This is a genomic window from Streptomyces sp. NPDC021225 (assembly GCF_044332865.1).
In the GTDB taxonomy this organism is placed as follows: Bacteria; Actinomycetota; Actinomycetes; order Streptomycetales; family Streptomycetaceae; genus Streptomyces.
Genome location: NZ_JBIRPV010000013.1, coordinates 1 through 113,990 on the forward strand (window position 1 = coordinate 1; position 113,990 = coordinate 113,990).

The 113,990-nt window shown below is 71.9% G+C and carries 92 protein-coding genes, 3 pseudogenes and 1 riboswitch (1 of these 96 running past the window's edge); of the genes and pseudogenes, 44 read left to right on the plus strand and 51 right to left on the minus strand.

What is annotated here, in order from left to right; translation table 11 throughout:
• Positions 1-649: HAMP domain-containing protein (locus tag ACH4S9_RS37990; RefSeq protein WP_398376240.1), on the minus strand; the 649-nt coding region annotated here is incomplete at its 3' end.
• A gap of 143 nt (positions 650-792) precedes the next feature.
• On the opposite strand from ACH4S9_RS37990, the gene ACH4S9_RS37995 reads away from it, so the two are divergent.
• The 3 genes from ACH4S9_RS37995 (at position 793) to ACH4S9_RS38005 (ending at position 4,367) form a co-directional block, all read left to right on the plus strand.
• On the plus strand, positions 793-1,533 hold the full coding sequence (locus ACH4S9_RS37995) for a response regulator transcription factor (protein ID WP_398376241.1): 741 nt from the start codon (positions 793-795) through the stop codon (positions 1,531-1,533).
• Positions 1,534-1,647: 114 nt separating this feature from the next.
• Positions 1,648-3,060 (plus strand): aspartate aminotransferase family protein, encoded by a 1,413-nt coding sequence (locus ACH4S9_RS38000; protein WP_398376243.1) that lies wholly within the window; start codon positions 1,648-1,650, stop codon positions 3,058-3,060.
• A 14-nt stretch (positions 3,061-3,074) separates the two neighbouring features.
• On the plus strand, positions 3,075-4,367 hold the full coding sequence (locus tag ACH4S9_RS38005; RefSeq protein WP_398376244.1) for an aspartate kinase: 1,293 nt from the start codon (positions 3,075-3,077) through the stop codon (positions 4,365-4,367).
• On the opposite strand, the gene ACH4S9_RS38010 is transcribed toward ACH4S9_RS38005, so the two are convergent.
• Complete coding sequence (locus ACH4S9_RS38010) at positions 4,315-5,265, minus strand: M56 family metallopeptidase (RefSeq protein ID WP_398376246.1); 951 nt, start codon at positions 5,263-5,265, stop codon at positions 4,315-4,317. The genes ACH4S9_RS38005 and ACH4S9_RS38010 overlap by 53 nt on opposite strands.
• Positions 5,262-5,633 carry a BlaI/MecI/CopY family transcriptional regulator gene (locus ACH4S9_RS38015; protein ID WP_311726961.1) on the minus strand — a complete coding sequence of 124 codons (372 nt, stop codon included), beginning with the start codon at positions 5,631-5,633 and terminating at the stop codon, positions 5,262-5,264. The genes ACH4S9_RS38010 and ACH4S9_RS38015 overlap by 4 nt, the downstream gene beginning before the upstream one ends.
• 139 nt (positions 5,634-5,772) lie before the next feature.
• On the opposite strand from ACH4S9_RS38015, the gene ACH4S9_RS38020 reads away from it, so the two are divergent.
• Both ACH4S9_RS38020 and ACH4S9_RS38025 read left to right on the plus strand, forming a co-directional pair.
• Positions 5,773-6,438 (plus strand): DedA family protein, encoded by a 666-nt coding sequence (locus ACH4S9_RS38020; RefSeq protein ID WP_361193700.1) that lies wholly within the window; start codon positions 5,773-5,775, stop codon positions 6,436-6,438.
• Complete coding sequence (locus ACH4S9_RS38025; RefSeq protein WP_398376248.1) at positions 6,435-7,040, plus strand: phosphatase PAP2 family protein; 606 nt, start codon at positions 6,435-6,437, stop codon at positions 7,038-7,040. Before ACH4S9_RS38020 ends, ACH4S9_RS38025 begins: the two co-directional genes overlap by 4 nt.
• Before the next feature lie 92 nt (positions 7,041-7,132).
• Here the strand turns inward: ACH4S9_RS38025 and prcB are convergent, their stop codons facing one another.
• Together prcB and ACH4S9_RS38035 are read right to left on the minus strand one after the other, a co-directional pair.
• On the minus strand, positions 7,133-7,978 hold the full coding sequence (gene prcB / locus ACH4S9_RS38030; protein ID WP_398376250.1) for a proteasome subunit beta: 846 nt from the start codon (positions 7,976-7,978) through the stop codon (positions 7,133-7,135).
• Between the two features lie 148 nt (positions 7,979-8,126).
• Entirely contained in the window at positions 8,127-9,128 is a 1,002-nt protein-coding gene (locus ACH4S9_RS38035) for a LacI family DNA-binding transcriptional regulator (protein WP_398376252.1), read from the minus strand.
• 294 nt (positions 9,129-9,422) lie between these two features.
• On the opposite strand from ACH4S9_RS38035, the gene ACH4S9_RS38040 reads away from it, so the two are divergent.
• The 10 genes from ACH4S9_RS38040 (at position 9,423) to ACH4S9_RS38085 (ending at position 21,375) form a co-directional block, all read left to right on the plus strand.
• A complete protein-coding gene (locus ACH4S9_RS38040; RefSeq protein WP_358848660.1) occupies positions 9,423-10,346 on the plus strand; it encodes a sugar ABC transporter permease in 924 nt (307 codons plus the stop codon).
• Positions 10,347-10,349: 3 nt separating this feature from the next.
• Complete coding sequence (locus tag ACH4S9_RS38045) at positions 10,350-11,300, plus strand: carbohydrate ABC transporter permease (protein ID WP_352130783.1); 951 nt, start codon at positions 10,350-10,352, stop codon at positions 11,298-11,300.
• 32 nt (positions 11,301-11,332) lie between these two features.
• The gene (locus tag ACH4S9_RS38050) at positions 11,333-12,673 is read left to right on the plus strand and encodes an ABC transporter substrate-binding protein (RefSeq protein WP_398376254.1); all 1,341 of its coding nucleotides are present in this window, start codon (positions 11,333-11,335) and stop codon (positions 12,671-12,673) included.
• Between the two features lie 138 nt (positions 12,674-12,811).
• The gene (locus ACH4S9_RS38055) at positions 12,812-14,884 is read left to right on the plus strand and encodes a beta-galactosidase (protein WP_398376469.1); all 2,073 of its coding nucleotides are present in this window, start codon (positions 12,812-12,814) and stop codon (positions 14,882-14,884) included.
• Positions 14,885-14,958: 74 nt separating this feature from the next.
• Positions 14,959-17,013 (plus strand): RICIN domain-containing protein, encoded by a 2,055-nt coding sequence (locus tag ACH4S9_RS38060; protein ID WP_398376256.1) that lies wholly within the window; start codon positions 14,959-14,961, stop codon positions 17,011-17,013.
• 317 nt (positions 17,014-17,330) lie between these two features.
• Positions 17,331-18,557: a helix-turn-helix domain-containing protein gene (locus tag ACH4S9_RS38065; protein WP_398376257.1), complete on the plus strand. Its 1,227-nt coding sequence runs from the start codon at positions 17,331-17,333 to the stop codon at positions 18,555-18,557.
• 110 nt (positions 18,558-18,667) lie between these two features.
• On the plus strand, positions 18,668-19,105 hold the full coding sequence (locus ACH4S9_RS38070; protein WP_398376259.1) for a hypothetical protein: 438 nt from the start codon (positions 18,668-18,670) through the stop codon (positions 19,103-19,105).
• Positions 19,102-19,296 carry a hypothetical protein gene (locus ACH4S9_RS38075; protein ID WP_398376261.1) on the plus strand — a complete coding sequence of 65 codons (195 nt, stop codon included), beginning with the start codon at positions 19,102-19,104 and terminating at the stop codon, positions 19,294-19,296. Before ACH4S9_RS38070 ends, ACH4S9_RS38075 begins: the two co-directional genes overlap by 4 nt.
• 507 nt (positions 19,297-19,803) lie before the next feature.
• Complete coding sequence (locus ACH4S9_RS38080) at positions 19,804-19,998, plus strand: hypothetical protein (protein WP_398376263.1); 195 nt, start codon at positions 19,804-19,806, stop codon at positions 19,996-19,998.
• A 393-nt stretch (positions 19,999-20,391) separates the two neighbouring features.
• Positions 20,392-21,375 (plus strand): PHB depolymerase family esterase, encoded by a 984-nt coding sequence (locus ACH4S9_RS38085; protein ID WP_311726949.1) that lies wholly within the window; start codon positions 20,392-20,394, stop codon positions 21,373-21,375.
• Here the strand turns inward: ACH4S9_RS38085 and ACH4S9_RS38090 are convergent.
• From ACH4S9_RS38090 to ACH4S9_RS38105, 4 genes are all read right to left on the minus strand, one after another.
• Positions 21,372-22,052: a response regulator gene (locus ACH4S9_RS38090; RefSeq protein ID WP_398376265.1), complete on the minus strand. Its 681-nt coding sequence runs from the start codon at positions 22,050-22,052 to the stop codon at positions 21,372-21,374. The two genes, ACH4S9_RS38085 and ACH4S9_RS38090, sit on opposite strands and share 4 nt — an antisense overlap.
• Positions 22,053-22,227: 175 nt before the next feature.
• Positions 22,228-23,235 (minus strand): sugar phosphate isomerase/epimerase family protein, encoded by a 1,008-nt coding sequence (locus ACH4S9_RS38095; protein ID WP_352130793.1) that lies wholly within the window; start codon positions 23,233-23,235, stop codon positions 22,228-22,230.
• Between the two features lie 61 nt (positions 23,236-23,296).
• Positions 23,297-24,367, minus strand: a complete 1,071-nt coding sequence (locus ACH4S9_RS38100; RefSeq protein WP_398376267.1) for a substrate-binding domain-containing protein — start codon at positions 24,365-24,367, stop codon at positions 23,297-23,299.
• A 143-nt stretch (positions 24,368-24,510) separates the two neighbouring features.
• A complete protein-coding gene (locus ACH4S9_RS38105; RefSeq protein WP_398376268.1) occupies positions 24,511-25,692 on the minus strand; it encodes an ROK family protein in 1,182 nt (393 codons plus the stop codon).
• Positions 25,693-25,957: 265 nt separating this feature from the next.
• On the opposite strand from ACH4S9_RS38105, the gene ACH4S9_RS38110 reads away from it, so the two are divergent.
• The 7 genes from ACH4S9_RS38110 to ACH4S9_RS38140 are packed head-to-tail and all read left to right on the plus strand — an operon-like array spanning position 25,958 to position 32,911.
• Positions 25,958-26,701, plus strand: a complete 744-nt coding sequence (locus tag ACH4S9_RS38110; protein ID WP_385349748.1) for a DUF1684 domain-containing protein — start codon at positions 25,958-25,960, stop codon at positions 26,699-26,701.
• Between the two features lie 55 nt (positions 26,702-26,756).
• A complete protein-coding gene (locus tag ACH4S9_RS38115) occupies positions 26,757-28,277 on the plus strand; it encodes an ABC transporter substrate-binding protein (protein WP_311726943.1) in 1,521 nt (506 codons plus the stop codon).
• On the plus strand, positions 28,277-29,242 hold the full coding sequence (locus ACH4S9_RS38120; protein ID WP_311726942.1) for an ABC transporter permease: 966 nt from the start codon (positions 28,277-28,279) through the stop codon (positions 29,240-29,242). The genes ACH4S9_RS38115 and ACH4S9_RS38120 overlap by 1 nt, the downstream gene beginning before the upstream one ends.
• Complete coding sequence (locus tag ACH4S9_RS38125; protein ID WP_385349741.1) at positions 29,239-30,120, plus strand: ABC transporter permease; 882 nt, start codon at positions 29,239-29,241, stop codon at positions 30,118-30,120. Before ACH4S9_RS38120 ends, ACH4S9_RS38125 begins: the two co-directional genes overlap by 4 nt.
• Positions 30,117-30,920 carry an ATP-binding cassette domain-containing protein gene (locus tag ACH4S9_RS38130; RefSeq protein ID WP_398376271.1) on the plus strand — a complete coding sequence of 268 codons (804 nt, stop codon included), beginning with the start codon at positions 30,117-30,119 and terminating at the stop codon, positions 30,918-30,920. Before ACH4S9_RS38125 ends, ACH4S9_RS38130 begins: the two co-directional genes overlap by 4 nt.
• Positions 30,917-31,681 carry an ABC transporter ATP-binding protein gene (locus ACH4S9_RS38135; protein WP_398376273.1) on the plus strand — a complete coding sequence of 255 codons (765 nt, stop codon included), beginning with the start codon at positions 30,917-30,919 and terminating at the stop codon, positions 31,679-31,681. The genes ACH4S9_RS38130 and ACH4S9_RS38135 overlap by 4 nt, the downstream gene beginning before the upstream one ends.
• A gap of 24 nt (positions 31,682-31,705) precedes the next feature.
• Complete coding sequence (locus ACH4S9_RS38140) at positions 31,706-32,911, plus strand: PP2C family protein-serine/threonine phosphatase (RefSeq protein WP_398376275.1); 1,206 nt, start codon at positions 31,706-31,708, stop codon at positions 32,909-32,911.
• A 100-nt stretch (positions 32,912-33,011) separates the two neighbouring features.
• Here ACH4S9_RS38140 and ACH4S9_RS38145 read toward each other — a convergent pair whose 3' ends face one another.
• On the minus strand, positions 33,012-33,227 hold the full coding sequence (locus tag ACH4S9_RS38145; RefSeq protein ID WP_311726937.1) for a hypothetical protein: 216 nt from the start codon (positions 33,225-33,227) through the stop codon (positions 33,012-33,014).
• Positions 33,228-33,559: 332 nt separating this feature from the next.
• On the opposite strand from ACH4S9_RS38145, the pseudogene ACH4S9_RS38150 reads away from it, so the two are divergent.
• Positions 33,560-34,648: pseudogene (locus tag ACH4S9_RS38150) on the plus strand (polysaccharide lyase family 1 protein); the annotation flags it as partial.
• Between the two features lie 43 nt (positions 34,649-34,691).
• Here ACH4S9_RS38150 and ACH4S9_RS38155 read toward each other — a convergent pair.
• The 8 genes from ACH4S9_RS38155 to ACH4S9_RS38190 form a co-directional block, all read right to left on the minus strand.
• Positions 34,692-35,765, minus strand: a complete 1,074-nt coding sequence (locus ACH4S9_RS38155) for a LacI family DNA-binding transcriptional regulator (RefSeq protein WP_398376277.1) — start codon at positions 35,763-35,765, stop codon at positions 34,692-34,694.
• A 148-nt stretch (positions 35,766-35,913) separates the two neighbouring features.
• Positions 35,914-36,672, minus strand: a complete 759-nt coding sequence (locus ACH4S9_RS38160; protein WP_311726935.1) for an HdeD family acid-resistance protein — start codon at positions 36,670-36,672, stop codon at positions 35,914-35,916.
• A 101-nt stretch (positions 36,673-36,773) separates the two neighbouring features.
• The gene (locus tag ACH4S9_RS38165; protein WP_311726934.1) at positions 36,774-37,220 is read right to left on the minus strand and encodes a TIGR03668 family PPOX class F420-dependent oxidoreductase; all 447 of its coding nucleotides are present in this window, start codon (positions 37,218-37,220) and stop codon (positions 36,774-36,776) included.
• A gap of 18 nt (positions 37,221-37,238) precedes the next feature.
• Positions 37,239-38,063, minus strand: coding sequence for an LLM class F420-dependent oxidoreductase (locus ACH4S9_RS38170; RefSeq protein WP_398376280.1), 825 nt, complete (start codon positions 38,061-38,063; stop codon positions 37,239-37,241).
• A 106-nt stretch (positions 38,064-38,169) separates the two neighbouring features.
• A complete protein-coding gene (locus tag ACH4S9_RS38175; RefSeq protein ID WP_311726932.1) occupies positions 38,170-38,331 on the minus strand; it encodes a hypothetical protein in 162 nt (53 codons plus the stop codon).
• 28 nt (positions 38,332-38,359) lie between these two features.
• Entirely contained in the window at positions 38,360-38,839 is a 480-nt protein-coding gene (locus ACH4S9_RS38180) for an SPW repeat protein (RefSeq protein ID WP_361185338.1), read from the minus strand.
• Positions 38,840-38,972: 133 nt separating this feature from the next.
• Positions 38,973-39,992 carry a cytochrome d ubiquinol oxidase subunit II gene (locus ACH4S9_RS38185; RefSeq protein WP_361185335.1) on the minus strand — a complete coding sequence of 340 codons (1,020 nt, stop codon included), beginning with the start codon at positions 39,990-39,992 and terminating at the stop codon, positions 38,973-38,975.
• 13 nt (positions 39,993-40,005) lie between these two features.
• Positions 40,006-41,403 carry a cytochrome ubiquinol oxidase subunit I gene (locus tag ACH4S9_RS38190; RefSeq protein WP_398376283.1) on the minus strand — a complete coding sequence of 466 codons (1,398 nt, stop codon included), beginning with the start codon at positions 41,401-41,403 and terminating at the stop codon, positions 40,006-40,008.
• A 230-nt stretch (positions 41,404-41,633) separates the two neighbouring features.
• Between ACH4S9_RS38190 and ACH4S9_RS38195 the strand changes: the two genes are divergently transcribed.
• Positions 41,634-42,377 carry an SDR family oxidoreductase gene (locus tag ACH4S9_RS38195; protein ID WP_311726928.1) on the plus strand — a complete coding sequence of 248 codons (744 nt, stop codon included), beginning with the start codon at positions 41,634-41,636 and terminating at the stop codon, positions 42,375-42,377.
• Between the two features lie 194 nt (positions 42,378-42,571).
• On the opposite strand, the gene ACH4S9_RS38200 is transcribed toward ACH4S9_RS38195, so the two are convergent.
• Complete coding sequence (locus tag ACH4S9_RS38200) at positions 42,572-43,540, minus strand: acetylxylan esterase (protein ID WP_358848064.1); 969 nt, start codon at positions 43,538-43,540, stop codon at positions 42,572-42,574.
• Between the two features lie 337 nt (positions 43,541-43,877).
• Here ACH4S9_RS38200 and htpG point away from each other — a divergent pair, with 337 nt between their 5' ends.
• Positions 43,878-45,791, plus strand: coding sequence for a molecular chaperone HtpG (htpG, locus tag ACH4S9_RS38205; protein WP_385349783.1), 1,914 nt, complete (start codon positions 43,878-43,880; stop codon positions 45,789-45,791).
• A 51-nt stretch (positions 45,792-45,842) separates the two neighbouring features.
• On the opposite strand, the gene recQ is transcribed toward htpG, so the two are convergent.
• A complete protein-coding gene (gene recQ / locus ACH4S9_RS38210; RefSeq protein WP_398376470.1) occupies positions 45,843-47,729 on the minus strand; it encodes a DNA helicase RecQ in 1,887 nt (628 codons plus the stop codon).
• A 223-nt stretch (positions 47,730-47,952) separates the two neighbouring features.
• Between recQ and ACH4S9_RS38215 the strand changes: the two genes are divergently transcribed.
• The gene (locus ACH4S9_RS38215) at positions 47,953-48,525 is read left to right on the plus strand and encodes a snapalysin family zinc-dependent metalloprotease (protein WP_358848066.1); all 573 of its coding nucleotides are present in this window, start codon (positions 47,953-47,955) and stop codon (positions 48,523-48,525) included.
• A gap of 176 nt (positions 48,526-48,701) precedes the next feature.
• On the opposite strand, the gene ACH4S9_RS38220 is transcribed toward ACH4S9_RS38215, so the two are convergent.
• Positions 48,702-49,745: a LacI family DNA-binding transcriptional regulator gene (locus tag ACH4S9_RS38220; protein WP_311726924.1), complete on the minus strand. Its 1,044-nt coding sequence runs from the start codon at positions 49,743-49,745 to the stop codon at positions 48,702-48,704.
• A gap of 217 nt (positions 49,746-49,962) precedes the next feature.
• Between ACH4S9_RS38220 and ACH4S9_RS38225 the strand changes: the two genes are divergently transcribed.
• The 3 genes from ACH4S9_RS38225 to ACH4S9_RS38235 are packed head-to-tail and all read left to right on the plus strand — an operon-like array spanning position 49,963 to position 57,998.
• Positions 49,963-51,294, plus strand: a complete 1,332-nt coding sequence (locus ACH4S9_RS38225; RefSeq protein ID WP_311726923.1) for an MFS transporter — start codon at positions 49,963-49,965, stop codon at positions 51,292-51,294.
• On the plus strand, positions 51,291-55,364 hold the full coding sequence (locus tag ACH4S9_RS38230; protein ID WP_398376286.1) for a hypothetical protein: 4,074 nt from the start codon (positions 51,291-51,293) through the stop codon (positions 55,362-55,364). The genes ACH4S9_RS38225 and ACH4S9_RS38230 overlap by 4 nt, the downstream gene beginning before the upstream one ends.
• Before the next feature lie 33 nt (positions 55,365-55,397).
• A complete protein-coding gene (locus tag ACH4S9_RS38235) occupies positions 55,398-57,998 on the plus strand; it encodes a family 78 glycoside hydrolase catalytic domain (RefSeq protein ID WP_398376287.1) in 2,601 nt (866 codons plus the stop codon).
• Here the strand turns inward: ACH4S9_RS38235 and ACH4S9_RS38240 are convergent.
• Positions 57,988-58,818: a DeoR/GlpR family DNA-binding transcription regulator gene (locus ACH4S9_RS38240; RefSeq protein WP_311726920.1), complete on the minus strand. Its 831-nt coding sequence runs from the start codon at positions 58,816-58,818 to the stop codon at positions 57,988-57,990. The genes ACH4S9_RS38235 and ACH4S9_RS38240 overlap by 11 nt on opposite strands.
• A gap of 174 nt (positions 58,819-58,992) precedes the next feature.
• Between ACH4S9_RS38240 and ACH4S9_RS38245 the strand changes: the two genes are divergently transcribed.
• Positions 58,993-59,760 (plus strand): HpcH/HpaI aldolase/citrate lyase family protein, encoded by a 768-nt coding sequence (locus ACH4S9_RS38245; protein WP_398376289.1) that lies wholly within the window; start codon positions 58,993-58,995, stop codon positions 59,758-59,760.
• Between the two features lie 44 nt (positions 59,761-59,804).
• Here ACH4S9_RS38245 and ACH4S9_RS38250 read toward each other — a convergent pair whose 3' ends face one another.
• The 10 genes from ACH4S9_RS38250 to ACH4S9_RS38295 all read right to left on the minus strand — a co-directional run bounded on the left by ACH4S9_RS38250 (position 59,805) and on the right by ACH4S9_RS38295 (position 70,712).
• Entirely contained in the window at positions 59,805-60,827 is a 1,023-nt protein-coding gene (locus tag ACH4S9_RS38250) for an asparaginase (RefSeq protein ID WP_398376291.1), read from the minus strand.
• Positions 60,828-60,887: 60 nt separating this feature from the next.
• Positions 60,888-61,505, minus strand: a complete 618-nt coding sequence (locus ACH4S9_RS38255; protein WP_398376293.1) for a hypothetical protein — start codon at positions 61,503-61,505, stop codon at positions 60,888-60,890.
• Positions 61,506-61,515: 10 nt separating this feature from the next.
• Complete coding sequence (locus ACH4S9_RS38260; RefSeq protein ID WP_385351001.1) at positions 61,516-62,889, minus strand: NAD(P)/FAD-dependent oxidoreductase; 1,374 nt, start codon at positions 62,887-62,889, stop codon at positions 61,516-61,518.
• Between the two features lie 105 nt (positions 62,890-62,994).
• On the minus strand, positions 62,995-63,984 hold the full coding sequence (locus ACH4S9_RS38265) for a zinc-dependent alcohol dehydrogenase family protein (RefSeq protein ID WP_311726915.1): 990 nt from the start codon (positions 63,982-63,984) through the stop codon (positions 62,995-62,997).
• Positions 63,981-64,868, minus strand: coding sequence for a carbohydrate ABC transporter permease (locus ACH4S9_RS38270; protein WP_311726914.1), 888 nt, complete (start codon positions 64,866-64,868; stop codon positions 63,981-63,983). Before ACH4S9_RS38270 ends, ACH4S9_RS38265 begins: the two co-directional genes overlap by 4 nt.
• On the minus strand, positions 64,865-65,848 hold the full coding sequence (locus ACH4S9_RS38275) for a sugar ABC transporter permease (RefSeq protein WP_311726913.1): 984 nt from the start codon (positions 65,846-65,848) through the stop codon (positions 64,865-64,867). The genes ACH4S9_RS38270 and ACH4S9_RS38275 overlap by 4 nt, the downstream gene beginning before the upstream one ends.
• A complete protein-coding gene (locus tag ACH4S9_RS38280; RefSeq protein ID WP_385351006.1) occupies positions 65,841-67,196 on the minus strand; it encodes an ABC transporter substrate-binding protein in 1,356 nt (451 codons plus the stop codon). Before ACH4S9_RS38280 ends, ACH4S9_RS38275 begins: the two co-directional genes overlap by 8 nt.
• A gap of 64 nt (positions 67,197-67,260) precedes the next feature.
• Complete coding sequence (locus tag ACH4S9_RS38285) at positions 67,261-68,022, minus strand: DeoR/GlpR family DNA-binding transcription regulator (protein WP_311726911.1); 762 nt, start codon at positions 68,020-68,022, stop codon at positions 67,261-67,263.
• A gap of 570 nt (positions 68,023-68,592) precedes the next feature.
• A complete protein-coding gene (locus ACH4S9_RS38290) occupies positions 68,593-69,954 on the minus strand; it encodes a 6-phospho-beta-glucosidase (RefSeq protein WP_311726910.1) in 1,362 nt (453 codons plus the stop codon).
• Positions 69,951-70,712, minus strand: a complete 762-nt coding sequence (locus ACH4S9_RS38295) for a DeoR/GlpR family DNA-binding transcription regulator (protein ID WP_311726909.1) — start codon at positions 70,710-70,712, stop codon at positions 69,951-69,953. Before ACH4S9_RS38295 ends, ACH4S9_RS38290 begins: the two co-directional genes overlap by 4 nt.
• 155 nt (positions 70,713-70,867) lie before the next feature.
• On the opposite strand from ACH4S9_RS38295, the gene ACH4S9_RS38300 reads away from it, so the two are divergent.
• Genes ACH4S9_RS38300 through ACH4S9_RS38315 form a run of 4 tightly spaced genes read left to right on the plus strand, consistent with a single transcriptional unit; the run spans position 70,868 to position 75,181 of the window.
• Positions 70,868-71,965 (plus strand): PfkB family carbohydrate kinase, encoded by a 1,098-nt coding sequence (locus ACH4S9_RS38300; protein ID WP_311726908.1) that lies wholly within the window; start codon positions 70,868-70,870, stop codon positions 71,963-71,965.
• Between the two features lie 50 nt (positions 71,966-72,015).
• A complete protein-coding gene (locus tag ACH4S9_RS38305; RefSeq protein WP_398376298.1) occupies positions 72,016-73,446 on the plus strand; it encodes an extracellular solute-binding protein in 1,431 nt (476 codons plus the stop codon).
• Positions 73,443-74,360 (plus strand): sugar ABC transporter permease, encoded by a 918-nt coding sequence (locus ACH4S9_RS38310; protein WP_311726906.1) that lies wholly within the window; start codon positions 73,443-73,445, stop codon positions 74,358-74,360. Before ACH4S9_RS38305 ends, ACH4S9_RS38310 begins: the two co-directional genes overlap by 4 nt.
• Positions 74,357-75,181 (plus strand): carbohydrate ABC transporter permease, encoded by an 825-nt coding sequence (locus ACH4S9_RS38315; RefSeq protein ID WP_311726905.1) that lies wholly within the window; start codon positions 74,357-74,359, stop codon positions 75,179-75,181. Before ACH4S9_RS38310 ends, ACH4S9_RS38315 begins: the two co-directional genes overlap by 4 nt.
• Positions 75,182-75,206: 25 nt before the next feature.
• Here ACH4S9_RS38315 and ACH4S9_RS38320 read toward each other — a convergent pair whose 3' ends face one another.
• Both ACH4S9_RS38320 and ACH4S9_RS38325 read right to left on the minus strand, forming a co-directional pair.
• The gene (locus ACH4S9_RS38320) at positions 75,207-75,965 is read right to left on the minus strand and encodes a DUF72 domain-containing protein (RefSeq protein ID WP_352130837.1); all 759 of its coding nucleotides are present in this window, start codon (positions 75,963-75,965) and stop codon (positions 75,207-75,209) included.
• Positions 75,962-76,201: a hypothetical protein gene (locus ACH4S9_RS38325; protein ID WP_352130838.1), complete on the minus strand. Its 240-nt coding sequence runs from the start codon at positions 76,199-76,201 to the stop codon at positions 75,962-75,964. The genes ACH4S9_RS38320 and ACH4S9_RS38325 overlap by 4 nt, the downstream gene beginning before the upstream one ends.
• A gap of 150 nt (positions 76,202-76,351) precedes the next feature.
• Here ACH4S9_RS38325 and ACH4S9_RS38330 point away from each other — a divergent pair.
• Positions 76,352-76,984, plus strand: a pseudogene (locus ACH4S9_RS38330) (phosphoribosyltransferase); the annotation flags it as partial.
• 26 nt (positions 76,985-77,010) lie between these two features.
• Positions 77,011-77,304, plus strand: a complete 294-nt coding sequence (locus ACH4S9_RS38335; protein ID WP_014174730.1) for a dsRBD fold-containing protein — start codon at positions 77,011-77,013, stop codon at positions 77,302-77,304.
• 66 nt (positions 77,305-77,370) lie between these two features.
• Here the strand turns inward: ACH4S9_RS38335 and ACH4S9_RS38340 are convergent, their stop codons facing one another.
• Positions 77,371-78,681, minus strand: a complete 1,311-nt coding sequence (locus ACH4S9_RS38340; protein ID WP_311726902.1) for a transglycosylase family protein — start codon at positions 78,679-78,681, stop codon at positions 77,371-77,373.
• A 5-nt stretch (positions 78,682-78,686) separates the two neighbouring features.
• Positions 78,687-78,869, minus strand: a riboswitch (cyclic di-AMP (ydaO/yuaA leader).
• A 379-nt stretch (positions 78,870-79,248) separates the two neighbouring features.
• Here ACH4S9_RS38340 and ACH4S9_RS38345 point away from each other — a divergent pair.
• From ACH4S9_RS38345 to ACH4S9_RS38355, 3 genes are all read left to right on the plus strand, one after another.
• Positions 79,249-79,953 (plus strand): DUF4232 domain-containing protein, encoded by a 705-nt coding sequence (locus ACH4S9_RS38345; protein WP_311726901.1) that lies wholly within the window; start codon positions 79,249-79,251, stop codon positions 79,951-79,953.
• 235 nt (positions 79,954-80,188) lie between these two features.
• The gene (locus tag ACH4S9_RS38350; RefSeq protein WP_398376303.1) at positions 80,189-80,359 is read left to right on the plus strand and encodes a hypothetical protein; all 171 of its coding nucleotides are present in this window, start codon (positions 80,189-80,191) and stop codon (positions 80,357-80,359) included.
• Positions 80,360-80,488: 129 nt separating this feature from the next.
• Complete coding sequence (locus tag ACH4S9_RS38355) at positions 80,489-82,294, plus strand: HEXXH motif domain-containing protein (protein WP_398376305.1); 1,806 nt, start codon at positions 80,489-80,491, stop codon at positions 82,292-82,294.
• Between the two features lie 19 nt (positions 82,295-82,313).
• Here ACH4S9_RS38355 and fxsT read toward each other — a convergent pair whose 3' ends face one another.
• The 6 genes from fxsT to ACH4S9_RS38385 form a co-directional block, all read right to left on the minus strand.
• Positions 82,314-86,723 carry an FxSxx-COOH system tetratricopeptide repeat protein gene (gene fxsT, locus ACH4S9_RS38360; protein ID WP_398376307.1) on the minus strand — a complete coding sequence of 1,470 codons (4,410 nt, stop codon included), beginning with the start codon at positions 86,721-86,723 and terminating at the stop codon, positions 82,314-82,316.
• Positions 86,720-87,907 carry an AAA family ATPase gene (locus ACH4S9_RS38365; RefSeq protein WP_398376311.1) on the minus strand — a complete coding sequence of 396 codons (1,188 nt, stop codon included), beginning with the start codon at positions 87,905-87,907 and terminating at the stop codon, positions 86,720-86,722. The genes fxsT and ACH4S9_RS38365 overlap by 4 nt, the downstream gene beginning before the upstream one ends.
• Positions 87,904-89,376, minus strand: coding sequence for a hypothetical protein (locus ACH4S9_RS38370; protein ID WP_358848845.1), 1,473 nt, complete (start codon positions 89,374-89,376; stop codon positions 87,904-87,906). The genes ACH4S9_RS38365 and ACH4S9_RS38370 overlap by 4 nt, the downstream gene beginning before the upstream one ends.
• Before the next feature lie 579 nt (positions 89,377-89,955).
• The gene (locus ACH4S9_RS38375) at positions 89,956-90,168 is read right to left on the minus strand and encodes a hypothetical protein (protein WP_385348611.1); all 213 of its coding nucleotides are present in this window, start codon (positions 90,166-90,168) and stop codon (positions 89,956-89,958) included.
• A gap of 143 nt (positions 90,169-90,311) precedes the next feature.
• Complete coding sequence (locus ACH4S9_RS38380; protein WP_398376312.1) at positions 90,312-91,157, minus strand: hypothetical protein; 846 nt, start codon at positions 91,155-91,157, stop codon at positions 90,312-90,314.
• Positions 91,158-91,937: 780 nt separating this feature from the next.
• Positions 91,938-92,927, minus strand: a complete 990-nt coding sequence (locus ACH4S9_RS38385) for a twin-arginine translocation signal domain-containing protein (RefSeq protein WP_398376313.1) — start codon at positions 92,925-92,927, stop codon at positions 91,938-91,940.
• Between the two features lie 95 nt (positions 92,928-93,022).
• On the opposite strand from ACH4S9_RS38385, the gene ACH4S9_RS38390 reads away from it, so the two are divergent.
• Positions 93,023-93,265 (plus strand): hypothetical protein, encoded by a 243-nt coding sequence (locus ACH4S9_RS38390; protein WP_398376314.1) that lies wholly within the window; start codon positions 93,023-93,025, stop codon positions 93,263-93,265.
• Positions 93,266-93,579: 314 nt separating this feature from the next.
• Here ACH4S9_RS38390 and ACH4S9_RS38395 read toward each other — a convergent pair whose 3' ends face one another.
• The gene (locus tag ACH4S9_RS38395; protein ID WP_398376316.1) at positions 93,580-94,659 is read right to left on the minus strand and encodes a hypothetical protein; all 1,080 of its coding nucleotides are present in this window, start codon (positions 94,657-94,659) and stop codon (positions 93,580-93,582) included.
• 80 nt (positions 94,660-94,739) lie between these two features.
• Positions 94,740-95,285 (minus strand): hypothetical protein, encoded by a 546-nt coding sequence (locus tag ACH4S9_RS38400; RefSeq protein ID WP_398376318.1) that lies wholly within the window; start codon positions 95,283-95,285, stop codon positions 94,740-94,742.
• 157 nt (positions 95,286-95,442) lie between these two features.
• On the opposite strand from ACH4S9_RS38400, the gene ACH4S9_RS38405 reads away from it, so the two are divergent.
• Entirely contained in the window at positions 95,443-95,931 is a 489-nt protein-coding gene (locus ACH4S9_RS38405; RefSeq protein ID WP_361185287.1) for a glutathione peroxidase, read from the plus strand.
• Between the two features lie 204 nt (positions 95,932-96,135).
• Positions 96,136-100,782, plus strand: a complete 4,647-nt coding sequence (locus ACH4S9_RS38410) for a putative T7SS-secreted protein (protein WP_398376319.1) — start codon at positions 96,136-96,138, stop codon at positions 100,780-100,782.
• A gap of 48 nt (positions 100,783-100,830) precedes the next feature.
• Here the strand turns inward: ACH4S9_RS38410 and ACH4S9_RS38415 are convergent, their stop codons facing one another.
• From ACH4S9_RS38415 to ACH4S9_RS38440, 6 genes and pseudogenes are all read right to left on the minus strand, one after another.
• Positions 100,831-102,651: a glycoside hydrolase family 9 protein gene (locus ACH4S9_RS38415; protein ID WP_398376320.1), complete on the minus strand. Its 1,821-nt coding sequence runs from the start codon at positions 102,649-102,651 to the stop codon at positions 100,831-100,833.
• Positions 102,652-102,736: 85 nt separating this feature from the next.
• Positions 102,737-103,741: a cellulase family glycosylhydrolase gene (locus ACH4S9_RS38420; RefSeq protein WP_398376321.1), complete on the minus strand. Its 1,005-nt coding sequence runs from the start codon at positions 103,739-103,741 to the stop codon at positions 102,737-102,739.
• Positions 103,742-103,749: 8 nt separating this feature from the next.
• A pseudogene (locus ACH4S9_RS38425) lies at positions 103,750-104,475 on the minus strand (SGNH/GDSL hydrolase family protein); the annotation flags it as partial.
• Positions 104,476-104,697: 222 nt separating this feature from the next.
• On the minus strand, positions 104,698-105,618 hold the full coding sequence (locus ACH4S9_RS38430; RefSeq protein WP_385348585.1) for an HpcH/HpaI aldolase/citrate lyase family protein: 921 nt from the start codon (positions 105,616-105,618) through the stop codon (positions 104,698-104,700).
• Complete coding sequence (locus ACH4S9_RS38435) at positions 105,608-106,846, minus strand: CaiB/BaiF CoA transferase family protein (protein ID WP_398376322.1); 1,239 nt, start codon at positions 106,844-106,846, stop codon at positions 105,608-105,610. Before ACH4S9_RS38435 ends, ACH4S9_RS38430 begins: the two co-directional genes overlap by 11 nt.
• A gap of 86 nt (positions 106,847-106,932) precedes the next feature.
• The gene (locus ACH4S9_RS38440; RefSeq protein ID WP_398376472.1) at positions 106,933-107,868 is read right to left on the minus strand and encodes a LysR family transcriptional regulator; all 936 of its coding nucleotides are present in this window, start codon (positions 107,866-107,868) and stop codon (positions 106,933-106,935) included.
• A 144-nt stretch (positions 107,869-108,012) separates the two neighbouring features.
• Between ACH4S9_RS38440 and ACH4S9_RS38445 the strand changes: the two genes are divergently transcribed.
• Both ACH4S9_RS38445 and ACH4S9_RS38450 read left to right on the plus strand, forming a co-directional pair.
• Positions 108,013-109,317, plus strand: coding sequence for a CitMHS family transporter (locus tag ACH4S9_RS38445; protein WP_398376323.1), 1,305 nt, complete (start codon positions 108,013-108,015; stop codon positions 109,315-109,317).
• 101 nt (positions 109,318-109,418) lie between these two features.
• Complete coding sequence (locus ACH4S9_RS38450) at positions 109,419-111,518, plus strand: 3-hydroxybutyrate oligomer hydrolase family protein (protein WP_398376324.1); 2,100 nt, start codon at positions 109,419-109,421, stop codon at positions 111,516-111,518.
• A 12-nt stretch (positions 111,519-111,530) separates the two neighbouring features.
• On the opposite strand, the gene ACH4S9_RS38455 is transcribed toward ACH4S9_RS38450, so the two are convergent.
• On the minus strand, positions 111,531-112,598 hold the full coding sequence (locus ACH4S9_RS38455; RefSeq protein WP_352130856.1) for a zinc-dependent alcohol dehydrogenase family protein: 1,068 nt from the start codon (positions 112,596-112,598) through the stop codon (positions 111,531-111,533).
• 46 nt (positions 112,599-112,644) lie between these two features.
• On the minus strand, positions 112,645-113,990 hold the 3' portion of the coding sequence (locus ACH4S9_RS38460) for a GH92 family glycosyl hydrolase (RefSeq protein ID WP_398376474.1). Its footprint extends 1,039 nt past the window's final position; 1,346 of the gene's 2,385 nt are visible here — the last part of the coding sequence; its start codon lies beyond the right edge, outside the window — the gene reads right to left on this strand; its stop codon occupies positions 112,645-112,647.

Below are 113,990 nucleotides of genomic sequence, written 5' to 3' on the forward strand. Positions count from 1 at the left end.
GCGTGGTCAGCCGCTCGACCATGGTGTTCTGGGTGCGCGCCACCTGGTCGATCTCGGCGATCGCGCTGCGTCCGGCGCGGGCGGTCAGATCGCCGCCGGCGACGGCCACGGCCGTGGCCGACAGCGCCTCCAGCGGAGCGGAGAGCGTGCGCGCCTGATGCCGCGCCACCAGTACGCCGGTGGCCAGCGCGGCCAGGGCGGTGCCGACGAGCGCCGCCCACGCGAGGCCCACCCGGGCCCAGACCCCCTGGGTGCCGTCCGCCGCGCGGACCACACCGGTGACCCGCTCCGCCGTCGACACGGGCACGGCGGCCACCAGGTCCTGGCCGTCGCGGCCGCGCGCCACGACCCCGGCCATGGCCCGCCGGGTCACCGCGTCCGCCGTCGCGGGCCCGTGTCCGTCGCGCAGTCGGCCGGCGAGGTCGTACAGGCCGATCCGGGCATCCCGTTCGCCGGGGGGCAGCTCCGAGCGTTTCTTCCCCGTGGACTTCGCACCGACGCGCACGGCGGCCGCCAGGGCCGCGCGCTCGAGCTCGCCGCGCTCGTCCGCGATGAAGGACCGCGGGATCCCCACGGCCAGCGGCGTGGCGAGCAGGACGAGGGCCACCATGACCGCGACCACCGCCACGCGCACCACGCGCTTCCTCATGCGCCCATCATGACCACCCGGCCACCCTGGAGGTGCCCGGCACGACCGGGACACCGCGTGTCGCCACGGCGCCCGCTGCCACCCGGCGGCGCGCGCCCGCCGAAGGCGCGAGGATCCGCCGGACAGGGCCTACGCTTCGGGGCATGCGTACGACACGGGCCGAGGACTCCGTATCCGTGCTGGTCGTCGAGGACGACGACATCATCGGACGACATCTGGAGACCGGGCTGCGCGGCAGCGGCTACCAGGTGGCCTGGAGCCGGACCGGCGGCTCGGGGCTGGCCGAGGCCCGGCGGCTGCCCCTCGACGTCGTCCTGCTCGACCTCGGCCTCCCCGACGTGGACGGCATCGAGGTCGCGCGGGAGCTGCGCGACGAGTTCCCCGACCTCCTCATCGTCATCCTGACCGCGCGCGGCGAGGAGATCGACGTGATCGCGGGCCTGGACGCGGGCGCCGACGACTACCTGGTCAAGCCCTTCGCGCTGACCGTGCTCCTCGCCCGGCTCCGTGCCCATCTGCGCCGTCTCCCGGCCGGACCGCCCGGCTCGGGCGAGCCGGTCCGGCTGGGGGACCTGACCGTGGACATCGCGGCCCGCCGCTGTCGGCTCGGCGACGGCGAAGTGGAACTGCGCCCCAAGGAGTTCGAGCTGCTCGCCGTGCTGGCCCAGCACCCGGGCGAGGCCGTCTCGCGCGAGACGCTGATGGCGCGGGTGTGGGACGAGAACTGGTACGGCCCCACCAAGACCCTGGACGTCACCATGTCCTCCCTGCGCCGCCGGCTGCACACCGCCGCGGCGGCCTCCCCCGTCCCGCTCGAGCTGCCGGAGCTCACGACCCTGCGCGGACACGGCTATCGGCTCGAACCGGGCGGTTCGAGCCGATAGCCGTGTCCCTCCGAGGTTTTGTCGTCGTCTGACTTTCGTCGCAGCGAGCCTTAACGGCCGGGTTCCTACGGTGGTGAACATGACGGCCGGCTCGGCTCCCCACGAGGAGGCACCATGACATCGTCGCTGCGGACGGCAACACTGATGGGACCTCAGGTCAGCGGTGACCTGCCCGGCCCCGGTTCGGACGCCCTCCTCGCCCATCAGGCGAGACGGGAGTCCCAGGCCCGCACCTACCCCCGCCATCTGCCCATCGCGCCGGCCGAGGGGTCGGGGAGCTTTGTCCGGGACGTCGACGGAAACGTCTTCATCGACTTCCTCGGCGGCGCCGGTGTGCTCTCGCTGGGCCACAACCACCCCGAGCTGGTCCAGAGCGTGGTCCGGCAGCTCGACACCCTCACCCACGGCCTCGACTTCCCCACCCCCGCCAAGGACGCCTTCACCGAGGCCCAGCTGTCCATGCTGCCCCCGCGGCTGCGGGAGCGGACCAAGGTGCACTTCTGCGGGCCGACCGGCGCCAACGCGGTCGAGGCCGCCCTCAAGCTGTGCAAGATCGCGACCGGCCGCGGCGACATCGTCTCCTTCCACGGCGGCTTCCACGGCAGCACCCACGCCGCCATGGCGGTCAGCGGGCTGGTGTCCCAGAAGGCGCCCGTCCGGGACGGCATGCCCGGTGTCCACTTCTTCCCGTACTGCTCCTCCGCGTGCCCCGCAGGCCCCGCGCCGGGCAGCTGCGCCCGGGACTGCGCCGGCTATCTGGAGCGGGCGCTCCGGGACGATCTGGGCGGCATCCCGCTTCCCGCCGCGGTGATCCTGGAGATGGTGCAGGGCGAGGGCGGGGTCGTGGTCGCCCGCACCGAGTTCGTCCGGCGGGTGCGCGAGGTGACCCGCTCGCTGGGCATTCCCATGATCGTCGACGAGGTGCAGACGGGCTGCGGGCGCACCGGGACCTGGTTCGCGTTCGAGCAGTACGGCATCGAGCCGGATGTCATCGTGGCGTCCAAGGCGCTGAGCGGCATGGGCCTGCCGGTCGCCCTCATCCTGTACGACGCGGCTCTGGACACCTGGGAGCCGGGGGCGCACATCGGGACGTTCCGCGGCAACCAACTGGCCTTCGCCGCGGGCGCCGAGGCGGTCCGCATCGTCCGGCGCGACGATGTGCTGGCCAATGTCCGGCGCAGGGGGGTGCAGGTCGCGGACCGGCTCGGGGAGCTGATGGGCAACCCGTGGGTCCGCGAGGTGCGGGGCCGCGGCCTGATGTGGGGGATCGAGCTGGCGAACCCCGGCGACGGCCGGCCCGCGACCGCGCTCGCGGGCGAGGTGCAGACGTATGCGCTGCGACACGGGCTCATCGTCGAACGCGGCGGGCGCCAGGACGCCGTGGTCCGGATTCTGCCCCCGCTCAATGTCACGGCCGATGTCGTCGACACGGCCTGTTCGATCCTCGTCGAAGCCGTCTCGGCGTGTGCCTCGCGCCGCTCCGCGCGCTCCGGTCCGGTGGTCCGGGCCGGACTGGGCGGCTTCTGAGGAGGCCGGGCCCGATGCTCATCGTCCAGAAGTACGGCGGCTCCTCGGTGCCGACCACCGAGCGGATCACGTGTGTCGCCGAACGTGTTGTCGCGGCCCATGACGCGGGCCATGACGTGGTCGTGGTGGTGTCCGCCATGGGCCGGACCACCGATCAGCTGCTCAGGCTCGCCCGCGAGGTGGACCCCCTGCCGGCCGCGCGCGAACTGGACGCGCTGCTGACCACGGGTGAGCGGGTGTCCAGCGCGCTGACCGCGATGGCGATCCACGCGCTGGGCGCCCCGGCGTACTCCTTCTCCGGACGGCAGGCCGGTGTGCTGACGACCTCGGACCACGGCCGGGCGCAGATCGTCGAGGTCCGGCCGGGGCGGGTGCGGCAGGCGCTCGACCGGGGGGCGATCGCGCTGGTCACGGGTTTCGAGGGGGTGTGCGGGGAAACCGATGAGGTGACCACCTTGGGCCGGGGCGGGTCCGACACGACGGCGGTCGCGCTCGCCGCGGCCCTCAAGGCCGATGTGTGCGAGATCTACACCGATGTGGCCGGTGTCTTCACGGCCGACCCCGGCATCGTGCCGGAGGCCAGGCCGCTCGGCCGGCTCACCCATGAGGCGATGTGCGAGATGGCGGCCGGTGGCGCGCGGGTGCTGGCGCTGCCCAGCGCGGAGTACGCCCGCCGGCACGGTGTGACCGTCCATGTCCGCTCGTCCTTCGACGACCGCCCCGGCACCGTCATCTCGGACGAGGCTTCGGACGAGGCCGGGGACCCGGGAGCGGAGGCCGCCGCCGTGACGGGCGTGGCCCATGACATGTCCGGCGTGAAGATCACCGTGTTCGGCGTCCCGGACGGCGACCGGTCCGCGGGGCGGGTCCACGGAGTCCTGGCCGACGCCGGTATCGAGGTGGTCGAGTCGCACGGCGTGCCGCGCCCGGACGGACGGAGCGCGGACGTCGCGCTGGCCCTGCCCAGGACGGACGCCGCCGCCGCGATGACCGCTCTGCGGATCCACCGCAGAGAGCTCGGATACGAGCGGGTGACCTACCGCGACCGCGTCGGCAAGGTCTCGATCGTCGGGTCCGGCCTGCTGACGCGCGCCGATGTGTGCGCGACGCTCCGCGACACGCTGGCCGGGGCGGGGGTGCCCTTCGAGAGCTTCTCCGCGACGGACACCCGGATCTCCGCGCTGTGCCCCGCCTCCCGGCTCGTGGACGCCGTACGCGCCGTGCACCGGGCCCTTGTCGGCGGAGCCCGCGGGCTCAGCCGCCCGGTCGCTCTCCTTGGGCGATCTCGACGCTCTGGTGGAGGCTGATCGCTCCGGCCCCCGCGCCGGCGAGCGAGAGGCAGGCGCAGAGCGCGAGGAGCACCCCTGCGGCCACCGCCGCGAGGTGCCTCCTGCCACGGACACCGGGGAGCGGCGGCCGCAGCAGCGCCGCGACCCGCTGCGGCACCGGCCCGGAGGTGGCGGCCGGGGCCACGGTGGGGCGGCGCCGGGCCGCGCGGGTGGCGAGGGCCGCACGGCCGATGGCCCGGGCCGTGAGCTGCCGGTCGCCGGTGGCGGCGGCCGCCGCCTCGTCGGCGGCGCGCTCCGCGGCGAGCCGCACGGCGGCGCCCGCCGGGCGCAGCCCGGGGTGGCAGTGCGCGGCGAGCCCGACGGCGGCCAGATGGTAGTGATGGCGGGCGCTGAGGTGCGCCCGCTCATGGGCGAACAGCGCCTCGCGCTCGGCCGGGCTGAGGCTGCGGAGCATGGAGGTGGTCACCACGATCCGGCCCGGACTGCCGGGCAGGGCGTAGGCGTCGGGGTCGGGGCTGTCGATCACACAGAGGTCGCCGGCCGTGGGCTGGGTGTCCGCCGCCTTCCTGGCCTCGTGGTACTCCCCGATCAGGCGCGCCGCGGAGCGCGGCAGCGCCCAGGCGCACACCGCCAGCGCCCCGGTGGCCGCCGCGGCGAGCGGAAGCAGGCCGGGCGCGGAGCCGAGCGGATGGATCAGCTCCCCGAGGGTGGCGAACGGGGGGAGGGCCAGCAGGCCGTACAGCGTGAGGGTGCCGAGCGCGGCCAGCGAGCACACGGCCAGCACCACCGTGGTCGCGGTCAGGCACCACAGGGCGGCGGCGGGGGCCAGCCGGGCGACGGCGCGCCGGGCCAGGGGCGGTACGGCGCAGGGCACGAGCAGCGGGACCAGCGGCGCGACCAGCAGCGGGGCGATCATTGATCACCCGCTTCGAGGAGCTCCCTGAGCAGGCGCTCGTCGTCGTCGCTGAGCTGGTCGACAAAGCGGGCCAGGGCGACCTCGCGGGCTTCGTCGCGGTCGAGCTCCTGGTGCATGCGGCGGGCGGTCAGCCCGTGGGCGTCCTGGAGGGGGAAGTAGACGAAGCCGCGCCCGGACCGCTTCCGGTCGATGACCCCCTTCTCGTACAGCCGGGTCAGGATCGTGGTCACCGTCGTACGGGCCAGTGACGTCTCCAGGCTCCGCTGCACCTGACCGGGGCTCTGCGGCCCGGCGGCGGCCCAGAGCGCGGCCATCACGGTCGCCTCCAGTTCACCCGCGGGTCTGCGCTCGGGCTGCTTGCCGGCCATCGGCATGCCACCTCTCCCCTCTTCGTCTACAGTGTCGTAGACGGTCTACTGGATTGTAGTCGTCGCGCGGCCCGAGGGCCTCGCTCCGTTTCCGTGCTGTTCTGTTCCGTTCCGTACGTCCGCCGAAGGGACCGCGCCCGTGACCCTCGACCTGTCCGCAGGCCCACCCCTCGCGGTGAACATCCTGGACGCCCAGTCCCTGCTGTCCGCATTCGGGGTGCTCGGCATCGCCGTGGTGCTGTTCGCCGAGACCGGGCTGCTGATCGGGTTCTTCCTCCCCGGGGACTCGCTGCTCTTCACCGCCGGGCTGCTGTGCACCGCCGGTACGTCGGGCGGGCTCAGGCTCTCGCTGCCCGGAGTCATGGTCGCATCCGCCGTCGGGGCGCTCCTCGGCGCCCAGTGCGGCTATCTGCTCGGCCGCCGGGCGGGCGCCACGCTGCTGGCCCGGGGCCGCTCGCCCCGGCTGCGGGCGGGCGCAGACCGGGCCGGGGAATTGCTGGATCGCTACGGATACGCGCGGGCGGTGGTGCTGGCCCGGTTCGTGCCGGTGGTGCGCACGGTCCTGAACCCGATGGCGGGCGCGCTCGGTGTGCCGCCGCGGACCTTCGCGGTGTGGCAGACGGCGGGCGGGCTGCTGTGGACGCAGGGGCTGGTGATCGCCGGATTCGCGCTGGGGTCGTCCATCCCGAACGTCGACCGCTATCTGCTTCCGCTCATCGCGCTGATCGTGGTGGTGTCCCTGCTGCCGCTGGCCGCAGAGCTGCTGCGCGCCCGGACCGCGCGGCGTAAGGAGGCCGGCCGATGACGCTCGCCTACGACGGCTCCGGTATCGACGGCTCCGCGTACACCGCGGTGGTGGATCTGGCGCATCGCACCCCCGGCTGGCTGGACACCACGATCTCGGTCTGGTCCACCTACGGGCTCGCGCTGTTCGCGGTGCTGATGCTGGCGGGCTGGTGGCGCGCCCGCCGCAGCGGCCCCGAGGCGGCCGTGCAGGCCCTGGCCGCCCCGGTGCTGGTGCTGCTGGCGTACGGGGTGAACGACGCGCTGAAGCAGGTGGTGCGCGAGGACCGCCCGTGCCAGACCCTGCACCGGGCCGTCCTCGAGGCCTGCCCGGCGCCGGGCGACTGGTCCTTCCCCAGCAACCACGCGGCGCTGGCCGCGGCCGCCGCGGCGGCGCTGTGGTTCGTCTCGGCGCGGCTCGGCGCGGTGGCCACCGTCGCCGCCCTGGCGATGGGGGCGTCCCGGGTGTGGGTGGGGGCGCACTATCCGCACGATGTCGCCGCCGGGCTGGTGATCGGGGCGGTGGTGGCCCTGGCCCTGGGCGCCGCCCTGCACCACAGGCCACAAGCCCTGGCGCGGCGCCTGGCGGCGACGCGGCTACGGCCGCTGCTGACCGTGTCGTAGCCCGTGCGGGTGTCGGTGGCGGCTGGTCACCTGGCGGTCACCGGGCGGCCCTCGGGGGCTCGATGCCGGGACCGGGGCGGAAGCTCGCCGGGCTACAGGGTCGGGGCCCGCGGCCCGTCGGGCGCCGTGTGGCGCCCCTCGACGACGGCCCGCGCGACCGCGGCCACCTCGTCCTGGCCGATCCGCCGGTATCCGTCCTCGGTGACGAGGGCGATGAGCGGGAACAGCCGCCGGGTGAGATCGGGGCCGCCGGTGGCGGAGTCCTCGTCGGCCGCGTCGTAGAGCGCCTGCACGACGGCCGTGACGATGTCGCGCTCCGGCATGCCCTCCCGGTAGAGCTTCTTCAGTGAGCCCCGGGCGTGGACCGAGCCCGATCCGGTGGTGGCGAAGCCGCGCTCCTCGGAGCGGTTGCCGGTGACGTCGTAGGAGAAGACGCGCCCGCGCCCCTTGTGCACGTCGTAGCCGGCGAACAGCGGGACCACCGCCATGCCCTGCATCGCCATCTCGAGATTGTCACGGACCATCTTGGTCAGCCGGTTGGCCTTGCCGTCCAGGGAGAGGGCCGTGCCTTCTATTTTCTCGTAGTGCTCGAGTTCCAGCTGGAGGAGCCTGACGAGTTCCACCGCCGGGCCCGCGGTGCCCGCGATGGCGATGGCGGAGTGTCCATCGGCCGGGAAGACCTTCTCGTATTCACGGTGCGCGATGAGGTTGCCCGACGTGACGCGCCGGTCGCCGGCCACCAGCACGCCGTCCGCATACGTCGCCGCGATCACGGTCGTGCCGTGGGGTGCCTCGAAGTCGCCCCGGGCGGGCGGGTACTGACGCTCCGCAGGCAGCAGCTGCGGAGCCTGGGCCTTGAGGAAATCCAGGAAGGAGGAGGTCTCGGGGGCCAGGAACGCGGGCGGCAGGCCGCCCTTCATCAGCGCGTCGAACGACATGCGCGTTCCCTTCCCCAGAGGCATCGGCGGCTTCCGCTTGCCGCACATTACCCAACCCCCGCCCCGGGCAATCCATGGAGAGACGCACGGCAGTTGTGCGGCGCCTGCCTGCGGCGGAGGCTCTGTCGGAGGCAGGGCTCACCCGACCCTACGGACGGAGGTGGCGGGCCGGCGGTGGCGCGGTGCTGCCGCGCCGCACGAGTTCCGTCGGGACGAGCGTGGTGCCGTGTTCCGGCACCTCCTCGCGCATCTGCCGGAGCACCCCCTCGACACAGCGCCGCCCGACCTCGGCGAAGTCCTGGTGGACGGTGGTCAGGGGCGGCAGGAAGGAACCGGCCTCGGGGATGTCGTCGAAGCCGATGACGCTCACATCCTCCGGGACCCTCCTGCCGCGCTCGTGCAGGGCTCGCAACAGGCCCAGCGCCATCTGGTCGTTGGCGGCGAACACCGCCGTACAGTCGGCCTCGTCGGCGAGGCGGAGTCCGGCCCGGTAGCCGGACTCCGCCGACCAGTCGCCCCGGACCAGGGGCGGCGGGGCACACTCCGCGTCGGTGAGGGTGGCGCGCCACGCGTCGGCGCGGCGCTGTGCGGCGAAGGACGCCTCCGGGCCGGCCAGGTGCCACACCGTGCGGTGGCCGAGGTCGAGCAGATAGCGCACGGCGGCGCGGGTGCCGCCCGCCTGGTCGGTGTCGACCACGCAGTAGCGGTCTCCGGCGTCCGAATCGACCACGACCACCTGGACGTTGGGCGGCAGCGAGACGGTGGCCGAGTCGAGCAGATGCACCTCCATGATGACGATGACGGCGTCGACGGCGAGCTCCCCCAGCCGGGAGAAGGCGCCGCGCACCTCGTCCTGGGTGGGGACCGCGACGGGCAGGAGTGTCACGGCGTAGCCCTCGTGGGCCGCGGAGGTGGCGATCGCCTCCAGGGTGCGCACATTGCCGGTGGTGGCAAGGGAGAACGTGATGACGCCGATGGTGCGGAACTCGCCGCGCTTGAGCGCCCGGGCGGCGCTGTTGGGCCGGTAGCCCAGCTCCTTCATCGCCGCCAGCACCTGTCGCCGGGTCTCTTCCGTCACGCCCGAGTAGCCGTTGGCGACCCGGGAGACGGTCTGCGAGGAGACACCGGCCAGGCGGGCCACGTCCGCCATGGAAGCGCGCTGGACCCGTCGGTCGGCGCGTGTGCGGGCCCCCACCCGGGCCTGTGGTGTACTCGCCGATTCGCTGTCTGTTGCGTCCACCCTTGCCCCCTTTTATCCGCAGTGTTGCGGAATCGTCGTACGACGACCCTTGACCGTCGACATTCGGGCAGTGTAGACATGCCGCCACCAGATGTTTACGTAAACATAACACCCGTCAAGGTCTTTTCCAGGGCGTGATGTTTACGTAAACATTGCGTGGGCGCCGGGCCTCCGGGCTCCGAAGAGGGATGAACGAGGATCGACATGACGACGCTGCAACCGCCGGCGGCCGTGGACCGCACGGCACGGGCTTCGCTGAAACGGGACCGACGGTCCTGGACGGGGTGGGGGTTCGTCGGCCCCTTCGTGGCGGTCTTCGCCCTGGTCTTCCTGGCTCCCATCGGGTATTCGATCTACCTCAGCCTCTTCCAGGACAAGCTGATCGGCGGCAACACCTTCGTAGGTCTTGACAACTACCAGCAGGCGCTCCAGGACGACCAGTTCTGGTCCGGAGTGACCCGGGTGGGGCTGTTCCTGGCGGTCCAGGTGCCGATCATGCTGGGCATCGCCCTGCTCGTCGCGCTCGCGCTGGACAGCGGGCGGCTGTACGGCAAGAACTTCTTCCGGATCTCGATCTTCCTGCCCTATGCGGTGCCCGCCGTGGTGGCCACGCTGATGTGGGCCTTCATGTACGGCACCCGCTTCGGGCTGGTGGGGGACATCAACGACGCCTTCGGTGTCTCGCTGCCCGATCCGCTCTCGCCCGACCTGGTCCTGGCGTCGATCGGCAACATCGTCACCTGGGAGTTCGTCGGCTACAACATGCTGATCTTCTACTCGGCGCTGCGGGTGATCCCGCACTCCCTGTACGAGGCGGCGGAGATCGACGGCGCCGGACAGCTCCGCGTCATCACCGCCATCAAGCTCCCCGCGATCCGCGGCGCCCTCGTCATCGCGACGATCTTCTCGATCATCGGCAGCTTCCAGCTGTTCAACGAGCCGAGCATCCTGAAGCCCCTGGCGCCCAACGCGATCACCACCGACTACACCCCCAACTACTACACGTACACGCTGTCCTTCAACGGCCAGCAGCACAACTACTCCGCGACGGTCGCCATCGTCATGGGGCTGATCACCATGGTCGTCGCCTATGTCGTCCAGCTTCGCGGCATGCGCAAGGGAGCCTGAACCATGAGCAGCCCCGCCACCACCGCTTCCAAGGCCAAGGCGTCCGCCCGGACCGGATCCGCCGGCCACGCGCCCCGGCTGCGCACCCCGCGCAAGGCCGCCGAAAGGCGCCGCCCCCGCCGCAGCGTGCTGCTGACCGTGCTGACCGGTCTGGTGCTGCTGTACTCCCTGGTGCCGCTGATATGGCTGGTCATCAGCTCCACCAAGACCCAGGAAGGGCTGGCCGACTCCTCCGGGCTGTGGTTTGCCGACCACTTCGCCCTGTGGGACAACATCCGTGAGACCTTCACCTACAACGACGGCGTCTTCGTCCGCTGGCTGCTGAACACCCTGCTGTATGTGGGGCTCGGCGCCGGTGGCGCCACCTTCCTGGCGGTCCTGGGCGGCTACGCCCTGGCGAAGTTCACCTTCCCCGGCAAGCGCGCCGTGTTCGCCGTCGTCATCGGGGCCGTCGCCGTGCCGACCACCGCCCTGGCGGTCCCCACCTTCCTGATGTTCAGCAAGATGGGGCTGACCAACACCCCCTGGGCGGTGATCGTCCCCTCGCTCATCTCGCCCTTCGGCCTGTATCTGATGTGGGTCTTCGCCACCGAGGCCATCCCCGACGAGCTGCTGGAGGCCGCCCGCATCGACGGGGCGAGCGAGCTGCGCACCTTCTTCCAGGTCAGCCTGCCGCTGCTGGCGCCGGGCATCGTGACCGTGCTGCTGTTCACGATGGTCGCGACCTGGAACAACTTCTTCCTGCCGCTGATCATGCTCAAGGATCCGAACTGGTACCCGCTGACCCTGGGGCTGAACAGCTGGAACGCCCAGGCCCAGACGGCCGGTGGTGAAGCCGTCTTCAACCTGGTGATCACCGGCTCGGTGATCACCATCCTCCCCCTGATCGCCGCCTTCCTGCTGTTGCAGAAGTACTGGCAGTCCGGACTCGCCGCCGGAAGCGTCAAGGAATAACCCTCACCCCACCACGAAGAAGTGGAAGCACCATGCCCAAGAACACGCGCCGCCTGCTGCGCGGCATCGGCCTCGTCTGTGCCCTCGCCCTGGGAGCGACCGCCTGCGGCGGCTCCGACGACGACGGCTCCAGTGGCGAGAAGGTCTCCGCCGGGGACATCCAGGCGGCTCTGAAGAAGGGCGGCTCGATCACGGTCTGGGCCTGGGAGCCCACGCTCAAGCAGGTCGTCAAGGACTTCGAGAAGGAACACCCCAAGGTCCACGTCAACCTCGTCAACGCGGGTACGAACAAGGACCAGTACACCGCCCTCCAGAACGCCATAGCGGCGAAGAAGGGCGTCCCGGACGTCGCGCAGATCGAGTACTACGCGCTGGGCCAGTTCTCGCTGACCAAGGCCGTGACCGACCTGTCCGGCTACGGCGCCGACAAGCTCTCCAAGACCTACTCGCCCGGCCCGTGGAACTCGGTGAAGTCCGGCGACAAGATCTACGCGCTGCCCATGGACTCCGGCCCGATGGCGCTGTTCTACAACAAGAAGGTCTTCGACAAGTACAAGGTCGCGGTGCCCACCACCTGGGACGAGTACGTCGACGCGGCGCGCAAGCTGCACAAGGCCGACCCGAAGGTCTACATCACCAGCGACACCGGCGACGCGGGCATGACCACCAGCCTGCTGTGGCAGGCCGGCTCGCGCCCGTACCAGGTCGACGGCACCAACGTGAAGATCAACTTCTCGGACAAGGGCGCCGCCACCTACACCAAGACCTGGCAGAAGCTCATCGACGAGAAGCTGCTGTCGCCCGTCAGCGGCTGGACCGACGACTGGTACAAGGGGCTGGGCGACGGCAGCATCGCCACCCTGACCACCGGCGCCTGGATGCCCGCCAACTTCGTCTCCGGTGTGAAGAACGCCTCCGGCGACTGGCGTGTGGCCCCGCTGCCGCAGTGGACCAAGGGCGACAAGACCACCGCGGAGAACGGCGGCAGCTCGCTGGCCCTGCCCTCGGCGGGCAAGAACAAGGAACTGGCCTACGCCTTCGCCGAGTACGCGAACGCCGGCAAGGGCGTGCAGACCCGGCTCAAGGGCGGTGCCTTCCCGGCGACCACGGCCGACCTCCAGTCCGAGGCGTTCCAGAACACCGAGTTCCCGTACTTCGGCGGGCAGAAGGCCAACAAGATCTTCGCCGACTCGGCCGCGAACGTCGGCAGCGGCTGGTCGTACCTCCCCTACCAGGTGTACGCCAACTCGATCTTCAACGACAGCGTCGGCAAGGCCTATGTCTCGAACACCCCGCTGGCCAAGGGGCTGAAGGCCTGGCAGGACGCCTCGGTCAAGTACGGCAAGGAGCAGGGCTTCACGGTCTCCGAGTAAGGCCCTACGGCAGCAGGGAACGCGATGCCGCGGTCCCTGCTGCCGTACGCCCTGAGCATCACCAGCTCCACCGGCACCACCCCGGCACCACCAGCACCAACGCCGCGCCGCCCCGTGCGGTACTCCGGAAGGACCACCATGATCTCCACCCTCCTCTCCCGGCTGCCGCACGGGGCGGACGGTGACCCCACCTCCCCCCGCCTCCTCTTCGGCGCCGACTACAACCCCGAGCAGTGGCCGCGCGAGGTGTGGGAGGAGGACGTCCGGCTGATGCGACAGGCCGGCGTCAACGTCGTCTCGGTGGCGATCTTCTCCTGGGCCCGCATCCAGCCGGCCCGGGACCAGTGGGACTTCGAGTGGCTCGACGAGGTCATGGACCTGCTGCACGCGGGCGGCATCGGCGTCGACCTGGCCACCGCCACCGCGTCCCCGCCGCCCTGGCTCACCACCGCGCACCCGGAGATCCTCCCGGTGACCGCCTCCGGCGAGACGCTGTGGCCGGGCGCGCGGCAGCACTGGCGCCCCACCTCCCCGGTCTTCCGTGAGCACGCGCTGCGCCTGGTGACCCGGATGGCCGAGCGCTACGCCGACCACCCCGCCCTGGTGGCCTGGCATGTCTCCAACGAGCTGGGCTGCCACAACATCTACGACTACTCCGACGACGCCGCCCGCGCCTTCCGCGACTGGCTGCGGGCGCGCTACGAGACCCTCGATGCGCTCAACCACGCCTGGGGCACGGCCTTCTGGTCCCAGCGCTACAGCGACTGGAACCAGATCCTGCCGCCCCGGCTCGCCGCGTCCCACCCCAACCCCACCCAGCAGCTGGACTTCAAGCGCTTCTCCTCCGACGCGCTGAAGGAGTATCTGCGCGCGGAGCGCGACATCCTGCGCGAGCTCACCCCCGGAACGCCCGTCACCACCAACTTCATGGTGATGGGCGAGACCAAGGGGATGAACTACGCCGACTGGGCCGACGAGATCGACTTCGTCTCCAACGACCACTACGTCCTCCCCGGCCCCCAGGACCGCGATGAGCTGTCCTTCTCCGCCAACCTCACCAGCGGCATCTCCGGCGGGCGCCCCTGGTTCCTGATGGAGCACTCCACCAGCGCGGTCAACTGGCAGCCGGTCAACCTGGCCAAGCGCCCCGGGGACCTCGCCCGCGACTCCCTGCTGCATGTCGCGCACGGCGCCGACGCGGTCTGCTACTTCCAGTGGCGGCAATCGGCGGCCGGGGCCGAGAAGTACCACTCGGCGATGGTGCCGCACGCCGGGGCCGACAGCGAGGTGTTCCGCGCGGTCACCGAGCTGGGCGCCACCCTCCAGGCGCTGGCGCCGGTCGCCGGGGCCGAGCGCGAGCGGGCGCGGGTCGGGATCGTATACGACTGGGACTCGTGGTGGGCCAGCGAGCAGGACTCCCACCCCAGCTCCCTGCTCAACTACCGGCAGGAGGCCCTCGACTGGTACTCCGCCCTCCTCGCGCTGGGCATCCGCGCCGATGTCATCACCACCCGGGCCGACCTCGGCGAGTACCGGCTGCTGATCGCGCCCGTGCTGCACGTGGTGCCCCAGGCCCTGGCCAAGGAGCTCACCCGGTACGCCGAGACGGGCGGCCACCTGGTCACCACGTACTTCTCCGGCGTCGTCGACGAGAACGACCACATCTGGCTGGGCGGCTACCCCGGGGCCCTGCGCGAGCTGCTGGGCATCCGCATCGAGGAGTTCGGCCCGCTGCTCGCCGGGGACACCGTCGAACTGGACGGCCCGGACGGGGCGGAAGGGCCGGCCACCGGCACCCTGTGGACCGACCGGATCACCGTCACCGACCCCGACGGCGTACGCATCCTCGCCCACTACCGCACCGGCAACCAGGCCGGCCGCCCCGCCGTCACCCGCCGCGCGGTGGGCGAGGGCTCGGCCGCGTATGTCTCCACCCGGCTGGGCGCCGACGGCCTCACCCGCCTCCTGCCGGGCCTGCTGGAGGGCGCCGGAGTCCACAGCGAGCTGCCCGCCGAGGTGCGCGGGCGCGTCGAGCTGACGGTGCGCCGCAACGCCGACGCCCGTTACCTCTTCCTCGTCAACCGCACCGACGAGCAGGTGAGCCTGGACGGCCTCACCGGGGAGCCGCTGACCGGCGGCGCCACGGCCGCCGACGGCTCGCTCACCCTGCGGCCGCGGGAAGTCGCCGTGCTGCGACAGCCCGCCTCCTGACACCCCCCCACACGGGCATGTCCGCTGGGCATGCCGTCCCACCGAAGCGACCACATACGAGTTGGGAGCACACGATGGAACGCCGTACCCGCACACCACGGCTCCTGGGGGCCATCGGCGTCACGGCCCTGGCCACCGGCGCCGCCCTGATCACCGCACCGTCACCGCAGGCACGGGCAGAGGCCCAGCCGACGGCCGCGGCCGCCTCCGTGACCGTCTCGCCCGACCCCTCCTACCAGCAGCAGAAGTTCGAGGGCTGGGGCACCAGCCTGGTGTGGTTCGCCAACGCCACCGGCGGCTACCCCGAGGAGATACGCCAGAAGCTGGCCTCGCTCCTCTTCGGTGACGACGGCCTCGCCCTCAACATCGCCCGCTACAACATCGGCGGCGGCAACGCCCCGGACGTCAAGGACTACCTCCGCGCCGGAGGGGCGGTCCCGGGCTGGTGGAAGGCGCCCGAGGGCACCACCCGCGAGGACACCGACTGGTGGAGCGCCGACGACCCCGCCGACTGGAACCCCGACGCCGACGCGAAGCAGCGCTGGTGGGTGGACCGGATCAAGGGCGACATCGACCACTGGGAGACGTTCAGCAACTCCCCGCCCTGGTTCATGACCACCAGCGGCTATGTCTCCGGCGGCTTCAACGCCACCATCGACCAGCTCAAGACCGAATCCGTCGACGACTTCGCCGCCTACCTGGCCGGCGCCACGAAGCGGCTGGAGAAGGCGCACGACATCAAGGTCGACACCGTCGACCCCTTCAACGAGCCCAACACCAACTACTGGAGCACCCGTCTGGGAGCCGACGGCCAGCCGGTCGGCGGCCGTCAGGAAGGGGCCCACATCGGCCCCGAACTCCAGCAGAAGGTGATCCGCGCCCTGGCACCCGCCCTGAAGAAGGCCAGGACCGGCGCGAAGATCTCCGCGATGGACGAGACCAACCCGAACATCTTCGCCCAGAACTGGAACACCTACCCGCAGGAGGTGCGTGACCTCGTCGGCCAGATGAACGTGCACACCTACGGCACCGGCGGCCGTACCACCGTGCGCGACCTGGCCAAGGCGGCCGACAAGCCGCTGTGGATGAGCGAGGTCGAGGGCGACTGGGGCGACGGCCAGGACTTCCAGGACATGAGGCCCGGCCTCGGACTGGCCCAGCACATCGTCGACGACCTGCGGGAACTCGAACCCCGCGCCTGGGTCTTCTGGCAGCCCGTCGAGGACTACGACAACATGAAGCCCGGCGGGGAGTCCGCCAAGGGCGGCAACTGGGGCAGCATCCAGCTCCCCTTCAGCTGCACCTCCCAGGACACCCTGAAGTCCTGCCCGATCCGCACCAACACCAAGTTCGACACCGCCCGGAACTTCACCCACTACATCAAGCCCGGGGACCGGCTGGTGAAGGTCGACGACACCTCCAGCGCTGCCGCCGTCTCCCAGCGCGGCAACCGCGCCACCGTCGTCCATGTCAACCGCACCACCGCCGAGCGCACGGTCACCATCGACCTGTCCAAGTTCGCCGACGTCTCCCGCGGCGCCGCCGTCACCCCGGTCGTGACCAGCGCCGAGGGCAAGCTGGAGCGGCACCGCCCGATCCGGGTCACCGACCGGCGCGCCACCTTCACCGTGCCTGCCGAATCGGTGACCTCCTTCCTCGTCAAGGGGGTCTCCGGTACCGCGAAGGACGCCGCGCTGCTGCGCGAGGGCCACACCTACCGGCTGACCGGCGCCCAGAGCGGCAAGGAACTCACCGTCGCGGAGGGCGGCACCGGGCTCGTCATCAAGACCGCGAGCGCCGACGCGGCCGACACCACCCAGCGCTGGCAGCTCCGCCAGATCAGCGGCGAGGGCAACCGGCAGCGGTACGTGTTCACCAACCCGACGGACGGCAAGCGCCTTGCCGTCCGTGACGGCGCCGCGGTCCTGGAGCCCGACCAGGGCACCCGCGACCAGGCCACCCAGTGGATCATGTCGACCACCGGAGACTCCACCTGGACCCTTGTCAACGCCGCCACCGGCAGGCTGCTGGAGGTCTCCGGCCAGTCCACGCAGGACGGGGCCGCGGTCTCCACCTGGCAGCCCAACTCCGGCGCCAACCAGCGCTGGAAGGTGACCGACGTGAGCTGACCGGCGCCATCGTCAGCGCAGGCCGACGCGGTCACGGCAGGTCGATGTCGTAGCCGCCGGCGGCCTCGATGAGCCACCACAGCGCCCTCCGGCCACCGTACGGATGGCCGTCCACGGCGACCCGTATCCAGCCGGAGGTCGCTGTTGTGGTGCCGCCATCCGCCCTGTGCCCCCTCGCTGGCCTCCGCGCCTGGCGAGGGGGCTTTCGTCATGCCTCGGAAGCACGACGGCCCCCACGGTGATATGGAGGCCGATCGCTGCAATCCCGGCTGGCCCGGGAGTACCGTCTGAGTGTCGAGTTCAGAACGGAGTTCAGTATGCCCGAAAGCAACGACACTCCCAGCACATTCGGCCAACGCGTGAAGAAGCGCCGCGAACGCAACGGACAGACACGCCCCGTCGTCGGCGGCCTCATCGGGCGCAGCGCGGAATGGGTCAAGGCCATCGAGGCTGGGCGCCTCGGCGTCCCACGCCTCCCGCTGCTGCTCCGCCTCGCCGATGTCCTTGGTGTGGAAGACCTCGCAGAGCTGACCGGCGACGAGCGCCTGACTACCTCCAGCTACGCCAGGGCCGTGCATAACGCCCTACCCGCCGTCAAGGCAGCGCTCACGAGCTATCACTTCAACGACCACGATGAGGAACCGGAGCCAGTCGACGTCCTCCTGTCGAGCGTGCGGCAGGCGTGGCAGCTGTGGCACGGCATCGGCGAGCACAGGACGCGCATCGCCGTCGTGCTGCCGGACCTCCTCGCCGATCTCCAGCATGCCGCACGCGTCTACGAAGGCACGGACCGGCGCCGCGTGCTCGCCGCCCTCGCCGAGACGTACCACCTCGTCCAGCTCTACCTGTCCTTTCAGCCCGTGCCCGAGCTGGTGATGCTCACCGGCGACCGGGCAATGTCCGCAGCGCAGGACGCGGACAGCCCGAAGGCCATCGCGTGCGCCGCCTGGTACATGAATCATGTTTTTAGGGATGCGGGCGAGAGGCATGATGCCCGCGTCGAGCTGGCGATGAAGGCATCCGATCTCCTCCGCCCTGACGACGACCGGGAAGATCTGGCGCGCTGGGGGCTTCTCCAACTGGCGGCCGCGTTGTCCTACGCGAAGGTCGGCCGCCGAGGCGACGCCGAACGATTCTGGGGCCGCGCCAACGGGGTGGCCAAGAAGCTTGGCAAGACCTACGCCCACCCGTACCTGATCTTCGGGCAGGGCATGGTCGACGCTTACGCGATCACTATGGAAGCGGACCTCGTCAGCGGGCGCGGGGCAGTCGAGGCGGCCGGGCGAGTGGACGTGTCGCCGATGGAGTCGGCTACGCGCCGCAGTTTCCACCTGATCGAGTCGGCGCGGGCGTACAGCCTGGAGCGTGAGCCGGTCGCGGTGGTGCATCTGCTGGGTAAGGCGTGCGAGGAATCGGCTGAGACCGCGCGCTTCAACCTCTTCACCCGATCGACCATCGAGGATCTGGCCGAGTCCGGCCCGGCTACGGTCCGGCGCGATGCCGAGCGCCTGCGTCGGGAGTTGGGGCTGCCTGTGGCCGCGTGAGGGGTACGAACCGTACCCCTCGGCAAGGGGGTACAGGGTGTACCTCTGTGCCCCGCGCCGCACCCTTACGGTCAGTCATCACCTGATCACTGATGACGCCGGGAGCTCCCTTGGAGACGACGAACGATAGCCGCCCCGTCCCGCCGTGGACGCCGCCCAGCGGCCGTAGCACGCAGCTGCAGCCCGCTGGCCGATCGTGGGACGTCGTGCGCGTCCCCCTCTCCATCGGCATCGGCAAATGCGCTCTCGACCTGCTGGGCGAGACGACGGGCGCGGTTATCGAGAACCCCTTCGACAAGGTCCTCTACTGGTTGATCGCTCCCGGCTCAGCCACCGAATGGGACATGAGCCAGCTGCCCAACATCCAAGTCTGGGGAACGACCGCCTACATCGAAGTGCCCTCCCTGGGCTTCGAGACGGGGCCGGGCGTGCGCTGGCGCGTACCGCTCCGGTACGACCGGTACCTCACCAACCCGGCGGCCCTCTTCGCGGCGCTGCGGACCGCGATCCGCGAAGCGCTCGGTCCTCGCGAGGAGGTTCAGCGGTGATCTCCCAGATCTGCGCCCGCTGTGACAAGTCCACCAGCCAGCCGGTCATCGTGGCGCACGTGCACTCCGCCAGTTGCGGCGGCCGCACTGCCTACGCGTGCCCCGGCTGCGCGCCCAGCTTCCCGAAGCAGCGGGACCCGCTCGCCGAGCTCGCCGCCCTCCGGCGCGCCCGAGAGCGGGGCCTGGAATGAGTGCCCCGGTCGAGCGCTTCGCGGCCTGCTACTGCTGCCGGAAGACCGGCCCGGAGCTGGGGCGGCAGTACCTGCCCGCTCCGTCAGGGCCGGGATGGATCCGGTACGCGTGCGAAGTGTGCGCTGCCCTGCCGTCGGACCCGGAGCTCGTCCCGGCTGGCGTTGCCCAGGTTTTGGCGCTGCGGGCGGCCCGTGTAGGGAGGGCATCGTGACCGTCCCGGTCGGCGCCCGGCGTATGTCCCCGTACTGCGCCCTGTGCACGTCCGAGCCCGACTCCACGCCCGAGGAGATTCACGATCTTTGTCGCGGCCCGCACGAGGTCCGGCTGAAGCCGGTACCGCCCGCGACTCGCGGCGTGCTCATCATGACCATCCGCTGTGACTGTGACTGCGACTGCCACAAGGCTCCGCAGACAGAGGCCACGTAGACCGGTGGGCCGCTGGTGGTCCGGTTCCCCCGTCCCGGACGCCCCTGTGCCAGCGGCCCACCCATCGGTGAGGAAGAGAAATGACGGACCAGCGAGTTCCTGATGACGAGCCGCTGAAGCCGCGGGCCATGATCGGGATGCTGATCAAGAGAGACCTGCCCGACCGGTCCGGCCCGTCGCGGTGGTGCGAGAAGCACCCGAAGGAGCGGACCCGGCTGGTGGCGCGCGCCGAGTGGGTGTGCTCCGACTGCGTCCGTGAGGCCAGCCGAGGCTGACTGATCGCCCCGTCCGTGCACTGCCTTGCGGTGCACGGTCGGGTGTACGCTCAATGCCCGCGATTTTGTGGTGAGTTTGAGACGGCGACACGCCGAAGCGACGGCGTGTCGCCGTCTCAAACTCACCACAGATCCATGCCTCAGCCGCACCCTCCACGGGCCGGACCCATGCGGCTGCACACCGCCCCGGGACACACCTCCCCGGGCAACGGGCCTCTCAGCGAAACGCGGGAACCCGCACCATGGCAACCATGGGGGTACGTCCCATGCCGAAGGCTATGGGGGCGAGACCCGACCCGCACCCACGCGGCCCCAGGCCCACGCCGGAACGGCACGACCGCACCCCGCACCCAGCAACACCAACACGGGATAGCTCTTAGAAAGGACAGGGACATGACCAACAGCCCCGCGTCAGCCGGAAACACCGACGTGGCCGGAAGGCGGCGCAGAACACCCAGGTCCGTGCTCGCGGCGTTACTCGGCGGCATCCTGCCGCTGCTCGCGTCGCTGTTCCTGCTGACACCGCCGCCCGCGGCGGCCGCCACGCTCACCGAGGTGACCGGATTCGGCAACAACCCGAGCAACCTCAGGATGCACCTGTACGTGCCGAACAACGTCGCGGCGCGACCCGCGGTCCTGGTCGCGGTGCACTACTGCACGGGCTCGGGCCCCGCGTTCTACTCCGGGACCGAGTTCGCCTCGCTGGCCGACCGCTACGGCTTCATCGTCATCTACCCGTCCGCCACCCGCAGCGGCAACTGCTTCGACGTCTCCTCGCCGCAGGCGCTGCGGCACGACGGCGGCAGCGACCCGGTGGGCATCGTGTCGATGGTCCGCTACGTTCAGCAGCGCAACAACGCCGACCCCAGCCGGGTCTATGTCACCGGAGCCTCCTCCGGCGCCATGATGACCAACGTCCTGCTCGGCGACTACCCGGACGTGTTCAAGGCGGGCGCCGCGTTCGCGGGCGTGCCCTTCGGCTGCTTCGCCACCACGGACGGATCCGGCTGGAACAGCGCCTGCGCCAACGGCACGATCATCAAGACACCGCAGCAGTGGGGCGATCTGGCCCGCGGCGCCTACCCCGGGTACACGGGCGCCCGGCCCAGGATGCAGCTGTGGCACGGCACCGAGGACGCCACGCTGCGCTATCCGAACTTCGGTGAGGCGATCAAGCAGTGGACCAACGTCCTCGGGGTGAGCCAGACACCCGCGAGCACGGACCGTCCGCAGACCAACTGGACCCGCACCCGCTACGGGGCCACCGGCGACCGGGCCCCCGTCGAGGCCATCAGCGTCCAGGGCACGGGCCACTCGCTTCCGCTCGCCGGCATGGCCGCCCGGGCCATCACCTTCTTCGGCCTGGACACTCCCTAGTCGCGCGGGGGCGCGGGGCGTACGAGGCCGGACTGGTAGGCGATGACGACCAGCTGGGCCCGGTCCCGCGCCCCCAGCTTGTTCATGGCGCGCTGGACATGGGTGCGTACGGTCAGCGGGCTGAGGAACAGCGCCCCGGCGATCTCGGCGTTGGACCTCCCCTCCGCGGCCAGGGCCATCACCTCCCGCTCGCGGGCGGTGAGCGAGGCGAGCAGCTCGGGCGGCGCCAGCGGGGCCTCGGGGTCGGGGGCGGCGAGAAAGCGGGTGATCAGGGTGCGCGTGGCCACGGGGGAGAGGAGGGAGTCGCCGGAGGCCACGGTGCGGATGCCGGTCAGCAGCTCCTCGGCGCCCACGTCCTTGCCGAGGAAGCCGCTCGCCCCCGAGCGGAGCGCCCGCGCCACGTACTCGTCGGTCTCGAAGGTGGTGAGGATCAGCACCCGGGTCGCCGACAGATCCGCGTCGGCGCAGATGGCCGCGGTCGCGGCCAGGCCGTCGGTGCCGGGCATGCGGATGTCCATCACCACCACGTCGGGGGCGTGCGCGCGGGTGAGCGCGACCGCCTCCCCGCCGTCGGCGGCCTCCGCCACCACGTCCATGTCCTCGCAGGAGTCGATCAGGATCCGGAAGGTGGCCCGCAGCAGGGTCTGGTCGTCGGCGAGCAGGACGCGGATCGTCATGGGCGGGTTCTTCTTCCGGTTCGGGGGCGCGGGGGGCGCGGCGGCACATTGGCCGGCCTGCCGTCATCACCATGGTGAGCCATGGCGCCGGCGCACGGCCCGGCGGCCGGGGCGGGGCCGCCCGCCACCCCCGTGCGGGCGGCCCCGCCCCGGCCCCGGGACACCCCGGCACCTGCTAGTCGGACCCGCCGCCGAAGGCCGCGTCGAAGGAGGCCGAGGGCGGGTCGAAGTCGTACGCCTTCAGCCGCTTCAGCGCCTCGGGCGCGCCCTGGAGGCGGTCCATCCCGGCGTCCTCCCACTCCACTGACACCGGCCCGTCGTATCCGATGGAGCGCAGCATCCGGAAGACGTCCTCCCACGGCACGTCGCCGTGACCGGCGGAGACGAAGTCCCAGCCGCGCCGCGGGTCGCCCCAGGGCAGATGTGAGCCGAGTCGGCCGTTGCGGCCGTCCAGCCGCTTCCGCGCCTCCTTGCAGTCCACGTGGTAGATCCGGTCCCGGAAGTCCCACAGGAAGCCGACCGGGTCGAGGTCCTGCCAGACGAAATGGCTGGGGTCGAAGTTGAGCCCGAAGGCCGGGCGGTGGCCGACCGCTTCGAGCGCGCGGTGCGTGGTCCAGTAGTCGTACGCGATCTCGCTCGGGTGCACCTCGTGGGCGAAGCGCACGCCCTCCGCGTCGAACACGTCCAGGATCGGGTTCCAGCGCTCGGCGAAGTCCTCGTAGCCGCGCTCGATCATGTGGGGCGGCACTGGCGGGAACATCGCCACCAGGTGCCAGATGGACGACCCGGTGAAGCCGATGACGGTACGGACCCCGAAGGCGGCCGCGGCCCGCGCGGTGTCCGCCATCTCGGCCGCGGCCCGCTGCCGTACCCCCTCCGGGTCGCCGTCGCCCCAGATCCGTCCCGGCAGGATGCCCTGGTGGCGCTCGTCGATGGGGGAGTCGCACACGGCCTGGCCCACCAGGTGGTTGGAGATGGCCCAGCACTGGAGCCCGTACTTCTCCAGCAGCTGCCGCCGGCCGTCCAGATAGCCGGGCTCGGCGAGCGCCCGGTCCACCTCGAAGTGGTCGCCCCAGCAGGCGAGTTCCAGTCCGTCGTAGCCGAAGTCGCGGGCCCGTCGGCAGACCTCCTCCAGGGGCAGATCGGCCCATTGACCGGTGAAGAGAGTGAAGGATCGGGGCATTCGTGGCCTCCTCAGGCGGGTACCGGGGGGTAGTCGGGGGACCAGGGCAGGCGGGGCGGGGTCAGCTGAATCCCGTGGGCAGGTAGTCGTCGACGTTGTCCTTGGTGACCACGGCGGAGTAGAGGGTCATGGAGGCCGGGATCTCCAGCTCGGCGAGGCCGCCGACGCCCTTGCCCTGGCCGAGCGCGCGGGCGAGGTCGATCGCGGAGGCGGCCATGGTCGGCGGGTAGAGGACGGTGGCCTTCAGCACGGTGTTGTCGGCCTTGATGGCGTCCATGGCGCGCTTGGCGCCCGCGCCCCCGACCATCAGGAAGTCGTCCCGGCCGGCCTGCTGGATGGCCCGCTCGGCCCCCACGCCCTGGTCGTCGTCGTGGTTCCAGAGCGCGTCGAACTTCTTGTGCGCCTGGAGCAGTTGGGCCATCTTCGCCTGGCCCGACTCGACGGTGAAGTCGGCGGCCTGGCGGCCGACCTTCTCGATGTTGGGGTAGTTCTTCAGGGCGTCGTCGAAGCCCTTGGTGCGCTGCCGGGTCAGCTCCAGGTTGTCGAGCCCGGCCAACTCGATGACCTTGGCGCTCTTCTTGTCCTTGAGCTTCTCGCCGATGTACGTGCCCGCGTTGAGGCCCATGCCGTAGTTGTCGCCGCCGATCCAGCAGCGGTAGGCCTGCGGGGTGGCGAAGATCCGGTCGAGGTTGACGACGGGGATGCCCGCCCTCATGGCCTTGAGGCCGACCTGGGTGAGGGCCTTGCCGTCGGCGGGCAGGATGACCAGGACGTCGACCTTCTTGTTGATGAGGGTCTCGATCTGGCCGATCTGCTGGGCGGTGTCGTTGGAGCCCTCGGTGGTCTCCAGGGTGACGTCCTCGTACTCCTTGGCGCGCCGCTTGGCCTGCTCGTTGATGGCGTTGAGCCAGCCGTGGTCGGCCTGGGGGCCCGCGAAGCCGATGGTGACCTTCTTGCCGGGCTCGGTGTCGGCCGTGTTCGCGGCCTGCCGGCTGTCGTCCGGCTTGTTGTTGTTCTCGTTGCTGGTACACCCGGCGGCGAAGAGCGCCCCCGCGGCGGCGGTTCCGAAGAGGAGGTTTCTGCGGCTGGTGCGGATCGGTGAGTCGGCCGGTGTGTGTGGGTTGTCCCTCATGGCTGGTACGACCCTTCTGGACCAGGACGGCGGCGACGGTGATCGCGCCGTTGCGGGCAGGGCTGATCGCGGAGCGGCTGAGGCGGCGAGGGGGGTTGGGATGCGGTGTGGGTGCGGGTGTGGGTGTGGGTGTGGGTGTCGGGTCAGGCCGGCGAGAGGAGGTGGTCGCTGATCAGGCGGGCCGCCCCGATGACCCCGGCCAGGGGGCCGAGCTCGCCCAGCACGATGGGGAGGTTGCCGGTGGCCAGCGGCAGCGACTGGCGGTAGACCTGGGTGCGGATCGCGGCGAGCAGGGTGTGGCCGAGGCCCGTCACCCCGCCGCCGATCACCACAAGGCCGGGGTTGAAGAAGCTGACCAGCCCGGCGATGACCTGGCCGGTGCGGGTGCCGCCCTCGCGGATCAGATCGAGCGCGGCGGCGTCGCCCGTGGCCGCGGCGGCGGCGACATCGCTGGCGGCGAGGGTCCCCGTCGCCTCCAGCCGGGCCGCGAGCTCGGGGGACCGGCCCTCGCGGGCGGCCGCCTCGGCGTCGCGGGCGAGCGCCGCGCCGCCGAAGTACGCCTCCAGGCAGCCGCGGTTGCCGCAGGCGCACGGCCGGCCGTCGGGCTCGGCCACGATATGGCCGATGTCGCCCGCGCTGCCGGTCGTACCGCGGTAGACCTCGCCCCCGACCACGATGCCGCAGCCGATACCCGTGCCGATCTTGACGCAGAGGAAGTCCTTCGCGGAGCGCGCGACGCCCGCCTGCTGTTCTCCCATCGCCATCAGGTTCACGTCGTTGTCCACCATCACGGGGCAGCCCAGCTCCTGGCTGAGCGCCTCGCGGACGGGGAAGCCGTCCCACCCGGGCATGATCGGCGGGGCGACGGGCACCCCCTCGGGGAAGCGCACCGGGCCCGGGACCCCGATCCCGGCCCCGTCGAACCCCTCGGCCACGCCGGTGGCCCGGAGCTTTCCGGCCATGGCCAGGACCTGCTCGAAGACCGCGACCGGCCCCTCGCGTACGTCCATGGGCTGGGTGAGGTGGCCGAGCACCTCCAGCTCGGCGTTGGTGACGGACACGTCCACCGAGGTGGCGCCGATGTCGACGCCGAGGAGCCGCAGCGTGGGCGAGAGGCGGATGTTGTGCGAGCGGCGCCCGCCGCGGGAGGCGGCGAGCCCGTCGGCGATCACGAGCCCGGTGTCGAGCAGCCGGTCGACCTCCACGGCCAGCCGGGAGCGCGAGAGGTCCATCCGGTCGCCCAGCTGCGCCCGGGAGGTGGGCCCACCGTCGCGCAGCAGGCGCAGCAGCCGCGCCTGATGGGCGTTCGCGGGTCGTGCCGTCATGCGCCTCACACTGCCCCTCCCGCCGTCATCGGCATGCCGCTGGCCCGGCTTTCACGGGGAACGTAGCAGCGGCTGTCCGGCGTGGGAAGAATTTACGCCGCAATCCACGCTGGCTTTAACCTGCTCGAGGACAAAGAGGGGCGCCGTCTCGCCATGTGGCGCAAATTTGACATTAGGCAGTCTTATGACAGATAAAGAGAGTCCTTTGGGTTTACTTCACGCAGCGTGACCATCGAGGCGTGACAGCCTTGGATCGACTACGCGAATGAGCCATACCGTGTCCCACGCCACCACCCCCGATCAGCCGGCCGCCGGCCCCGCCGCGGCCTGGGAGGACTGGCGCGCCCAGCGGCGGCGCTCGGTCACCTCTCCGACCGGGAACCTCGCCCTCGTCGAGACCCGCTGGCTCCCGGCCGACGAGCGCCCCGACCTCGACGCGGCCCGCGCGGGACAGCCGGAGCGGATCACCGTCACCGCGCTCTCCCGCACCGACCTGGTCACCGGCGAGCCCGAGCACGGCCTGCGCTTCTGGGACGCGGAGTCGCCGGCCATCCGCCACTTCGAACGCACCGACGCCTTCGCCTACGACCCGGCCTGGGTCCTGGAGGCCTCGTACCGGCCGGTGCCGGGCGCCCGGCGCGTCGCGTTCGAGCACATCCGGGACAACGGCGGCACCCGCGACCTGGTGGTGCCCGGCGACATCACGCTCACCGTGGACGGCCGTGAGTACACGCTCAGCGCCTTCGACGACGACGGCACCCTGCTGCTCGTCTTCGGCGACCCCACCAACGGCGACACCACCTACGGCGCCGGGCGCTTCCTCTTCGTGGAGCGCACCGCCGACCCGGGCCGGGTCCGGCTGGACTTCAACCGCGCCTTCGTGCCGCCCTGCGGATTCTCCGACCAGTACAACTGTCCGATGCCGCCGCGGCAGAACCGCTTCCACCTGGCCGTCGAAGCCGGTGAGCAGCGCCCCGTCTTCCGCGACGGCTTCCTCGCGCAGCACTGATCCCCTCCGCAGATCCGCGGCCACCCCTCCGCAGAAAAAAGAGCGCACTCCTTCCATGAACATCAAGAAGTCCTCCCTGTACGGCGGCGCCACGGCCGCGACCCTCGCCCTGACCCTCACCGCCTGCGGCGGGGGTGCGGGCGGAGGCAGCGCCTCGGGCGGGGCGTACGACAAGAACGCCACCGTCAACGTCGGCTCGCTCTACGAGCCGCAGAACCTCGACAACACCGCGGGCGGCGGCCAGGGCGTCACCGAGGCGCTGGCCGGCAATGTCTACGAGGGGCTGTTCAAGCTCGGCGACAACGGCAAGGTCGAGAAGCAGCTCGCCGAGGACTACAAGGTCAGCGGCGACGGGCTCACGTACACCTTCACCCTGCGCGACGGGGTGAAGTTCCACAGCGGCAAGAAGCTCACCAGCCAGGACGTCAAGTACAGCCTGGAGAAGGTGATCTCGAAGGACTCGCAGTCCGCGCGCAAGAGCAGCCTCGAGGTCATCAAGGACATCGCCACGCCCGACGCGAGGACCGTGAAGGTCACCCTGTCGAAGAAGTCGATCTCCTTCGTCTACAACCTCTCCTACGTCTGGATCATCAACTCCGAGGCGAAGAACCTCAAGACGAGCGAGGACGGCACCGGCCCGTACACGCTGGACAAGTGGACCCGCGGCTCGGCCCTCAGCCTCGACCGGTTCGCCGGCTACTGGGGCCGCGCGGCCGCCAACAAGGGCGTCCTCTTCCACTACTACAAGAACGCCACGGCGCTGAACAACGCGCTGCTGACCAACGCGGTGGACGTGGTCACCAGCGAGCAGTCGCCCGACGCCCTCGACCAGTTCAAGAACAACCAGAACTACAAGGTCAACGACGGCAACTCGACGACCAAGCTGCTGCTCGCCTTCAACGACAAGGCCAAGCCGTTCACCGACGTCCGGGTCCGCCAGGCGGTGTCCTCCGCCATCGACGACAAGAAGCTGCTGGAGTCCGTCTGGGGCGGCTACGGCAAGCTCATCGGCTCCATGGTGCCGCCCACCGACCCCTGGTACGAGGACCTCACCAAGGTCAACGCGTATGACACCGCCCGGGCCAAGAAGCTCCTGAAGGAGGCCGGCTACCAGGACGGCTTCACCTTCACCCTGGACACCCCGAACTACGACCCGCACCCGACCGCGGCCACCTTCATCAAGTCGCAGCTCGCCAAGGTCGGCATCACGGTCAAGATCAACACCATCACGCCGGACGAGTGGTACACGAAGGTCTACAAGAACCACGACTTCACGGCCACGCTCCAGGAACACGTCAACGACCGCGACCTGGTCTGGTACGGCAACCCCGACTTCTACTGGGGCTATGACAACAAGCAGGTCACCCGGTGGGTGGAGCAGGCGGAGGCGGCGTCCACCACGGCGGCCCAGACCGAGCTGCTGAAGAAGGTCAACCGCAAGACCGCCGAGGACGCGGCCAGCGACTGGCTGTACCTCTACCCGCAGATCGTGGTCGCGAACAGCAAGCTGTCCGGCTACCCCGTCAACGGCCTCAACTCGCAGTTCTTCGCCTACGACATCAAGAAGAAGGGCTGATGGCGCGGTATCTCCTGCGCCGCCTCGCCTTCCTGCTGGTGTCGCTGGCCCTCGCCAGCGTGGTGCTGTTCGTGCTGCTGCGCCTGCTGCCCGGGGACCCCGCCAACGCGCTCACCTCGGTGGGCGCGAGCCCCGAGCAGATCGCGGCGGCACGCCACGCCATCGGCTCCGACCGGCCGCTGCCCGAGCAGTTCACCCACTGGCTCGGGCAGCTGGCCCGGGGCGACCTCGGCACGTCGTTCGTCAGCTCGCTGCCGGTCGCGCCCGAGGTGGGCTCGCGGCTGAACGTCACGATCCCGCTGACGCTCGCGGCCTTCGTCCTGGCGGTGCTCATCGCCGTCCCGGCCGGGTTCGTCGCCGCGTACAAGCGGCGGACCTGGTACGGCGCGCTGCTCAGCGGGGTGTCCCAGCTCGGCATCGCGATCCCGGTGTTCTGGCTCGGCATGATCCTCATCGCCGTCTTCGCGCTGAACGCCGGCTGGCTCCCCGCGGGCGGCTTCCCCCAGGACGGCTGGGCGGAGCCCGCCGAGGCGATCCGCTCGCTCGCGCTGCCGGTCGTCACCATCGCGCTGGTGATGGGCGCCTCGCTGACCCGGTACGTACGGTCGGCCACCCTCGACGTCCTGGACAGCGACTATCTGCGGACCGCACGGGCCCTGGGCGCGTCGTTCGGATGGGCCATGTGGCGGCACGGGCTGCGCAACGCCTCCGTGCCGGTGATCTCGATCCTCGGCATCGAGCTGGCCTCCACCCTGCTCGGCGCGGTCGTCGTGGAGTCGGTGTTCGCGCTGCCCGGCCTGGGCTCGATGCTCGCCACCGGCATCGCCCAGCACGACTACCCGGTCATCCAGGGCGTGCTGTTCGTCTCCACGCTCGCGGTGCTGCTGATCGGCTTCGCGGCCGACCTCGTGCAGCGGATCATCGACCCGCGGCTGCGGGACAGGCTCTCGGGAGGCGCCCGATGACACAGGCGACATCCCCCACGTCCCCCACGAAGCTCTCCGCCGAGCCCCGGGTCAAGCCCCGGGCCAAGCGGTCGTACACGCTGCTCGCCGGCTGCGCCCTGGCCGGTCTGATCGTCCTGCTCGCCCTCGTCTCCCTGGTCTGGCTCCCGTACGCCACCGACGACACCTCGGGCGGACGGCTCACCGGCCCCTCCGCGGACCATCTCCTGGGCACCGACAAGCTCGGCCGCGACCTGTTCACCCAGGTGATGACCGGCTCCCGGATCGCCGTCGAGGCGGGCCTCGGCTCCGTCCTGATCGCGGCCGCGATCGGGGTCACCCTGGGCGTGCTGACCGCGTTCGCGCAGGGCTGGCTCGACGACACGCTCTCCGCGTTCCTCGACATCCTGATCGCCTTCCCGACGCTGCTGCTCGCCATGCTGATCGTCGCCGCCCGCTCGGCCACCCTCGGATCGGCCGTGCTGGCGATCGGCCTCGCGCAGAGCGCGGTGGTGGCCCGCCTGGTGCGCATCCTGGTCAAGCGGGTGCTGGCGCAGGACTACATCACGGCCGCCCGCACCTCGGGCACCTCCTGGCCCCGCGTCGTGGCCGGACACGTCCTGCCCAACATCTGGCCCACCCTCGTGGTCAACCTGGCGCTCCAGTTCGGCCTCGCCGTCCTGGCCGAGGCCGGCCTGTCCTACCTCGGCCTGGGCGCGCCGCCGCCCAACGCCTCGTGGGGCCGCATGCTCCAGGAGGCGCAGGCCACCTTCACCACCGCCCCGGCGGGCGCGCTCGCCCCCGGCATCCTGCTCGTGCTGCTCGTCATCGGCGTCAACCTCATCGCCGACGGTCTGCGCGACACCCTCGACCCGGCGACCCGGCGGAGGCGCGCATGACCCCCCTCCTCGACGTGCGCGGCCTCACCGTCCGTACGGCGGACGGGCGCACGCTGGTGGACGACCTCTCGCTGTCCATCGCCCCCGGCGAACGGCTCGGCGTCATCGGCGAGTCGGGCTCCGGCAAGTCGCTGACCACCCTCGCCGTGCTCGGACTGCTGCCCGAGGGCATGACCGCCACCGGCAGCGTGGAACTGGGCGGCACCCAGATCGTGGGCGCGAGCGAGAAGCGGCTCACCGGCGTGCGCGGCCGCGACGCCGCCATCGTCTTCCAGGAGCCGCTCACCGCGCTCGACCCGCTGATGCGGGTGGGCCGGCAGATCGCCGGGCCCCTCCGCAGGACGCGTGGGCTGACCGGCCGCGCGCTGGACCGGGCCGTCACCGAGGCGCTGGAGCGGGTACGGCTCCCCGAGCCCGGCCGCATCGCCCGCGCCTTCCCGCACGAGATCTCCGGCGGCCAGCGCCAGCGCGTGGCGCTCGCCATGGCGCTGGCCTGCGAGCCGAAGCTGCTCATCGCGGACGAGCCGACCACCGCGCTGGACGTGTCCGTGCAGGCCGAGATGCTCGCCCTGATCGACACCCTGGTGCGGATGCGCGAGATGGCGGTCCTGTTCGTCAGCCATGACCTGGCGGTCGTCGCCAAGGTCACCGACCGGGCCCTGGTCATGAAGGACGGCCGCGCCGTGGAAGAGGGCACCGTCGACGAGATCGTCCGGGCGCCGCGCGAGGAGTACACCAAGTCCCTGGTGACCAGCGCACGCCGGCTGGAGTCCGCCCTGGACCCGAGGAGCGCGTCATGACCCCCGTACTGGAGCTGAGCGACGTCGCGCTGCGCTACCGGGGCGGCGCCGCCCCCGTCGTCCAGGACGTGTCCCTCGCCGTCCGGGCCGGACACAGCCTCGCCCTGGTCGGCGAGTCGGGCGCGGGCAAGACGACCCTGCTGCGCCTGCTGCTCGGGCTCGCCCGGCCCACCGCCGGCACCGTGGCCTTCGACGGCGAGGCGCTGAGACTGCGCGACGCCGGGCAGATGCGCCGGTTCCGGCGCAGCGTGCAGTGCGTCTTCCAGGACCCGTACTCCTCCCTCGACCCGCGCCGCCGGGTGGGCGCCACCGTGGCCGAGCCGCTGCGCTCCCTGGGCATCGACACCAGGCGTACGGCGGCGCCCAAGGTGGCCGAGGCCCTGGAGCGGGTCGGGCTGCCCGCCGACGCCGCGGAGCGCTATCCGCACGAGTTCTCGGGCGGGCAGCGGCAGCGCATCGCGATCGCCCGCGCGACGGTGTGCGACCCGCGGGTGCTGCTCGCCGACGAACCCGTCAGCGCGCTCGACGTCACCACCCGGGTCAAGGTCGTCGACCTGCTCGCCGAGTTGCAGCAGGAGCGCGGGCTGACCATCGTCATGGTCTCCCACGACCTGTCGGTGGTCGCCTCCCTGTGCGAGCAGACCGCGGTCCTGGAGCGCGGCCGCGTCGTGGAGCAGGGCGACACCGCCCAGGTGCTGGGCGCCCCCGCGCATCCGTACACCCGCCGCCTCGTCGACAGCGTGCCCCGCCTGCCCGCCTGAGCGGGATTCCGTACAGTTGACCCTATGGTGGACGCGGACGGGACGACGTCGGCCGAGACCGCCGAAGCGCTGCTGGAGGAGCTGATCAGGGCCTCCGAACAGGCTTCTCCCGCGGAGCTGCCCGAGGCCGTGAACCGCTATGTCCAGGCCATGGGCCTGGGCCGGGTCGTCGTCTATCTGATCGATCTCCAGCAGAGGCGGCTGCTGCCGCTGGATGAAGGCGAAGAGGAGCTGGAGGTCGACGGCTCCCTGGCCGGATGGGCGTACCGCACGGACTCCCTGCGGGTGGCGGAGGACGGCGCGGGCGGGCTGCTCGTATGGCTGCCGCTGGTCAACGCGGCGGAGCGGCTGGGCGTCCTGTGCTTCCGCAGCAAGGCCCTGGACGGGCACACGCTCTGGCGCTGCCGGGTGCTGGCCTCGTTCCTCGCCCTGATCATCACGTCCAAGCGCACCTACATCGACTCCTTCGCGCAGCGCACCCGCACCCGGCCCATGCAGCTGAACACGGAGATGCTGCGGGCGTTTCTGCCGCCGCGCTCGATCGGCACCGGCAGGGTGGTGTCGACCGCGGTCGTGGAGCCCGCGTACGAGCTGGGCGGCGACGCCTTCGACCACTCCTTCACCGAGGACATCCTGCACGCCACGATCCTCGACGCCATGGGCCACGATCTGGCGTCCGGCCTCACCACCTCCGTGGCCATGGCGGGCTGCCGCAATGCCCGGCGCACCGGTGCGGACCTGGCACAGCTGGTCGCGGCCGTGGATCAGGCGCTGTCACGGGCGCTGCCGGACCAGTTCTGCACCGGCATCTTCGCCCAGCTGCACATGCCCACCGGCGTGCTGCACTGGTGCAACTGCGGCCATCCACCGCCTCTGCTCATCCGCCGCCACCGGCTGCACCAGAAGGCGCTGGTGCGGCCCCCCGAACCGCCGCTGGGCCTGCCGGCCAGCCTGTCCGGCGACAGCCGTCAGGTGTACGAGACGGCTCTGGAACCCGGAGACCAGATCCTGCTCTACACCGACGGGATCGTCGAAGCGCGCGACGAAGCAGGCGAGCAGTTCGGCCTGGAGCGCTTCGCCGACTACATCATCCGGTCGACGGCCGCGGGGCAGAACGCCTCGGAGGTGCTGCGCCTGCTCATCCATGCCATCCTCGACCAGGGGAAGAACGAACTCAGCGACGACGCCACGATTCTGATGATCGAATGGCAGCCGCCCGTCGCGGCGTAGCCGCAGGCTCCGCTGCGCTCCGCCGCAGCTGCTGCCGCGCGGTGGCGAAGCCGGTCAGGGCGCAGGCCGGCAGCCCGCAATGCCAGGGCGGTCCCGTGGCTCACTCGTCGGCCTTGCCGTCGTACCCAGAGGCGACGGGCACCGCCGTGACCGTGAAACCGGTGTCCGACCCCTCGCCCTCTACGAACAGGCCCTCTACCGCCTCGTTGTCGTCGTTCGGGTACCAGGCGAATGGCACGTCGTCCTGCCCACCGCGTGCGTAGTCCTCGCAGTGGGCGCGGGCGGCCTCCCGGTTCGTGTACAGACCGAGGTTCATGCGCCCGTGTCCAGTGTCGGCCCGGTAAATCGTCAGTTCGGAAGGGGCCTCGGCGGCCGGCCTCGATGTCATACAGCAGAGACTCGCTGATGCCACAGCGCTCGGCAAGTTCCTTCTGGGACGGGCCGCTCGCGCGGAAAGGCTCTCTGCAAACTGCGGGGGGCCAGAAATGCACCCCAAAACAACAACCCGCAACGCGTCGCCCAGTGCCTTGTACCCGCGATCGTTTGCCGAGGAGCCGACCCGACCCGATGACGCGATGGGGCAACCTCTCGGCCTGCGGCGGCGACAGGGGCATGGACGACATCCCCCGAGCTGTGGAAGAGGTGGCCATGGAAGCCGAGCGGCACAAGACGCGGCAGGGCAGGGGCTGGGGCAGGCTCGGCCTGACGGCCGGAGTGGCCCTGGCCCTGGGCGCCACGGTGGGTCTCACCGACGGCGGCGCCTTCGCGCCGGACCGGGCCGGACCGGGGACGGCGGTGACGATGGACGCGGCGGCGTGGGCCGATGACGCCGCCGACGGCTTCGCCTCCGTCAACGCGTTGGGGCAGAACGGGACGTACGGCGGCCGGGGCGGGGCGACCGTGACCGTGCGGACGCTCGCCGATCTGGAGAAGTACGCGACGTCCGCCGACCCGTACATCATCGTGGTGGCCGGGGCGATCACCATGGACCCCAAGGGCAAGGAGATCAAGGTCGCCTCGGACAAGACGATCGTGGGCTCGGGGACCGCGGGCCAGATCGTCGGCGGCGGCTTCTTCCTCGGCCAGGGCGTGCACAACGTGATCATCCGCAATCTGACGATCCGCGACTCCTACGAAGGCACCTGGAACGACAAGGACCACGACTGGGACGGCATCCAGATGGACGGCGCCCACCATGTGTGGATCGACCACAACGATCTGCGGCACATGGCCGACGGCCTGATCGACAGCCGCAAGGACACCACCTACCTCACGGTGTCCTGGAACCGGCTACAGCAGCACAACAAGGCCTTCGGCATCGGCTGGACGGAGAACACGACCGCCGACATCACGATCCACCACAACTGGTTCCACGAGACCGAGCAGCGCAATCCGTCCACCGACAACGTCGCGCACGCGCACCTGTACAACAACTATCTCCAGGACGACCCGGGGACGAGCATCAACTCCTCCTACGGCAACTACGCCCGCGGCAACACCAAGATGGTGCTGGAGAACAGCTACTTCGAGGGCATGAAGAACCCGGTCATCAAGGACGCCACGGCCTCCCTGGTGCAGCGGGGCAGCGTCTTCGCGGGCACCACCGGCCGCAACGAGAGCGGCGGCACGGCCTTCGACCCGAAGACGTACTACAACTACACCCTGGACCCCGCCTCCCAGGTGCCGTCGATCGTGAAGTCCCGCTCCGGGCCCAGCTCCGCCATCGGGACCGTGGCGCGCTGAGCGGCTCCCCCGTGGGGGAAACCGGTTGCCGCGCCGGTCAGAGCGGTGCCCCGGCGGGTGGGGCCACCGAGTCGCGGATCACCACATGGGTGCCCAGGAGCAGGTGTTCGTCCGGGGCGTCCGGTGTTCTGCCCAGGCTCGTACGGACGGCGAGGCGGCCCAGTTGCTCGTAGGGCACATGGACCGTGGTCAGCGGCGGGTGCAGATCGCGCGCGAACGGGATGTCGTCGTACCCGGCGAGCGACACATCGCCGGGTACGCTCAGCCCCGCCTCGTGCAGAGCGGTGAGCGCCCCCGCCGCGACCATGTCCGTGGCGGCCATCACGGCGGTGAACGCGAGCCCCTGGTCCAGGGCCCGGCGCAGCAGGCGGTGGCCCGAGTCACGGGTGAAGTCGCCGGACAGGCGCAGCGCCGGGTCCGGCTCGATGCCGCGGGCGCGGTGCGCGGCCAGATAGCCGCGCTCGCGGCCCTGGGCCGCCGTGTTCTCCGGGCTGCCCCCGAGGAAGAGGACCCGCCGGTGGCCCTGGGCGAGGACATGGGCGCACAGCGCGAAGGCCCCGTTCTCGTTGTCGTACTCGATGACCGTCACCGGGGTGCCGGGGGCCAGCGGCGGCCGCCCGCACAGGACCAGCCGCGACCCGGCCGAGGCCAGTGAATCGGCGACGCGGGCCATGCGCCGGCGGTACTCGGGGCTGTCCACGGCGCCGCCCACCAGGATCACGGCGGCGGCGCGCTGGGCCCGCATCCTCTCGATGAACCCCAGCTCGTGGCCGGTGTCCCCGTCGGTGCTGCACACCAGGCACAGATGGCCGAGCCGGGCCGCCTCGCGCTCCACCCCGTGCGCCATGAGCGCGAACGACGGCCCGGTGATGTCGTCCAGGACGAACGCGAGCGCCGGGGTGCCGGCGCCCGCCACCGCTTTGGCGTGGGCATCGGCGACATAGTCCAGCTCGCGCACGGCCCGCTGCACCCGGGCACGCGTCCGCGTGCTCACCGGATACACGCCGCCGAGCACCCGCGACACCGTGGACGCGGACACCCCCGCGCGGGCCGCGACGTCCCGGATCGTGCTGCGGCGCCCCCCGAGGTCCCCGCCGCCCTTCCGCACCATGGCCCACCCCTCGCTCGCCTGCCCCCGAGTCGGGCAACCGCGTGACAACCGGTTGCCGGACCAGAGGCTAACAGCGGGGGAGGCGCGCGGGGAGAGCCATGAACGGGGTCACCGCCATGGGCCACGCCTACGGGCCACGGCTACGGGGCTACGGCTGGGGGTGCGGCCGGAAGCCCGGGAAGTGCGGGCGGTGTTCCGCCCTGCCCGGGGCGTGGTGGCCCAGCTCGACACGCAGCTGGACGCCGTGGAAGACCTCGAGCACGCCCAGCGCCAGCAGCCAGATGCCGGCCACCACGGCGAGCGCCGTGATGGAGCCGAAGGGCGCGACGATCAGGATGATGCCGCCCAGCATGCTGACGACGCCGAGGAAGATCTGCCAGCCGCGGGCCGGCATCCCCTCGTGGGAGATGGCCGCGGCGGTCATCATGACGCCCCGCAGCAGCCACGAGAACCCGATCCACAGGGCCAGCAGCAGGATCGACTGCGCCGGTCCGCGGAAGCAGAGCAGACCGAGCAGCACGGCGAGCGCGCCGCTGATGACGCTCAGCACCCGCAGATGCCCCGGCACATGTGCGCCGAAGGCCCCCGCCAGCTGGAAGACCCCGGTGACCACCAGATAGGCGCCGAACAGGGCACCGAGTACCGCCAGGGTCTCCCCTGGCCAGACCAGCACCATGACGCCCAGTGCGACCGCCACGAGGCCCGTGGTCACCAGGACCTGCCAGGCGGCGTTGGACAACGTGGTCAGGAGACCGGGGAGCGGGGCCTCGGCCTCGGGGGGCCGTTCGCCTCGCCGTTCGGCGCCGTAAGGCTCCGTACCCCGTTGTTCGGCACCTCGCTGTTCGGCGCCATAGGGTTGCTCGCGCCGCTGCTCGGCGCCGTGTGCGTCGTCGGAGGAGAAACTCATGGCCGTCCACCTCCTTGATGGAACAGAAGGCCGTATCCGACACCACCATCCTCTCCCCGTATGCGTCTCTTCGCCTGATGGCGCGGTGGCCCCGGTCGGGCTCACGTGTTATCGCCCTCGGTGGCCTGCCAGCCGCTCCACCGGTCCACCGCGATCTCCACGACCGGCCCCCGCGGGGGCCGGTCCGCGTACTGCGCCGCGTATTTGGCGGCGAGCAGCCCGACGTACCCGGCGGAGGCGGCCGACCCGTCGGCGGGTGGCAGAACACGGGCCGTGCCGTCGGCCCGCGCCCACCACAAGAGGTCCCAGTCCTCGTCGTAGGCGTCCACCAGGAGGCATACGGCGGGGTTGACCCGGATATTGTCCAGACGCCTGAGCCGCGCCGACCGCTTCGGTTTGTGGTCGACCGCCGTGGCCACCGTGTCCCCGGTCAGCGCGAACACCACCGGCACCAGATGGGGCCGCCCCCCGTCGCCGACGGTCGCCAGCCGGGCGACCCTGGCCAGCGCGAAGCGCCCCCGCGCCCGGGCGCTCGTCATCGTGGGCATCGCGCGGCCGCCGGCCGCTCACCGGAACCGGGCGGCGACCTGGGCCATCGTGTCGAGATCGCGGAGCGTTTCCGGCTCCGGCGCGGTCGTCAGAAAGAACAGGACCCGCTCCACCCCGACCCGCGCGTACCCGTCGATCACCTCGGGGGTGTCCGGCACCCCGTACACCGTCACCGGCACATCCCGGCCGGCCACCTCGCGCAGCCGCTCGATCTGCGGGCCCAGTTGCTCCGGCGGAACGCTGTTGGCCAGCCAGGCGTCCCCGAGCGCGGCGATCCGGGGGAAGGCGCTCTCACCGCCGCCCACATAGATCGGCGGGTACGGGCGCCGCACCGGCTTGGGCCACAGGTACACCGGGTCGAAGTTCACGAATTCGCCGTGGAATTCGGCCTTTTCCGTGGTCCAGAGCTCCCGCATCGCGCGCAGCCGCTCATTCACCAGACGGCCGCGCGTGGTCGGGTCCGTACCGTGGTTCTCCATCTCCTCGCGGTTCCAGCCGACACCGACCCCGAAGACGGCCCGCCCGCCGGAGACCAGGTCCAGCGAGGCCACCTCCTTCGCCGTGACGATCGGGTCCCGCTGTGCCACCAAGGCGACGCCGGTCCCCAGCAGCAGCCGCTCGGTGACCGCGGCCGCGGTGCTCAGCACGATGAACGGGTCGAGCGTGCGGTAGTAGATCTCCGGCAGCTCGCCGCCGCCCGGGTAGGGGGAGCGCCGCTCCACGGGGATATGGGTGTGCTCGGCGATGAAGAGCGAGTCGAACGCCCGCTCGTCGAGGGCCCGCCCCAGCGCGGCCGGGCTGACTCCCTGGTCGGTGACGAAGGTCGAGATACCGAATTTCACGGCGGGTCCTCCCGTGATCGAGGATCGAGGAGGGCCAGTGATCGCCGTCACCGGCCCGGCTCGGACCCCGGTTGGGGCCGCGGGCCTCCGAGCCCTGGTGAAGTCGCTACTCCTTCGTCTCCTCCTCCGTCTCCTCCTCCTCTTCGCGCTCCCCCTCCGCCTGCGAGGGGGTCGTGACCGGTACGTCGGGATGCATGGCTTCGGCAGGCACTTCGTTCTCTCGCTCGCCTTCCGCTTGGGACGGGGTGGAGCGGTAGGGCTCGGTCATGGCACGCCTCCGCTCTTGTTCCGGGCCGTCAGCGCCCCGCACGAGCGGTCGTGCCCCGGCTGCCCTGGCTGCCCGGGGCAGCCTTCTGCGCGAGCGAGCTGGCGGCGAGCGCCAGTACCAGGGCGACAGCGCCGACGACGACGTTGCTGATGATGGTGCGCATGGTGGCCACGGCTCCCGAGACCACCCACGGCGCGATGATGGTCCACACGCCCAGCAGCGCGGCGGCCCATGCCATGCCGTGGGTGCGCTCATAGGCATGGCCGAAGCCGCCCATCAGCAGCGCGTAAGCGACTCCGACGATCAGGTTGGTCACGGCCAGGGTCATCATGCCGTTGAAACCCACGATCCAGGCGGATGCGGCAAGGTAGAGGCCGGTGATCAGGGATATCGCTTCGACGGCCTGGGCCGCGGGAGTGCTCGCCGCCCGCTCGGCCCAGGTGTGGCGTTCCCGCATCTCCAGGATGTCGGGATGCGACTCCATAGTCGCATGGGTCGGTTCCGTCATGATCGCCTCCTGCAATCATTTCGCTCCAGAGCCCCGAGTGCCCGATATGCGGTCCGGTATCGCGCGGACCGCCATAAACATCGACATAAATGGGCGCCGAGATCAGCCGCACACCCCGAGGCCCTGTCCGGGCCTAGTGGGCGGCGTCGCCCGGCGACGGCTCCGCGTCCGGCTCGTGCTGGAACACCGAGTAGAGCCACCACAGGGACGGCACCAGGACCAGCGAGCCGATCGCCAGGCTGAGCAGGCAGGCGGCGAGCACCGCGTGGGTGGACGCGGCATCGCCGACGGTGACACCGGGGACGAGCATGGCCGGGTACTGGGCCACGCCCCACGCCCAGAGGATCGCCGCCACCGCCAGCGCCGCCAGCGGCCGGGCCAGGCCGGGGTTGCCCCGCAGCAGCGCCAGGGCGGCCACCCCGGCACAGGCGCTGAGCAGCACCAGCGCCAGGGCGCGATGGGTGAGCCCATGGAACAGGTGCGGGGCGTCGGCGTGCAGGATCGCGATCCCGGCCAGCGCCACCGCTCCGGCGGCCAGCCCGCTGACCAGCGCCCGGGTCCGGAACCACGCCCCCAGCTCCGGGCGTCCCAGGCGGGCGGTCTCCGCGCACAGATAGACGGCGGCGAGGTGCGCGCAGGTCAGCACCGCCAGCACCCCGCCCAGCAGGGAGGTGGGGTTCAGCCAACTGGTGATCAGGTTCCCGGCCGCCAGCCCCGGTGGGATACGGCCCGAGGCGACACCGCCGGCGACGGTGCCCAGGAAGAAGGGGGTGAGCACGGACGACAGCGCGAAGCAGGCCCCGAACAGCCGTTTCTGCCACAGCTCGGTGCTGGCCTTGCGGAAGGCGAAGGCCGCGCCGCGCGCGATGATGCCGAGCGCGGTCAGGGTGAGCGGGATGTAGAGCGTGGACATCACGGCCGCGAAGACCGGCGAGAAGCCCGCCCACAGCAGCACCACCACGAAGATCAGCCAGACGTGGTTGGCCTCCCACACCGGCCCGATGGTGTGCTCGATGAGGGCCCGCCGCGGCGCGCCGGGCCCGCTGCGGCCCGCCAGCAGGTCCCACAGCCCGGCCCCGAAGTCGGCGCCGCCGAACAGGGCGTAGCAGGTGAGCCCGATCCACATCACCGCGAGCGTCAGATTCGCGAGCACCGGCCGGCCCCTCTCATGTCACCGGATACCGGGGCACGTCGCTGTCCTGCGGGGCGATCGGCACCGGCCGGTCCCGGGCCAGCCGGCGCAGCACGTACACGGTGGCCACCGTCATGCCGAAATAGACCAGCAGCACCAGCCACAGCCCGTTCAGCAGCCCGGGCGCGGGGTTCACCGCGTCCCGGACCGTCATGATCCCCTGCACGACCCAGGGCTGACGGCCCAGCTCGGTGACCACCCATCCGCACTCCAGGGCCACCACGGCGGCCGGTCCGGTCAGGACCGCGAGGAGCAGGAAGGCCCGGGTGCCGGGCACGCTCAGGATGTCGTCGGTGCCGGAGCGCCGCCGCCACCACCGGGCGAGCACCAGCCATACGCCCATGAACAGCAGGAACATCCCCGCCCCCACCATCAGGTCGAAGGCGAGATGGACCCCGGTCACGGCGGGCCACTGGGACCGGGGCACCTCCGACAGGCCGCGCACCACGGTGTCCGGGCTGTAGCCGATCAGCAGCGACAGACCGCTCGGGATCTCCAGGCCGTACTTGAGCCCGCTGTGGCCGTTGCTGATGCCGAGGATCGTCAGCGGCGCATGGTCGCCGGTGCGGTAGACGCCCTCGATGGCGGCGAGCTTGGCCGGCTGGAACTCGGCCACGAAACGGGCCGCCCAGTCCCCGACGACCAGTTGGAAGGGGGTGACCACCGCCCCGACCGTGAACGGGATGAAGAACCCGGCCCGGTGGTACCGGTCCCGGCGGCCGCGCAGCAGCGCCACCGCGTACACACTCGCGGTCAGAAACGCGGCCACCATCAGCGCGGCCAGGATCATATGCGTGGTCTGCGGTGGCGCGGCCGGGTTGATCATCGCGGCCCAGGGGTCGACGGACACCACGCGCCCGTCGCGGGACAGCTCGAAGCCACGCGGCTGGTTCATCCAGGCGTTGGCACACACCACGAAGAACGCCGAGGCCACCCCGGCGACGACGATCGGCACCCCGGTGAGCAGGTGTTTGCCGGGCGACAGCCGGTCCCACGCGTAGAGATAGAGGCCCACGAAGATCGCCTCGATGAAGAACGCGATCCCCTCCAGCGCGAACGGCAACCCGATCACCTGCCCGTACGTCCCCATCAGCCCCGGCCACAGCAGCCCGAGCTCAAAGCTGAGGATCGTGCCCGACACCGCGCCGACCGCGAACAGCACCCCCATGGCCCGCGCCCATCGCCGGGCCAGGATCCGCAGGGCCGGATCCCCGGTGCGCCACCCCCGCCATTCGGCGATCAGGGTGAGCAGCGGCAGCCCCACCCCCAGACAGGCCACCACGATGTGCCAGGCCAGCGAGAACCCCATCTGCGCCCGGGCCCCGCTGAGATCGCCCTCGGTGGCGGCGTGAGCGAGCGGGACAGCGAACACCTGGAGCCTCCGGGGCGGGGCGGGGCAAGGCATGGAGCCAAACGCTGCCGTATCCCGGCGGCCCGGCGGCCAAACGCGGATACGGCCGAACGGCGGTCCGGAGCGAGGAGCTCGCCGACGGCCCGTCGAGGCCCCGAGGGTCGGTGGGCCCCTTGACGGGAAAGCGCTTACTCCCTAGCGTCTGTTCACGGATATGGCCAAGGTTCAATAAGTTGCACGGGGAGGCCGGGATGGGACGACGGATCGTGGTGTCGGGCGGCGGCACGGGCATCGGGCTCGCGACCGCCGAGTCCTTCGCCGCCGACGGGGACCGGGTGGTCATCCTCGGCCGCCGCGCCGAGGTGCTGCGCGCCGCGGCGGACAAGGTCAACGCCGCGCACGGGGCCGACCTGGTCACCTGGACCAGTGCCGACCTCAGTGACCCCGGGCAGACCCGGCGCGCCGTCGAGTTCATCGCCGCGGACGGCCCGGTCGACGTCGTGGTCACCAACGCGGGCGGCAATGTCGCGCCCGGCAACGACGGCACCCTCGAAGGCATAGCCGACCAGTTCCAGCGGAACTTCACGGCCAATGTGCTGACCGCGGTGCTGCTGACCGAAGGCCTGCTGCCGCACCTCACCCGGCCCGGCGGCCGGATCGTGCACCTGTCCTCCGTGGCGTCGCTGCGCGGCCCCGGCTCCTACGGCGGCACCAAGGCGCATCTGCACGTCTACACCTACGACCTGGCCAAGCGGCTCGGCGCGGAGGGCGTCACGGTCAACGCGGTGGCCCCCGGCTATGTCCAGGACACCGAGTTCTTCGGCGAGCGGGGCACTCCCGAGTTCATCGCGCAGCAGATCGGGCAGACGCTCACCGGGCAGCCCGGCCACCCCGCCGAGATCGCGGCCGCCATCCGCTATCTGGCCTCCCCGGAGGGGGCCTATGTCACCGGCCAGGTGCTCCACATCAACGGTGGCGCGCAGTTCGGCCGCTGAACCGATCATTCGTCCAGGGCCGGACGGCCCTGGTTCCGGGGTCGGACGGCCCTGCCCCCGCCGCCGGCCACCAGCCAGGCTTTATCCCCACAAGGTGGGGGGAAAGAAGGACGGACGGCCGGTCCGGAGGGAGCCTCCCCGAAGGCTCTCAACCATCTCCGGGCCCGGCCGTCCGCCCTTGGGGTGCTCGGGGACTACCGCAGTTTCGGCGGCAGCCAGTCCAGCTGGACCTCCTGGTGGACGGGGCCGCCGCCCTCGTGGCCGTTGAACGAGTACACCTCGATGCGCTTGTCCTCGCCCGCGTAGGTGTTGTAAGCGGCGAACACGGTGGACGGCGGGCAGGTCTGGTCCTCCAGCGCGGTCGAGAAGAGCGCCGGCGCCCGCCCCCGGGCGGCGAAGTGGACCCCGTCGAAATAGGAGAGCGTGCGGAAGATCCGCTCGTCCTTGCCGCGGTGGGTCTTGAGGTAGTTGCCGATCTCGCGGTACGGATCGCGGTCGGTCAGCGTCGCCGCCCGCGGGAAGTGGCACAGGAAGGGCACGTCGGGGGCGATCGCGGCCAGGTCGGGCACCAGGCCGCCCACGGCCAGCGCGATGCCCCCGCCCTGGCTGGCGCCGACGACCGCGGTGCGGGCGGGGTCGGTCAGCGGGTGGGAGCGGGCCGCCTCCACCGCGCGCACGGCGTCGGTGAAGACCCGCCGGTAGTAGTAGTCCTCGGGGTTCTCGATGCCCCGGGTCATGAACCCCGGGTACGCGGGCGCCGAGCCGACCGGGTCCGGGGTGTCACCGTTGGTCCAGCCGCTGCCCTGGCCACGGGTGTCCATCACGAGATGGGCGAAGCCCGCGGCCGGCCACACCAGATGGGTGTGCGGCAGCCCGCGGCCGCCGCCGTAGCCGATGTACTCGACCACGACCGGCAGTGGCTCCCGGGCCCCGGCCGGGTGCAGAAACCAGCCCTTGACCGGGTGGCCGCCGAACCCCGCGAAGGTGACGTCGTACACCTCCATACCGGTGAGCGCCGTGCGGACCGGCGTGAACGTGGCGTTCAGCTCGTGTTCGCGAGCCTCGGCGAGGGTCTTCTCCCAGAACCGGTCGAAGTCCTCGGGTTCGGCGATCCGCGGCCGGTAGTCGCGCAGTTGATCGAGCGGAAGGTCGAACAGGGCCATGGGCAGGCAGCTCCCTCTTGACGCCAGGACGCACGGACGGGGCATGTCTCGGACCGACGATGTCGCCTGATCGCGCCGAGGCGGCTCATGCCGTGCGAAGAAAATCATCGTGCCGTATCCCCTGGCAAGGGCCCAACAGGCCGCACCGACGCCGTGGCCGCCGGGCCGGGCGTCAGCATGCCGGTTCGTACCCCCCTAGTCCTGCCCCGTTCCGCCCCTCCGAGGGCGGCGGCCGCCTCTAAGCTGGCGTCAGGTACTCGCTCGTGAAGGGAAGCATGTGAACACACAGGCCGAAACGTTCGAGTTTCAGGTCGAGGCGCGCCAGCTCTTGCAGTTGATGATCCACTCCATCTACTCCAACAAGGACGTCTTCCTCCGGGAGCTCATCTCCAACGCGTCCGACGCGTTGGACAAACTGCGGCTGGAAGCGCTCCGAGGCGAGGAGTTGCGGGCGGACACCTCCGATCTGCACATCGAGATCGAGGTGGACGACGAGCACCGCACGCTGACCGTGCGCGACAACGGCATCGGCATGTCGCATGACGACGTGGTCCAGCTCATCGGGACCATAGCCAAGTCCGGCACCGCCGAGTTCCTGCGCGAACTGAAGGAGTCGAAGGAGGGGGCGAAGGACGCCGCGGCTCCGGACGATCTCATCGGGCAGTTCGGCGTCGGCTTCTACTCCGGCTTCATGGTGGCCGACCAGGTCACGCTGGTGACGCGGCACGCGACGGAGAGCCAGGGCACCCGCTGGGACTCCACCGGCGAGGGCACCTACACGATCGAGGCGGTCGACGAGGCGCCCCAGGGCACCTCCGTGACCCTGCGGCTGAAGCCGGAGGACACCGAGGACCACCTCTACGACTACACCTCCCCGCGGAAGATCAAGGAGATCGTCAAGCGATACTCCGACTTCATCACCTGGCCCATCCGCATGGCCGCCGAGTCCACGGCCGCGGACACGGCCGTGGACGCCGCCTCGGACACCGCCTCGGACAAGGAAGAAGAGGCCGAGCCCGCCGTCGAGCCCGAGACGCTCAACTCGATGAAGGCGCTGTGGGCGCGCTCCAGGGACGAGGTCTCCGACGACGAGTACCACGAGTTCTACAAGCACATCAGCCACGACTGGAACAACCCGCTCGAGACCATCCGCATGCAGGCGGAGGGGACCTTCGAGTACCAGGCGCTGCTGTTCATCCCGTCCCAGGCGCCGCTGGACCTGTTCATGCGGGAGCGCAAGCGCGGTGTGCAGCTCTACGTCAAGCGCGTGTTCATCATGGACGACTGCGAAGAGCTCATGCCGGAGTATCTGCGCTTCGTCAAGGGCGTCGTCGACGCGCAGGACCTGTCGCTGAACGTGTCCCGCGAGACCCTCCAGCAGGACCGCCAGATCCAGCTGATGCGCCGGCGCCTGGTCAAGAAGGTGCTGTCGACGGTCAAGGACATGATGTCCGCCAACGCCGAGGGCTACGCCACGTTCTGGCGGGAGTTCGGCCGCGCCGTCAAGGAAGGCCTCCTCGACGACTTCGACAACCGCGACGCGATCCTGGAGATCTCCTCCTTCGCCTCGACCCACGACGCGGAGCGGCCCACCACCCTGCGGCAGTACCTGGACCGCATGAAGGAGGGCCAGCAGCACATCTACTACGTGACGGGCGAGTCGCGCTCGATCATCGAGAGCTCGCCCCACATGGAGGCCTTCCGGGCCAAGGGCTACGAGGTGCTGCTGCTCACCGACCCGATCGACGAGATGTGGATCGGGTCCGTGCCGGAGTTCGACGGCAAGCAGTTCCAGTCGATCGCCAAGGGCGAGGTCGACCTCGACACCGAGGAGGAGAAGAAGGAGGGCGAGGCCGAGCGCGAGCAGCGGCAGAAGGACTTCGCCGAGCTGCTGTCCTGGATGACGAAGACCCTGAGCGAGCAGGTGAAGGAGGTGCGGCTGTCCTCCCGGCTGACCACCTCGCCCGCCTGCATCGTCGGTGACACCCACGATGTCACCCCGGCGCTGGAGAACATGTTCCGCGCCATGGGCCAGGACATGCCCCAGATCAAGCGCATCCTCGAACTCAACCCCACGCACCCGCTGGTGACCGGCCTGCGCGAGGCCCACGGCGCGAACGCGGAGGGGGACGGTCTTGCGGAGACGGCCGAGCTGATCCACGGCATGGCGCTGCTCGCCGAGGGCGGCGAGCTGAGCGACCCGGGGCGCTTCATCACGCTGATGGCGGACCGGCTGCAACAGACGCTGTAGCGCGGAAACCGGGTGAGGGGCGGGTCCGGCCGGACCCGCCCCTCACCCGCGTCACTCCTCCGTGAGCGCGAGCGTGTCCAGGATCGACTGCCCGTACTTGGCCAGCTTGTTCTCGCCGACACCGCTGACCGTGCCGAGCTCCGCCAGGGTGCCGGGCGACAGCGTCGCGATCTGGCGCAGCGTGGCGTCATGGAAGATCACATACGCCGGGACGCCCTGCTCCTTGGCGGTGGCCGCGCGCCATGCCCGCAGCCGCTCGAACACCGGCACCGCCTCCGGCGCCAGATCGGCCGGAGCGGCGGCGGCGCGGCCGGACTTGCCGGACGAGGACGCCTTCGCGGCCCGGGGCGCCCGCTCCGGCTCGCGCCGCAGCATCACCTGGCGCTGCCCGCCCAGCACCTCGCCGCTCATCTCGGAGAGCACCAGCGTGCCGTAGTCGCCCTCCACGGCGATCAGCCCCTGGGCGAGCAACTGGCGCACCGCGCCCCGCCATTCGGCCTCGCGCAGCTCCGTGCCGATCCCGAACACGGACAGGGAGTCGTGGTCGAACTGGATCACCTTGGCGGTCTTCTTGCCGAGCAGGATGTCGATCAACTGACCGGCGCCGAACTTCTGGTTCCGCTCCCGCTTGAGCCGCACCACCGTGGACAGCAGCTTCTGCGCGGCGACGGTGCCGTCCCAGGACTCCGGGGGCGTCAGACAGGTGTCGCAGTTGCCGCACGCGGTGCTCGGCTGGCCGAAGTACGCGAGCAGCCCCACACGACGGCACTCGACCGTCTCGCACAGCGCCAGCATCGCGTCGAGATGGGCGGCGAGGCGGCGCCGGTGGGCCGCGTCACCCTCAGAGCCGTCGATCATCTTGCGCTGCTGCACGACGTCCTGGAGGCCGTACGCCAGCCAGGCGGTGGAGGGCTGCCCGTCCCGCCCGGCCCGGCCGGTCTCCTGGTAGTAGCCCTCGACCGACTTGGGCAGATCCAGATGGGCGACGAACCGCACATCGGGCTTGTCGATGCCCATGCCGAACGCGATCGTGGCGACCACGACCAGCCCGTCCTCCCGCAGAAACCGCGCCTGGTTCTCGGCCCGGGTCCGGGCGTCGAGCCCCGCGTGGTACGGCAGCGCCGCGATCCCGTTCTGCACCAGGAACTCGGCGGTCTTCTCGACCGAGGCCCGGGACAGGCAGTAGATGATGCCCGCGTCCCCCGGGTGCTCGGTGCGCAGCAGCTCCAGCAGCTGGCGCTTGGGGTCGTTCTTGGGCGCGATGCGGTACTGGATGTTGGGCCGGTCGAAGCTGGCCACGAAGTGGCGGGCGTCCTGGAGCTTCAGCCGCGAGGCGATCTCGGCGTGGGTGGCCTCGGTGGCCGTCGCGGTCAGCGCGATACGGGGTACGTCGGGCCAGCGCTCGTGCAGCTCGGACAGGGCCAGATAGTCGGGCCGGAAGTCATGGCCCCACTGGGCCACACAGTGCGCCTCGTCGATGGCGAACAGCGAGATCGAGCCTCGGCCCAGCAGCGAGAGCGTCGACTCCACCCGCAGCCGCTCCGGCGCGAGGTACAGCAGGTCCAGCTCGCCCGCGAGAAACTCCGCCTCGACCAGCCGCCGCTCGTCCAGGTCCTGGGTGGAGTTGAGGAACCCCGCCCGCACGCCGAGCGCCCGCAGCGCGTCGACCTGGTCCTGCATCAGCGCGATGAGCGGCGAGACGACGACCCCGACGCCCTTCCTGACCAGCGCGGGGATCTGGTAGCACAGCGACTTGCCGCCGCCCGTCGGCATCAGGACCAGCGCGTCGCCCCCGGCGATCACATGGTCGATGATCTCCTGCTGATCGCCCCGGAACGAGTCGTAGCCGAAGACCCGGCCGAGGACGCGCAGCGCGTCGCTCGCGCCGCTCGGGACCGGCTCTCTTGTGTCCGGGCCGCCGGGGTCCGGGTCGCCGATGTCACCGTTCGTGAGGGGATCGTTCTCGGGGAGAGGCACCCGGCGAGTCTAGTAGGCCGAAAAGGTGGATCGTGCCGGGCGGCGGCCGCCCGCGGGGGCCGGTTGGGGATGGCTGTGGGTGGGCAATGTGGCCGTGAGGCATGTGGGATCGTCATGCCCGCGTCAACAACCGCGCGGCGTAGCCGCATATCGATACAGCCCTTACCCCACGAGGAGGCCGATCGTGAGATCAAGCAAGGCTCTGCGCGCATTACCCGCCGTCGCGGTGGCGGTGCTCGCCCTGGCGGGCGGCCAGGCGGTGGCGGCGCCCGCGTCCGGGTCAGGGTCGGCGCAGCAGCACGCCATCGCCGCGAGGGTGCTGACGTACGACGCGTCCCAGGCCGCGGAGTTCAAGGACGCCGTCACCAAGGGCGCCGCGATCTGGAACGACAGCGTGGCGAACGTGGACCTGAAGCCGGTCGCCTCGGGCCAGCGGGCGAACATCCGCATCATCGCGGACAACGGCTGGCCGCGCACCGCCACGTCCAGCCTGGGCAGCGGCACGATCTACTTCGGGCGGCAGGCCGTCGACGAGGGCTACAACACCGTGCGGATCTCGTCCCACGAGTTCGGCCACATCCTGGGGCTGCCCGACATGAAGCCGGGCCCCTGCTCGAGCCTGATGTCCGGCTCCACGGCCGGCATCCCGTGCACCAACCCCAACCCCAACGCGGCGGAGAAGGCCGAGGTCGAGGACAACTTCGCCGGCGCGCTCACGGGTGCGGCGGCCACCCGCGACCTCCTGTTCGTGGACTGACCCCCACGCGGGCCGGGAGCCCCCCTCCCGGCCCGCAGCCGCCTGGCCGTCGGCCGGCGGATCTTGACGCCTGCGGCGGCCACGCTGCGGAGCGGTAGCCCCAGACCGCGGGGGTCCAGGGGCGAAGCGCCTGGTTGCGGGAAGGGGCGGGGAGGGGAAAGATCCTTCGGACACCCCTACCCGTCGGCCGGCGGTGGGGGGCCCGTGGTGCCGCGGACCACGAGGGTCGGGGACACCGTCATCAGCACGGACCGCGTGCGGCCCTCGATGCGCTCCAGGAGCAGCCGCGCCGCCGTCGTGCCCATCAGGCCGCCCGCCTGGTCGACGCTGGTGAGGCGGACGGGCGCGAGCGCGGCGACGGCCGTGTTGTTGTAGCCCACCAGCGAGAAGTCCTCGGGGATGCGCAGCCCCAGCTCGCGCGCGGCGCGGAAGACCCCCATCGCGGCCACGTCCGCACCTCCGAAGACGGCGGTCGGCCGGTCCGCCGCGGACAGCAGCTCCATCCCGGCCCGGTAGCCGCCCTCCTCGGAGAACGCGGTCATGGCGACCCGCGCCAGGTCCTGGAGGCCGTGTCGCCGCATCGCCTCGTGGTAGCCGCGGCGCTGGACCCGCTCGGGCGTGCCCGACCAGCCGCTGCCCCGGTTGCCGTGGGTGGAGGTCAGGGCGATCCGGCGGTGGCCGAGCCGGACCAGGTGGTCGATCACCAGGCCCGCGCCCAGGGCGTCGGCGTCGACGACCGAGTCGTGCTCCTCGGCCAGGTCGTGGTGGCCGATCACCACCGTGGGCACGGTGGCCGCCGTGCGCAGTACCTCGGTGCGGGGGAAGCCGGGGCCGATGAGGATCAGCCCGTCCATCTGCCGGTCCACCAGCGCCCGGGCCAGTCTGGTCTGGTCCTCCTCGTCGAAGCCGGCCGCGCCGATCAGCACCTGGTAGTCGCCGCCTCGCAGCTCGGTGTTGACACCGTCGAGGATGTCGGCGAAGAAGGCGTTGCGGATGTTGTCCAGCAGGACGCCGATCGTGTACGTCCGGCCGCGCATGCCGCGGGCGGCGGCGTGCGGGCGGTAGTCGAGCTCGGCCATGGCGGAGCGCACGCGCTCGTGCATGGCGGGGCTCACGCCGTAGGCGTTGCGCAGCACCTTGGACACGGCTGACGTCGAGACCCCGGCGTGCTGTGCGACATCCGTGATCGTCACGCGGCGCCGGCCGCTCGTGCGGGCCATGGGTTCTCTCTCTCCGGTGTCCTGTGAAACGGTCTACGTCCGCCACTGTACGCCGTCGAAGGGAACCCACCCTCCATGATCGCTGGACCTTGGATTTCGCATCGTTATCTGCCCGTGACTTGACCCCCGCACCCCCCGAGCCCCACGGTTGAGTCGTTTCAATTCGGAGAACGTTCTACACACGCTTCTACACGTCAATGAGGACGGGAGCGACCGGATGACCATGCATCAAGAGACCCAAGGATCCTCGGCCGAGGCCGAGGCCGAGGGCACCATCAGCCGTCAGCAGTGGAAATGGTCGGTCCTGGCCGGCATGGCCTCGTACCTGGACGCCGGGTCGATCGTGGCGCTGGGCGCGGGCCTGGCGCTCTTCCAGGACGAACTCAATCTCAGCGACTCGGGCCTCACCGGCGTCGGCGCGCTCGCGGCCATCGGCCCCAACGCCATCGGCGCGGCGGTCGGGGCCTTCATCGGCGGGCGGCTCGGCGACAAGCTCGGCCGCAAGCGGATCTACCAGTGGGACCTGCTGGTGTACGCGGCCGCGATCCTGTTGATCGCGCTCGCCGTCAACCCGGCGATGCTGTTCATCGGCACCTTCGTGGTGGGCGTGGCGGTGGGCGCCGACGTGCCGACCTCGCTGGCGCTGGTGGGGGAGTTCTCGCCGGCCAGGGCCCGGGGCAAGCTGCTCGGGTTCACCCAGGTCGCCTGGAACGTCGGGCCGTTGATCGTGCTCCTGCTGGCGTTCGCGCTCTCCCCGCTGGATCTGCTGGGCATCCGCATCGTCTTCCTCCATCTGTTCGTGGTCGCGCTGATCACCTGGGCGCTGCGCAGAGGGATGACCGAGTCGGCGGTGTGGAAGGCCGCGGCGAGCAAGGCGGGCAAGGCGGGCGAGGGTGCGGCCGCCGCGGCGGCCGGGGTGCGGCAGCTGTTCCGCGGGGCGCACCTGAAGGCGCTGCTGTGGACCGGGAGCTTCTACCTGTTCTGGAACCTGGCCGCGGGCACCGCCGGGCTGTTCACCCCGTACATGGTCAAGAACCTGGGCGCGGGCGGCCAGGGGACCAGCGTGGCGCTGTCCTGTGCCGGGTTCGGCGTCGGCATCGCCGCGACGGTCCTGGTGTTCATGCCGCTGACCGACCGCGACCACCGCACCCGCCGGATGCTGTGGGCCGTCGGAGCGGTGATGCAGATCATCGCCTACGCGCTCTTCCTGTGGTTCCCCTTCACCGTGCCGACGATCCTCCTGAACACCTTCCTGTTCGGCGTGGGGGCCTCGCTGGCCGGTGAGGCGTTCTACAAGACGTTCAGCCAGGAGCTCTTCCCGACCATGCTGCGCGGCACCGCCCAGGGCTTCACCTTCGGCACGGCGCGCACCTGCCTCGGCATCTGGAGCTACTTCGTGCCCCACCTCGCCGACTCGGGGATCACCACCATCGCGGCCCTGCTGACCACGTTCCTGGTCATCAGCGGCGGCATCGGGTACTTCTTCATGCCGGACACGGCCGGGAAGTCCCTGGACGCGATCGAGGCCGAGCGCCGGGCGGCGGTGTGACGGACGCAGCACGTGAACTGCTCTCCCGGTTCACCGACCCCGCACCCGAATACGGGCCGCTGCCGATCTGGTGGTGGAGCGGTGCGAAGGTGACCCGGGAGCGGCTGCGGCGGCAGATGGCGGAGCTGACCTCCCAGGGCATCCGGCAGGCCGTGGTGATGTGCCTCGCGCCGACCGGACCGACCTTCGGCTCGCTGGCGGACGACCCGCCATATCTGAGCGCGGAGTGGCTGCGGCTGCTCGACGGGGCCTGCGCGGACGCCGACGAGCTGGGGTTCAGCCTCTGGATGTACGACCAGATCGGGTTCTCGGGCGCCAACTTCCAGGGGCAGCTGACCGCCCGCAACCCGGAGTTCGCCGGGCTCGCCCTCCACCGTACGAGCGTAACGGCGGAGGGTGGCGAGACCGTGGTGCGGCCCCCGACCGGCCACACCGCGCTCGCGGCGTACGCCGTCCCCATGCGGGACGGCGGCGCCGCGGCCGGGCGGGTCGCGGTGCCGATCACCGGCGGCGCGGCCCGCTGGAGCGGCGGCCCGGCCCAGGTCACCCTGGTGCACAGCGGGGTCAGCGGCTTCGACTACTTCGGCGAGGCCGCCTGCGCGGCGCTGCTCGACCGGGTGCACGGCACGCTCGAACGGCACGTCGGAAAGTGGTTCGGCCGCTCCATCGGCGGCTTCTTCCAGGACGAGCTGCCCGCCCTGCCCACCTGGGGCCGCGACTTCGCGGCGAGCTTCGCCGAGGTGTACGGCTACGACCTGGTTCCCGAGCTGTGGGCGCTGTGGGAGGGCGAGGACCCGCATGCCGCGCGGGTGCGCCGCGACTACCACGAACACCGCGCCCGGCTGGGCCGCCGGGCCTTCTTCGACCCCCAGGAGGCGTTCTTCGCCCGGCACGGCCTGGTCTGCGGCTTCGACCAGCCCTCGCCGGCCCGCGAGGGCGACCCGGTGGGCGGGGTGCGGGTGTACGGCGACTACCAGGGCACCCACGCCGGATACGGGGCGCCGGGTAGCGACCACTGGGGCGACGCCAAGGTGCACAGCTCGATGGCGCACGCGCTCGGTCACGGGCGCACCTGGATCGAGGCGTTCCACTCCTCCGGCTGGGGCGGCACGCTGGAGGAGACCTACGACTGGCTCGCGCCCTTCCTGCGCCGGGGCGCCACCCTCTACGACCCGCACGCGGTCTACTACAGCACCGTCGGCGGCTGGTGGGAGTGGGCGCCGCCGTCCACCTGCTGGCGCCAGCCGTACTGGCCGTCGTACCACGTGTTCGCCACCGCCGTGGCGCGGCTGTGCGCCGTGCTGACCGAGGGCGCCCATGTGTGCGACACGGTCCTGCTGTCGCCGACCACGGCCGCGCAGGCGTATCTCACGCTGGACGGGCCGCTGGCGCCGGCGGCCGAGGCGGGCCGCCTCTACCACGAGCTCAACGGCGTCAACTGCTGGTTCGCCGAGCGCCGCGGGGTGCTGGAGCGCGCGGGACTCGACCACGACACCTTGGACGAGAACACGCTGGCGGGCGGCGAGGTGACCGCCGACGGGGCGGGCGCCGCCCTGATCATCGGCCAGGAGCGCTATCGCACCGTGGTGCTGCCCGGACCGCTCGCCCTGCACGCCGCGGCGGCCCGCACCCTGGTCCGCTTCGCGGCGGCGGGCGGGCGGGTGGTGTGCGTGGCCCGGGCGCCCGAACTGTTCCCCGGCGGCTCCGACGACGACGGCGCGGAGGCCGCGCGGCTGTTCGCCGACGCCGTCGCGCGGGGCCTGGTCACCGTCGTCGAGAGCGCCGAGCAGGTGCCCGGCGCGGTGGCCCGGGGCCCCGTGCGGGTCACCGCCGACGCCCCGTACCTGCTCCGCCGCCACCGCGACGCGCTGGTCCTCACCCTCATCGCGCACGACGACCGCAGCGGCACCAAGGCGCCGATCGTCGCCTTCCCCATGGGCGACTGGCCCACCGACGGCTTCTCCTGGGAGCGGTACTGGGAGCAACTGCGCACCGAGGGCTACGACTTCGTGCCCGCCGACGGCCGCACCGCCCGGGTGCGTCTGGAGGGCCAGGACCGGCCGCGCGCCCAGCGCTGGGACCCGGGCACCGGGGACCGCACCGAGCTGGCCGTGACCCGGGCGCCGGACGGGGCCTGGCTCCTGGAGGTGCCGTTCGAGGACGGGGCGGTGGCGCTGGTGGTGCTCGCCGAGGAACTGCCGGAGCCCACCCGCGCCCCGCTCGGCCCGGCCACCGGGACCGTCCCGCTGCCCGGCCCCTGGCGCGGGCTGGCCACCTCCACCCTGGACAACGGCGACGGGGATCTCGCGGCGGCGCACCGCACGGGGGTGCTGCCCATCGAGGTGTGGCGGCTGGAACACCTGGCACCCCTGGCACCCCTGGCACCCCTGGCACCCCTGGCACCCCTGGCACCCCTGGAACCTGAGGCCGCCGAGCGGGGCTGGTCGCCCGTCACGGCCGGATTCGGCCCGTTCGCGCTGGTCAGAGGCCCGGACTCGGAGACGTGGCGGCCCGCGGTGTGGTCGCTGTCGCGCGGCATCCCCGACGATCCGCTGCACGACGAGCGTCTTGGCCCCAAGGGATATGTCCCCGAGGAGTTCCTGGACTGGCGCGCCGTCCCGGCGGGCGGCCGGGTCGCGGTCCGTACGCACCTGACCCTCCCCGACCGCGCCGGGCTGCACCTCGCGGTCGGCGCGGGCGCGGCGCGCCGGGTGCTGCTCGACGGCGCGGAGCTGCCCGCGGCGGGGGAGGGGTACCGCACCTTCAGCCCGCTGCCGCCGTCCGCCCGCGGCCGCACCGTCGCCCTGGAGATCGAGCTGACCGCCGTCGAGGACGGGCCGGTGCGCGCGTCCTTCGCGGTGGTCGGCGACCCGGACGCCTTCCGCCGCCCCGAGTGGCTGGAGGCCGGGGACGGCTCGGTCCCCGGCCGCACCCACGAACTGACGCTGCGCGCCCGACTGGACCGCGTCCCGGACGACACGGTCGTCCAGGTCGCCGCCGACGGCGCGTGCGCCGTGCTGGTCAACGGCGTCGAGGTGGGCCGCCAGGGCGACTTCAACCCGTATCCGGGCCACCGCGACATCCGCGTCCACCCGTACGACCTCGGCGAGCTGCTGCGCGTCGGCGAGAACACCCTCACGCTGCGGGTCACCGACGCGGGCACCGCCCCGACCGGCGCGGCCCTCGACTCGGCCCCGGCGGCGCGCGGCGGCCTCGGCTGGATCAGCGGCAGCAGCGGCAGCAGCGGCAGCAGCGGCGGCAGCGACGGCTGGGAGGCGAGCCGCGACGGCGCGCCCGTGCCGCTGCGGCCGCGCACCTCCACCGGGGGCCGCGACCCCCGGTGGATCTGCGCCTGGGCCCGCCCCCACCCGCTGCCCGGCGCCCACTGGCTGGAGCCGGCCGCCGCCCCCGGCGACGGCGGTGGCGGTGGCGTCGAGCTGCTCGTCCCTGACCTGGCGCCCGGCCCCGAGCGCGTGGAGTGGCTGCGCTTCCCGGCCCCGCTCGGCACGACGGCGCTGCGCGTCCCCACCCCGCTCAAGGTCACGGTCCTGGTCGAGGGCCGGGAGTACGCGACGGACGGCGACGGGTGGGTAAGGCTGCCCGCCCCGCTGGCCGCCGCCACCCCGGTGCTGCTCAAGGTGGTCGCGGTGGACGGCCGCCGGGGCGGCGCGCTGCTCGACGCGGCGATCGAGGCCGAGGTCGCCGAGGCCGAGGTGGAGCTCGCCGCCTGGGAGGAGCTCGGCCTGCGCGCCCTGGGCGGACGGGTCCGCTACCGCACCACCGCCCGGCTGCCGCAGGCCCCGGCCGGGCGGACCCTCCTCGACCTCGGGGAGGTCCGCGGCACCGCCGAGATCCACGTCAACGGCACCCTCGTCGGCCGCCGGGTGTGGGGGCCGTGGGCGGTCGAGGTCACCGACGCCCTGAGGGCGGGCGACAACGACATCGAGATCGTGGTGAGCGGCACGCTCGCCGGGTATCTCGACGACGCCTCGCCGACCCGCGCGGTCGCGGCGGGCCAGGTACGCACGGGCCTGTTCGGCCCGGTCCGACTCATCCGGTCCGACTCGTAAGGCCGGTCCGACTCGTAAGGAAGGTAAGCAGCGTTGCAGGTCACCACACCGGTCTTTGAACACCACCGGGAGCCGCTGGGCATCGGCGAGGCCGAGCCCCGGCTGAGCTGGCACACCGTCACCGACGCCGAGAGCTGGCAGCAGACCGCGTACGAGGTGCGGGTGTGCGCCGAGGACGGCACCGAACTCGCCGCCCCGACGCGGGTGGAGTCCGCGGAGTCCGTGCTCGTCCCCTGGCCCGGCCCGGCGCTGCGCTCGCGGCAGCGGGTGGCCGTGAGCGTCCGCGTCTGGGGCACCGGCGGCGACGGACCCTCCGAATGGTCCGAGCCCGCCCACGCCGAGGCCGGGCTCCTGCTGCCCGAGGACTGGACGGCCCGCCCCATCACGTCCGGCCGGCCCCAGGCGGACGGCCCGCACCCGGCCGACCTGCTGCGCCGCGAGTTCACCGTCCGCGGCCCGGTGACGGCCGCGCGGCTGTACATCACCGCCTGCGGCGTGTACGAGGCCGAGCTCAACGGCGTACGGGTCGGCGACCACGTACTGGCCCCGGGCTGGACCTCGTACGCCCACCGGCTGCGCTACCACACCTTTGACGTGACCGACCTGCTCCGCGAGGGCGCGAACGCCGTCGGCGCGCTGCTGGGGGAGGGCTGGTACGCGGGCCGCATCGGCTTCAACGGCGGGCGGCGCGCAATCGGGGGCGAACAGACCGCACTGCTGGCCCAGTTGGAGATCCGGTACGCCGACGGAACGCGCGAGACTGTGGCCACCGACCCCGGCTGGCGGGCGGCCACCGGCCCCCTGCTGCGCTCGGAGATCTACGACGGCGAGGTGTACGACGCCCGCCTGGAGCGCGACGGCTGGTCCCGCCCCGGCCATGACACCACCGGCTGGAGCCCGGTCGAGCAGGCCGACCCGCCGGCCGGGGAGCTGGTGGCGCCGACCGGCCCGCCGGTCAGGCGCGTCCAGACCCTGGCGCCGACCGAGGTGATCACCACCCCGTCGGGCCGTACCGTCCTGGACTTCGGCCAGAACCTGGTGGGGCGGCTGCGCATCACGGTCAGCGGCCCGGCCGGGCACACCGTCACCCTGCGCCACGCCGAGGTGCTGGAAGGCGGCGAGCTGGGGGTGCGGCCGCTGCGCGAGGCCGAGGCCACCGACGTCTACACCCTGCGCGGCGGGGGCACCGAGACCTACGAACCGCGGTTCACCTTCCACGGCTTCCGCTACGCCGAGATCACCGGCTGGCCGGGGCCGCTGGACCCGGCGGATGTGCAGGCTGTGGTGGTGCACACCGACATGGCGCGCACCGGCTGGTTCTCCTGCTCCGAGCCGCTGGTGGAGCGGCTGCACGAGAACGTCGTATGGAGCATGCGCGGCAACTTCCTGGAGGTCCCCACCGACTGCCCGCAGCGCGATGAACGCCTGGGCTGGACCGGCGACATCCAGGTGTTCGCGCCGACCGCCACCTTCCTCTACGACTGCTCCGGCATGCTCGCCGGCTGGCTGCGCGACCTGTCAGCCGAACAGCTGGCCCACCCCGAGCAGGTGCCGCCGCTGGTGGTGCCCGACGTCATACCGCCGGAGTTCGAGCCCTTCCCTCGGGCGCAGGCCGTATGGGCGGATGTCGCGGTGCTGCTGCCGTGGGTGCTCCACCAGCGCTTCGGCGACCTGGGGCTGCTGCGTGACCAGTACCCCAGCATGCGCGCCTGGGTGGAGACCGCCGCCCGGTACGCGCGCGAAGGCGGCGGGCTGTGGCGCGACCACCACCACCTGGGCGACTGGCTCGACCCGACGGCCCCGCCGGACCGCCCGGAAGTCGCCCGTACGGACGGCGATCTGGTGGCGGGCGCCTATCTGGTGCGCTCGGCCGAGGTGCTGGCCGAGACCGCCCGGCTGCTGGGCGAGACGGACGACGCGCTCCGCTACGAGGCGTTGGCGAAGGAGGCGCGGTCGGCCTTCCAGGAGGAGTTCCTGACCCCGGCCGGACGGCTGTCCTCCGACGCCCAGACCGCCTACGCGCTGGCGCTGTGCTTCGCCCTGCTGCCGACCGAGCGGCAGCGGGCGGGGGCCGGGGCGCGGCTGGCCGCGATCGTGCGGGACGCGGACTTCCGGATCGCCACGGGCTTCGCGGGCACCCCGCTGATCTGCGACGCGCTGTGCGTGGCCGGTGAGCCCGAGCTGGCCTACCGGATGCTGCTGGAGCGGGGCTGCCCGTCCTGGCTGTACCCGGTCACCATGGGCGCGACCACCATCTGGGAGCGCTGGGACTCCATGCTCCCGGACGGCACCATCAACCCGGGGGAGATGACCTCCTTCAACCACTACGCCCTCGGCGCCGTGGCCGACTGGCTGCACCGCACCGTCGCCGGGCTGGCCCCGGCCGCCCCCGGCTGGCGGCGGCTGCGGATCGCGCCCGTCCCCGGCGGCGGGCTCGACCACGCGAAGGCCGCCCATCTGACGCCGTACGGGCGGGCCGAGGCGGGCTGGCGTTACGAGCGTGGCGAGAGCGACAGCGGTCATCGGCTGGTCGTCGAGGTGCTGGTGCCGCCGAACACCCGGGCCGAGGTCCAGCTGCCGGGCGACGACGAGCCGTTCGAGGTGGGCTCGGGGCGGCACGTCTTCAGACGGTGACCACGTCCACCTCGGACAGGGCCCGGAAGGGCGCGAGCTGGTCATCGGTGGCGCCGCTGTCGGTGACCAGCGTCCAGGGCGCGGTGAGCGGGGCCCAGGCGGTGAAGGGCGACTGACCGAGTTTGCTGCTGTCGGCCAGTACGTACACCTGCCCACCGCGCTGGGCCATCAGCTCCTTGAGCGCGGTCTGCTGAAGGCTGGCCTCGCAGATGCCGAGCTCCGCGTCGAGGCCGTCGGCGCCCAGGAACACCTTGTCCGCGGTGAGGCGGGAGAGGGTCAGCTCGGCGAGCGGGCCGACGAAGCCCTGGCTGACATGGCGCAGCGTCCCGGCGAGCGTGATCAACTCGACGCCGTCAGCCTCGGCCAGCTCCCGCAGGGCCGTCAGCCCGCTGGTGATGACGGTGAGCTCGGTCCGGCCGCGCAGATGGTGGGCGAGCCGCCCGGTGGTGGTGCCGGCGTCCAGGATGACGGTGTCCCCCTGCGCGATCCGGGCGGCCGCCCAGCGCCCGATGCGATCCTTCTCGGCCACGGCCAGGCCGCTGCGCTGCCCGAGGGTCGGCTCGGCCGTGTGCCCCGCGCTCATCGCGCCGCCGTACGTGCGGGCGATGGTCCCCTGCTCGGTGAGCAGGGCGAGGTCCCGGCGGATCGTGGACGGGGTGACCTCCAGGGAGTGGGCCAGCTCCTCGACGACCACGGTCCCGTCGGTCTGGATCATGCGGGCGATCAGTGCCCGGCGGTCCTGGGCCCGCAGCCTTCCGCGGTCCTCCGCTCCGGTCGGTGCGGCCGACGTGCGTGATGTGCGCGAACTTGCCGGACTCATGCCTGTCTTCCTCTCCGTGACTGGCCGCGATTGGCGGGTCACCTTATCAGGCTGCGCATTCTGCGCCATTCCTCTCGGTCGTGGTGCTAAGTCTTGCGTGTTGCGTGCAATTATGCGAGCGTTTCGCTCATAACACGCACGAGGTGGGGAGATCTGATGAGAGAAGCTGGCAATATGACCAATCCCCCCGCCCACTTCGCGGCCCGCCTGCGCGCACGCCGGCGGATCCTCGGCTACTGGGTCGTCCTCGACAATCCGGTCGGCACCGAACGCCTGGCCGGGCTCGGCTACGACTACGTCTGTGTGGACGCCCAGCACGGGCTCCTCGACTACAAGGGCACCCTCGGCGCGATGACCGCCATCGACGCGCGCGGCACCAGCGCCGGCATGGTCCGGGTCCCGGCCAACGACGGCTTCTGGATCGGCCAGGCCCTCGACGCCGGCGCCCGCGGTGTGATCGTCCCCCTGGTCAACACCGCCGAGGAGGCGGCCGCCGCCGTCAGCGCCTGCCGCTACCCGCCGCACGGCGTCCGCAGCTACGGGCCGATGCGCTCGGGGCTGCGGGTGGGCCCGGCCCCGGCCGAGGCCAATGAGCAGGTCGCCTGCATCGTGATGATCGAGACCGCCCAGGCGCTCGGCAACACCGAGGAGATCTGCGCGACCGAGGGGCTCGACGGCGTCTACATCGGCCCCTCCGACCTGACCATCGCCCTCGGCGGGAGCACCTCCACCGACACCTCGGTCGCCGAGGAGTTCGAGGCGGCGCTCACGAAGGTGGCCGAGGCGGCGAAGGCCGCGGGCATCGCGGCCGGGATCCACTGCCCGAACGGCGCCACGGCCGCCAAGCGGCTCGCCCAGGGCTTCACCTTCGCCACGGTCAGCAGCGACCTGGTCCACCTGGAGCAGGCCGCGGCCGCCCATCTGCGCGACGCCCTCGGCTGACCGCCACCCGCACCCCGCCCCCGCGCGGGGGCGGGGCCGCTCCGTCAGCGGGCGGGTCGTGGGGCGGACACCTCACCGGCGAGGTCGGTCAGCAGCCACTTCTCCATGTGCTGTCCGTCGACGCCCTGGCTCAGCAGGAACATGAGCTTGGTGTACACGGCTTCGAACGTCATGTCCTCCGCGCCGATGGCGCCCGCCCGCCGCAGAAACTCCCCGGCGGCGTACCTCCCCAGATCGACCCGCGCCCGCAGGGACTGGCTCACCACGACCACCGGCGTGCCCCCCGACACCAGCTCGCCGACCGCCTCGGGCAGCCCCTCCTCCTCACCGGGCCCCTCCCCGGCCCCATAGGTACGGAAGATCACCGCGCTGGGGCGAGGGGTCGTCATGGCGCGAAAGCGCTCCGCGCTCATGCCGGGCACGGCGGTGATGACGGCGATGTCGTGCCCCCGGTACGGCAGCGGGTTCTTCCAGCCCTGCGGACGCGCCAGGGGATCGGGCTCCTCCCGCACACTCCCCGAACGCCATTCCAGAGGTTCGGCATGGGGGCTGGCGAAGCCGCGCATGTCCAGCGCCGACACCTTGGTGGCCCGGGCGCCCGCGAGCAGCACGCCGTCGAAGAACAGCGCGACCGACGCGAACGCCCCCGATATCACCGCCTCGACGGCGCCCAGCACATTGCCGGGCGCGTCCGACCCCGCCATCCCGAAAGGCACCTGAGCGCCGGTGAACACCACCGGCCTGCCGAAGTCGGTGAGGGCGTACGAAACGCCCGCCGCCGAGTGGGCGAGTGTGTTGGTGCCGTGGAGGACCACGAACCCGTCGTACTCGTCCCGGTGGCGGCGCAGGTGGTCCACCATCTGCTGCCAGTCGGCCGGGGTGACGTTCGACGAGTCGATGGTGCGGTGGAACTCGCTGAACCCGGACGACACGTCCAGACCGCTGTCGCGCAGCAGCGCGGCGATCTCTCCCCGCACATCGGCCCCGGGCTCCAGGCCCCGGGGCGAGCCGACCATCCCAAGGGTGCCCCCGGTGTAGAGGAACTGAATCCGAGCTCGGTCGGGCATGCCACATGTCTCCTTGTCGGGGGGAAGAAGTCGGACTCTACGTCACCGCGCTCGCGGGTCCTACGCGTGGCGGGGTCCGGCCGATCGCCAGGCCTCGACGAGGGAGTGGACCGAGGGGAAGCGGCGCTCCGGGGCGGCGGAGGTCGCCGTCCCGACGACCTCCAGTTGCGCGGCCGTCCCGCGCCACTGCCTCTCCTGGTCGCCGGCGTCCAGGAGCAGACGGAGCGCCCGGCCCAGCGCGAAGACCGTGGTCCGGATGTCGATCACCGCTCCGCGCACGAACTCCTCCGGCGCCATGTAGCGCGTGGACCCGGGCAGCCGGTCCGCCTCCAGGACGAAGGGGCCCGCCCGGTACTCGTCCATGTCGCACAGCATCATGCGGTGCTCGTCGAAGTCGTACAACATGCATCCGTCATAGAGGTCGACCGCGACGAATCCCGCTTCCTCCACGGCGAGATGGGCGGACAGGAGAGAATCCAGCGCCGTGTGAATCCGGGCCAGAGGCTGGGCCCTGAACCGTGCCATCGGGCTGCCGGGAGCCGCCCGGCCCCCACGGCGTGAGAGCGTCGGGTGGTAGAGCACCTCGCCGCTCATCCAGGGGTGAACCAGTACGAGGCCGTCGCCCGTGGTGAAGGAGTGCACCAGGGGCACGATGGCCATTTCTGCGCCAGGTCGCATGAGACTCGCGCTACGCGCCCTCCACGCGCAGGGGGATGCTCGCCAGGCCGGGCCGCCGCGGCAGCACCACCGTGCGCAGGGCCACCGCGGGGGCCAGCAGCCGGGACGGCGGCGCGGTCAGATGCGTGACGTCGCGGAAGGCGGCGCCGACCACCGGGTCATGCGTCGCCCGGGCCGCCAGCCGCCCGAAGTACCAGGTCTGAAGCCGCTCGGCCGCCCCCGGCGAGGTGTCGTCGGCCCCCGCGGCGTAGGGGCGGTCCGCGCCCACGGCGGTCAGCCACGCGGTCTCGCCCGCCCGGGCGACGGCACGCTGGGCCATGGCCGCGAAGCCGGGGCGGCGCAGACCGCCGTCGGCCACGCACTCGCGCAGGGCCAGTCCGCTCAGCATGGCCACCGACATGCCCTGCCCGTAGATCGGGTTGAAGGTGCAGGCGGCGTCCGACACCGCGAGGAAACCCTCCGGGACCCCGCCCTGAGCGTGGTAGTCGCGGCGGCGGTTGGCCGTGTCGCGGTAGGCGTACGGCGGGGACACCGCCTCGCAGGTCCTGAGGTGGTCCAGCAGATACGGCTCGTCGAGCGAGGCCACGAAGTCGGGCACCTCGGAAGCGTCGGTGGGCGGGTGATGGCCGCGCACCCCGGCCAGGGTCAGCAGCCAGTTGCCGCCCTCGACGGGCGACCACGCCGCGCCGCGCGGGAGAGCGGGCCTGGGTTCGAGGACCACGGCCGTGCGCAATGGCTCGGCGGGCCGGAACATCTGGGTGGAGTAGCCGATTCCGGCGTCGATCACCTCCTCGCGCGGCGCCCGGCGGCCGAGCTCCGCCAGCCACCGCGGGGCGCGCGAGCCGCGCCCGGAGGCATCGACGACCAGATCGGCGGGCAGCTCCCGCTCGGCGTGCCCGGTGTCGCGCGAGCGCACCCGTAACCCGGTCACCCGGTCCGCGCCGCCGAGGAGCCCGACCGCCTCCCACGCCTCCAGCACCTCCACCCGGGTCCCGGACCCCGCGGCCTCGGCGAGGAGCTGGGCCCGCACGGTGGCGTCCAACAGCGGGCGGGTGCAGCTGATCACGGCGTGTCTGCCCTCGTGAAGGCGGCGGTGCCAGCCGTTCGGGGTCCTGGTGAGCACATCGCGCGGCGCCTCCATGCGGTGCGCGCCGGCCGCCTCCAGCTCCGCGATGGCCCCGGGGAGCAGCCGCTCCAGGGCGCGCTGGCCGCCGGAGAGGAAGACGTGCAGATGGCGGCCCTGGGGCACCCCTTTGCGGAAGACGGGCTGCTCCGGGTAGCGGTCGCGCTCGATCACGGTGACCGAGTCCACGTGCCCGAGCAGCGCCGCCACCGCGAGCGTCCCGGCCAGGCCGCCGCCCACCACCACCGCGTCGCCGCTCATGCCGCACCCCTCCCTTGCATCCGGAGATCGGAGATCAGTACGGCCCAAGCCTGGGGTGCCGGGCTCGGGCCGTCAACGGCGCGTGGTGGCAGGCCTGTTGCTGTCTCAGGGTTCGACGACGATCTTCCGCCCCTGCCCCGACCGGAACTGTTCGAGCGCCTGCGGGTACCGCTCCAGCGGCAGCCGGTCGCTGATGAACACCTTCGGGTCGAGCACCCCGGTCGCGAACAGCTGGGCGGCGCGCTCGTAGCTGTGCAGCACGGCCATGGAGCCGGTGATGGTGATCTCCTGGTTGTAGATCTTGTACGGCTCGATGACGGCCTTGGTCGCGTAGTCGGAGACCCCGAACTGGAGGAAGGTGCCCGCCTTGGCGACACGGCCGAGCCCGTCCTGGATCGCGGCCTGGTTGCCGGTCGCGTCGATCACCACGTCCCAGCCGCGCGGCTGGTCCAGCTCGTCGGCCGAGGCGGCGGAGCGGCTGCACCCGAGCAGATTCGCGGTGGCGAGCCGCTCGGAGTTGATGTCCAGCACGTCCACGCTCGCGGCCCCGGTCCGCTTGGCCAGCTCCAGCATCATCAGGCCCATGGTGCCCGAGCCGTAGATCAGCACCTCGTTGCCCATGCGGCTGTTCAGCACGTCGTAGCCGCGCACCGCGCAGGACAGCGGCTCGATGAGCGCCGCGTCCGCGACGTCCACATGCTCGGGCAGCCGTACGCAGTTGGCCACCGGCGCCACGGCGAACTCCGCGGCGCCGCCGGGCACGCTGACGCCGATGGCGTTCCAGCGGTCGCACAGGTTTCCCCGGCCGATACGGCAGTAGCGGCACTCGTGACAGTAGAGGGAGGGATCGACGGCGACCCGGTCGCCGACGGCCACCTCGGTGACCTCGCTGCCGATGCCGACGACCTCACCGGCGAACTCATGGCCGGGGACGATCGGCAGGGTGGGGGCGAACTCCCCCTGGAGGATGTGCAGATCGGTGCCGCACAGTCCGCACGCCGCCACATCCACCACGACCTCGCGCGGCCCGGGGGTCGGGTCGGGGACGGTGGCGACGGTGACCTTGCCGGGGGCTTCGATGACGGCGGCCCTCATTTGACTGCTCCTAGCGACAGGCCCTGGACCAGCTTGTCCTGGGCGGCGAAGCCGGCGGCGAGCACCGGCAGGGAAATCACGATCGAGGCCGCGCACACCTGCGCCAGGAACAGGCCCTGACTGGTGACGAAGCTTGTCAGGAACGCCGGCGCGGTCTGTGCCACCACGCCGGTGAGCACATTGGCGAACAGCAGTTCGTTCCAGCTGAAGATGAAGCAGATCAGCGAGGTGGCGGCGATACCGGGCCCGGCGATCGGGGCGACGACCCTGAGCAGTACGGTCGGCAGCTTCGCCCCGTCCATCTGGGCCGCCTCGATGATGGACACCGGGATGTCGGAGAGGAAGGACTGCATCATCCACACCGCGATCGGCAGGTTCATCGAGGTGTAGAGGATGACCAGCAGCCAGATGTTGTCCAGGAAACCGGTGTTCTTGGCGAACAGATACACCGGCAGCAGCCCGGCCACCACCGGAAGCATCTTGGTGGACAGGAAGAAGAACATCACATCCGTCCACTTGCGCACCGGTCGGATGGACAGCGCGTACGCCGCGGGCAGTGCCAGCACCAGTACGAAGAGGGTGGAGAACAGGCTGGCGCCCAGCGAGTTGAGCAGCGGCGGCCAGGGATCGGCCCCGCCGTTCACCCCGAAGAACTCGCGGTAGCCGTCGAGGGTGAGCGGGGCGGCCAGGGAGGGCGGGTTGGTGGCGGCGTCGGCCTCGGAGTGGAACGAGGTCAGCAGCATCCAGGCGACGGGCAGGACGAAGACGATGCCGGTCAGCCAGGCCAGCAGGCCCAGCGCGGCGCCGCGGCGGCGGGCCTTGCGGGCGGCCGGGGGGACGGCGGTCACGGGGGCCGCCGGGGCCGTGGCGGTCAAGGAGGTCATGCGCGGGACGCCTCCTCACGGAACAGGGACGACACCACGCGCAGCGCGAAGGTGGCGATGATGATCGTGCCGATCACCACCAGCACACCCGCGGCGGATGCCTGCCCGTACTCGTGGGCGTTGTAGAAGGTCTCGTAGATGGTGTACGGGAGGTTGGCCGTGTCCAGCCCGCCTCGGGTGATGGTGAACACCGCGTCGAAGTTCTGCACGATGTAGATGGAGCCCAGCAGGGTGCCCAACTCCAGATAGCGCCGCAGATGCGGCAGGGTCAGATAGCGGAAGATCTGCCAGTTGCTCGCGCCGTCCAGCCGGGCCGCCTCGATCATCTCCAGGGGGCGGCCCTGCAGTCCGGCCAGCAGGATCAGCATCATGAACGGTGTCCACTGCCACACCAGCGAGGCCTCGACCGCGAACATCGGCATATCGGAGACCCATTCCGGCTGCGGCGGGTTGTCCACGCCGAACAGATCGCCCACCCAGCTGAGTACGCCGTTGAACAGCCCGTACTCCGGGTTGTAGAGCGCGTGCTTCCACAGCAGCGCGGACGCCACGGGCACCAGCAGGAACGGCGCGATGAGCATGGTGCGCACCAGGCCCCGGCCGCGGAACTTACGGTCCATCAGCAGCGCCAGCATCAGCCCGAGCACGACGCTCACGATGACCACGGTCGCGGTCAGCAGCACGGTGGTGACGATCGACTCGCGCAGCGCCTCGTCGCTCACCGCCGAGGTGTAGTTGGACAGGCCGGTGAACGCGCGCTCGTCGGGCTTGAGCGAGTTCCAGTCGAAGAGGGAGATCACCAAGGTCGCCACGAACGGCAGCTGGGTGACCGCGATCAGAAAGATCAGGGCGGGCATCAGCGGCGCCCGGGTGGCCCAGGCACGGGCCGCCTTGGGCTTCCGCGGGGCGCGCCGGGGCGGGGCGGCCACGGTCGGGGGCGGTTCGCTGCGCACGGGTGTCGCCGTGAGTGGATTAGTCATTTTGGTACTCCTCGCCCACCTTCTCGGCCAGCTTCTGAGACTTCTGCAATGCCGACTCGACGGACTGTTTTCCGGCGATGGCGGCGCTGATCTCCTGGGCGACCTTGGTCCCGAGGTCGGAGAACTCGGGGATGTCGACGAACTGGATGCCGATGGTCGGCCGCGGCTGCACCCCCGGGTCGCGCGGGTCGGCGCTGGTGATGGACTGGCGGGTGACCTCGGAGAAGGTGCCGGCGGCCTGCTGGTACTCGGCGTTGGCGTAGGTGGAGGTCCGCTTCCCCGCGGGCACGTTGGACCAGCCGAGCGTCCGGCCGACGAGCTCCTCGTACTTCTTGCTGGAGGCCCAGGAGACGAACTTCCATGCGTTGTCGCTGTTGCGGGTGGCCTTCTGCACGCCCCACGCCCAGGTGTAGAGCCAGCCGGAGCTCTTGGTCTTCACCACGGGCGCCTGGACGTAGCCGATCTTGCCCCGGACCGGGGACTTGTCGCTCTCCAGCGAGCCGGCGGCGGAGGTGGCGTCGTACCACATCGCGGTCTTGCCCTGGGTGAGGTTGTTGAGGCACTCGGCGAAGCCCGACTGGGCCGCTCCGGCCTCGCCGTGCTCGCGTACCAGGTCGACATAGAAGTTGGTGGCCGCGGTGAACTCGGGCGAGTCCAGCTGGGCCTTCCAGTCCTTGGTGAACCAGGTGCCGCCGAAGGTGTTGACGACCGTGGTGAGCGGGGCCATCAGCTCACCCCAGCCGGGCAGCCCGCGCAGACAGATGCCCTTCATCCCCTTGCGGGCGCCGTCGACCTTGGCCGCGAGGTCGGCGACCTGCTCCCAGGTGGGGCGCTCGGGCATCTTGAGCTTCTTCTCGGCGAAGATGTCCTTGCGGTACATCAGGAAGGACGACTCGCCGTAGAACGGCTGGGCGTACAGCTTGCCGTCGTCGGCGGTCAGGGACTGCCGCATCGAGGGCAGGATGTCCTTCTGGTCGAAGGCCCGGTCGTCGGAGACATGGTCGTCCAGCGGCAGCAGCCAGCCGTTCTTGGCGTAGAACGGCACCTCGAAGTTGCTGATGGTGGCGACGTCGTACTGCCCGGCCTGGTTGGAGAAGTCCTGGCTGATCTTGTCGCGGACATCGTTCTCGGGCATCACCGTGAAGTTGACCCGGATGCCCGTCTCCGCGGTGAAGTGCTTGGCGGTGAGCTTCTGGAGGTCCATCATCTGAGGGTTGTTCACCATCAGCACATTGATGGTCTTGCCACCGGAACCGCCGCCCCCCATACCGGCGCACCCCGCGAGGAGTGCCCCCGCGGCCATGGCCACGACCGGTATCCGGGCAGCACGAAGTGTCAGGATGGGCATAACAGGTCCAATCGAAGGAACAGTTGAAGAGTGAGGGGAGCCGGGAGAGCGGGCGGACGGGGCGTCAGACCCGGATGATCTGCGGCCCCAGCAGCGAGTAGCGATTGGCCTCGGTCAGCGGGAGCCCGGTGTCCGTCACGATCGTCTCGAAGTCCGACACATCGGCGAACCGGCAGAAGCTGACGGCCCCGAACTTGTTGTGCACCCCGGAGAACACCTTCCGCCGCGACACCTGGACCACCCGCGCCTTGACCTCGCTGACCGCGGGATCGGGCGTGGTGAGCCCGTACTTGCGGGAGATGCCGTTGGCGCCGATGAACGCCAGGTCGATGACGAAGCCCGAGAGCATATGGGTGGCCCAGTGGTCGACGGTGGCCATGGTGCCGCCGCGGACCCGGCCGCCCAGCAGCAGCACGGTGGTGTTCTCGCGGGTGGCCAGGCCGCTCGCGGCCGCCAGCGAGGCGGTGATCACGGTGAGCGGACGGTCCCGGGGCAGGGCCTCCGCGATCAGCTGCGGGGTGAAGCCCTCGTCGATGAAGACGGTCTCGGCGTCGCCGAGCAGATCGGCCGCGGCCGCGGCGATCCGTGACTTCTCCGGGACGTGCATGGTGGTGCGGAAGGCCAGGGTGGTCTCGAACCCGGCGCTCTCCACGGGGTACGCGCCACCATGGGTGCGCCGCACCAGCCCGTGGTCCTCGAGCACCCGCAGATCGCGTCGCACCGTCTCCTTGGAGACGCCGAGGTCCGCGGCGAGCTTGCCGACATCGACCGACCCCGCACGCCGGGCCGCGTCGAGGATTTCCCGACGGCGTTCGTCCGCGTCCACACCGCACCTCCTGCCTGCCACTGTTGACTTGCGTGGCAGTTTTACAAACAGGCAACAGGGTGGCCAGGGCTGTCGCGACGCGGATCGTGCCCGGATGTGCCCGTTGTACGACCGTTGTCTTACCTGGTCGGCGGCGGTGCGGGGAGGAGCGGTGGCGCGGTGGGGTGACCGATTACGCGCCCGCCGGGCCCGTTCGCCGCCCGTTTCTGCGAAATGGGCACGATCGGCGCCCGGCCGGGCGCGTTCAGAGACTAGGGAAAGCCCGTTCGGGCATGTGCTAGGCCTTGCCTCCCCGGTCTCTGTGACGGTGACATCAGCGGCTGACGCCGCGGGGGCCGCGGCGTCAGGGGGCGCCCCCAGCTACCGCTGGGAGGTACCCCCGCCAGCGGTAGCTGGGGGCGCGTGCGATCGCAAGGCGGAGGGTCGCCCTCGCGGGGGCACCTCCCGGCCGAAGGCTGGGGGCGGGCCTACTCGGGCGGGCCCGACAACGCGGCGCGGGGGCACCGCCCAGCGGTAGCTGGGGGCGCGTGCCAGGCGTCGCGGGCCCGCAGAGACCGGGGAGGCAAGGCCTTAGGGAGTCCGGAGTGCTCCGGAGGCGTCGAGGATGCGGTCCGCCACGTTGACGGAGTCGACGAGCGGGTGCAGGGCGAGGGCGCGGAGGGCCGCGGCGCGGGCGGCGGGGCCGCGCGTGGTCGCCGAGGCGATCGTGGCACGTTCCACGGCCTTGAGCGAGAGCATCAGCCCGAGCTGGTCCGGCGCCACGGCGCCGGCGGCCAGCGGCCGCGCCCCGCCCGCGTCGACCAGGCAGGGGACCTCCACCACGGCGTCCGCGTCCAGGCCGGGGACCGCGGTGCGGTTGCGCACGTTGAGGATCAGCGTGGCGCGCTCGTTGCGGGCGATGGCCCGCATGATGGCCAGGGCGATCCGGTCGTAGCCGCCGCCGTCCAGGTCGCACGAGTCGCGCTCCCAGCCGCCGCTGGCCTCCCGGCTCTCCGCCATGTACGTGGCCTCGCGCTCCATCCGGGTGCGCTCCCACAGCTCCAGCGCCCCGGCCCCAGCGGCCCCCTTGGCCGTTCCCGCCGCCGCGGCCTCGGCGTAGAAGCCAGCCTGCTGGTCGCGGAGGAACTCGCCGCGGGTGGCCGGGGCCTGGCGGATGGAGGTCACCGCCTCCCGGTTGAAGTAGTAGTAGTGCAGATACTCGTTGGGCAGGGCGCCCAGGGCTTGCAGCCACCCCGCGCCGAAGAGCTTGCCCTCCTCGAAGGACTCCAGGGCCGCGCTGTCCGCGAGCAGTTCGGGCAGCCGGTCCCGCCCGTCCACGTTCACCCCGCGCAGCCAGCCGAGGTGGTTGAGGCCCACATAGTCGTAGCCGGCCCGGTCGGGGTCGGCGCCCAGCGCCCGCGCGGCGCGGCGGCACAGCCCGACCGGGGAGTCGCAGATGCCGATCACCCGGTCGCCGAGCACCCGCTGCATGGCCTCGGTGACCATGCCGGCCGGGTTGGTGAAGTTGATGACCCAGGCGTCGGGGGCCACGGCGGCGATCCGCTCGGCGATCTCCAGCGCCACCGGCAGGGTGCGCAGCCCGTAGAGCACCCCGCCGGCGCCGACGGTCTCCTGCCCGAGGACGCCCTCGGCCAGCGGGACGCGCTCGTCGCGCGCCCGGCCCGCCAGGCCGCCGACGCGGATGGCGGAGAAGACGAAGTCGGCCCCGCGCAGCGCGTCGTCGAGGTCGGTGGTGGCCCGTACGGCGGGGGCGGCGGGGCGGCCGGCGGCCTGCTCGGCCAGGACCTTGCCGATCGCGTCGAGCCGGCCGCGGTCGGTGTCGTACAGGACCAGCTCGGTGCAGCGCCCGGCCTCGTCCCCGCTGTCCTCCAACAGGGCCCGGTACACCAGCGGCATCCGGAACCCGCCGCCGCCCAGCACAGTCAGCCTCATACGGTCACTACCTCCACACCGGCCTCGCGGAACACGTCGAGGGTCGCCGGGTCTGATGTCTTGTTGGTGATCAGGGTGTCGATCTGCTGCGGCCCGCAGATCCGGGCGAGCCCGGTGTCGCCGGGGAACTTCCCGGCGGTGGCCAGCAGGACCACCTCGCGGGACGAGGCGAGCATGGCCCGCTTGACGGGCACCTCCACATGCGTGCTGTCCAGCACGCTTCCGTCCGGCAGTACACCGCTGGCGCCGAGGAAGAGGCGGCCGACGTGCAGCTGGCGGATGTTGGACTCGGTGAGGAAGCCCACCACGGACCGGTAGTTGCTGCGCACCTGCCCGCCGAGCAGGATCAGGGTCACCTCCGGGTCGTCGCGCAGCTCGTCGTAGACCGCGAGGTTGCTGGTGACGATGGTGACCGGGCGGCCGCGCAGCAGCTTGGCGAGCTGGAGTGTGGTGGTGCCGATGTCCAGCAGCACCACGTCCCCGTCGGCGATCAGCCGGGCGGCCCGGCGGGCGACGGCCGTCTTGTCGGCCAGGTCGTCGACCGCCACCTCGCTGAAGGGCCGCTCCTCGTCCGGCTGGGGGGTGGCCACCGCGCCCCCGTAGACCCGGGTGAGCCGGCCGGCCCGGCCCAGCTCGGTGAGGTCGCGGCGGGCGGTGGCCTCGCTGACCCCGAGCCGCTTGGCGATCTCCCCGATGGGCAGCACGCCCTCCTCACCGAGGATGCTCAGCAGCTTCTCGTGCCGGGTCTCTCGCAACATGTCGGCAAACGTACTCCACGTGAGCGGGTTTGCGCGAGTGTGACCGACCTCTTGCATTCGCCGCTCGGGCAATGCAAGGTGTCGCTCACGTAGCTGCCATATGAAATGCACGCCGAGCAGCACGACACAGAGCACTGAACAGGAAGGGCGCGCCGGTGAGCACTGCCGGAACCGCAGACTCCATAGACCCGCTGGCCGCCCTGCGCGCCCCCGGAGACCCCGAGCACGACGTCTATCTCACAGGCACCGTGTTCCTCGACATCATCTTCACCGGCCTCGACCACGCCCCGGTGCGCGGCACCGAGTCCTGGGCGCGCGGCATGGGCTCCAGCCCCGGCGGCATCGCCAACATGGCCACCGCCCTCGCCCGCCTCGGCCTGCACACCACCCTCGCCGCGGCCTTCGGCACCGATGTGTACGGCGACTACTGCTGGGAGGCCCTGGCCACCGGCGAGGGCGTCGACCTCACCCCCTCCCGGCGCCTGCCGGGCTGGCACTCGCCGGTCACCGTCTCCATGGCGTACGACGGCGAGCGCACCATGGTCACCCATGAGCACCCGCCCCCGCCGCCCGCCACCCCCAGCGCACCGCCGCCCTCCCGCGCCTGTGTCACGGCCTTCGAGCCGGGGCGGCAGGAGGAGTGGGTGCGCCAGGCGCACGCCCAGGGCAGCCGGATCTTCGCCGACGTGGGCTGGGACGACTCCGGCCGCTGGGACCTGGCCGCGCTGCCCGACCTCGCGTACGCCCACGCCTTTCTGCCCAACGCGGCCGAGGCACAGCGCTACACCCGCACCGACACCCCCGAGCAGGCCGTGCGCGCGCTGGCCGACCTGGTGCCCATCGCGGTGGTCACCAAGGGCGCCCAGGGGGCCGTGGCCATCGACTCGCTCACCGGGGAGAGCGCCGAGGTGCCGGGGCTGCACGTGGCCGCGCTCGACCCGACCGGAGCCGGCGATGTCTTCGTCGCGGGCTTCATGACCGGCACCCTCGCGGGCTGGCCGCTCGCCGACCGGCTCGCCTTCGCCAACCTCACCGCCGCCCTCTCGGTCCAGCACTTCGGGGGCTCGCTGGCCGCCCCCGGCTGGGCGGAGGTGGCCGCGTGGTGGGCGCTGACGGCCCAGACCGCCGGCGACGGCGCGGCCTGCGGCGAACTGGCGCACCGCTACGGGTTCCTGAACGAGCTCATTCCCGCCGGGGTGCGCGAGTGGCCCCGCCTGCGGGCCCAGCCCACCATCGGCTTCCGGGGCGAGTGACGATGCCCGCGGGTCCCCCGATACGTCCGACACGCCTCAAGGAGATGTCCATGGGATTCCCCCGTACCGGCGCGCGCCGCGTACGCCGGAGGGCCGTGACGGCCCTGCTCACCGCCGGGGTGGCGCTGCTGGCCTCGGCCTGTGTGCCGGGCACCGACGGCTCCCAGGCCTACGGCCCGGGCGGCGGCCCCGCCGTCGCCGTGCCGGACCCGGCCAAGGCCGGGAAGGTCACGCTGACGGTCTGGGACCAGGAGATCCGGGGCGGCACCAACGGGGAACTGGAGCAGCTCAACAAGGAGTTCGAGCGCAAGTACCCCAATGTGAAGATCAAGCGGGTGGCGCGCAGCTTCAACGACCTGAAGACCACGCTGAAGCTCGCCGTCTCGGGCAACAACCCGCCCGATGTGATCCAGGCCAACCAGGGCTACCCGGACATGGTGTCCTTCGTCCGGGCCGGGCTGCTCGCCCCGCTCGACAACTACGCCGGGATCTACGCCTGGAACACCCGCTACCCGAACACCCTGCTCAACCTCAACCGGGTCTCCGCCGACGGCACCGACTTCGGCACCGGCCGGCTCTACGGCATATCCCAGACCGGCGAGTACATAGGCATCTACTACAACAAGGACGTGCTGGCGAAGGCCGGTGTCAAGCCGCCGAAGACCTGGAGCGAGTTCACCGCGAGCCTGGCGCGCCTCAAGGACCGCGGCAAGCTGCCCATCCAGTTCGGCAACCTGGACAAGTACCCGGCCATCCACACCTTCGGCGTGCTCCAGGGTCAGCTCGCCGCCACCGAGGTCCGTGACACCGTCCTCGGCCGCGGCACGGGCTTCGACACCGCCGCCACCAAGGACGCGGCGGCCACCCTCGCCGACTGGACCAAGCGCGGCTACCTCCCCAAGGGCGCCAACGGGCTCGGCTACGACGACGCCGCCAAGAAGTTCTCCGCCGGCGACGGCGGCTATCTGGTGACCGGCACCTGGCTGCTGGCCGACCTGAAGAAGGGCATGGGCGACAAGCTCGGCATGATGGTCCCGCCCCCGGCCTCGGCCGGCGGCGCCCCAGTGACCACCGGCGGCCAGGGGCTCGCCTGGTCGATCACCTCCCGCTCCAAGCACCCCGAAGTCGCCGCCGCCTACCTCGACTTCATCACCAACAAGCACGCGGCCGATGTGATGACCGAGCACGGCGTGCTGCCCGCGGTGCCCGGAACGGCCGCCGAGCGGGTGGACCCGGACACCGTGGACGGCCAGATGATCGCCGGGTGGAAGCGGCTCAGCGCGGCCGACGGTCTTGTCCCGTACCTCGACTACTCGACCCCCACCTTCTTCGACACCATCACCGCCGCGCTCCAGGGCGTGATCAGCGGCAAGACCTCGCCCGGGGACTTCGCCGCCACCCTTCAGACGGACTACGGCGCCTTCATGAAGAAACAGCGCGAGCGCCACGCGGCCACCCCCGCCCCGGCGGAGCCGAAATGAAAAAACCTCTTCACTCGCTCAGCGCCGCCGCGTACCGGCGGCGGGCCCCGGGCGAGCCTCGCGCCATCGGCTACCTCTACATCCTGCCCGCCCTCGTCCTGTACGCCGCGTTTCTGCTCTACCCCTTCGGGCAGTCGGTGTGGCTGTCGTTCGTCCACTGGGACGGACTGACCGTCGCCACCCCCGCCGGATTCGACAACTACCGCGACCTGTTCACCGACCCCGAACTGCGTGCCCCCTTCGCACACGCGCTGCTGCTGCTCGTCTTCTACGCGGCCCTGCCGGTGGCCATCGGGCTGCTGCTGGCCGCCGCGATGTCCCGGGCCCGGGTCCGCGGCATGACCTTCTTCCGCACCGTCCTCTTCCTGCCCCAGGTCCTCGCGCTGATCGTGGTCGGCGTCGCCTGGCGCTCGATCCTCGCCCCGGACGGGCTGCTCAACGACACGCTCCGCGCGGTCGGCCTCGGCTCGCTCGCCCGCCCCTGGCTCGGCGACTACGACTGGGCCCTGCCCGCCGTGGGCGTGGTGGGCACCTGGGTCGGCACCGGGCTGTGCATGGTGCTCTTCCTGGCGGGCGCCCAGCGCATCCCGCGCGAGCTGTACGAGGCGGCCCGGATGGACGGCGCCGGGCCGGTGCGGGAGTTCTTCTCCGTCACCCTGCCCGGTCTGCGGCCGCAGATCGCGGTCGCGCTGACCCTGACCATCGTGGCCGGGCTGCGCAACTTCGACCTCATCTACATCACGACCAGCGGCGGCCCCGGAAACTCCACCTCCGTGCCCGCCTACGAGGTCTACCACCGCGCGTTCGAGACCAACCAGGTCGGCTCGGCGGCCGCCGTCGGAGTGGCCCTCACGGTCCTGATCTTCGTCCTGACCGTCACGGTCTCCCGGCTCGTGGAAGGGCGGCGGTCATGACCACGCGCCTCGAACGCAGTGTCACCTACGGCATCCTCGCCCTCTTCTCCGTCATCGCGCTCACCCCGGTCATCGGCATCCTCTCCACCGCCTTCAGCTCACAGGACTCCCTGGACACCGGCTTCTCACTGCCCCAGGGCGGGCTCCACTGGAGCAACTTCGCCGACGCCTGGAACCGCGGCCACTTCGGCACCTACCTCGGCAACTCGGTCCTGGTCACGGCGGTCGTGGTGGCCGCCACCACCGTGCTGGCGGTGCTCGCCGCGTACGCCTTCGGGGTGATGCGCTTCCCCGGCTCCACGGTGCTGTTCTACCTCTTCGTGATCGGCCTGACGCTGCCCCAGGAAGCACTGGTCGTGCCGCTCTACTTCGACCTGCGGTACGCCGAGCTCACCGACACCTACTGGGCCCTGATCCTGCCGCAGACCGCGCAGTCCCTCGCCTTCGGCGTGTTCTGGATGCGGACGTACTTCCGGGGCAGCGCCCGGTCGGTGATCGAGGCGGCCCGGATCGACGGCGCGAACACCTGGACCACGCTGTGGCGGGTCCTGGTCCCCATGGGCCGCCCGGCCATCTCCACCATGGTCGTCATCACCTTCATGTGGACCTGGAACGAGTTCCTGATGGCGCTGGTCATGGTCAGCGACGACGCCCATCGCACGGTCCCGCTCGGCCTGGCCTTCTTCCAGGGGCAGCACAGCTCCGACGCGGCGCTGCTCGCGGCGGCCTCGGTGCTGATCGCGCTGCCGGTGGTGGTCGTCTATGTGGCCCTCCAGCGCCGGTTCATCGAGGGCATGCTCGGCGGCGCGGTCAAGGAGTGAGCGGCGCCGGTCGCGGGGCGGCCGGTCACAGGGCAGGCGTGCGGCTGACCTCGCGGCCGCGCCGCTCCACGGCCCGGGCGAAGACCACGGCGTCGTGGACGGCCGCCCCGCCCGGGTCGTTGTTGAAGTACGCGTAGACATCGCCGCGCTCCGGCCAGGCATCGGCCACCCGGCGCGCCCAGGCGGTCAGCGACTGGTGGCTGTAGCGCGGCGCGGGCCTGGCCAGGCCGTGGTGGAAACGCAGATAGCCCCACCCGGCCGTACGCCACAGCGGGGTCACCGGCTGGGCGGCGGCGTCCGCCCAGCACAACGCGGCGCCGCGGCGCTCCAGCACCTTCCGTACCCCGTCGGACCACCATGAGTCATGGCGGGGCTCGACGGCCACCCGCGTCCCGGAGGGGAAGCAGCCGAGCGCCGCGTCCAGCAGCCCGCTGTCCGCGCGCAGGGTGGGCGGCAGCTGGAGCAGGACGGGGCCCAGCCGGTCCCCGAGGCCCTCGGCGTGCGCCATCAGCCGGGCGACCGGCTCCTCGGGGTCCCGGAGCCGCTTGATGTGGGTCAGATAGCGGCTGGCCTTCAGAGCCATCACAAACCCGTCGGGGGTACGGTCCCGCCAGGCGGCGAACTGCTCGCGGGTGGGCAGCCGGTAGAAGGCGTTGTTGGACTCGACGGTGGCGAACCCCCGCGCGTACTCCTCCAGCCACAGCCGCTGAGGGCAGCCGGACGGATACAGGACGTCGCGCCAGTCCTTGTACTGCCACCCCGAGGTGCCGACGAGGACGGTCATGCTTCGCCCGGGTGCCACGGCGGCCACTGGCCCGGCCGGTCGACCCAGTGGACCTGCCGCGGGTCGTCCAGGTCGATGTCCGGGAACAGCCGCCGCACCCGCGGCTCGAACTCCTCCCGCTCCAGCGGCTCCCAGCCCGGGCCGCGCAGCCACACCCGCCGGTATCTGGTGTCCGCGTCGTACGCGTCCACGAAGACGAGATGGCCGGACTCGCTCGGATCCGTGGCGTTCTCCATGTTTCCAGGGTGGGCCGCGCCGGCCCGCTTCCGCGCGTCGGCGCGGCCGACCGGGTCCCCGCCGGTTTGCGGACGGGGGAATCTTCGGATGGAGTCGTAAGGACGGGGCGGGTTTCCCGGCCCCGGGTCTCCCTGCGCTGGGGGTGAGTCATGATCTTCGTCGACCGCGCGGACGCCGGGCGGCGCCTGGCCGCCAGGCTGCGCCCGCTGAGCGCCGAGGACCCCGTGGTGCTCGGCCTGCCGCGCGGCGGGGTGCCGGTGGCCTTCGAGGTCGCGCGGGAGCTGAAGGCGCCCCTGGACGTGATCATCGTCCGCAAGCTCGGCGTCCCCTTCCACCGCGAGCTGGGCTTCGGCGCCATCGGCGAGGGCGGAGTGCGCGTGGTGCACGACGCGATCGTGCGGATGAGCCGGGCGGGCAAGGAGGAGCTCGCGGAGGTGGAGCGGGACGAGGAGGAGGAGCTGGCGCGCCAGGCGCGGCGGTTCCGGCGCGGCCGGGCGCGGGTCGCGGTCGGCGGCCGGACGGTGATCGTCGTGGACGACGGGATCGCCACCGGCGCCACCGCCCGGGCCGCCTGCCGGGTCGCCCGCGCCCAGGGCGCGGCCCGGGTGGTGCTGGCCGTCCCGGTCGCGCCGCCCGACGCGGCCGAGGCGCTGCGTCAGGACGCGGATGACGTGGTGTGTCTGTCGACCCCACCGGAGTTCTCGGCGGTCGGCGAGTGGTACCAGGACTTCTCGCAGACCAGTGACGCCGAGGTCGTCGACCTGCTCTCCCGGTCGACCGATCTGCCGGGTGGGGCGCATCCTGGTAAATGAAGCAGGAGGTGATGACCGCGATGGAGACGATCGTGGGATGCGACATCGAAATGGAGTTCCGTGAGCTCGGACCTCTCACCGAGGCGGTCGTCCGGCTGAGGATGCACGACGGGACCGAGATCCTGGCTCAGGGTCGCGCGAACCGGAATCCCGACGACCCGGCACAGCCGCGGGTCGGCGAGGAGATCGCGGCGGCGCGGGCGCTGAACAACCTCGCTCACCGGCTGATCTCGAAGGCGGGCGGTGACATCGAGGAGGTCACGCACGCGAAGGCACATCTGGTGATGTAGGGCCGGTCTGCCGCGGCGCCGGGCCGCGGCAGAGCACCCTTCACGACACCTTTCACATCGGATTTCTCAGATCTGGACGCCCTTGGAGCGGAGGTAGGCGAGCGGGTTGACGTCGGAGCCGTAGTCGGGCCCGGTACGTATCTCGAAGTGCACATGCGGCCCGGTCACGTTGCCGGTCGCCCCGGAACGGCCGAGCTGCTGGCCCCCGGACACGGACTGGCCGACGTGGACGGACAGCGCCGACATGTGCGCGTACTGGCTGTACATGCCGTCGGGGTGGCGCAGCACCACCTGGTAGCCGTACGCCCCGCCCCAGCCCGCGGCGACCACCTCGGCCGAGCCCACGGCCCGCACCTGGGTGCCGGTGGCGACGGGGAAGTCGACCCCGGTGTGGTGGCCGCTGGACCAGTTGCTGCCGGAGACGCCGTAGGCGGTTCCGATGCCGTGGCTGGCGACCGGGGTGGTGAAGGACGAGGAGGAGCGCGCCGACGAGCCGGACTTCGCGGCGCGCTCGCGCGCCTTCTGCGCCTGCTCGATCCGCTGCTTGGCCGCCTGCTCGGCCCGCTGCTGCTTGGCCCGGTCCGCCTGCTCGGCGCGCTGCTTGGCTTGATTTGGCTGTTCGGCCCGGGGCCGGCTCTCGGGCGTCTTCGCGGCCGGGGACCCGCTGCCGTCGAGGGTGAGCTTCTGACCGGGGTAGATCAGGTCGGGGTCGCCGCCGATGACGCGGCGGTTGGCCTCGTAGAGCCGCTGCCAGCCGCCGTCCACATCCCGGGCGTCGGCTATCCGGGACAGCGTGTCGCCGCCGACCACGGTGTACGAGGCGGCGGAGCGCCCGGTGGCGGCCGCGCTCTGGTCGACGGCCTTGGTGGTGGCCTTCGGAGCGGCCCGCGGGGCGTCCTTCGGCGTGACCTTCGGTGTGGCCTTCGGGGCCGTCCTGGGAGCGGCCTGGGAGGAGCCGGAGGAGCCCGAGGTGCCGGGGGAGACGTCAGCGGGCTGGCCGCCGCGGGTCAGGCCCGCCTTGACCGAGCAGACCGGCCAGGCGCCGGGCCCCTGGGCGTCGAGCACCTTCTCGGCGATGGCTATCTGCTGGTCCTTGGAGGCCAGGTCGGCCCGGGACGCGTAGGTCGTCCCGCCGAACGCCTCCCAGGTGGACTGGGAGAACTGGAGGCCGCCGTAGTAGCCGTTCCCGGTGTTGATGCTCCAGTTGTCGGTGGACTCGCACTCCGCCACCTTGTCCCAGGTGTCGACGGAGGCGGCGTTCGCCTGGCCGACGCCTATGAGGGGCAGCGCGACCCCGGCGCCGCCCGCGGTGAACGCGAGCGAGGCGCGGGAGACGCGTCGGGGCCGGGGCCGTCGGTGACGTCCGCGTGCAGCCATTGAGCTCATCCTCTCCTGACGCCTGCGAGGTGAGCTGTCGGGTTCGGGCGGGAGCTGCCCGGCCGCGCCTTCCCCGGTGCCCCCCGGCACCGCGGCGCGACTTCACCCCTAGCCGTACCGCCCGATGTCGTGCGGCACGGCGCCTACCTGGTTCCCCCGCTCCTGCCGTGACAGGTCGTCGTGTCACCCCTCCACCACGGCAGGACTCGGCGCTCCGGCGGAGGAGGACCCGCCGCAGCGAATGCGCCGGGTGCGGCACAGTAAACACACCGTTTTGGTCACGACAAGGTCTCGACGGACCTGTGTCCTGAAATCGATCACGCCGCTGATGAAATGTGACCCGGGTCACGGCTTTCCGGATGGGGTGATTGCGGCCCGGAATCCGTAATGCCGAATTGCCGTAATTATGTGATTAATGCTGGGGCCGCGCGGCGGAGTCGCATATCGACCGGAATAAGGGCGCCCATCGAGGGAAGGGGAGTGGGAAGGGGAACGGACGGGGGCTGTCGGGGCACTCGGTGCGGCGGCCGACGAGCCGCCGGAGGCCCGACCCACAGGAGGTTGGCCATGACACAGCCACACGGCGGGGCGCCCGCGAGGCGCCGGCCGCCGGTCTTATCCATATCCGCGCTGGTCGTCGGCGCCCTGGCCGCGGTCACCGCCTGCGGCTCCGATACGACGTCGGGGGCGCCCGCGCCGCCCGGCTCGGCCGGCAAGTCCCACTCGGCCACGGGCACCGCCCGGCCCGGCACCGCTGCGCCCAGCACGGCCCCGCCCGAGGCCGATCCGGCCTCGAAGGCGCCGAGCGCGGCCGAGCCGTCCGTCACCACCGAGGCCGGCTCCGCCGCCCCGCCCGCTGTCCGCCGCATCTGCTCCAAGGATCAGCTGAAACTGTCCACCGGCCGGGCGGATATCGGCGCGGGCAATGTCTATGTCCCCCTGGCCTTCACCAATACCGGCGCGGCCAGTTGCACGCTGACCGGGTATCCCGGCGTTTCGCTCCTCGACGCCCCCGGCGCCGCTATCGGCGACCCCGCCACCCGCCGCGGACCGGGGCGCCCCACGGTCGTCCTGAAACCCGGCGACAGCGCCTACGCGAGTCTGCACACGGTGAACAAAGGCCTGTCCGACAAGCCCTGTTGGCGGACCGCGGCCGAAATTCGGGCCTACCCCCCGGACTCCCACCGCTCCATCAAGGTATCCGCGCGCTCCTTCCGGGTCTGCGGGGGCGTATTCGAGGTCACCGCCGTCGAGCCGGGTTCCCAGCCCTGAACCGGGGCACCACGACGGGGCGCGGACCGCCGCCCCCGCCCCGCGCCCCGCCCGGACGCGCCGGAAATGAATTGGCCGGGAAGCGCGGCCACATGACGCCCTTGGGTGTCCGAAAATCTTGATGGCCGCGACACCCACTGGCCCCTTTCGCCCTTCCGCAATCATTATCGGGTGGGCCACCATGTGAAGAGGCCTCGCCTGAGCCGGCACGGAGCGTCTAGAGGGGAACGATGTCATGGAGCGAGCGGCGACCGGGGTCGAGACGGAGCTGGTGGACCTCTCGGGAACGACGCTCGAAGAACTGGGGGACAGTCAGGAGTTCACCCTCGCGACCCGGCGGTTGCTCGAACTCGTACAGTCCCCGCCGACGCTCGCGACCGCCGCTGATGCCAACCAGGGTTGTTGACGTAGTTCCGGCGGTGGCACACCAGTATTCACTCCATCGAGAAAGGCGGCCATGCCGGCGGACTATTCAGCTGGCCCTCCCTCCCCGCTTCCGGCTCTGCGCCGCACACAGCCGCTCACCGCGTCCCCGATGAGCCGTCACCACCGGCTGTCCACGGCGTGCCTCGACGAGCTGACGCGCGGTGGCGGAGGCGCGGCGGCGATCGCCGAGTTACGGGCGGGCCAACGCAGCCGCCTCATGCTGCTGCTACGCGCGTTGACCGACCTCGCCTCCTCCCATCCCCAGGTGCCAGGGCCGCTGTCCGCGCCGCGTGATGCATGGGAGCTGCTGATACGGGCCGAGCGGCGCAGCCCGTCGAGCGCGGAGCAGTTGCTGCTGCACCCCCAGATCGGCGCATGGCTCAGCCGCTGCCTGCGCAGGCTGCGCGGCGTCGAGGGTGAGACGGCCGATGAGGTCCCGCTATGGCTGGAGACCGGCTATCTGCACACCGTGGCCGCCTCGGCGGCCCTGCTCGCGGGGATCGAGTTCCGGATTGCGGTCGGCGTCAGGGACGGCGGGGTGATGCTTCCCGCGCTGGGCTTCGTCGAACTCGCGGGCTGCGATTCCCCCGTCGCCGAGATCTCCGCCGATGGCGCGGGCGATCGGAGGTTGCGAGCCGATTCGCACACGGTGCTGCTGCCTTCCGACCTCACCCTGGACGCCAAGGGCTGGCACCCCCTGAGACGGCTGCACGGCCGACACCCCGTCCACCCCTGCTCGCCCTACCTGGACGACCTCGACCCCTACCGGGACTTTCTGCGCCCCACTGCTCCCGCGCGGCTGAGCGAACCGGAGGCACGGCGGTGGCAGCAACACTTCGACAGCGCCTGGGCGCTCGTCGCGGGGCAGAGCAATGTGGATCCAGCCGGTGTCGCCGACTGTCTGATCTCCGTCGTGCCCGTGCGCTATCCCGCTCGGGCGGAACCGTTCAGCGCCTCGTCACCCGAGGCCTACGGCTGCGTGCTGCTGAACCCTCCGACCGATCCGGCCACCCTCGCGGCGTCACTGATCCATGAAGCCCAGCACGTCAAACTCAGCGCGCTGCTGGACCTGGTGCCCCTGATGCACGGCGGCATGGAGGAGATCCACTACGCGCCCTGGCGCGCGGATCCCCGCCCATTGCGCGGTCTACTGCATGGTGTGTACGCCTTTCTGGGCGTCACGGCATTCTGGCAGTCCCGCAGGTATGCACCGGACGAGAGCACACAGACCGCGGAATTCGAATTCGCGCTGCGGCGCTCGCAGACCTCGCACGGGCTGCGGACGCTGCGCGCCCATGCGGAGCTCACCGCCCTGGGCGACCGATTCTTGCGGGGGCTCGAAGAGAGACTGGCCGTGTGGCTCACGGAGCCTGTCCCGGAGGTTCCGCTGCGCGCCGCCGAGGACCTCAGCCTCGATCACCAACTGCTCTACCGTCTGCATCATCTGGCGGTGGACCCCAGCCGGACCGGGCAGTGGGCGCGGGCCTGGCGGCTGGGCCAGCCAGCACCGGATACCTTGCCCACGACCGTGCTGCGCGCGTCCCGGACGGCGGTGGTGGCGCGCCCGGCCCTGATCCGGCTGCGCCTGCGCGACCCGGCCGGTTTCGACCAAGTGCGGGAGAAACCGGAGGAGCGTCCCTTCGACGGCATGGACGCCCCGCTGAAGGCCGATCTCGACTGGGCCGCCGGTGACACCGCGGCCGCGCTGGACGGCTACCGTGACCGCCTCGCCGCGTGCCCCGACAACCTCCCGGCGTGGTCGGGGCTCGCCCTGACCCTGCCCGCGAGCCCGGCGAGGGAGGCGCTGCGGGGTTGTCCGGAAGTCGTGCTCGCGGTGCACCGGGCGCTGCGCGATCCGTCCCTCGGCGGCCCCGACCCGGTGACTCTCGCCCACTGGATCGGGACCCGCCGCTGAACGCCGGGGCGGCGCCGCGTCAGAACGTGTACGCCTCCAGGTCGCAGTCCGCGCGGATGCCACGGGCCGCCGCGATGGTGGCCGGGTGCTGGGTGCCCAGCACCCGGCGGAACCGCTCCAGGGCGTCGTTGTGCAGCTCCTCCGCCGACCGGCTCTCGCCCAGGGCGCGCAGGTCCGCTGAGAGATTGACCGCGCAGGCCAGCGTGGTGGGATGGTCCTCGCCCAGCCGCTCCCGGCAGACGGCCAGGCTCTCGGTGTCCAGGCCGTGCGCCTCCTCGTAGTCCGCCAGCGTGTACAGATCGCTGGCCAGGTTGATGGCGCAGACGAGGGCCGAGGGGTGGTCGGACCCCAGCGTCTCCACGAACACCGGCAGCGTCTCCTTGTTGAGCGCCAGCGCCTCCTCGGTCTCGCCGAGCAGCCGCAGCGTGACGGCCAGGTTGGTCGCCGCGCTCGAGGTGTAGGGGTGCCGGGGGCCGAGAATGATCCGCAGGTCTTCCAGGGACTTCATCCCCAGCTCCCGGGCGCCGGCCAGGTCGGCGTTCTGGCGCAGGTCCATCGAGAGGTTCATCTCAGCCGTGGTGATGTCGAGGTTGGGCTCGATATAGCGCAGCCGGTAGCTGTCCAGGGCCTGCCGGGTCAGCTCGATAGCCCCCTCGTGATCGCCCGCCTTGCGACGGGCCACGGCCAGGGTGCGCATCGCGTTGACGAACACGGGCGCGTTCGGCGGCACGCTGCGCAAGGCGCGCGCGAAAGTCTCCTCCTGCATGGCGCGGGCCGCGTGGTACTGGCCGTTGCCGCGGATGTCGCTGGAGAGGTTGGTGGCGAGCAGGATCGCGCTGAGGGAGTCCTCGCCGAGCACGATGGCCGCGGCGTCGCGCGCGGACTCGTGGATCTCCTGAGCGAGTGAGAAGTCGCCCATGGCGCGAAGCGCCAGCCCGTAGTCGTTCGCGGCACCCAGGGTGTACGGGTCCTCGTCACCGAAGACGCGCAGCGCCCTGGTCCACCGGTCCTTCTCCAGCTCTACGGACCGGGCGTAATCCCCCTGGAGTCGGGCGCTGTTGGCGACCGCCCCCATGGTCGCGATGGTGTCCTCGTGGTTCTCGCCCGCCTGCGCATGGGCCCGCAGCAACTCCAGGATCCGGTCGTTGAGCTCCCGAGCCTCCTTGTAGTGGCCGAGCGCAGTCAGGGCGTGGCCGAGGGTCCGGGAGGCCGACAGCGTCTCCAGGCTGTCCTCGCCCAGGGACTGGCGCCAGGACTCCACCACCTGGCTGCCGAACTCGCGGGCGCCCTGGTGGTCGCCCCAGGCGAACAGGAAGCTGATCAGATTGCGCACCATCTGGCGGACCCACTTGTCGTCGCAGTCCAGCGCGCGGGAGGCGCGGACGTGCGACAGCAGATCCGCGTAGCGCGGCCAGTTGACGGGGGCGACGTCGTTGGGGTCGCCGTAGGCGAGCAGCACATGGGCGCTGTGCCGCATGTCCGCCTGCTGCTGCGGGGACATCTGGCCCATCAGCACCGCCTGCACCAGCCGGTGCATCTCGATGGTGTTATTCCGGTGATTGATTTTGATCAGCGCGTAGCGATTGATCTCGCGGATCGCATGACCGAGCTTGATCGGGTCCTGTAGCACTTCGGAGAGCTCGGGGGAGAGGGAGACCCCGCGAACCCCGGAGAACAGGCGTCGCGAGATCGGCTCCGGAGCGAAGAAGGAGCACACCTGGAGCAGTTGCAGCGCCCCGGGGTGGTGCTCGGAGAGCCGCCGCAGCGACATGTTCCAGGCCGCCGCGACCGGCTCGGGGTAGTCGACCGGGACGCCCTGGGCCAGCAACTCGGCGCGCCGGGTGCTGACATCGGCCCGCTCGTCCTCGAAGACGTGCAGATACTCGTCGACCGGCATGCCGGTCTCGGTGAGCCACGCGGCCGCCTGCTCGATCGCCAGCGGCAGATCGCCCAGCGCCTCGGCCACCCGGTCCGCCTGCTCGTCCGGCAGCTCAGGGCCCCGGCGCCGCAGCAGCTCGATGCTCTCCTCCCGGTCGAAGACATCCACCTCGACCGTGCGGGCGGCCCGGGACCACTGGGCGTTGCGGGACGTCACGAGGATCCGGCCGGGGCCGCCGCTGGGGAAGAAGGGCCGTACCGTATCCAGCTCTTCCGCGTTGTCGAAGACCAGGAGCCAGTCGCGGCAGGGGCGGCCGGTGCGCAGCGCCTCCAGAACGCTGGGCACCGCGATGTTGGACTCCTGGCCGACGTGCAGCCCCAGCCGGTCGGCCAGCTGGACCAGTGCCTGCCGGATCTGCTCGGGGCGCTCCGCGGGGATCCACCACACCGCGTCGTAGTCGGAGGCGTGCTGGTGCACGTACTCCAGGGCGATCTGCGACTTGCCCACGCCGCCGAGCCCGTGCAGGGCCTCGGGGAGCACGGCGGCCGTGCCCTCGCTGCTCAGACGCTCGTGCAAGGTGTCGAGCAACGCTTGGCGCCCGGTGAAGTTGTTGTTCCGGGGCGGGACGTTCCCCCAGATGGCCGGGGGATCCCCGGCACGGCGCTCCTCCACGGCGGGCAGGGACCGGGCAGCGGTCACGGGCACAAAACTTCCTCTCGGATGCTCACCCGCGGCGCCCGGCGTGCCGTGCGCCGACGGGGGTGACGATTCGTCCTTCGGGGAGGACGGGTTGGAACGGGAATTTCGGGACATCATCGAATCAGTCACGGCAGCCGCCTCGGGAAACGAACTTCCCCTATTCGGTGGATCTTCAACTGGTTCGCCGCGGCGTTCGCCCGACCGGCCGAGCGCCTGATGCGCCAGCACGCGCGCGTGAAAGGTGCGCGCGCCCTCCAGATAGGGCCCGGAGAGCGCCTTGTAGACCTGCTCCTGGACGCGCATGTAGGGCAGCAGCCGCTCGGTGTCCGGGAGCTCGGGCAGGGTCTGCGAGGGGTGGTTGAGTGCGTCCCGCAGGACGTGCAGGGGCTTCCAGCGGCGGCCGAGCCGGTCCAGGACGCTGCGCAGGATGTACAGCGACTCGTCCCGCATCCCGGCCGACAGCAGGAGTTCCCGCACTCCCTGGTGGAACTCGTAGCCGATCCCGGTCTCGTCCATCGGGTCCGCCGCGCCGACCTTGCGCAGCAGCCCGCCCAGCAGGATCTCGGCGAGGTCGCCGGGGCTGCCCTGCGGCTCGTGCATGCCCTGGACGAACTCCATCACCGGGATGTTCAGCGGCGCGGCCGCCAGCCGGGAGGCCAGTTTGAAGGCGCTCGGCGACGCGGTGGCGCGGAAGCGGAACACCCGCTCCCGGGCGGTGGGTTCCGGCTCGCGCTCCCAGCGCTCGGCCGGTACTCCGGGCAGCAGTGCGAGGGTGTCGCGGCCGCGGGCCGAGGGCCGGGTCACCAGCTGCGCCCAGCGGTGCAGCCACCGCGCCTCGAGCTCCAGTACCGGGACCGGCGGTTCGCCTCCGGGCCAGGGGGCGCCGTCGGGGCGCTGCCAGGTGCCGTTGGGCGCGCCCGGCTCGGGCACGCGCACCCGCACCCGTTCGGGGGTGAGCCCCGTGTGGTGCCAGTGGCCCTGGTTCAGCACATGCAGGACGGCGACGGTGGCCTGCCGGGCCCAGCGGGCCAGAGCGCGCTTGCCGGTCTCGTCCGCCCATGCCGCGCCGATGCCGTCGGTGAGGACCAGCACGGCCCGTTTGCCGCGGGGCGGAATCCCGTCCACCGGTGAGCGCCCGCCGCCCCGCTCGCGGACCGGCCCACTCCGGTCGCCCGCGGGATCCGCGGGGAGGGGGTGGTCGAAGTTGATCCGCTGCACGCTGACCGTACGGAACGCCCCGGTGCGCACCAGGACGGTGACCAGATGGTCGACGGTTCTGCGCCACACCACCATGGAGCTGCTGCGGTCCACCACCAGGACCATGTCCATCCAGCGCTCCCGCACGGGGACGCAACTGGGCAGCCACAGCCCCTCGCGCGCCGCGCGCTCGGCCGTGGCCTCCTCGTCGACCTCGTTCGCGACCGGCGAGGGCGAGGTGCGCCGCAGCGGCCGCAGCGCCCGGGACAGGGCACGCTCGGCGGTTGGCGGGGAGACGGCGGCCAGGCGGGGTGCGGGCGTGACGACATCGGCGGCGACCGCCTGCCCTAGGGGCTCGCCGGACGGCGCCGGCACGCCGACGAGCTCCACCGGACGGGGCGCGGACAGCACCAGCTCGCCCTCGGGCTCCGGAGCCTCGTCCTCGGCGTCCGGGGGTGAGCCCCGCGGCGGGTCCGGGGCGCGGGGCGGCTCCTGCGCGGGAGGTGCGGCCGAAGGCGGGGCGGGGGCGGGGCGGCCGGCCTCGCGGTCGGTCTCCGCCCTGCACACCGTGAGCCATAACGCGTCGGCGATCTGCTGCCAGTCGAGATCCGGCCGACCGCGCTGGGAGGACCTGCCGCCCGGGTCCTGTGTCATTGCGGGCCCGCGACATCCAATCGGTGCCAAACCGCGTGCAGCAGCTCCTCCCACTCGGGACCCGGAACATGGGCCTGAGACGTCACCAGATACACGGCGTTGAGCAGCTGGTCGGCGGCCAGCCCGCCTTCGAGACGGCTGCGTTCGAGGAACATCTGGACGAGTTCCAGGGCGCGCGGGTCGTCGGCCCGCCCCAGGTGCGCGGCCACGATCGCGGCGAGCCGGTCGGCGTCCGGGTCGGGCAGCCGCAGCTGTAGACAGCGGCGCAGAAACGCGGGCGGGAACTCCCGCTCGTCGTTGCTGGTGATGATGACGACCGGGAAGGCGCGGCAGCGCACCCGCCCGGAGGCGATGACGGCGCTGCGGTCCGGGTCGTCGGTGAGCACGCGGACGGCGGGGCGGCGGCTGCGGATGCGCACCAGCTCCGGAATGGCGTATTCGCCGGCCTCGAAGATGTCGAGGAGGTCGTTGGGCAGATCGATATCGCTCTTGTCGAACTCGTCGATGAGCAGGACGCGGGGCAGCCGGTGCGGCAGCATCGCCGTGCCCAGCGGGCCGAGTTGGAGAAAGTCCCCGATGTCCTCCGGCCCAGGGGCATGGTGCTCGGCGTATTCGGCGTCCGCGGCCTGCCCGGCCGCCGCGGCGTGCACCCGGCCGACCGCGTCGTAGTCGTACAGCCCCGACCGCAGCGTGGTGCGGGTGGTGATCGGCCAGCGCAGCACGCGGCCAAGACCCAGCTCTCTGCTGATCCGGTACGCCAGCGTGGACTTGCCCGTCCCCGGGCGGCCCGTCACCAGGAGGGGGCGGCGCAGGATCAGCGCCGCGTTGACGACATCGGCCTCCTCCGGGTCCGACCGCATGCCCAGGGGAGCGGCGCCCAGCCGCCGCGCGGCGTCCTGCTCGTCCTCCGGCGGGGCGGGCGGCTCGGTCGGCGCCTCGCCGTCCTCCGGTGATAACGCCTCGCCGCCGTCGGCGGGGCCCGCGGAGACGCCGTTGAAGGTGCGCCAGGGAGGCGGCGGCGGAAGGATCTCTTCCAGGCTGACGTCGTGCAGCGGGCGGCCGGTGCCCTGATAGATCCACCAGGGGCGGGGGATACTGGACGACGGCGGGCCGAGATGGGAGGCGGGGCCCGGTTCGCCGTTGGCGTGTCCGTTGTGCCGCCTCGTAGGCCCTGCGTCGGTCATCGACCGCCCACCCCTTCGTCCGGCCCCGCCAAGCGCCCGGCCACGCCCACAGGACGGTTCGCGTCGTCCCAAACGATCATGACGTGTTGCCCAAGGTGGTCCTCGCGCTCCGCGGGCGCGATGCCTTGGGCCTCCATCCGCAACTCTTTCACGGCTTCGCGCAACCGTGCCAGGTCCCCGCCCAACTGATGAACGAAATCCGGATTCCTGGGGTGCCGCCGATCCCATACGACGACCGGGACGCCCGCCCGCCACGCCGCCGCGGCCTGGAGGTTTCCCTCCCGGCTCGCGCCCGGCGGCGCGTTCAGCACCAGGGCGGCCACATGCTCGTCGGCGTTGAGCCGGGCCACCAGGGCACTCGGGTCACCGGCGCGCGGACTGTCCGGATCCGGCCCGTCGACGACCAACTGCCGGGACCGCTCCGGCTGCGAGCGGAAGGTATTCCACCGCTTCTTCCAAGAGGGGTACCAGTGCCGGGTCCGGCTGCGCTCCAGGCTCCGTACGACCACCGAGTAGGTCGAGCACAGGGGAGTGGCGAAGTCGCTGTCCAGCTCGTCGCGCCACATGTGCACCGGCAGATGGAGGTCCTCGGCGCTCAGCACGAACTCCAGGTGGATGCAGTGCGCGTCCTCCCACTCCACCACGGCCTCGTGCACCAGGTCCTGCACGGCACGCTCGACCGTGGCGGCCGTGACCTTGCTGACCGGGCCGCGGACCGGATTCCAGTCCGCCGGGTCGTAGTGGTGCCATGAGGAGAGCTCATAGCGGCCGGGCTCGTCCTGCGGCAGCAACTGGATCACCAGATACGCGTCGATCGCCTCGGCGGGCGCGGCATGCCCCACCTGCTGCCGCAGCGACCTCAGCTGCGAGGTCAGCGACAGCTCGCGCGCCTGCTCGTCCGCCCAGCTCCGCAGGCGGTCGGCCAGACCCAGCGGCCAGGCCGAGGCGGCCAGATACTCGACCAGGGCCAGGCCCGGCGGCAGTCCGTCCGGCCTGGCGTTCATCCGGTTCAGGATCTCGAAGGCCTGCCACGGGTCGGTGACCGGAGGCACCTCCGGCAGCGGCCCCGCCGCGCCGCGGCACAGCCCCGCCAGATCGGCCACCTGCAGACCCGCCAGCAGCGGGCGCAGCCGCTCGGTGGCGGCCGCGGACAGTACCGGGCGGGCCGTCATCTGGTGTATGACCGAGTCGAGTTGGCGGATGGCGGTAGCGTCCGACGGTGCCAGGATGGCGAGCGACTCGCGCAGCGCGCGCATGAACCGCTCGTTGTCCAGGCACTCCTTGGCGAGCTCCGCCAGAAAGTAGTCGGTCACCCGATGGCTGCGGACCGGCGGCGCCGTGTCCAGCTCCCTGGCGACCAGCTCCAGACACAGCGCACGCGAGTCCGGGTCGCTCAGCACCCGGAACTCCCGCAAAGCCGTGACGAGATGGTTGACCGATGCCAGGCCACCTTCCCCCGTGGCCACCATGCCATGACCTCCCGCGCCCCCATCACCAGTCCCCGCCGCCGGTGATCTTTGCTGGAGACCTTGCCACAGGCGGACGCCGCCCGGCCCGGGCTCCGGACCACTTGTATGCCCGGAACGCCATACATAACACCCCGTTAGACGCGAGAGTCGCGCCCGTCACACGGCTGTGGCCGGCATATGGCGGGCTGTCAGAGGCAGGGCGCGGCGAGTCGAAGGGGCGCGCCGCTGGGCCAACCTCGGGCTGCCGGCTCCGCCCGTGGCCCGCCGTCGACAGCACACTCCAGGCACGTCGCGGCGCCCCTGGAAACGGCACAGGAGCATTACCGTGGTGCCAGTGCGCTCCGCTGCTTCTCGCCATTCCTCATGCTCGCGCTGCGGGGCGAGGACCGGGTCGTCTTCGCAGGTCGGGGCATCTGGTGGCTAGCCCGCGGGGCTGGGGGCGCGGTCGGTCGGCCCTGCGTCCGGGCTGTGGCCAGACGTCAGCACCATTGGCGCCAGCAGCCCGGCGTGTACACGTGGCGATGACATCCAGCGGCGGTCGGGGAGGTACGAGGCGAGCGCGACCGGGCGGCCGCTGCTTCACCGCCTCGTGATGGCGAACCCGAGCCCGGACACCAGCACCGCGGCAGCTGTGCAGCCGACTCCCAGCGGGCCGGTGAGGGCCGGATGCTGGTAGGTGACATAGACCAGTGCCGTGACGACAACCAGGATCATTGCCAGGGTAAGCAAGAGCAGGTACACCCGTATGTCGTGATTCCGATCATTGCGGTGCTGGTTCGGGTCGTTGGCCATCTGCCTCTCCTTCGAATTCAGGCGTGCGGGAGGCCCCATGCGGAACGGGGCGAAGCGTCGCTATCAACCCGTCGGATCGGGACTTCATGGAATCAGTCACGGCAGCCGCCTCGGGGATCGGACTTCCCCTATTCGGTGGATCTTCAACTGGTTCGCCGGGGCGTCCCGATCGACCGCCCGACCGGGCGAGCGCCTGGTGCGCCAGCACGTGCGCGTGGAAGGTGCGCGCGCCCTCCAGGTAGGGCCCGGAGAGCGCCTTGCAGACCTGCTCCTGGACGCGCATGTAGGGCAGCAGCCGCTCGGTGTCCGGGAGCTCGGGCAGGGTCTGCGACGCCCTGTGGCTCGTGCATGCCCTGGACGAACTCCATCACCGGGATGTTCAGCGGCGCGGCCGCCAGTCGGGAGGCCAGTTTGAAGGCGCTCGGCGACGCGGTGGCGCGGAAGCGGAACACCCGCTCCCGGGCGGTGGGTTCCGGTTCCCGCTCCCAGCGTTCGGCCGGTACTCCCGGCAGCAGTGCGAGGGTGTCGCGGCCGCGGGCCGAGGGCCGGGTCACGAGCTGTGCCCAGCGGTGCAGCCACCGCGCCTCGAGCTCCAGTACCGGGACCGGCGGTTCGCCTCCGGCCCAGGGGGCGCTGTCGGGGCGCTGCCAGGTGCCGTTGGGCGCGCCCGGCTCGGGCACGCGCACCCGAACCCGTTCGGGCGTGAGCCCCGTGTGATACCAGAGACCTTGAGTCAGCACGTGCAGCACAGCGACCGTGGCCTGCCGCGGCGCGGGCAGGACCAGTTCGCCCTCGGACTCCGGCTCCTCGTCCTCGGCGTCCGCGGGCGAACTCCATGGCGGGTCGGGGGCGCGGCGGAGGGCGGGGCGGCCGGTCTCGCGGTCGGCCTCCGCCCTGACGACCGTGAGCCATAACGCGTTGGCGATCTGCTGCCAGTCGAGGTCCGGCCGGCTGTGCTCGGAGGACCTGCTGCCTGGGTCCTGTGTCATGTCGGGCCTGCTGTACCCAGCCGGTGCCAGACGGCGTGCAGTAGCTCCTCCCACTCGGGACCCGGACGATGGGCCTGAGACGTCACCAGATTCACCGCGCTGAGCAGCTGGTCGGCCGCCAGCCAGCCTGAGAGGCGGCTGCGCTCGAGGAACATCTGGATGAGTTCCAAGGCGCGCGGGGCGTCCGCCCGCCCCAGATGAGCTGAATGGGCGGCGGTCGTGTGGTCGCTCGGGTGCCGGATGGATGGCGGACTGCGGTGCCGTAAGCGCCTGCTGTACAAGTGCGAGCACGAGCACGGTTCGATCACGGCGGACCGGGTAGAGCTGCTGGCGTTCGCGGAGTTCCGCGCGAAGCACGGAGACGAGCTGCACGCCCAGGGATTACGACGAGGCTCTCGAATGGCAGTACAAGATCTTGCAGGTCCGGTATGCGTCGGCCCGGTGGCTCGGGACTTGAAAGAGATCCTGCCCGGTGAGCCTGCTTCCCGCCGTGAGTCGTTGATGATGCCGGAAGGGTGGTTGCTGTTGTGTGAGCGGTCGGAGGCTGCGTTTACGTCTGGCCGTGCTTGACAGCTGCTCCCTGATGCTGTCGATCAGGTCAGAAAGAGCCGCAGGGTAACCCGAAAAGGGCGCCGTATGACCGGTTTTTTGCGAGTTCGGTTGGCAGTGTGCCACGTGTGTGGGTGGAGCAGGCGAAGTCCGGGGTGCGACCGGCGCCCCGTGAAGGCCGATAGCAGAGGGGAAGGCGTGGTTCGGCTCGGCTTCGGCGACGCCCGTCGGTCACCGCCCGGCGAGCGCGTCACCTACTCTGGCCCGAGCGGTGCCGGAGAGCGTCTGATGCAGGGCTTCGACCCGTGAACGGACCAGGCCGCCTCGGTACTCCTGCGGCAACTCCTCCCAGACGGCGACGGTCACGTCGGCCGCGCCAAGGGGATCCCCGTCCGCAGACAGACAGGTCGCCTCGTCCATTGTGAGCAGGGCCCGAGCCATCACCGACGATGAGCGTGTAAGTGCGAGCGCTGCGGCCTGTTCTGCGTACGCCTCGCGCGTTCGGCCCATAAGGGTGAACGCCTGCGAGAGGTGTACGTGATGCTTCTGGGCCGGGTAGCCGAACCACGTGTCGGCAGCCTGTGAACCGTCCAATTGCTCGACGATGGAACGAGCGTCGGCTACCGCACGGAGAGCCGCCTGCCGGTCGCCGCTCGCTGCCAGAGCCCGCGCGGTGACCGCGGCGGCCAGTGCCGCGGACGCGGAGGGCTTCCGCCCGGCCTCGGCACGTGCTCGGACGGCAAGTTCGGCCGCTGCTCTTGGGGCGCCGTAGTTGAGCGGGACCATTGCATATCGGGCCAGCGTCCAAGCCAGCATGTGACGGTCTCCCGACCCGCGGGCTGCGTGCTCGGCGGTGGTGAACCAGCCGTGTGAGTCACGCTGGTCACCGCGGTCATGCTGGATGATTGCCACCAGCCCGGTGATACCGGCTGCCGTACGGGCCAGATCCGTCCGCACCGCTGCCGGGTGCGGACGGAGCAGGACATCCCGCAGCAGATCGAGGTCTCCTCGCATCTCCGCAAGGGCGACTGCCGGCGCTCGACCGCGATACCCTCCGCGATGCCGCTCGAATGCTTCGTCAAGGTAGGCCAGGTCGCCGGCGTTGGAGCCGGACAACGCGGCGTTGATCTCTTGCCGTGCCTCCGCGATGCCGGGCAGAGCCACGACACCGGTCGCAGCCACCGCTGCCGCGCCGAGGAAGCGTCGTCGATCCACGTCCATATCCTCCTCCCCACCACTTTCGACCGTATTATTAAAGTACTGGGTTGCCGCGCCGAACGGATCGGACGCACCGCCGTTTTCCGGGGAACACTCCCATGGGCGTGTCGGCAAGCCCAGCTTTCGCCCGGGATGCCGAAGCCGTCGGCAACCCGTTCGATGACCTCTTGTCCCCGGATATCTCTGACGCCCCTGATGATGTCGCTGACGCGCGAACTGGTCATCTTTCCGATGGCTGCTGCCATCGCTGCATGGCTGGAGCCGGTGCGCCGGTTGACGAGGCGGAAGTTTTCCTGGAAGTCGCGGGCGGCGCAGGCGCGTTGCAGGGCCTCGCTGTGTAAGAGCCCGTCGGGGATCGTGAGCGGGTAGTTGCTGCGGCGGGCTTCGCGTTCGTCCATGGGGCACCTTGCGGGACGGCGGTGATCTGTTCCAAGCGTAGTCCGCAGTTGTGATCGGGGTTCCCCAATTCGGTGGTTGCTTCCCGAAATGACCTGTGGGGTCTCCCGTTCGCTGTTCCCTCCGGCGTTCCGCCCGCTTGAAGCTCGTCGGACGGCGCTGACCAGGGGGAGCATTCGGTGAAGACGGCTACCACGGGCACGGCATCGCTCACCCCGCCGAGTGGAGTGTCCGCTACGCGGAAGCCGCATCCTGGCGATCAGCTCGGGCCGAGCAGCGCCAGCCGCGCGGTCAGCTCCGCCGTGGCCGGGGCGTCCGGCGCGATGGCCGCGAGAACGTCCATCAGCTGGGCCCATGCGCCGTACGTCTCGCAGGTGCGCAGCAGGGCCAGCGCCTCCGTCCGGCTCGCCGACTGCCTGGCCACTGCCGTGCCCACACCCGGCAGCTCGTCCAGCAGCTGCTGCCAGCCGGCCGGGGAGGTCAGCCCCGGCACGGTGAGCAACAGGTCGGTGAGTTCACCGAGTTCCCGGATCGTCAGCTTGCGGCGTGCTGCGGGGCGGCCCGGGGCAGTCGCGGTGACAGGGGCGGGCGCCGCGGTCGCGGGGAGCCGACGGAGGAGTTCGAAGGCGAACGCCGCCGCGTGCCGGGAGGCCACGGGCTGCCAGCGCTCGTCGTGTGCCTCGTTCTTGTCGGCGAGCAGATCCGAGATGCCGCGGATCACCAGAGCGTCGACATCCCGGTTGACATAGGCGCCGGCCAGAAACCCGAAGCCCTCCATGTCCACCGCCACCGCGTCCCCCGCGCTCGCCGCGAGCCTGCGGCCGACGTCCGACCGCTGGTGCGTCACCACCCGCCCGCCCGCGGCGATGGGCTTGACATGGGCCCGGGGGAGCGGCGCCGGCTCGCCCCCGGCCGGGTGGATCCTCCGCTGCCACTCGTCCAGGGCCGCCACATGCCTGGCCAGCTGGACCAGGTCGTATGCCGACTGATGGGTCTTCTGGCGGGGCAGAAAACCGCCCTCGGTGTCCTTGCCGGTCTCGTAGTCGTACACCGCGTCCGCGGCCACCACATCCCCCAGGCCCACATCCTTGCGGCCGCCGGCCACCCCCACGAACAGCAGGGCCCGCGGCGCGAACAGCGCCGACGCCCGCTCCACCAGGGCCGCGGCGCCCGGATTCCCCGGGCCCGTCATATGGATCGCGACGGATGTGCCGGTGTGGCCGTCGCGGAAGACGCCCACCTCGAACAGGGATCCCCGCTCGGCCGCCACGGTGCGCAGCTCCTCCAGATGCGCCCGCACGGCCCGGTACTCCACCTCGAGCGCCGTGAGGATGACCACCTCCGCGCGCCCTCCGCCCCCGTCAGCCCACACCTTGTCCCCCTACGTCCGCGCGTGCCCGGTCCGAGCGACCCATGGTGTCAGGGCCGGAGGAGGTCCGCGTACACCACGATCTGCACCGTCAACACCGAGATCAGCAGGGTTTCGGCCACCGAGATCGCGACGAGCGGCCCCTCGATCCGGCCGGAGGTCCAGTAGACGATCAGGGCGGCGACCGGCGCCACCGAGAAGAGCAGCAGGTCGGCCGCGAGCTGGAGCCGTTTGCGGGAGATCCGGCGGCGGTCGTCCCGGTGGGCCGTCTCCCAGCCGAAGACCCGGGGCCGGTCGGGGACGAGCGCGGACAGCCGCGGGTCCAGGTCCTGGCGTATGTAGCGGCCGATGGCCGAGATCTTCTCGTCATTGACCAGATAGGTCCAGCCCAGCAGCACCGAGGCGGGCGGCAGCAGCAGAAGCAGTTCCGGCCGGCCGCCGCCTTGCAGCGAGAAGGTGATGATGGCCGCCATGGAGGCGAGGGTGGCGTAGAGCAGATTGTCCCGGAACCCGATGCGTGCCCGCTGCTCCTCCTTCACCTGCTCGTACTCCACGATGAGCAGCCAGCCGACGACGGCTTCCTCGTCCCGTGACACACATCCCCCTCGACGAGCGCCGCGCCACCGGCCGCCGGACCCTGGAGTGGATCCGCGGACGGCCGGCGGCAGCGCATAGATTTGCCGTGCACCCATCCGTGTACCCATCCGTGCACCGACCCGTGCACCGACGGAACGACGAAGGCGAGTTCTCCCGATGAGTCTGTACGACATCCCCCTGCACACCCTCTCCGGCGAGCCCACCACCCTCGGCGCGCAGCGGGACACGGCGCTGCTGCTGGTCAACGTGGCCTCCAAGTGCGGGCTGACCCCGCAGTACGAGGGCCTCGAGCGGCTTCAGCAGCGCTACGCCGAGCGCGGCTTCACCGTGCTGGGCTTCCCCTGCAACCAGTTCGCGGGCCAGGAGCCCGGGACCGGCGAGGAGATCCAGACCTTCTGCTCCTCCACCTACGGGGTGTCCTTCCCGCTCATGGAGAAGATCGAGGTCAACGGCGACGGCCGGCATCCGCTGTACGCCGAGCTGACGAAGGCCGCGGACGCGGCGGGCGAGGCGGGCGACATCCAGTGGAACTTCGAGAAGTTCCTGGTCTCGCCGGGCGGCGAGGTCGTCGGCCGGTTCCGGCCGCGGACCGAGCCGGAGGCGGCGGAGGTCGTCGCGGCGATCGAGGCGCAGCTGCCCCGCTGAGGCCACGCCACCGGGCGCACGACCGCGCACCGGCCCGCGGGGAAACCGCCCTCGCGGGCCGGCCGCCTACGCGATTCCTCAGAACCTCCTCAAACCCGTGGCCCGGGCGCTCCCGGTGGCCCGCGCCGCCAGTAGGCTCACCGCTGCACCTGCACACGTACGGGGGTACACGCGGTGGGACTCGGGGATTTCATACCTGATCCGGTGCAGCGCTTCGTCGAGGATCAAGTGGAGAACGTCGGCGAGGCCGTCGACGGAGTGGGCGACTTCACCGCCGACCGGCTGGACGGCATGGGCTGGGCCGACGGGGCCGCCTGGGTCCGGCGTACGACCGACTCGGCCGCGAACGCGCTGGGCGCGGACGTCGGGGAGATGCGGCTGGACCAGACCGAGGACCCGGGGCAGCTCATCCACGGCAGCCCCGACAGGTTGCGGGCCACCGCAGACCACCTGACCGCCTTCGAGAACGCCTTCAACGACGTCGGCAAGGGGCTCCAAGGGGTCGGCCCCGACGCCCTCGACACCCTGAAGGGACGGTCCGCCGCGGCCTTCACCCGACGGGTGTCCGCCGAGCCGAAGAAGTGGTATGTCGCGGCCGACGCCTGCGGAGAGGCGGCCGCGGCGCTGCGCGAGTTCGCCGAGACCGTGGAGTGGGCCCAGAAGCAGGCCGACGACGCCGTCCGCACCTACCGCAGGGGCCGGAAGGCGTCCGAGGCGGTCCGCACCGGCCGGCCCGCCGGGGCGTCCGCCGGCCACGACCCGGGCGGCGCCGACATCGAGGCGGCCCAGGACGTCCTCGGCGAGGCGCGGCGGCAGCGGGACGCGGCACACCTCACCGCTCAGCGGGCGGTGGCGGTGGCGCGCGACAAGGCCCCGCGCAAACCCTCGTACCTCCGGCGGGCGGCGGACGGGGTGGAGGGGCTGCGGCTGGACGGGAGCCACTTCGTCGGCGGCGTGGTCAAGGGCACGGCGGGGCTGGTGGACTTCGTCCGTTCCGTGAACGCCCTGGACCCCTACAACCTCACCCACCCCGCCGAATACGCCACCCGTCTCAATGACACCGCCGCCGGTCTGCTCCGGATGGCGAACGACCCGGCCACGGCGCTGCGGGCCATGTGGGACTCCTTCGAGAAGGACCCCGCGGAGGGCCTGGGGAGGCTGGTGCCCGAACTGGTCGGCACCAAGGGCCTCGGGGGTGTGCGGTCGTTCGCCACCGCGGGCAAGGACCTCCTGAAGGCCGCCGAACGGGCGCCGGGCAGGGGCTGGAGGCCCAGCAGCTGGAAGGGGAAGTCCGGCGGCCACGCGCAGCTCGAGAAGGACGGCGCCGCGTCGCACAGCGCGCCCGACTCCGCCAGGACCACCGGCCACACCGACCCGGTGGACCTGGCCACCGGGAAGATGTATCTGCCGCAGACCGATGTGTCCCTGCCCGGCCTGCTGCCGCTGGTGTTCTGGCGCAGGGCCGAGTCCGGCTACCGCGCCGGGCGCTGGTTCGGCCCCTCGTGGTCCAGCACGGCCGATCAGCGACTGGAGATCCTCGACCGGGGCGTCGTCCTCGTCGGCGCCGACGGACTGCTGCTGTCCTACCCGCACCCCGCCCCCGGTGTGCCGACCCTGCCAGAACTGGGCCCGCGGTGGCCGCTGGAGCGCACCCCCGGCGGCGACTACACCGTCATCGACCCGGACACCGGCCACGTCCGGCGGTACACCGGTCCCGCCGACGGGCCGCCCGGCGCGGACGGCGAGGCGCCGCTGACCGAGATCTCCGACCGCAACGGCCACCGCCTCACCTTCACCCACGACACCGACGGCACCCCCACGGGCATCGTCCACGACGGCGGCTACCACCTGACGTTCGCCACCGAGGGCGGCCGGATCACCGCCCTGCGCCTGGGCGAGACCGAACTCGTCCGCTACGGCTACACCGACGGCGACCTGACCGAGGTCACCGGCTCCAGCGGCCTCCCGCTGCGCTTCGAGTACGACACCCACCACCGGGTCATCGCCTGGGTGGACACCAACGACCGGCGCTACGAGTACGTCTACGACGACCGCGACCGCGTGGTCTCCCAGGGCGGCACCGAGGGCCATGTCGCGCTCTGTATCGACTACGACGGCGCCGACCCGGACACCGGCCACCGCGTCACCGCGGTCCGCACGCCCGACGGCGACACCACCCGCTACCTGGTCGACGACCGCTGCCGGATCGTCGCCGTCACCGACCCGCTCGGCAACACCGTCCGCACCAGGGCCGACCGCCACGGCCGCCCGCTGGCCCACACCGACGCGCTCGGGCACACCACCCGCTACGCGTACGACGGGGCCGGCCGCCTGGCCCGGCTGACCACACCGGACGGTCACACCCGCAGCTTCGCCCGCAACCGCCTGGGGCTGCCGGTGGAGTTCACCGACGCCGACGGGACGGTGTGGCGCCACACCTACGACGAGCGCGGAAACCGCACCGCCACCACGGACCCCGCCGGCCACACCACCCGGTACGGCTACGACGAGCGTGGCGCCCTGACCTCGGTCATCGACCCCCTCGGCGGGACCACCCGGATCCGCTGCGACTCGGCGGGCCTGCCGCTGGAGATCACCGATCCGCTGGGCGCCGTCACCACCTACCACCGCGACGCCTTCGGCCGCCCGACCGCCGTCACCGACCCGCTCGGCGCCACCACCCGCATGGAGTGGACGGTCGAGGGCAGGCTCGCCGCGCACACCGACCCGAATGGCGCCCGGCAGAGCTGGCGTTACGACGGCGAGGGCAACTGCGTCGCGCACACCGACGCCCTGGGCCGGGTCACCTCGTACGAGTACACCCACTTCGACCGGGTGGCCGCCCGCACGGGGCCCGACGGCGCCCGCGTCGAGTACACCTACGACACCCGGCTGCGGCTCACCCGGGTGACCGATCCGCAGGGCCTCACCTGGACCTATGCGTACGACCCGGCGGACCGCCCGCTGAGCGAGACCGACTTCGACGGCCGTACGTCCACCTACCGGTACGACGCCGCCGGCCGGCTCGTCTCCCGCACCAACCCCCTGGGCCAGACGGTCGTCCTCACCAGGGACGCCATGGGCCGGATCGTGCGCAAGGAGGCGGACGGCCGGGTCACCACCTTCGCCTGGGACCCGGCCGGCCGGCTGGCGTCCACCGACGGCCCCGACGCCCAACTCGCCTTCCACCGCGACCTGATGGGCCGGGTCAAGTCGGAGCTGTCCGGCGGGCGGGTCCTGGCGCACACCTACGACGCGCTCGGCCGGCCCGTCCGGCGCGTCACCCCCTCCGGCGCGCTGTCCTCCTTCGCGTACGACGCCGCCGGCCACCGCACCACGCTCAAGGCCGGCGGCCACACCATCGCCTCCGCGTACGACGAGGCCGGCCGCGAGACCTCCCGCCGCATCGGCGCCGGCGCCACGCTCGCGCAGGTCTGGGACCCGGCCGGCCGGCTGGCCGAGCAGACCCTCGCCGGCCACCCCCCGGCCGCCGAAGGCGCCACCGTGCAGCGCCGGGTGTACACCTATCGCGCCGACGGCCATCTGACCGGAGTCGACGACCACCTGCGTGGCGCACACGGCTTCGAGCTCGACCCGGCGGGCCGGGTCACGGCCGTCCACGCCCCCGGCGGGCGGGGCGAGAGCTACGCGTACGACGAGGCGGGCAACCAGACCTTCGCCTCCTGGCCCGCGCCGTTCGCCTCACACTCCGACGCCACCGGCCCCCGCGCCTACACCGGCACCCGTGTCACCCGCGCGGGACGCGTCCGCTACACGTACGACGCGGCGGGCCGGATCACCCTGAAGCGGCGGAGCAGGCTGTCACGCAAGCCGGACACCTGGCGGTACGCATGGGACGCGGAGGACCGGCTGACCTCCGTCACCACCCCCGACGGCACCGTCTGGCGCTATCTGTACGACCCGCTGGGCCGGCGCACCGCCAAGCTGCGGCTCGCCGCCGACCGCGAGACCGTCATCGAGCGTGTGGACTTCGTCTGGGACGGCTCCACGCTCGTCGAGCAGACCACCACCGGGCAGGTCCGGCCCGAGCCGACCACCCTCACCTGGGACCACGACGGGCTCCGCCCGGTCGCGCAGACCGAGCGCGTCACCGACGACATGGGCCGTCGGGAGATCGACCGGAGATTCTTCGGCATCGTCACCGACCTGGTGGGCACCCCCAGCGAACTCCTCGACGAGAACGGCGACATCGTCGCGCGCCACCACGCCACCCTGTGGGGCGCGGCCGGCCCCGCGGCGGCCGAGGAGGCGCACACGCCACTGCGCTTCCCCGGCCAGTACCACGACCCCGAAACCGGACTCCACTACAACCGGTTCCGCTACTACGACCCCGAGACCGCCCGCTACACCAGCCCCGACCCGCTCGGCCTGGCCGCCGCGCCCAACCCCGTCGCGTATGTGGCGAACCCGCACGCCTGGGTCGACCCGCTGGGCCTCTGCCCATGTACACCCGGCACCTCGCATGCGGGGCGGCCGGACGGCGACACCGTTCTCAGCGGCCACGGCGCCATCTGGTCGGAAGACACCCGTCCGGGCCGAGAGGTCATGGTCACAGTCCCGAAGGGGACGAGACTCCACCTGTACGTCGAGCACGGCGGGATGCTCAAGAATCCGAAGGCCAACCGCATCGAGCTCGGCACCGAGCCGCTGGGCTCGGCCAAGGTCGTCGAACCGGGCCAACAGGTCTGGGACTATTCGCTCTTCCCGCCCGACGGTCTGACGATCACGGGCAAGCCGGTGACGGTGACGAGGGAGACCCCGCTCTCGCAGCTGCTCCAGCCGAACATGGGCAACGTGCACTGGGCGGCGTGCCGGGAGGTCATACCGTGAGCGGGGGCTCTCGGCCCCCGCTCGGTCAGCTCAGCCCGTTCAGCCCGCTCAGCGCTCCGCGGCGAACGCGACCAGCCAGGCAAGCGGGGCGTTCCAGTTGATCGCCACCTCGTTGGTCGAGTACGAGCCGATGTCGTCGATGTAGCACTTGGCCGCCGCGCACCCCGGCAGCTTCTCCTGCGCCACCGGGTCCTGAAGGGCGGAGTCCGGGCCGCCCGCGAGCGACCCGGCGGGCGGGTTGGGCAGCGAGGCGTCGTACTGGTGGGCCCAGAAGCGGTGGTGCTGGTTGCGGGACGCCTGCTCGCCGTAGCCGGACACATAGGACTGGCCCAGCGCGTTGCGGCCGAGCAGATAGTCCAGCGCCTCCAGCGCCCCGTCGCGGTAGCGCGCCTGCCCGGTCAGCTCGTACGCGACGGCGATGACGCTCGCGTTGTTGGCCACCTGGCCGTTGGAGCCCCACACATAGCCGTCCACCGGCAGTGGCACCGCGTAGCCCTGGCGGGCCATGGCGGCCAGATAGCCGTCGGCGGCCGTGACCACCGAGGCGCGCACCCGGGCCCGGTCGTCGGCGGCCAGGCCGTTGGGGACGGTGGCCAGGGTGATCCGGCCCAGGGCGGCGGTCTCGGGCCAGGCGAAGCCGAGCGGGGTGAACGCGTCGGCCGAGGTGTGGAAGGGCGAGGAGGTGACCGCGTCCCGGTACGCGCTCTCGCCGGTGGTCGCGTAGAGCTCGGCCGCCGCCCAGTAGAACTCGTCGTCGACCCGGGCGTCCCCGTACGCCCCGCCACCGGTGCCGTCCGAATCCGGCGCGAGCACGTTCGGGTTGGCCTTCGCCGCGGTCCAGGCGCGGCGGGCGGAGGCCAGGCAGCGGGCGGCGAAGGTCTTGTCGTACGCCGCGAACACCCGGGCGCACTGGGCCGTGGCCGCCGCCAGGTTGAGCGTGGCCGCCGTCGACGGGGCGTGCAGCTCGCGCGGCTGGGAGTCCTGCTCGGGGCGGGTGGGCAGACCGGTCCACTGCGCGTCGTGGATCTTGTGAAAGGCCATGCCCGCCCGCGGCTTGCCCTCCGGGATCTGCATCCGCATCAGGAACTCCAGCTCCCAGCGGGCCTCGTCGAGCACATCGGGGACGCGGTTGCCGCGCTCGGGCACCCGCAGCGTGGCGTCCCCGAGCGCGGCCTGGTGTCCCGCGCGCTTGGCGCGCTCGAAGGAGTTCACCGTCTGCCACACCGCTATGCCGCCGTTGACCACGTACTTGCCCTGGTCACCGGCGTCGTACCAACCCCCGCGGACATCCCGGGTGTAGTCGCACACCCCGGCCTGGCACGGCACGCCGGTGTCCCCCTTGTTCGGCGCGACGCCCAGGTGTCCCGCGGGCCTGGCGTACGCCGCCCCCGCCAGCGACGCCTCGATCGGGATGCCACTGCGCTGCTGGTAGAAGAAGGACATCGCGTCCGCGCGCAGCCCGTCGTACAGGTCGGCGCGGAGGTCGAACGGGTGGCTCGCCCGGCCGTCGACGGTGAGCGTGTAGCCGTTGCCCGTGCCCCGGTACGAGGAGAAGTCCACGAGGTGCGTGGAGTCGCCCGAGGCGGCGTCCGCCCCGCGCACGGCGGTGGTGCCCGAGGCGGCCACCGCGCCCTTGGCGTCCCGCAGCTGCCAGGGCAGCGCGGTGGTGGCGGTGGTGACGACGGTGGCGCGCTTGGGGCCGCCCGGCAGATAGCCCACCTGGTTGACCTGGACGGCCGACGACGCCGCCGCGGTGGCTGGGGCGGCCGGAGCGGCTGGGGCGGCCGGGGCGGCGATCAGGAGCAGCGCGCCGGCCAGCAGAGTGGCGGCGGCGCGGGCACCGCGCGGACGGGGAAGGCGAGCGGGCATGACGGACCTTTCTGTCGAGGTCGAGGTCGCGCGGTGTCCGGCCGGCGCGGGCTGCGGACGGCGGCTGACGGGTCGTGTCGGCGGTTCAGCGGTAGATCGTGGCCTCCTTGGCGGTGGCGGCGATGCCGTTGGCCCCCTTGAAGATCCGCTGGCCCCAGCTGGTGAGGGCCGCCGGGTCGAAGTTGGTGGCCATGTCGAGATATTCGACCCCGCCGCTGTTGCCGCTCCAGGACCAGCCCAGATAGCCGAGCCCGAGCGACTGCGCGGTGGCCATGATGGCGTCCTCGTCGGGGTTGCCGTCGGAGTGGTTGTGCCCGAACTCGCCGACTACGATGGGCAGTTTGGCATTGACGAAGCGGGTGAGATAGTCCTTGACCTCGGCCGCGGTGTCGAACACGCCGTACATGTGGATGGAGAAGACCGTGTTGCGGTCCGGGTCGGCGGCCAGCACCGAGGCGGCGTTGTCGCGCATGGTGAAGGTCCAGTCCTGGCCCCAGTTGGGCGCGTCCGCCATCAGCGCGTTGTGGATCCCGGCGTTGCGCAGCTTCACGATGGCGGCCTTGGTGTCCGCGGTCCAGGCGGCGGCGTTGTTGTTGCCGTACGGCTCGTTGCCGAGGTTGACGACGGCGTAGTTCTCCTGGCCGGCCAGGGCCGAGCGGACACCGATCCAGTAGTCGGCTGCGCGGGCGAGGGTGACCGCCCCGCCCTGTTCGCCGTAGCCGGTGGTGTCATGGGCCTCCAGCACACAGATGAGCCGGTTCTGCTTGCACTGCGCGACGACGTTGGCCACGTCGGCCGTGTCGTTCTTCGTCCAGCGGTCCCCGGTGCTCAGCACCACGCGCACCGTGTTGGCCTTCAGGGCCTTGATGTCGGACAGGGCCTTGGCGGTCCTGGTCGGAAACCAGGTGTGGGCGTGGTTGACCCCGCGCATCACGAAGTCGGAGCCGTTGCCCTCGACCAGCCGGCCGTTGCTCACATGCAGGCCGGTCGCCGCGTGGGCGGTCGGGGCGAGGGCGAGGGCGGACATCAGGACGGCGGCGACGGCGCCGAGCGCCGTGCCGATGTGGCCGATACGGGTGGTCGCGCGCATCATCGGCTCCCGGGAGCGCTCGGGGCCCGGTTCGTCCAACCGGGTGTCAGCAGCTTGGTGAGCGCGGGGTACCAGCGGGCGGCTATCTTGTTGTCGCCCGAGGCGTTGGGATGCACCCCGTCGTAGGTGTCGGTGGCTGTGGAGAAACCACTCCACTGGTCGACCGCGACCACCGGGGAGCGCGAGGTGCTCTTGGCCGCCGCCCACCCGGGGATCTGGGCGTTGAGCGCCGTCACCCGGGCGGCGCACTCCGGACATGAGCCGGGGTTCATGGGGAGGATCTGCGCCACGAGCACCTTCATGTCGGGGTTGCTCTGGCGCATCTGGTCCACAAGGGTGCTGTAGGCGGCCAGGATCCGGTCCGGGGCGATATTGCTCCAGACGTCGTTGGTGCCGAAGTGCATGACAACGATGTCCGGGCGGGTGGCGGCGAGCCAGCCGGGGAGCTGGTTCTGCTGCGCCACGGCCGTCGCCAGGAAGCCGCCGTGGCCCTCGTTGTCGCCGTCGTACGGCACCCCGCAGCCCTGCGGGCCGAGCGTGCCGACGAAGTCGACGGAGGTGTAGCCGGTGCTCTGGAGCTTGTTCCACAGCACCGCCCGCCAGCATCCGGGCGAGCCGGTGATCGAGTCGCCCAGCGGCATGATGCGTACCGGCGCGGCGGCGGTGTCCGCGGCGGCGGCGGTGGTGTCCGGCGTGGCGGTCGCGGTGTCCGGTGCGGGGCTTACCGGCCGCATCGCGGTCAGGGCGAGGGTCAGTGCCGGGATCGCCAGGAGTGTCCTCAGAAGCCTCGTTCTCCGCACGGCCGTTCCTCCTCGGCTCGGTGGGGTGGGAGCGCTCCCAATCGTGTGTAACCACGTTGCTGGAGTATGTCAATCGGGGTCGGCGGCTTCGTGGTGCATACGAGACGGCGACACGCCGTGGCTTCGGCGTGTCACCGTCTCAAACTCACCACAAGTTCAGGCAGGGGGCGAGTTGTGCCGGGCGAGGGTGCGGCGCGCGGTCTCCGCCATCGCCTCGTCCACCATCCGCCCCTCGAACAGCACCGCGCCCTCGCCCCGCGCCTGGGCCGCCGCGACCGCCGCCACCAGCCGCTCGCACCGCGCCAGCTCCTCGGCGTCCGGCGAGAACACCTCGTTGACCACCGCCACATGGGACGGGTGGATCACCGCCATCCCCTCGTACCCCAGCGCCCGGTTCTGCTCCGCGAAGCGCCGCAGGCCCGCCAGGTCGGCGACATCCGCCCACAGCCCGGCCACCGGGTGCGGGCTGCCCGCGGCGCGCGCGTCGAGCAGCACCCGGGCGCGCAGCGCGTGTGTCTCCTCGCCGCCCGGGCTCCAGCGGTAGCCGACCGCGCGCTCCACGTCCCCGCCCGGGGCGGTCAGCGCGCCCAGGTGCGCCACCCGGCCGGCGGCCCGCCCGATGTCGTACGCCTCGCGCAGCCCGCGGGCCGTCTCCAGCAGAGGCACCAGCGCGATCCGCCCCTCGGGCAGGCCCGCCTCACGCTCGCACCACGTCAGCAGCCGGTCGGCCACCCGTACGTCGTCGGCGCGGTCCACCTTCGGGAGCACCACGCCGTACAGCCCCGCCCGCGCCACGGCGCGCAGATCGTCCGCGCCCGCCCAGCCCGCCGCGCGGTCCAGCGGGTTGATCCGTACGAGCAGCCGCATCGGCCCCGCTGCCTGTTCGACGGCCTCGGCCACCGCCTCTCGCGCGGCTTCCTTGGCGCCCTGGGGCACCGCGTCCTCCAGGTCGAGGATGGCCGCGTCGGCGCCCGCCGCCTCGGCCTTGGCCAGCCAGCCGGTCCTGCTGCCCGGGACGAACAGCAGCGAGCGCAGCGGCGCGCGGCGGTCGTCCGAGCCGTCGCGGTCAGATGACACCCTGGCCCTCCAGCTTCGTCAGCCGCTCCTCGTCGATGCCCAGCCACCGCCCGTAGACCAGGCCGTTGTCCGCGCCCAGCGCGGGGCCGGTGCGCCACACCGCGCCGGGGTTGCGGCGGAAGTGCGGCAGCGCGGCCTGCATCCGGACGGGGCCGAGGTCCGGGTCGTCGACGGTGACGATGTCCTCGCGCTCGGCGTAGACCGGGTCGGCGACGATGTCCGCCGCGCTGAACACCCGGGAGGCCACCACCTCGGCGCGGTCGAACGCCGCCAGGCACTCCTCGGCCGGGCGCGCGGCCACCCAGGCCCGCAGCGCGTGATCCAGCCGCTCCCGCCCGGCGTGCTGCGCCTCCACGGTCGCGTACTCCGCCTCGTTCAGGCCCAGCAGCCGCACCACATTGAGCACCGAGCGGGTGGTGGCCGAGGTGACGGTCAGCCAGTCGCCGTCGCCGCTGCGGTAGGTGTTGATGACGGCGGCGGGCGCGACGGCCAGCTGGTTGCCGGCCCGCTCCGGGGCCGCGCCGAGCTGGTCGTACGCGATGACCTGCCACTCCACCAGCCGGAACAGCGGCTCGAAGAGGGCCAGGTCGATCCATTCGCCGTCGAAGTCCGGGTCGGTGTCGCGGCGGTGCAGCGCGGCCAGGATCGCGAAGGCGCCCATCAGGCCGGTGACCGCGTCGCCGTGCGAGAAGCCGGTGTGCACGGGCGGCCCGTCCGGGAAGCCGGTCAGATGCACCACCCCGCTGCGGGCCTCGCCCATCTTGCCGAACCCCGGGGCGTCGGCCCGGGAGGAGGTCGCGCCGAAGCCGGAGATCTGGAGCAGGATCGCCTTGGGGTTGACCGCGTGCACGGCCTCCCAGTCGAGCCCCCAGGCGCGCAGCCGCCCCGCGCGCAGGGTCACGATGACCACATCGGCCCAGGCGATGAGGTCATGGGCGATCCGCCGCCCCTCCTCGTGGTGCAGATCGAGGGTGACGGAGCGCTTGTTGCGGCCCGCGACCTTGAACCACAGCGGCACGCCGTCGCGCCGGGGCCCCATGGCCCGGGCCGCGTCGCCCGAGCCCGGGGGCTCCACATGCACCACGTCGGCCCCTTGGTCGGCGAGCATCGCCCCGGCGAGGGGGCCCGCGACGACATGGGCGAACTCCACCACCTTCAGGCCGGTCAGCTGTCCCCGCTGTCCCTGCTGTCCCTGAGGCGCTCGGCTGTCGCTGTTCAGACGGTCCATGAGAGTCAGGCTGCGGGCTCGGCCATATGCGGGTCCAGCAATGAACAGGCATCAATTCATGCCGATCTCGCAATAGTTGCCCATGATCAGGCTTCGCCCCGCTCCCAGAAGACCCCGTCGGGCAGCTCATGGCCCGCGTCGCGGAACTCCTCCAGCTGCTCCAGAAAGCGGCGCGCCCCCGGCGGCAGCGCCCGCCGCGCCGGAAGCACCACATGCAGCCGCCGCTCCACCACCGGGTCCACCAGCGGGCGGCGCACCAGCTTCCCGGGGGCCACCAGCGGATGCACCAGGGCGGGCATGGCGGACACCCCGAGCCCCGCCGCCACCAGCCCGCCCACCGTGGCCACGTTCGACGCCTCCGCCGCCGGGTCCGCCGACAGCCCCGCCTGGGCGAAGGCGGCGTCCGTCATCCGGCGCACGCTGGAGTCCGCGCCCACCGCCAGGAACGGCTCGCGGCTCAGGTCCTCCCAGCTCACCTCGGACCGCTCGGCGAGCGGGTGGCCCTCGGGAAGCACCGCGTCGAAACGGTCGCGGACCAGCGGGCGCAGCCGTATCCCGGCCGTGCGCCGGGCCACGGTGGACACCGCGAAGTCGGCGTCCCCGTCCACCACCCGCTCCAGCACCGGCCGTTCCAGACCGTCCAGCAGCCGTACGGTCACCTCGGGGCGGCGGGCGCGGAATGCGGAGATCACCGGGGGCAGCAGCACGGCCGCCACCGAGGGGAGGGTCGACAGCGCCACCGTGCCGCGCTCACCGGAGACATAGCGCCCCAGCTGCGCCAGGCCCGCCCGGTGCGCGGACAGGATCTGGTCCGCTATCCGCAGCGCCTCCGACCCGGCCGGGGTCAGCCGCACATTGCGGGTGTCGCGCTCCAGTAGCCGCATATTGAGGGTGCGTTCGAGGTCCGCGACGGCGCGGCTCAGCGAGGACTGGGACACATGCAGTTCGGCCGCGGCGGCGGTAAAGCTCTCGGCCCGGGCCACCGCGGCGTACGCAGCGAGCTGGCGCAAAGTGACGTCCATCATGAAGCGGGAGGATAGGCGCGGGCGCCGCGCCGGGGAACTGTTGCGCTAAACGCATGGACAGATCTGTGTTCGATGCTGGACGCGGATCTTTCGCCGCTCGGAAACTCATCGGCAACATCCGAGGAAAGAAAGCGAGCGGCCATGCTGGCAGCACTGGGCTTCTGCACGATCGGCGGCTTCCTGCTGCTCACCATGACCAAACGGGTCTCGGTGCTGGTCGCCCTGGTCCTCACCCCGGTGGTCACCGCGGTCATCGGTGGATACGGGGACGACCTGGGCCCGATGGCGCTGGACGGGCTGTCCAAGGTTGCCCCCACCGGCATCATGATCGCCTTCGCGGTGCTCTACTTCAGCCTGATGATCGACGCGGGCCTCTTCGAGCCGCTGATCCGCGGCATTCTGCGCATCGCCCGCAGAGACCCCCTCCGCGTCACCGTGGGCACCGCGGTCCTGACGATCTGTGTGGCGCTCGACGGGGACGGCGCGTCCACCTTCCTCATCACCATCTCCGCGCTGCTGCCCGTCTACCGGCGGCTGGGCATGAGCCGGCTGGTGCTCGCCGGGGTGGTCGCCCTGGGCGCGGGCGTGATGAACATGGTGCCGTGGGGCGGCCCCACGGCGCGGGCGGCCGCCGCGCTGAAGCTGGACACCTCCGATGTGATCACCCCGCTGCTGCCCGCCCTCGCCGCGGGCATCGCGTGGGTGCTGCTGGCCGCGTACTTCATCGGCCGCCGCGAGCGCGCCCGGCTCGGCACGATCGCCGAGCCGAGCGAGGAGGTGGCGGTGGGCGACGGCCCCGGCACGCCCCTGGTGGCCGCGCGGGCCGGCACCGCGCTGACGGTCTTCAATCTGCTGCTCACCGTCACCCTGCTGGTCTGCCTGGTGCTCGAAGTCATGCCGCTGCCGGTGCTGTTCGTCCTCGCCTTCGTGATCGCGCTGCTGGTCAACCACCCCGGCTGGGAGGAGCAGCAGGCCCTGCTGGAGAAGCACGGCAACAGCGTGGTGCTGGTCACCACCATGATCTTCGCCGCGGGGGTGTTCACCGGCATCCTCACCGGCACCGGAATGATCGAGAAGATGGCCCACGCCATGGTCGAGGTGATCCCCGACTCCCTCGGCGGCCATCTGCCCGTGCTGGTCGCGGTGACCAGCATGCCGCTGAGCCTCGTCTTCACCCCCGATGCCTACTACTTCGGCATCCTGCCGGTGCTGGCCGGCACCGCCGACTCCTTCGGCACCGACCCGGCCGAGGTCGCCCGCGCCGCCGTCCTCGGCCAGATGACCACCGGCTTCCCGCTCAGCCCGCTCACCGCCGCCACCTTCATCCTGGTCGGCATGAGCGGCGTACAGCTCGGGGAGCACCAGCGGTTCATCTTCCGCTGGGCGTTCGGCACCACGCTCGTGATGACCGCCGCCGCCCTGCTGACCGGCGCCCTGCCGCTGTGACACCACCCCAGGCTGTGACACCACCCCAGGCTGTGACACCACCCCAGGCTGTGACACCACCCCAGGAAACAACGCGCAGGAGACGACTCCCAGGAGACGACGTGCCCAAGTCCGTACGACGGCCGGCCCCGCGCCGCTCGGCCGCGCTCCCGCCCCTGCTGGCCGCGGCGCTCACCGCCGCCCTCGTCCCGGCGGCCACGGCCACGGCCGCCCCCGCCCCCGGCACCCCCATCCCCGCCTACATCACCGCGCTGAGCTCCGTACGGTACGACGGCGCGAGCGACGACCTGCTCACCGCCGGGCTCGGCTTCTCCGGGCTGCGCGCCCCCGCCCCGGCCGACCCCGACCGGCCCACCGCCGCCGAGCTGCGCCGCCAGGCCATCTGGGCCTCCGCCGGGCTGTCCGCCGGGACCGGCGGCGGCCTGGGGCGGCTGTACGGGCCCAATGTGGACCGCGGCCGGCCGGTCCCCGGCGACGGCAAGATCGCGGGCGTCGAGTACCGCGCGGTCGCGGGCAGCGGCTCGCACAGCGTCGGCTTCGTCGTCCAGGTCCCCGACGACTTCGACCGGGCCCGCCCCTGCGTCGTCGCCGCGCCCGCCTCCGGCCTGGGCGGCGTCTACAACATGGCCGGCACCGCCGGGGCCTGGGGGCTGCACCGCCGCTGCGCCGTCGCCTACACCGACAAGGGTATGGGCCCGGCCTTCGACGATCTGCACTCCGGCACCGTCATGGCCCACGACGGCACGACCGGCCCCCGCGCCGCGACGGGGGACCGCGCCGCGTTCGACGCCGGGCTGAGCGACGCCGAGCGGGCCCGGTTCGACGCCGAGCGCCCCTACCGCGTCGCGTACAAGATGGCGCACGCCAAGACCAACCCGCAGGCCACCTGGGGACGCGATGTGCTGCGCTCGGTGGAGCTGGCCCTCGCCCTGCTCGGCCGCGACCGGCGCGAGGGCGCGCCCCGCGGCGGCTACACGCCCGCCACCACCACCGTCATCGCCACCGGCGTCTCCAACGGCGGCGGAGCGGCCGTCGCCGCCGGAGAGGACGACCGACGGGGGCTGATCGACGCGGTCGTCGCCTCCGAGCCGCAGATGAACCTCGCGCCGCTCGACGGGATCCGGGTCAGCCAGGGCGGGCGCGCGGTGCCCGCCGCCGGAATGCCGCTGATCCGCTACAACTCCCTCGCCTCGCTGCTCCAGCCGTGCGCCGCGCTCGCCGAGCCCACCGCGCCCGGCTACGCCTCGCTGGACACCGCGGCCGCCCGCCGCCGCTGCGCGGCCCTCGTCGGCGACGACCCCCGGCTGATCTCCCGGCGCGACGCGGAGCGGGCGGGTCCTGACGGGCTGCCCCGGCTCGCCCAGGAGGCCCTGGTACGCGCCGGATACCAGCCGCAGTCCGGCTATCTCCAACTCGCGCACTACGACCCGCAGACGCCCGCCTCGTACGCCATGAGCTACGCCCGGGCCTCGGTCGCCGACTCCCTGTGCGGCTACGGCTGGGCCCGCACCGACGCCTCGGGCACCCCGGTGCCGTACCGCACCGCCGAACTGGCCGCCGCCTTCGGCACCAGCTCCGGCCGGGCCCCGGCGCCCGGGGTGCTGATCGACGAGAACGCGCCGGGCGGGCCCGTCGCCGACGCCAAGTCGCAGGGCCCCGACGGCCGCCACGACTACAACCTGCGCGGCGAGACTTGCGTCTACCGGCTGGCCTTCTCCCGCGCGGGGGCCGAGCGCCAGTGGGCGGAGCGGCTGGCCGACGGGCTGGACGCCACCCGGCGCACCGGCGATCTGCACGGCAAGCCCACGCTGATCGTGCACGGCCGCGACGACGCCCGGGTCCCGGTCAACCACAGCTCCAGGCCCTATCTGGGGCTCAACTCCCGTGCCGGGCAGGGGCGGGGCACCGTCTCGTATGTCGAGGTCACCAACGCCCACCACTTCGACTCCACGGCACCCGGCTTCGACAACCGCTATGTCCCGTTGGGTTACTACTACCAACAGGCCCTTGACCTGATGTGGCAGCGGCTGGACGGGCGCGGGAAGCTGCCGCCCAGCCAGGTCGTGCGCACCGTTCCCCGGGGCGGCGAGCCGGGCCACGCCCCGGACCTGACGCCCGCCGACGTCCCGGACATCGCGGACCGCCCGGCCGCCGGGGACCGGGTCAGGATCACCGGCGACACGGTACGGATCCCGGGCTGAGCGGCGTGATCGTCACCGCCGGGCGGCCGTCGGGGGGCGCCGGGGCTCGATGACCGTGACCCCGGCGCCGCCCGCCGCCCCCATCGCCATCAGGGCCTCGGGCACCTCGTCCAGGCCGATGGTGTCGGTGACCAGCAGGTCCGGCCGCAGTGTCCCGGCCTCCACCATCTCCATCATCGGCCCGTACGCGTGGGCGGCCATGCCATGGCTGCCCAGCAGCCGCAGTTCGAGCGCGATGACCCGGTCCATCGGCAGCATCGGGCTCCCGGCGGCCGGCGGCAGCAGGCCGACCTGGACATGGCGCCCGTGCCGCCGCAGGCTGTTCACGGACGCCGCGCAGGTCCGCGGGGAGCCCAGCGCGTCCAGCGACACATGGGCGCCCCCGCCGGTCGCGTCCGCGACCGCGTCCGCCACGGACCCCAGCGTCGAGGCCGCGTCCACGCACACCTCCGCGCCGAACCGCCGGGCCAGGGCCAGGGCCCGCGGCGAGATGTCCACCGCGACCACCCGCGCCCCCGCCGCGGACGCGATCATGACGGCGGACAGCCCCACCCCGCCGCACCCGTGCACCGCGACCCACTCGCCCGGGGCCACCCGGCCCTGCGCCACCACGGCGCGGAAGGCCGTCGCGAAGCGACAGCCGAGACCGGCCGCCGTGGTGAAGGCCAGTTCGCCGCGGATGCCCACCAGGTTCACATCCGCGTTCTCGATCGCCACGTACTCCGCGAAGGAGCCCCAGTGGGTGAAGCCCGGCTGCGTCTGCCGCTCGCACACCTGCTGCGCACCGTCCGCGCAGGCGGCGCAGCGCCCGCAGGCGCAGACGAACGGCACGGTGATGCGCTGCCCGGGGCGCCAGTTCAGCACCTCGGACCCCACCTCCTCGACCACGCCCGCCAGCTCATGGCCGGGTACGTGCGGCAGTCGGATGCCGGGGTCGTGCCCCATCCAGCCGTGCCAGTCGCTGCGGCACAGCCCGGTCGCCTCGACCCGGATGACCGCGCCGCGCCGCGAGGGAGCCGGGTCCTCGACCTCTCGGACCTCGGGCCGTTGCCCGAAGGCATCGAACACCACAGCACGCATGGACCCGCTCCCTCGCTCAGACGCACATGGTGGGGGGCGGTAGAACCTACACCACGTCCGGCCCCCGCCGACCGGCCCCTCCCACCGAGGGCGGTTCGGCGCCCGGCCCGGTGCCCCAGGAGCCCGGCTCGGTGCCCAGCCGATGGGCGAGCGAGCCGCCGTGGGCGACCGTGGACCACGGCAGCCAGGTCCGCGGCAGCTCCCGTCCGTCGAGCGACACGCCGCACACATAGCGCCGCTCGTCGCTCGCGCCGGGCGCGGTGACGGTCAGCGTGCCGCCCTGCCGGGTGCCGTAGCGGCCGATGCGCACGATCGCCGACTCGAACTGCGGGCTGGAGACGGCCAGGAAGTCGCCGCCGCTCATGGTCGGGTAGAGGCCGAGCGAGGAGAAGACGTACCAGGCCGACATGGTGCCCAGGTCGTCATTGCCCGTCATGCCGTCCGGCCCGGTGGTGAACAGGGTCATCGCCGCCCGCACCACGGTCGCGGTCTTCGCGGGAGCGCCCGCCCACAGATACATGTACGGGGCGTGCAGATCCGGCTCGTTGTTCGGATTGTAGGTCGGCTTGCCGTAGTAGTCGTACGGGGCCGAGATCCAGTCCCGGCGCGCGGTGCCCGCCGGGTCGGTGAGCAGCTTGTCGTAGGCGAAGAAGGAGTCCAGGCGCCGCTCGGTGGCGCGCCGCCCGCCCATCAGCCCGACCAGCCCGGCCGGGTCCTGCGGCACCAGCCACTGGTACTGATAGGCGCCGCCCTCATGGAACTGGCGGCCGGCCTCCACCGGGTCGTACGGCGTGACCCAGGCGCCGTCCGCCGTGCGCGGCCGGAACTGCGCGATCGAGGCGTCCCACAGCTTCCGGTACCACTGGCCGCGCTCGGCGAACATCCGGGCGTCGGCGCGGTGTCCGAGCCCGCGCGCCATCAGCGCGAGCGCCGCGTCGGCCGCGGAGTACTCCAGGGTCGCCGAGGCGGGGTGGACGCAGTCGTTGTCGCCGCCCTTGTGGGCGCAGTCCTCGCCGAGCTTCAGCCCCGACGGGACATAGCCGAGCCTGCGGTAGTAATCCACGCCCGAGCGCCCGTTGTAGGGGGAGTCGGCGGGCGGGGTGGTGGTCGCGTTGCGCTTCAGCAGCGCGTACGCCTCCTCCTCGTGCCCGGCCAGCAGCCCCTTGGACCACGCCTCGACCAGGAAGGGGGTCACCGGGTCCCCGGTCATGATGTTGGTCTCGCTCTCGGCGAGCGCCCACCTCGGCAGCCAGCCGCCGTCCCGGCCGATCCCGACGACCGACAGCGCCACATCGCGTGCGACCCGCGGCTGGAGCAGCTCCAGCAACTGGTTCTGCGGCCGGTAGGTGTCCCACAGCGAGAAGTTCTGGTACGGCGTGTAGCCGGTGGCGG

What these genes read in the sequence shown, in the direction of transcription:
- ACH4S9_RS37995 (WP_398376241.1), top strand. Translation starts at nt 793, where the DNA reads ATGCGTACGACACGGGCCGAGGACTCCGTATCCGTGCTGGTCGTCGAG.
- ACH4S9_RS38000 (WP_398376243.1), top strand. Translation starts at nt 1,648, where the DNA reads ATGACATCGTCGCTGCGGACGGCAACACTGATGGGACCTCAGGTCAGC.
- ACH4S9_RS38005 (WP_398376244.1), top strand. Translation starts at nt 3,075, where the DNA reads ATGCTCATCGTCCAGAAGTACGGCGGCTCCTCGGTGCCGACCACCGAG.
- ACH4S9_RS38010 (WP_398376246.1), bottom strand. Translation starts at nt 5,265, where the DNA reads ATGATCGCCCCGCTGCTGGTCGCGCCGCTGGTCCCGCTGCTCGTGCCC.
- ACH4S9_RS38015 (WP_311726961.1), bottom strand. Translation starts at nt 5,633, where the DNA reads ATGGCCGGCAAGCAGCCCGAGCGCAGACCCGCGGGTGAACTGGAGGCG.
- ACH4S9_RS38025 (WP_398376248.1), top strand. Translation starts at nt 6,435, where the DNA reads ATGACGCTCGCCTACGACGGCTCCGGTATCGACGGCTCCGCGTACACC.
- prcB (WP_398376250.1), bottom strand. Translation starts at nt 7,978, where the DNA reads ATGTCGTTCGACGCGCTGATGAAGGGCGGCCTGCCGCCCGCGTTCCTG.
- ACH4S9_RS38035 (WP_398376252.1), bottom strand. Translation starts at nt 9,128, where the DNA reads ATGGCGGACGTGGCCCGCCTGGCCGGTGTCTCCTCGCAGACCGTCTCC.
- ACH4S9_RS38040 (WP_358848660.1), top strand. Translation starts at nt 9,423, where the DNA reads ATGACGACGCTGCAACCGCCGGCGGCCGTGGACCGCACGGCACGGGCT.
- ACH4S9_RS38045 (WP_352130783.1), top strand. Translation starts at nt 10,350, where the DNA reads ATGAGCAGCCCCGCCACCACCGCTTCCAAGGCCAAGGCGTCCGCCCGG.
- ACH4S9_RS38050 (WP_398376254.1), top strand. Translation starts at nt 11,333, where the DNA reads ATGCCCAAGAACACGCGCCGCCTGCTGCGCGGCATCGGCCTCGTCTGT.
- ACH4S9_RS38055 (WP_398376469.1), top strand. Translation starts at nt 12,812, where the DNA reads ATGATCTCCACCCTCCTCTCCCGGCTGCCGCACGGGGCGGACGGTGAC.
- ACH4S9_RS38060 (WP_398376256.1), top strand. Translation starts at nt 14,959, where the DNA reads ATGGAACGCCGTACCCGCACACCACGGCTCCTGGGGGCCATCGGCGTC.
- ACH4S9_RS38065 (WP_398376257.1), top strand. Translation starts at nt 17,331, where the DNA reads ATGCCCGAAAGCAACGACACTCCCAGCACATTCGGCCAACGCGTGAAG.
- ACH4S9_RS38080 (WP_398376263.1), top strand. Translation starts at nt 19,804, where the DNA reads ATGACGGACCAGCGAGTTCCTGATGACGAGCCGCTGAAGCCGCGGGCC.
- ACH4S9_RS38085 (WP_311726949.1), top strand. Translation starts at nt 20,392, where the DNA reads ATGACCAACAGCCCCGCGTCAGCCGGAAACACCGACGTGGCCGGAAGG.
- ACH4S9_RS38090 (WP_398376265.1), bottom strand. Translation starts at nt 22,052, where the DNA reads ATGACGATCCGCGTCCTGCTCGCCGACGACCAGACCCTGCTGCGGGCC.
- ACH4S9_RS38095 (WP_352130793.1), bottom strand. Translation starts at nt 23,235, where the DNA reads ATGCCCCGATCCTTCACTCTCTTCACCGGTCAATGGGCCGATCTGCCC.
- ACH4S9_RS38100 (WP_398376267.1), bottom strand. Translation starts at nt 24,367, where the DNA reads ATGAGGGACAACCCACACACACCGGCCGACTCACCGATCCGCACCAGC.
- ACH4S9_RS38105 (WP_398376268.1), bottom strand. Translation starts at nt 25,692, where the DNA reads ATGACGGCACGACCCGCGAACGCCCATCAGGCGCGGCTGCTGCGCCTG.
- ACH4S9_RS38110 (WP_385349748.1), top strand. Translation starts at nt 25,958, where the DNA reads ATGAGCCATACCGTGTCCCACGCCACCACCCCCGATCAGCCGGCCGCC.
- ACH4S9_RS38115 (WP_311726943.1), top strand. Translation starts at nt 26,757, where the DNA reads ATGAACATCAAGAAGTCCTCCCTGTACGGCGGCGCCACGGCCGCGACC.
- ACH4S9_RS38120 (WP_311726942.1), top strand. Translation starts at nt 28,277, where the DNA reads ATGGCGCGGTATCTCCTGCGCCGCCTCGCCTTCCTGCTGGTGTCGCTG.
- ACH4S9_RS38125 (WP_385349741.1), top strand. Translation starts at nt 29,239, where the DNA reads ATGACACAGGCGACATCCCCCACGTCCCCCACGAAGCTCTCCGCCGAG.
- ACH4S9_RS38130 (WP_398376271.1), top strand. Translation starts at nt 30,117, where the DNA reads ATGACCCCCCTCCTCGACGTGCGCGGCCTCACCGTCCGTACGGCGGAC.
- ACH4S9_RS38135 (WP_398376273.1), top strand. Translation starts at nt 30,917, where the DNA reads ATGACCCCCGTACTGGAGCTGAGCGACGTCGCGCTGCGCTACCGGGGC.
- ACH4S9_RS38140 (WP_398376275.1), top strand. Translation starts at nt 31,706, where the DNA reads ATGGTGGACGCGGACGGGACGACGTCGGCCGAGACCGCCGAAGCGCTG.
- ACH4S9_RS38145 (WP_311726937.1), bottom strand. Translation starts at nt 33,227, where the DNA reads ATGAACCTCGGTCTGTACACGAACCGGGAGGCCGCCCGCGCCCACTGC.
- ACH4S9_RS38155 (WP_398376277.1), bottom strand. Translation starts at nt 35,765, where the DNA reads ATGGTGCGGAAGGGCGGCGGGGACCTCGGGGGGCGCCGCAGCACGATC.
- ACH4S9_RS38160 (WP_311726935.1), bottom strand. Translation starts at nt 36,672, where the DNA reads ATGAGTTTCTCCTCCGACGACGCACACGGCGCCGAGCAGCGGCGCGAG.
- ACH4S9_RS38165 (WP_311726934.1), bottom strand. Translation starts at nt 37,220, where the DNA reads ATGCCCACGATGACGAGCGCCCGGGCGCGGGGGCGCTTCGCGCTGGCC.
- ACH4S9_RS38175 (WP_311726932.1), bottom strand. Translation starts at nt 38,331, where the DNA reads ATGACCGAGCCCTACCGCTCCACCCCGTCCCAAGCGGAAGGCGAGCGA.
- ACH4S9_RS38180 (WP_361185338.1), bottom strand. Translation starts at nt 38,839, where the DNA reads ATGACGGAACCGACCCATGCGACTATGGAGTCGCATCCCGACATCCTG.
- ACH4S9_RS38195 (WP_311726928.1), top strand. Translation starts at nt 41,634, where the DNA reads ATGGGACGACGGATCGTGGTGTCGGGCGGCGGCACGGGCATCGGGCTC.
- ACH4S9_RS38200 (WP_358848064.1), bottom strand. Translation starts at nt 43,540, where the DNA reads ATGGCCCTGTTCGACCTTCCGCTCGATCAACTGCGCGACTACCGGCCG.
- htpG (WP_385349783.1), top strand. Translation starts at nt 43,878, where the DNA reads ATGATCCACTCCATCTACTCCAACAAGGACGTCTTCCTCCGGGAGCTC.
- ACH4S9_RS38220 (WP_311726924.1), bottom strand. Translation starts at nt 49,745, where the DNA reads ATGGCCCGCACGAGCGGCCGGCGCCGCGTGACGATCACGGATGTCGCA.
- ACH4S9_RS38225 (WP_311726923.1), top strand. Translation starts at nt 49,963, where the DNA reads ATGACCATGCATCAAGAGACCCAAGGATCCTCGGCCGAGGCCGAGGCC.
- ACH4S9_RS38240 (WP_311726920.1), bottom strand. Translation starts at nt 58,818, where the DNA reads ATGAGTCCGGCAAGTTCGCGCACATCACGCACGTCGGCCGCACCGACC.
- ACH4S9_RS38245 (WP_398376289.1), top strand. Translation starts at nt 58,993, where the DNA reads ATGACCAATCCCCCCGCCCACTTCGCGGCCCGCCTGCGCGCACGCCGG.
- ACH4S9_RS38250 (WP_398376291.1), bottom strand. Translation starts at nt 60,827, where the DNA reads ATGCCCGACCGAGCTCGGATTCAGTTCCTCTACACCGGGGGCACCCTT.
- ACH4S9_RS38255 (WP_398376293.1), bottom strand. Translation starts at nt 61,505, where the DNA reads ATGCGACCTGGCGCAGAAATGGCCATCGTGCCCCTGGTGCACTCCTTC.
- ACH4S9_RS38260 (WP_385351001.1), bottom strand. Translation starts at nt 62,889, where the DNA reads ATGAGCGGCGACGCGGTGGTGGTGGGCGGCGGCCTGGCCGGGACGCTC.
- ACH4S9_RS38265 (WP_311726915.1), bottom strand. Translation starts at nt 63,984, where the DNA reads ATGAGGGCCGCCGTCATCGAAGCCCCCGGCAAGGTCACCGTCGCCACC.
- ACH4S9_RS38270 (WP_311726914.1), bottom strand. Translation starts at nt 64,868, where the DNA reads ATGACCTCCTTGACCGCCACGGCCCCGGCGGCCCCCGTGACCGCCGTC.
- ACH4S9_RS38275 (WP_311726913.1), bottom strand. Translation starts at nt 65,848, where the DNA reads ATGACTAATCCACTCACGGCGACACCCGTGCGCAGCGAACCGCCCCCG.
- ACH4S9_RS38280 (WP_385351006.1), bottom strand. Translation starts at nt 67,196, where the DNA reads ATGCCCATCCTGACACTTCGTGCTGCCCGGATACCGGTCGTGGCCATG.
- ACH4S9_RS38290 (WP_311726910.1), bottom strand. Translation starts at nt 69,954, where the DNA reads ATGAGGCTGACTGTGCTGGGCGGCGGCGGGTTCCGGATGCCGCTGGTG.
- ACH4S9_RS38295 (WP_311726909.1), bottom strand. Translation starts at nt 70,712, where the DNA reads ATGTTGCGAGAGACCCGGCACGAGAAGCTGCTGAGCATCCTCGGTGAG.
- ACH4S9_RS38305 (WP_398376298.1), top strand. Translation starts at nt 72,016, where the DNA reads ATGGGATTCCCCCGTACCGGCGCGCGCCGCGTACGCCGGAGGGCCGTG.
- ACH4S9_RS38310 (WP_311726906.1), top strand. Translation starts at nt 73,443, where the DNA reads ATGAAAAAACCTCTTCACTCGCTCAGCGCCGCCGCGTACCGGCGGCGG.
- ACH4S9_RS38315 (WP_311726905.1), top strand. Translation starts at nt 74,357, where the DNA reads ATGACCACGCGCCTCGAACGCAGTGTCACCTACGGCATCCTCGCCCTC.
- ACH4S9_RS38320 (WP_352130837.1), bottom strand. Translation starts at nt 75,965, where the DNA reads ATGACCGTCCTCGTCGGCACCTCGGGGTGGCAGTACAAGGACTGGCGC.
- ACH4S9_RS38325 (WP_352130838.1), bottom strand. Translation starts at nt 76,201, where the DNA reads ATGGAGAACGCCACGGATCCGAGCGAGTCCGGCCATCTCGTCTTCGTG.
- ACH4S9_RS38335 (WP_014174730.1), top strand. Translation starts at nt 77,011, where the DNA reads ATGAAGCAGGAGGTGATGACCGCGATGGAGACGATCGTGGGATGCGAC.
- ACH4S9_RS38340 (WP_311726902.1), bottom strand. Translation starts at nt 78,681, where the DNA reads ATGGCTGCACGCGGACGTCACCGACGGCCCCGGCCCCGACGCGTCTCC.
- ACH4S9_RS38345 (WP_311726901.1), top strand. Translation starts at nt 79,249, where the DNA reads ATGACACAGCCACACGGCGGGGCGCCCGCGAGGCGCCGGCCGCCGGTC.
- ACH4S9_RS38350 (WP_398376303.1), top strand. Translation starts at nt 80,189, where the DNA reads ATGGAGCGAGCGGCGACCGGGGTCGAGACGGAGCTGGTGGACCTCTCG.
- ACH4S9_RS38355 (WP_398376305.1), top strand. Translation starts at nt 80,489, where the DNA reads ATGAGCCGTCACCACCGGCTGTCCACGGCGTGCCTCGACGAGCTGACG.
- fxsT (WP_398376307.1), bottom strand. Translation starts at nt 86,723, where the DNA reads ATGACACAGGACCCGGGCGGCAGGTCCTCCCAGCGCGGTCGGCCGGAT.
- ACH4S9_RS38365 (WP_398376311.1), bottom strand. Translation starts at nt 87,907, where the DNA reads ATGACCGACGCAGGGCCTACGAGGCGGCACAACGGACACGCCAACGGC.
- ACH4S9_RS38370 (WP_358848845.1), bottom strand. Translation starts at nt 89,376, where the DNA reads ATGGTGGCCACGGGGGAAGGTGGCCTGGCATCGGTCAACCATCTCGTC.
- ACH4S9_RS38375 (WP_385348611.1), bottom strand. Translation starts at nt 90,168, where the DNA reads ATGGCCAACGACCCGAACCAGCACCGCAATGATCGGAATCACGACATA.
- ACH4S9_RS38380 (WP_398376312.1), bottom strand. Translation starts at nt 91,157, where the DNA reads ATGACACAGGACCCAGGCAGCAGGTCCTCCGAGCACAGCCGGCCGGAC.
- ACH4S9_RS38385 (WP_398376313.1), bottom strand. Translation starts at nt 92,927, where the DNA reads ATGGACGTGGATCGACGACGCTTCCTCGGCGCGGCAGCGGTGGCTGCG.
- ACH4S9_RS38390 (WP_398376314.1), top strand. Translation starts at nt 93,023, where the DNA reads ATGGGCGTGTCGGCAAGCCCAGCTTTCGCCCGGGATGCCGAAGCCGTC.
- ACH4S9_RS38405 (WP_361185287.1), top strand. Translation starts at nt 95,443, where the DNA reads ATGAGTCTGTACGACATCCCCCTGCACACCCTCTCCGGCGAGCCCACC.
- ACH4S9_RS38415 (WP_398376320.1), bottom strand. Translation starts at nt 102,651, where the DNA reads ATGCCCGCTCGCCTTCCCCGTCCGCGCGGTGCCCGCGCCGCCGCCACT.
- ACH4S9_RS38420 (WP_398376321.1), bottom strand. Translation starts at nt 103,741, where the DNA reads ATGCGCGCGACCACCCGTATCGGCCACATCGGCACGGCGCTCGGCGCC.
- ACH4S9_RS38435 (WP_398376322.1), bottom strand. Translation starts at nt 106,846, where the DNA reads ATGGACCGTCTGAACAGCGACAGCCGAGCGCCTCAGGGACAGCAGGGA.
- ACH4S9_RS38440 (WP_398376472.1), bottom strand. Translation starts at nt 107,868, where the DNA reads ATGGACGTCACTTTGCGCCAGCTCGCTGCGTACGCCGCGGTGGCCCGG.
- ACH4S9_RS38445 (WP_398376323.1), top strand. Translation starts at nt 108,013, where the DNA reads ATGCTGGCAGCACTGGGCTTCTGCACGATCGGCGGCTTCCTGCTGCTC.
- ACH4S9_RS38455 (WP_352130856.1), bottom strand. Translation starts at nt 112,598, where the DNA reads ATGCGTGCTGTGGTGTTCGATGCCTTCGGGCAACGGCCCGAGGTCCGA.